We start from the raw sequence: 115,343 nt of genomic DNA, 5'->3' as shown, positions 1-115,343 counted from the left end.
CGGCGCATCAGCCGCGCGGCCCAGAAGTTCTACTCGCTTCCTTTAGACAAAGGGAAGGCATAGCGGCATAAGGGACAACTGTCAGGGTCTGGCACGGGGTGCTCCTTCAAAAACATGCGTAGCGGGAGCCCATAAGCAGGCGCGCGCAAACGCAGCCACGAGCGGCGCTCGCGACACGGTGCCATGCAAACGCGCGACAACGCTGCGTTCGTACGGCGCTATTTGAGGTGCACGGAGAGATTTACTACGGCGCGCACCGTCTGCCTGCTGGCATGACGGCGGCTAGAGAATTACAGCGCGGGCGTCCTGCCAATCAGGCGGCAAATCCGATCGAAGATCGACTACTGCTACTGTCCAAGGCATTTGCCCCATTTGTGATAACGGCCGAATTCTAGACATTTTGAGACCTGGAAGTCAACTTGATTCGCCAGGCAATGCCAACTCAACAGGATTGTGTTGCGCAGTGGCTTCAGAAGACGCAACACTGCTCGTCGTCTGCCTTTCAGGCGGTCAAAAACGGAAAGGATTCCGCAAGAGCGAGGGCGCCGGTTCGAAAGACCAACCGGCCTGCCCCACCTTCGTCCCAGCCTACAGATTGATCTGTCCGCCCAGTTCGACCACGCGGTTCGCCGGCAAGCTGTAGTACTCAGCCGCCTGCGCCGCATTGCGGCCGAGGAACGCAAACAGCTTCTCGCGCCACAGCGCCATTTCCTTGCTCTCGCCAGTGGCAAGCACCGTATCGCGGGCAAGGAAGAACGAGGTGTCCGCCGGCTCGTATTCCCAGTCGGGGATCGCCTTGGCGACCAGCAACAAAACCGCCGGCACGTTCGGGATCTCCATGAAGCCATGGCGCACGTTGACCGCATAGCAGCCATAACCCATGTTCTCGACGGTGATTTTCTCCTCGTCGTGCACGTGCGGAACGTTCTCGGTCATGCCGGCCATGAAGATGTTGGTCCCATGCATAACGCGGTTGTGCTTCAGGTTGTGCATGAACGCAGAGGGTGTCATGCCGGCCACGCCCCCCGGGAAGACCGCCGTGCCTTCGACGCGCGGCGGCGGATGCGAGCCGCCGCACAGCGACTGGATCAGACCGGCGAGCGGAATATTGTCGGTCTTCATGCGCTCGACCACCAGCTCGCGGCCGCGGTGCCAGGTGGTCATCACCGTGAACAGCACGCCGCCCGCCAGCAGCGGGAACCAACCGCCTTCAGCGACCTTGCTGACGTTACTCGAGACGAACACCGCATCGACCAGCGCCAGCGGCCCGATCACCACGAAGGTGGCGAGCGGACTCCACTTCCACAGGGAGTGGGTGATGAAATACATCAGCAGCGTAGTCAGCAGCATGGTCGAGGCAACGGCAATCCCGTACGCCGCAGCCAGGTTGTCCGAAGATTTGAAGAACACCACGAGGAACACCACCGCGGCGTACAGCGACACGTTGATGAACGGCACGTAGACCTGCCCGACTTCGTGCGTCGACGTATGGACGACGGGGATGCGCGGCAGGAAGCCGAGTTGGACCGCCTGCTTGGTCATCGAGAACGCGCCGGAAATCACCGCCTGCGAGGCGATGATGGTGGCGAACGTGGCCAGCACAACCAGCGGCACGAGCGCCCAGCCGGGCGCGGACTCGAAGAACGGCTGCTCGATGGTCGAGGGCCGCGCCAGCACCAGCGCGCCCTGACCGAAGTAGTTGAGAATCAGGCTGGGCAGCACCAGCAACAGCCAGGCAAGGCGAATCGGCTTCTTGCCGAAGTGCCCCATGTCGGCATAGAGCGCCTCGCCCCCCGTCAGCGCAAGGAACACCGAACCCAGTACCACGAACGCCGTGCCGGGCGCGCGCGTCACGAACGTCACGGCGTACAGCGGCGAAACCGCCTTGATGATGCCCGGGCCGGTCACGATGTGCAGCAGCCCCAACGCGGCCAGCGTGACAAACCAGACGATCATGATCGGGCCGAATACCTTGCCGACCGTCCCCGTGCCGCGCTTTTGCAGCTTGAAAAGACCCGTCAGGATAACCAGCGAGATCGGCACGATCCACGCGGTCAGTTTGGGGTCGACCAGCGTGACGCCTTCCACCGCCGAGATCACCGAAATGGCCGGCGTGATCATCGAGTCGCCGTAGAACATCGCGGCACCGAATACGCCGAGCGTCAGCAGCACCTGCGACAGCCGCGCCGGCGCGACACGCGAGGCCAACGCGGTCAGGGCGAGAATGCCGCCCTCGCCGTCGTTGTCGGCGCGCATCACGAAGCTCACGTACTTGAGCGTGACCACCATGATGATCGACCAGAGAATCAGCGAGACGATGCCGAACACATTCGTCTGGTTGATGCCGCCTGCGGCCTTCAGACATTCGCGCAATGTGTACAGCGGGCTTGTGCCGATGTCGCCGAACACGACGCCGATGGCGCCAAGCACGAGACTGGGCGCGGCGGCGGCTGTATGGGACGAGGGACTGGTGACAGATGAGGACATAGGGTGTCGTAAGTTAATTGAAATTAACGGCATGCCTGACCATATTGGCGACTGACGCAAATACGGCCCTCGCACCAGCGGAATATCTAGCTTCTAGCAGGTTCTTGATACAACGCGATGAAAATATTATGCGGCGATGATGGGATTGTGGGGAAACGGGTTCGAAAACCGCCCTACCGGAGCTTCCAGATGCCCCATATGGCAATTGCTAGAGCCAGCCCGAAACCGCCGCCCAACAGGATATATGTCGCCATTTCAACTTCCTCGAAACCAGGGTTGCCTCGGGACCGTACACCCTGGCCGGACGCACAACCCGCAAGCGGCGAATAGTACCTTTGGTTCCTTTCAGAACCCATGACGGATTCGCCCCGGTCAATTGGGCATGCAGGCAGCCCTTGTCCGTTGTGAACCTGCGTGCTGGGCAAATAAAAATTCCTAAGGATTCCGTATTGGTCTCAATCGCTGATCGAACATGATATCCAGCCGCTACGGCCGCTATCCAATGAAAAAAGCCCGCGTGGCTTACGCCAGCGGGCTTTCCATGATGCTTGGTTGCGGGGGTAGGATTTGAACCTACGACCTTCGGGTTATGAGCCCGACGAGCTGCCAGACTGCTCCACCCCGCGTCAGAGGAAACGGATTGTATAGAGATGTCGGCATATCGTCAAACAATCGGGTGGATTATTTTCTTAACGTCAAAGATCGGCGACTGACGCCCCTTCCACTTTGCCGTCAATGATGTCTGCGCCGTACTGGCTCGCGCTGCGCTTGGCGATGCCGAAATCGGAGAACGTGGCAGGCCGCACGAGACGAAACACGCGGCTCGCCTTCGAACCGCTGATTGCCCCTGGCCGACACACGCGCACCGCAACGTCGTAGCCCTCGGCGTGCCGCTTGTGGCCGTCGAACTTGTCGAACTCCCGCGAGAAAACCAGCGGGTGCACTTCGAAGTCCTTATAGAGCGCTGGGTACAGTTCAGCCATGGCAATTCCCCGGTTCATGAATATCGTCTCACTATACGCCCCGCCAGGGAGCGCCCCGGTATTTATTTTCCTGTCCGACCCCGCGGCGGCTTGACGCTGGCAGCGCGTCAGCGGGCTGCCATGCTCTTGCGGCACAATCCACTCACGGCGCGCGCGACCGGCCACGCAACAACGCATACAACCGGCACGCAACAGCGAGGAACGCGCGTTGCTCTGCCGAATTGATCTGGAGGAGGACACATGGACCCATTTGCACCGGCGCCGAAAGTCACGGTGTGGCGTATGCCGCGCCCCGCGTCTTTGCAGAACCATCTATTGATGATCGCCGACGACGACCAGCTCGCGTGCCAGTCCGCGGCGCAGGTTCTCCGGCTTGCCGGTTTCGAGGTATTGACGGCCTATAGCGGACAGGAAGCGCTGCGCCTCGCGCGGGCTGCCCAGCCGGCAGTGGCGATCCTCGACCTGTCGATGCGTATCGGCAATGGCTGGGACACCGCCACCACGTTGCGCGACGAGGCACAGGAGATGTTGCTGATCGCCCATACCGGATTCTCGACCCATTCCGAATGGCAGCGGGCCGAAAGCTGCGGCTTCGATGCGTACTTCGTGAAACCTTGCGACCACGATCGGCTGATCGGGTTGATCAGGGAATTCCTCGGCTCGTGCCCGCGCGCCAATTCAGATTGAAAGGCAACGCCTCATGGGCGCTTCGTGCGCGGCGGTAGCGTAAGGTTTTCTATCGCACGTTCGTTGGCAGGCGCCACGAAAAATTCACGGGGTCAGGCTCGACGCTTGCTGGTCACGTCGGACAAAAGATGGCGACGATCCGATCAACTTTCGCTGTGGAGCAACACCTATGGAATGCGCGTACAAGTCATGCACGATCCACGTCTCAGCCGGCATTGAAAACGGCGAGATTGTCGGCAACGCGCGCATCGAGTTACCGCCCGGGCTCGAAGCCGGCGTCCCCGAAACACATGACATGATCTTCGCCCAGGGTTTCGTCGACGAGCACGAGGCCATCGAATTCGCCAGCGCGTGCGCCAAGGCGTGGGTGGACGAACACTGCGAAGAGCCGCCGGGCAGCTAAAAAAAAGCCGCGACCAGGTCGCGGCACAAACACACGTCGCGCGAAGATTGCTGCGCTTGATGCATCCTACCCAGGTCATCGCTGGGCGCAATCGGGTGTCTGGTCTGAGGGTTTGGCGACAGGCGCGAACCCCAGTCCTGGCGAGGGTTGCGGCCTCGTCAAGCGTGGCAGATTGATGTTGTGAAACTGCAACGGCGACGCGGTACCGGCGGGCCGGAAAAAATGCCCGGTGGAAGAGAACGTCCCACGTTCCGTTTCGATCAATTGATTAGGATACCGACAGTATCAGCGAAGAGGCGGGCTCAACGCTGCGACTGCGATTTTCCGATTGCGAATGAGACGGTTATCATCTCGGTCAACAGTACCGAAATGGCCCCAGTTGCCGCCCCACTCCTCTTTCGAGCATCGACATCGCCAATGAAAATCGCCACCTGGAACGTCAACTCACTGAAAGTCCGCCAGCAGCACGTGATGGACTGGCTCGAAACGAGTCAGGTCGACGTGCTCTGCCTGCAGGAGCTCAAGCTGACCGACGACAAGTTCCCGCGCGCCGAATTCGAGGCAAAAGGCTACCGAAGCTGGTTCGCCGGCCAGAAGACCTATAACGGCGTGGGCATCCTCGTGCGCGACGGTTTAAACGTCGATGAAAGCACGATCGTGCGCAATATCCCGGGCCATGAAGACCCGCAGCAACGCGTGATCACCGCGACGATCGAAGGCGTGCGGATCATCTCCGCCTACTTCCCGAACGGGCAGGCGCCGGGCAGCGAGAAGTTCGCCTACAAGCTGGGCTGGCTCGCGGCGCTGCACGACTGGCTCATTGGCGAACTCGCGCAGCATCCGAAGCTCGCGCTGCTCGGCGACTACAACATCGCCCCGGAAGATCGCGACGTCCACGACCCGAAGGCCTGGGAAGGACAGAACCTCGTCTCGCCGGAAGAGCGCGCCGAATTCGTGCGCCTGATCGGACTGGGACTCGTCGATGCGTTCCGCCAGTTCGATCATCCGGAGAAAATCTTCTCGTGGTGGGACTACCGCATGATGGCGTTTCGCCGCAATGCGGGGCTGCGCATCGATCACATCCTGCTGTCGCAGCCGCTTGCTGAAGTCTGCACGTCCTGCGATATCGACAAGGTGCCGCGCAAGTGGGAACAGCCGTCGGACCACGCACCCGTGGTTGCGCAGATTAACTGAGTCTAGGCGGCCTCTGTGCCGCCCAGACAGGTCCACAGGAAGTCATACTCCATCGCATCGTGGACGGCCTGCTCCAGTTCATCCGAGCCGCCGCCATGCCCGCCGTCCGTATCTTCCCGATACCACACGCGCTCTGCCCCCAGCGCCTGCATGCATGCCACCATCTTGCGCGCGTGCCCCGGATGGACCCGATCGTCGCTCGTCGAGGTCGTGAACAGCACCGGCGGATACTGCACCCCGGCGCTCACGTGGTGATACGGCGAGTAGGCTGCGAGCACGCGGGCCTCGTCCGGCTCGTCGGGATCGCCATACTCGTCGATCCATGATGCGCCGGCATGCAGCAGGTGATAGCGGCTCATATCGAGCAGCGGCACTTCGCACACCACCGCACCGAAAAGATCGGGGCGCTGCACCATGCACGCCCCCACCAGCAAGCCGCCGTTGCTGCCGCCCCTGATGCCCAGTTGCGCGGCCGTGGTCACGCCATCCGCGATGAGCGCCTCGCCTACCGCGATGAAATCGTCGAAGGAGCGTTGCCGGTTTTCCGCTTGTGCCGCGCGATGCCATTCGGTGCCGAACTCGCCACCGCCGCGAATATGTGCGACTACAAACACGCCGCCCTGTGCGAGCCAGCCAATCCCGGGTCCGGTCAGATAGCTCGGCGTGAGCGGAATGGCGAAGCCGCCGTAGCCAGTCAACAGACACGGACGAGCCTGCGCTGAGCCGCCCGCATGCGATGCCATTTCGAGCAGCGCGCGCGGACCGATCACCGTGTACGGCACACGTGTGCCGTCGGCGGATTGCGCGTGGCCTCGCTTGACCGTATAAGGCGTCGCGTCGAACTGGGTCGGCCACCGGTCGAGCAATTCCCATTCGGCGAGATCGTCGCGCGCCAGATCGGCGAGCCAGTATTCGGGCGGCAGCAGGTAATCGTCGACATCGACATACACCTCGTCATTGAGCGTCGGCTCGATGGGCGACACGTCGACCTGCGAGCTCGCGCGCGCCGGAAACGCGCGCGAGTGCCACTCCCATGCACCGTCCTCGCTCTGCTGCGGTTGCCAGAGAACTGTCTTGCTCTGCACGTCGTCCAGATACGAGACGATCAGATGATGTCGCGTGTGAGTCCAGTCGCATGCCGAGGTCTGTGCGTTCGGCGTGAAGAGCGGCACGAAGCGACGTTCGCCCGCCAGAAATTCGCGCTCGCGAATCGCCAGCAGCGCGCCGCCCGGATAGTGTGCGTCCTCCAGGGACCAGTCGAGGCGCGGCTCAAACAGCAACCAGCCTTCCCACGCGCCCACGCCCACATGCGTGGGGACGTCGTAGCGCTGCCACGCGCCGGCGGCATCGAGGTAGAAGGTTTCGGAATCGAAAAAGTCGACGCTGCGGGACGCCGTATGCCGCCGATCGATCGGATCGTAGTCCGCGTCGACACTGATGTCGTCGAACTCGCCGCGAAACACTACCGGTGCCTCGGCGAGCGACGTGCCGCGCGACCAGCGCCGCACTTCGCGCGGATAGCCCGAGCGCGTCAACGACTTGCCGCCTTTGTCCCAGCGCAGGTACACGCTGTCGCGGTCGATCCACGAAACCGTGTGCTTGCCGGCCTTGGCAACGACAAAGCCATCGCTCAGAAAACGCTGCGCGTCGATATCGAATTCCCGCACCACCACGGCGTCCGAGCCGCCCGGCGACAGCGTCACGAGCGCACGGTCACCATCGGGATAGAGGATGTCCAGTTCGACGCACACCCACGGCGTGCCTTCGGCCGCCCCAAGTGCATCGAAATCGAGCAGGTTTTGCCACGCCGGCGTACCCGCCCGCCAGCTCGCCCATGAGGTGCGCCGCCAGATGCCCTTGGGGTTGTGTTCGTCCTGCCAGAGGTCGTAGGCCCAGTCTTGCCAGCGATCCGGGATCACCGGCCGCTCGCGCGGCAAATAAGCCTCGGCCAGTTGCTGTCTGAGGGTCTCGAAGCGCGCGCTGCTGCACCATGCGGCACGCGTGCGGGCATTCTGCTGCTCGACCCAGGCCAGCACGGCAGGATCGTCGAGCGATTCGAGCGACAGGAAAGGATCGGGAGACTGAGGCCAGTGAACGGAAGCCGGGGATGCAGTGGATGCCGGGGACGTTGGGAAACCCTGGGAAGTCGAAGCGAAAGCAGCAGGCATGGTAGACCGTCGTAACTGAACAACGACGATTATGCCTTGTGACGCGCTACACGCTATATGCCGAAAGGACGACGCCAACCGGCGCCATCCCTTCTTCAGTCAAGCTCATCTCAAGGTTCGAGGTTGAGTTCCTGAATCTTGCGCGTAATGGTATTGCGACCAATGCCCAGCCGCTCGGCGGCTTCGACCTTGCGGCCACGGGTGAAATCGAGCGCTTCGCGGATCACTGCGGCCTCAAAGCGTCGTGCAAGCTCATCCATCACATCGGGCGCGTTCTCACGCAGCATCCGGGCGACTTCCGTGCGCAACCCGCTCTCCCACGCACTGACAGCGACCGCCACCGGCATCCCGGGCATCGAGGCTACATGCGACGGCAGCGCTGCGCCGTTCGCGGCCGTCTGCCCCGCGATGCCACTCGCCGGATCGCCGCCCAGCACGCCACCTGCTGCGATCTCCGAAGCGCCCGCCTGAGCCGGCACCAGATCCGGCGGCAAATCCTTGATCTCGATAGTCTGCGCCGGCGCCATCACGGTCAGCCAGTTGGCAAGATTCTCGAGTTGCCGCACATTGCCCTGGAAGGGCAGCGACGCAAGATACGTCAGCGCCTCCTCGGATACCCGCTTCGGCTCGACCCCGAGGTCGCGCGCGCTTTTCTGCAAGAAATGGCGCGTGAGGAGCGGAATGTCTTCGCTGCGCTCGCGCAACGCCGGCAGACGCAAGCGGATCACATTGAGCCGGTGATACAAGTCTTCGCGGAACAGACCCTGACGCACCCGCGATTCGAGATTCTGGTGCGTAGCCGCAATCACGCGCACATTCGCGCGCAATGGGCTGTGCCCCCCAACGCGATAGAACTGGCCATCGGACAGCACCCGCAGCAAACGTGTCTGCAGATCAAACGGCATGTCGCCGATTTCGTCGAGAAACAGCGTGCCGTTCTCAGCCTGCTCGAAGCGTCCCTGGCGCATCGCCTGCGCGCCGGTAAAGGCGCCGCGCTCATGGCCGAATAGTTCGGACTCCAGCAGATCCTTCGGAATCGCCGCCGTGTTCAATGCGATGAACGGACCGTTCGCGCGTGGGCTATGTCGGTGCAAGGCGCGCGCGACCAGTTCCTTACCGGTGCCTGATTCGCCGGTAATGAGCACGGTTGCCGCAGAATGGGACAGGCGGCCGATGGCACGAAACATATCCTGCATCGCCGGCGCCTGGCCGAGCATTTCCGGTGCATCGGCAACGCGTTCATCCCACGTCTGTTCGCCGCGCACGCTTTCGTCGACGGCGCGGCGAATCAACTCCACCGCCTTGTCGACGTCGAATGGTTTGGCGAGGTATTCGAAGGCACCGCCCTGAAACGCGGCCACGGCGCTATCGAGATCCGAGAACGCGGTCATGATGATGACGGGCAAGCCCGGCACCTTTTCGCGCACCGTCTGCAGCAATTCAAGGCCCGAACCGCCGGGCATGCGGATGTCGGAGACCAGCACTTGCGGGCTGTCGTGATCGAGCGCGGCTGCTGCGTCGCGCACGTTAGCAAAGCTGCGCGTCGCGAAGTTCTCGCGAGCGAGCGCCTTCTCGAGTACCCATCGTATCGATTGATCGTCGTCTACTATCCAGATCGGCTTCATATAGTCGGTCAGAAGTCTTTAGGTGCGCTTGTGACGCATGAGGTATTAGCAGTCGAGCGGCAGCAGAATCTGAAACTCGGTGTGGCCCGGACGGCTGTCCACTTCGATCAGTCCATCGTGCTGCTGCACGAAAGTCTGCGCGAGCGTGAGACCCAGACCGCTTCCATCGTCGCGCCCCGAAACGAGCGGATAAAAAATGCGGTCGCGGATGTCTTCTGGAATGCCTGGTCCGTTGTCGATGATATGCAAGTCCAATGCCAGCTTACATAGACGTTTCGCAATGGTGATCTTGCGCGCCACGCGCGTGCGCAATTCGATGCGCGCGTCGCCTTGCGAAATCCGTTCGCGCAACGCTTCAGCCGCGTTGCGCACGATGTTGAGCACGGCCTGGATCAGTTGTTCCTTGTCGCCGCGCAGATCGGGCACGCTCACGTCGTAATCGCGCTCGATGGTGAGACCGCGCGGAAACTCCGCGAGAATCACCGCGCGCACGCGTTCGCATACTTCGTGAATATTCACGTCGCCTACGATGTGTGGATGACGGTGCGGCTCCAGCAGCCGATCGACCAGCGTTTGCAGCCGGTCCGATTCCTTGATGATGACCTGGGTGTACTCGCGCAACTCGTCGCGCTCGCGCACACCCAGTTCGAACTCGAGTAATTGCGCCGCACCGCGAATACCGCCCAGCGGATTCTTGATCTCGTGCGCGAGATTGCGGATCAGTTGCTTGTTGACCGCGGTCAGATCGTTGATACGCTCTTCGCGGTCGGTGCGCAGGTGGCGTTCGTTTTCGAACAGCTCAAGCAATACAAAATCCGGCGCGCCGTCCAGGTAACCCACAATCGCATGCACATGCAGCGGCTCGTGGCCTTGACGCTCGAGCACCGCATCGAGGTGCGTCGCGTGGAAACGGTGTTCCGCAATCGACGCCACCGTGGCGATCAACTCGTCCGAGTTCGCGAAGATGTCCGGCCACGCCATCTGCGTCAATTGGCGGCGCGACAAATCGAGCATCGCTTCAGCGGATGGGTTCGCATACGCGACCCGCAGCGTGCGTTTGTCGAGCACGAGCACGACCGTCGGCAACGCCTCGAACCCCGTCAGCAGCCCCGAATCCGCCAGTTGCGCGTTTTCGGACAATGGCTCGGCATGCCCTTTTCTAGCTTTGATCAGATTCTTCAGAACCATCTTGCAGTCTGGCCGATGAGAGATGGTGGTACAGCAAACCGCCCGCGCTTCGCAAACGTTTACTGGTGCCTACAAAAAAAGGGACGGCGCCGCCGTCCCTTTGTGACCCGCATTCGATCAGTCACGAGCGTCGGGCGCGCGCTTCGCCACATACTTGAGGCGAAGCGCCATCGCCACTTACAGCGAGTAGTACAGTTCGAACTCGACCGGGTGCGTGGTCATACGCACACGTTGCAGTTCGCCTTCCTTCAGTTCCAGGTAAGCGTCGATCATCGCGTCTGTGAACACGCCACCGCGCGTCAGGAACTCGCGATCGGCGTGCAGCGCTTCCAGCGCCTGATCGAGGCCGGCACACACGGTCGGGATCTTTGCATCCTCTTCCGGCGGCAGGTCGTACAGGTTCTTGTCGGCGGCTTCGCCCGGATGGATCTTGTTCTGCACGCCGTCCAGACCTGCCATCATCAGTGCCGAGAAGCACAGGTACGGGTTGGCCAGCGGATCCGGGAAGCGCGTTTCGATACGGCGTCCTTTCGGGTTCGACACGTGCGGAATACGGATCGAAGCCGAGCGGTTACGCGCCGAGTAAGCGAGCTTGACCGGTGCTTCGAAGTGCGGCACAAGACGCTTGTACGAGTTCGTGCCCGGGTTCGTGATGGCGTTCAGCGCGCGAGCGTGCTTGATGATGCCGCCGATGTAGAACAGTGCGAATTCCGACAGGCCAGCGTAACCGTTGCCTGCGAACAGGTTCTGACCGTCCTTCCAGATCGACTGGTGAACGTGCATACCCGAACCGTTGTCGCCGACTACCGGCTTCGGCATGAAGGTGGCCGTTTTGCCGTACGTGTGCGCGACGTTGTGGACGACATACTTCAGTTGCTGCGTCCAGTCAGCGCGCTGCACCAGCGTCGAGAACTTGGTGCCGATTTCGTTCTGGCCCATGCCGCCGACTTCGTGGTGGTGCACTTCGACCGGAATGCCGATCTGTTCGAGCAGCAGACACATTTCCGAGCGGATGTCCTGGAACGAATCGACCGGCGCAACCGGGAAATAGCCACCCTTCGTGCCCGGGCGGTGACCCGTGTTGCCGCCTTCGAATTCCTTGCCCGACGACCACGGTGCTTCTTCCGAACCGATCTTCACGAAGCAGCCCGACATGTCCGTGTTCCACTGGACCGAGTCGAAAATGAAGAATTCAGGTTCCGGACCGAAGTAAGCCGTGTCGCCCAGACCCGAGCTCTTCAGATAGGCTTCAGCGCGCTTTGCCAGCGAGCGCGGATCGCGTTCGTAGCCCTTGCCGTCAGCCGGTTCGACGACGTCGCAAGTCAGCACGAGGGTCGACTCTTCGTAGAACGGGTCGATGAAGGCCGTATCGGCGTCCGGCACGAGCAGCATGTCCGACGCTTCGATACCCTTCCATCCGGCAATCGACGAACCGTCAAACGCATGGCCGCTCTCGAACTTGTCCTCGCTGAATGCCGACACCGGCACCGATACGTGCTGTTCTTTGCCGCGTGTGTCGGTAAAACGGAAGTCGACAAACTTGACGTCCTCGTCCTTGACGAGCTGAATGACGTCGGCCACGGATTTACTCATAACCTATCTCCTGATTAACGAATTCGGCGGATTTAGCCGCCGCCCAAATCTAGCTGACCCGTCCCGGCACGTCTACCTCGGATTGATCTCACGCGAAATCAGACGCCGAAAGCCGGTGATCGAATCGATCGGCCACCAATTAAGCAGCTTCTGTGCCATATATGCGCCAAGCCGGCGCAGAGGCCATCTTCACGCGCATTCGCGGGGAATCGTCGCACCCCGGAGAGGGTGAACGAGCCCCGAATCTTTAAACCTTCGCACCATCATGGGGCAATCTCGAAATGCCTCCAAGGTAGAATCCCCGCTTTGGGGCGTTCGCCGTATTTTGCACCACTTTGGAGCAATACATCTTCGACTGCGCGTTGCTCTGCAGCGAGGCCGCGCAGCAAGTACCATGAATCCGCCGAGCCGACCGCCGCGCTAGAATGGTCATTTGGTCCGAAGGAGACTTGCTGTCATGAGTACGCTCGAACAGTTGTATGCCCAGGCCGAAAAGCGCCGCCTCGACAACCAGTTGCCCTACGCGGGCGCGCTGTCGCCCGCCGAGGCCTTCGAGCTTCTTCAACTCGATCCGCGCACCCGGCTCGTCGACGTGCGTACGCGCGCAGAACTGGACTGGGTTGGCCGGCCGGTGATCGGCGACGGCCAGTACGCACATGTCGAATGGACCCGTTATCCGGGCGCCGTGCCGAATCAGGAATTCCTCGAGCAACTGGGTCAGGTGGCCGCGAACGATACGCCGGTGCTGCTCCTGTGCCGTAGCGCCGCCCGTTCGAAGCTCGCTGCGATCGCCGCGACTCAGGCCGGTTTCACCAAGGCGTTCGATCTGCTGGAAGGCTTCGAAGGCGACAAGGACGGCCAGGGGCATCGGAAGACGGTCTCAGGATGGTGTTTTCGCGGCTTGCCGTGGATTGGCGCTTAAGGCACGCGTCCTGAAAACAGAACGCGCCGGCGACGCATTGAGTGCATCGTCGGCGCGGGGTGTGACACTGCGATGTCGTGACTGCGGCCCTGCCCGGGTGGCGAATCAGGGCCGCTCGATCATCGGGCGCCGCCGAAGCGGCGTCCAATGATCTCAAAGCGCGCAAATTCAAGGCGCGGCGGCGATACCAAAGACGTGCAACTTGCCCTCGCTCACCTGCCTCGGCAAGGTGACGCTCGCCACCTGCTTGCCCGGTGTCAGCGGCACCATCTGCGCAAACAGATAGGTCTTGACGGCGTTGTTGGTGCCGTCGCCTGCATTGCGGTACGTCGTCGTCAACGCAATGGGGTCCACCGGTGCCGCGCTACCGCCATTGAGCGTCCAGTCGTCGAAGGCGAGCGTGAACGGCGTGGTCGTGCCGTCGGTGTAGGTCACGAGTGCGGCACCCGAGCCCGGTCCGTTGTTGGCCGATCCCAGCAGAACCAGCGTACGGCCTCGCGTGCCAGGCGGCATGGCGATGGTCTGCCCAACCGCCACGGCGTTATCCAGCGGCCCGCCGGACAGGATGAAACTCGCGCCATCGAAGACAAACGGTTTGCCGGGCGCCGCGCCCGCCGTCGTCAACGCCTGCGACGAGTAGCTGTAGAGCGAGCCGTCGAAGTCCGCACCGAGGCCATCCGTATCAGTGCTGCCGTCCGTGCTGATGCCGTGGTTGTTGAATGCATCCGCCACGTTACGTGCGACCGGCACGCCATAAGACGGAGGCGTGTCGGCAGGTTCCGTGCCCCACTGCGAAGGCGACGAACCCATTGCGAAGTTCAGCGTCGCGCCGTTGGCCAGCGCGTCGACGTCGAGCCACGAACTCTTGTGGGCAGCGCCATTGACCGTCAGGCTTTGCACGTACTTCGCATCGGGTGCGCCAGTTGCATTGATGCGCAGCGTCTTGCCGTTGCCGAGGTGAACGGTGATCGACGAGAACTGCGGGCTGCCGATCGCAAAGCCGCCGACACCTGGAATCTCCGGATAGAGACCCAGTGCGCCCCACACATACCAACCCGACACGGCGCCCAGGTCGTCATTGCCAGGCAAGCCGTTCGGGGCGGTGCTGAAGGCGCTCGCCATGATCTGCTGGACGACATTCTGTGTGCCCGACGGCGAACCCGCCCAGTTATACAGCCAGGGCACCTCGAAGGTCGGTTCGTTGCCCATATAGAAATTGGGCAGGCTCGTCCCCGCGTTCAAGACCGTGAAGAATGTGTTCAGCCGCGACACCACCGTCGCGTTTCCGCCCAGTTCGGCAAACAGTCCAGTCGGATTGAACGGCACCATCCACGTGTACTGCTCCGCGTTGCCTTCCACATAGTTGTCGGTGCTGCTTGGCGTCTCCGGAATCCAGCTGCCGTCCGAATTGCGTCCAGAATTCAGCGGCGGCGTCAATGACGTGTTGAGCACGTTCTGCCAGTAGGCCGAACGGCTGCGCAGCATCTTCTGGACGTTGGTATTGCCCAGTTCGCCGGCGAACTGCGAAATGGCGAAATCGCTGCTGCCGTACTCCAGCGTCGACGATGCCTGCCCCCATTCGCCGCTTGTGATATAGCCGAACTGCAGATAACTGGCACGGCCGCCATTCGTCGTCACACCGTTGCACGCGGTGCCGGGGATGTTGGCCATCTGGATCATATGGCTCAGGGCGCCCGAGGTATCGAACGAGCGCGCGCCGAAGGCGTACGCGCCCGCCACGATTATCGAGCCGGCATCGCCCGGCATCACGCCGTCTTCGACGTTGTCGTTGACCCAGTGCGGGATCGCGCCGCACTGGTCGGCATCGTTGACGAGCGACTGCGCCATGTCGCTGGTCTCCTGCGGAAACAGCGTGGCTTTAAGCGGAATCAGCGAGCGGTAGATGTCCCAGCCCGAAAATGCGGTGTACTGCGCGGCGTGGCCGGCGCTGACCGTGTGGACCTTCTGGTCGAAGCCGATGTATTGACCATTAATATCGCTGAATACGCTCGGCGCCCATGACGCGTGGTAGAACGCCGTATAAAACTTGGTCAGCGCGGTGGTATCGCGGCTACTCACCTGAATGGTATTGAGGCGCTGATTCCATATCGCGTCGGCCACTGCCTTCACGCCGTCAAAATCCCAGAACGGATTTTCCTTCTCAAGATTGTTTCGGGCATTGGCGACGCTGACGTATGAAATACCGATTTTCATCAGAACAGTCCCGCCTTTACCGAAATTCATTGTAGCGACGCCATTGGTAAAGGAAGATGTGGTTGCAAAGGGGCGATTAAACTCCGCATAAAAGTACACCGGAACATTCGTTGCATTGCCGCAAAAATGGCCACCAGTGGTACTGCCGGAAATCGTCCGGGCGTCCACCTGGGTGACGGAGCCGGCCACGCTCGTTTCCGTATTCGTGTAGGTCGTGTTGAGCACGAGCGTCGACGGCTGCTGATCCGGATAGGTGAAGCGGCCGAAGCCCGTGCGCAGCGTCGCCGTCAACTCGACCTTGACCTGGTTGTCGAGCAGCACGGAATAAGCGCCTGCCACCGACTTCTCGTTGGCATGGCTAAAGGTCTGCGCGAGCGGCTTGGTGGCATCGAGCGTCGGCATGACCGGGAATTCGCCGTCGTTGCCGGAGCAACCCGCGCCGCTCATATGCGTGAGGCTGAAGCTCTGGATCGAACCGATGTCGTAGTAGTAACCGGCCGGAGAGCCGGGCTCCGCGCTGTTCGACGGAGCGGAGGTGGTGTTCGTGTCAGGAGCCCATTGCACCATGCCGTTCGGCAGGCCCGCTGCGGGCACCACGCTGCCGGCCTGGCCTGCGGGCACCGGATTCGGAGAGTTGCTGGCCAACGTGCCGATGAGCGGATTGACGTACTGGGTCAACCGCAGGGTGCTGTGATCGGCTACGGGTGTTTGCGCGGCATCGTTTGCAGCGGTTGGACTTGAATTGCTGGAACCGGCGTTTGCGTCACTCTGGGACGTCCCATGAAGCTGGTCCGCCGCCACGCCAACAGACTGACTGCCCGGACTATCTCCTCCACAACCCGTCAAAGAACCAATGATGATCAAAGCGGCCGTTAGACGGCGTAAATCTATCATGGCTATCTCCTGAGTATTGTTGAGTATTTTCTACTTTTGTTTAGTCATCCGAATCGTACATTTGACAATGGACCGAATGACTGAAAGCCATGCTATCCGAGGGATTCGAATGGCGTCAACTGATTATCCATGGCTGGTTGGTGTTTATTGGAATTTAGTAAACAAACTAAAAGGCTTACGAAATACTCATTAATGAGGTTAATCGAATACACTGGATTGACGGGTGCTGACGGGATTTATGCAGGAAGCATTCTATTTAACGAGCACCAGAAATTGATGCAATGCGGCGAATAAATTGAATTGACGGAAATCCGCATTAAGCAGCGGCTATTCCCGTGGCATTACTGGGGAAGCGGATCCGGGTTACGCGGCTGCGCGCAGTTTATCGGATAGGGATGCGGCGCACCCCGGCCAGGTGGGTCCGCACGGCACGCACGATGTAGGCGCGGCGAAGCGGCGTGCGCACGGTAAGTACCGTGCGCCGCGGACCGCGCGTTGTGCCCGTGATCTGTTCACGTGGCGGTTGTGCAGCACAGCAGCCCGGACAGAGCCGCCCCTTAACTACGCGGCTTGCCCGCGGCCGCTGCTGCTGCCGCCGCTTCCGGCTCGACGATATCTCCACCCAGCAGATGCACGCCTTCGCGCAGCTTCACGAACGCTGCGGCCACGGCCTCCGGCTCGCCCTTCACGCCGAGATCGATATGGCGCCGTGCATAGATGCCGCCGCGCTCGGCATCGCCGACGCTCGGCAGACTGAACACGCGCACGCCTGGGAAATCATGTTCGATCTTCTCCATCAGCGGCGTGAGCGTCGATTCCGGCAACTCGAACACCAGCAAAGACTTTTCCGCGTGCGGCATGGCGTGATGCAGATGCGCGTACTTCGTATCCAGCACCCACTCGATCATCGGCCACGCCATCACCGGGAAGCCCGGCACGAAGTGATGATCGCCTACCGAAAAGCCAGGAATCTTGTTGTAGCCGTTCGGGATGATCGACGCGCCCTGCGGATACGTGCCCATGTTGAGGCGATGGCGGTTCTCCGGCGACTCGAGATCCACGGGATTAGGCGAATTGGCCGGATGGGTGTCGCGAATCCGCTCGCGGATCAGTTCGGCCGCCTCCGGATGCAGCGCGAGCGGCACACCCAGCGCAGCGGCCGCGCACTGACGTGTGTGATCGTCGGGCGTCGCGCCGATGCCGCCCGTCGAGAACACGACGTCGCCCGAGGCAAAGCTGCGCCGCAGCGTGGCCGTGATCCGCTCAGGCTCGTCGCCGATGTACTCTGCCCAGCCGAGCGACAGACCGCGCGCGGTCAGCAGTTCGATGACCTTCGGCAGGTGCTTGTCGACCCGCCTGCCCGACAGGATTTCGTCGCCGATGATGATGACGCCAAATGCCATTGCGGCCTCTCAAATAGATTCAATAGGGAACCACCGGCGCCGCGTGACGCGCGCCCTGCTCCTCCGCGCGCATGCGCTGCAACGCACGCAGACAGTAATAACCGAACCATAGCGCCGAAAACACGAGGATGAACGCATAGATCCAGATCGTCACCGCCGTGATTACCGGGAACAGCACAATCAGCCAGACCGACGAAGCCCATATCAGCGTCGGCAGCGAGCCGAGCAGACCGCTCGCCACACCGATCAGCAGCAACGGTAGACGGTAGCGTCGCACCAGCGCACGCCGTTCGTCGCGGCTCGCATGCAAGGCCAACGCGTCGTAGGTCATGACGCGATAGGTGAGCCAACCCCACAGTAACGGCGGAATCAGCGCGAAAAACGGTGGAATCAGCCACAGTGGCAAGGTGACGGCCAGCAACACGAGACAGACCAGCGTCGTCCATACCGCGTGCATGAGGCTACCGTACCACGTTCCGCCGCGCCGCATTTCAAGGCCCGCAAACTGCCGTGCCGACAGATGGCGGATGACGCCGGGCATCGACAGCGTGGCGATCAGAAGCAGGATCGTCACGACGATCAGCGGAATCGCCATCGCCAGCACGATGAAAGGCGCGAGCGCTGCATGCAGCGCGGAAAAACCGACCCAGTCGAACATGCGGTAAAGGGTGGTCGTGAAAGACCAGCCCTCCAGCCAGACGCGTGTGGCGCCAGTCAGCGTCTGCCAGGAAAACCACAAAATCACGCCCCATACGACCGTCGCCGCAAAAAACGGCAGGAAGGTCAGCCAGAGCATGCGCGGGTGGAGCGCACTTGCGAGCGCGCGTCCGAACGAGCGCAACAGATCATTCATGCGAGTCTGTACGAGTGAATGAAACGATGGGACAAGGGGTTGAGGCGAAAGATCCGGCGGACATTTCGCGGAATCTGGACAGGATAAACCACGGGAGGTGCCGCCGGTAGGTTCGGCGGCACGGATGGGGAGAAAGGATGGTGTTTGTATGGTCGCGGATTTGGTGGCGCTTATGTCGCGGCTTGTGTGCTGGCGCTTGTGTGCCGACGCTTGTGTGGTGGTGTATACGGCCGCACGCTGTGGCCGCACGCGCTTCCGCTTGTGTGCTCAATTAGGCGCCGTTGGGCGCCGTCACCGGCGCGCGGTCGTAGAAATAGATGCCGTGCGGTGAGCGGCCCACCGCGATCGTCTGGATCAGTTTGCGGGTAGTCAGATCGATGATACCGACGTGCTTCGCAAAGCGGAACGTGACCCACAGATAGCGCTTGTCCGCCGATAACTCCATGTCGTCGGGTCCGGGCATCAGGCCTGTGATGTCGCCGACATTGGTGAGCGTATCCTCGTCGATGATGCTGATGGTGCTGGCGACGCGGTTCGACACCGCAACGTGCTTGCCGTCGGCGAGTGAGCGAAAGTTATGCGCGCCATTGCCGGTCTGGATCGTCTTGACGATCTTCTGGTTGCGCCAGTCGAGCACTGCGACATAATCCGCGCCGGTCATGCCGATCAGCAGATATTTGTCGCCCGGTGTCATCCACAGGCCAGCCGGCACCTTGCCGACTTTCATCTTCCACTTGACCTGCTGGGTCGCAAGATCGACCGCGGCCAGTTCGCCCGAAACCTGCAGCGTGACGAACACGGTTTTGCTGTCGTTCGAGAAGGCCATATGGCTCGGCATCACCGCGAGCGGCAGGCGCTTGGCGAGCGTCATGTCGTGACCGTCGTAGTGATAGATGTCAAGACGGTCGAGCCGCAGGCCCGTCGTCACCACCCACTTTTTGTCAGGCGAAAAGCCGATCTGATACGGATCTTCGATGTTCTCGACCCAGCGCTGCACCTTGCCGCTTTTCGGGTCGACGAGCATCAGGTTGTTGGAAACCGAATTGGCGACGATGAGCGAACTGTTGTCCGGCGTCGCCATCAGGTGATGCGGTTCCTTGCCGGTCGGCACCGTGCCGACCACCTGATGGGTGGCTTCGTCGATCAGGCTGAGGGTGGCCTCGCCGGAGTTGAGCACGATCACGTTGTTGGCGTGCGCGGCCGGCGAGAAGAGACCGGTCAACAGGCCGGTGGCCGCGGCCAGCGCCGTGCTGGTGGCGAACGCGGCGCGCAGGCCACGTAGAAGAAATTTACGCATGGGGACTCACTTCCGAGAACAACCGGCATTGTAAAGCGTTTGTCAGGGTGAGCGATTGATCTGGATGGGGTGTTGGCGATGAAATGCAAGCGCGATGTCGCGGTAGTCCGCATTGCTGGCGCGGCCGCCATTGACACCGGGGCAATAAAAAAGGCTTCCCGAAGGAAGCCTGAAGCACACTCTGAAATCACATTCTTATGATTTCATTGGCGCATCTCAAAACTTATTGCGCGAGGACACGTACCTCGACCCGGCGATTAAGCGCCCGGCCGACAGCCGTAGCGTTCGACGCAACCGGATCCGCTGCGCCGCGGCCTTCGTACGCGAAGTTGTCGGCCCGCACGCCGCGCTGGCGAAGATAGTTCACAACCGCCGCCGCACGCTCACGCGACAACACGTCGTTGTGCGCAGCAGAGCCGGTCGAATCGGTATAGCCCGTCGCAACGAGGCGCTTGAAATTCACGCCCTGGTTTGCACGAACGAAGCCGTCGAGCTGCTGCTTCGCGGCATCCTTCAGTTCCGCGCTGTCGTGATCAAAGTTCGCATCGCCTTGCAACAGCACCTGACGCGGCGTAGAGGGAATGACTACAGGAGCAACGACCGGCTTGGCCACCGGCTCGGGTTGCGCTTCAGGAACCGCTTGCCGGACAGGTGAACCACCACAGGCGAAGGTCATTTCGCGCGGATCGTTATCGTCGGCGCCGGAATGCAACCCATCGACCAACTCGAGCTTTGTGACGCCCTTGTCGTGGCAGATTTCATTGGCGACCTTCATGCACGACTCGCCGCTTTCCAGCAGACCGTGACACGTCACACGATATGCCTGGGTTTGCAGGCCAGAGATGCGCACTGCGTTGACCGTATAGGTCGGTCCCGATTGCGTCGTGCATCCCGCGAGGCCGACCACGAGCGCGCCAAGGAAGGACGCGCCAAAATGTTTAATCAGAAATTGTTTCATGGAGTACAGGTCCGTGGGAGACGGATCTAAAAAAATGATGTTGGGTTAGCAAGAGAACAGTGCGGGGGCGAAGCAAGGCGATCCAGCCACCCCGCCTCGCCCCGCAATCAGGCGCTTACCATTGGTACGATGCACCTGCACCAACCGTGGTACCGCCGGAGCTGACGCTGCCGCCGATCTTCATCTTCAGGTTCTGCGTGATACGAACCGAAGCGCCGAGTGCCGTGGCTTGATAGCCCTTGTAGTTGCCCGTGCCAACACCAACCGCGATGGTCTTGTTCGGATCGACATCCGGAATCATCGACAGTGCCGTAGCTGCCGCAACACCGCTATATGCGTTGCGCGCCACACCCGCCATACCCGATTCGAACTGACGCATGTTCACTGCGTCCGTCGGACCTTGACCGTCGGCCACGTTCGTAATCCGACGCTCGTTGCCCTGCGAACCCATCGACACCGTGTTGTCCTGATCGGCAATCGAACCATCGCCGATCGCAACCGAGTTAGCACCGCTAGCCTGCGAACCACCGCCGATCGCTGCCGAGTTGGTACCCGTTGCCGAAGCGGGGCCACTCGTCGTGTTGATGGCGATGTTCGTGTTGCCGCTCGTCTGCTGGTTCTGGACTGCCTGGGACAGACTCGACACCTGCTGGTTCGTGTTCCACAGCTGGGCACCGGTTACAGCGTCCGTGCTGGTCGCGGACAGATCCGCATCCTGCAGGTTGGTCAGCTTCACCTTGGCCGCGTTCGTCGAACCGCCCAACGTTACCTTGTCATGCGCAGACGAGTCGTACTGAACCGCGTTCGTCACCGAGCCGCTCATCGAGTTGATGGTCGTCTGGATGTTGCTGATGTCAGTCGTGTTCTGCGTCGTGCGGCCGTCGAGGTTGGTGATTGCATCACCGACGTTGTTCACGGTCGTGCCACCGACGTTGTACGTCGGAGCCGAGATCGTGCCGTCCGCATTGACGGTCGAACCACCGCCCAGTGCTGCCGCCGTGCTGGCTGCATTTGCGTACAACTGCGAGCCGTTCACTGCGTCCACGCTTTTCGCGTTGACTGCACCCGCTGCCACGCCCGTCACCACACGGTTGCCCGCTGTGCCGGCCATGTTGACGCGCAGACCGTCAGTTGCCGCGGCGACATTGATGTCACGCGAAACTGCATCTTGCGTCACAAGACCGATGCCACTGTCGGCCATCTGGTTTTGCAGCGACGACAGGTTGGTATCGAGCGCGTCCAGTGCTCCGCCCACCGTGGTTTGCGTACCGCCTTGCACGTGGTATGTCGGCCCAGTGATCGAACCGTTGGCGTTGACCGTTGCACCGCCGCCGAGCGAGGCGACCACCGGCTTGAGCTGGCTCAGGTTGACCGCCGAAGTGTCAGTCGTGCCGTTTGCGACGCCGATCAGTTCGCGTGCACCCGCCGTACCCGTAAAGTCAACGTGCGTGCCGTCCAGGTTCTTCGCGACGGTGATGTCATGCGAAGTCTGGTCCTGCTGCACGAGACCCAGTTCACCGTTGTTGATCTGGTTGGTGATGTTGGTCACCGAGCCTTCAACGTTGGTTACGCGGGCATCGACGTTCGAGATGTCGCCGGTGTTTTGAGCGACCTGCTGGTTCGTCGCGAACAGTTGCGAACCGTTCACTGCGTCCGTGCTGTCAGCAGACAGGGTGCCGATCTTCACGTTGGTGATCGTCGTACCCAGGTTGCCGCCACCAAGCGTTACCTTGTCTTTCGTTGCGTCATCATAGGCAACGAAGGCGTTGGTCACGTTGCCCGAGGCGTCCGTGTTCAAGCCTGCTGCTTTCAACTGTGCTACGTTCACTGCGTCCATGTCGGCAACACCTGCCTTCACGTTCGAGATCGTCGTGCCGTTTGCACCGTCCAGCGTGATCTGGGCGTGGCTCGCGTCGTCGTACTTCACGACGTTGGTCATGTCGGCGTTGATGCCGTCGATGCCGTTCTGGGTCGAGATGTCGCCGGCGTTCTTGGTGGTTGCGCCGTCGAGCTTCGTCAGCGCTGAGCCTACGTCGTTGAACGTGCCGCTTTGCACCACGTACGTCGGTGCCTTGATCTTGCCCGTGCTTGCATCGTAGCTCGCGCCGCCGCCCAGTGCTGCCGCCGTTGCGGTACCGTCGGCATTGACCTTCGCGTCTTCCGATTTCAGCTGGCTCACGTTCACTGCGTCCGTGGCGGCCGAGCCGGCTGCCACGTTCGTCACGCGACGCTCCTTACCTGCCGAACCGACCGACACTTCGCCGTTCGCTGTCGAAGCCGTACCCGAAAGCGCGCTGTTGCCCGGGTTGTAACCCGCTGCCGTCAGATCCGCCGTGGTCGTCGAGTTCGCGCCCAGTGCCACCGAGTTTGTCGCCGAGCTATTCGCACCATAACCGAGCGCCATGGAGTTCGCCTGTGATGCTACGGAATTCACACCGACCGCAACCGAGTTGGTACCTTGAGCCCAGGAGCTTTGGCCGAACGCTGCTGAATAGTCGCCCGATGCTTCCGACTGAGGGCCAACAGCTGTGGACCTATAACCCGACGAAACAGCTCCCGCACCCAATGCGACAGCACCATTACCGCTTGCAGTCGCCGCTGTACCGATAGCCGTCGAAACGTTAGAACTAGCCGTGGCTGAATCCCCGATCGCCACACCTCCCACGCCTCCTGTGCTTGCGGTATCCGCGTTGGCGTTGTACCCCAACGCGACGGAGCCGTAGTTTGTATAAGCTGCGGCCGATCCATCCGGACGAACAGAAGATGCCCAATACGAGAGACCTGTCGTCTTGGCCACTGAGCCATCGCCAACCGCTGTATCCCGGCTGGAGGTAACGGTCGCGCCAGTTCCAGCGCTATAGGCGAAGGTCTGCCCAGTTGCACCCAGAGCTACAACCGCAATCGCAAGAGCCTTCGCACCGCCCTTCCTGCGCCCTTTTGCGTTTTCCGAAGCGGCGACCCACGCCCCTTTTGCATCATTCCAGACGGAGCGATATGTCTTGTTCATTTTGAATCCTTAAAAAATAAAAATGATCTGCGATCATTGTTGAAGCACAACCGTTTTCGTTGAGCATTTCGACCAAAGCGCTTTCTAGCCAGCGGTCAGAGCGGAAAACGAGAGACTTAAAGTGGCAGTCAAATCCCAATCGGGGAATTTTCGTTGTCCATGTGTGATTTCGAGTCGAACTCATTCTTTCAGTCTGTCGCCCCAACATAAATTGCGTACGACCACTTGTCTTTAATTTATAAGACTCACCGCCAGGACTGAATAAGAGCATTCTGAATCGCATGTCACTCCCCACAGACCGATGACAAAAATGCAGGGACCTGCCTATACACCAAGGTCGCAACTGCTTGAGAACGTAACAAATCTGTAAGCCCCAATCCCTTGCAGCCAGACAAATTTTTAGGATTTTTCTTATTGAAGTGACGCGCAAAAGATGATGTGGCGAAACCGGTACCGTATCGTCAAATTCGAGGCGGCAAAATGTGGGTACGGCGACAAAGGCATCCTCAATAGTCACGTTCGGAAAAACCTCAGCGTTTAGGTCTAGAAACTGATTGACGTTCGCTGCTCACACATACTGCTCGCGCCAACACTCGATCCAATCTCTTTTATATTTTTATCTTGAGATTTTTCCTATAGCCGCCCTACATGACGACACCTACAATTTATTTTGTTGAACCAACCATCACCTCTTAGCGAAAGTGATCCCGAGACAACCAAAATGTCTACGGAGATTAGCAACGCATTTTTCGTAATCATATTTCTGGGAATATCATGAATCACGTTTATCGCATCGTTAAAAGCTCCGTCACGGGTGGCTGGGCTGTCACATCGGAACTGGCGAAGGGCCGGGGAAAAGGTAGAAAGAGCACGATCGCTCTTGCGATTGCGGTTGTAGCTCTGGGTGCAACTGGGCAGACCTTCGCCTATAGCGCTGGAACTGGCGCGACCGTTACCTCCAGCCGGGATACGGCGGTTGGCGATGGCTCAGTGGCCAAGACGGGAGGTGGCGCGAATTGGGGATCTTCTGTTCGTCCGGATGGATCGGCCGCAGCTTATACAAACTACGGCTCCGTCGCGTTGGGGTACAACGCCAACGCGGATACCGCAAGCACAGGAGGCGCGGGAGGTGTGGCGATCGGGGATTCAGCCACGGCTAGTTCTAACGTTTCGACGGCTATCGGTACAGCGGCGACTGCAAGCGGTAATGGTGCTGTCGCATTGGGTGCGGGAGCTGTTTCGTCGGGTTATAGGTCCACAGCTGTTGGCCCTCAGTCGGAAGCATCGGGCGACTATTCAGCAGCGTTCGGCCAAAGCTCCTGGGCTCAAGGTACCAACTCGGTTGCGGTCGGTGTGAATTCCGTAGCATCACAGGCGAACTCCATGGCGCTCGGTTATGGTGCGAATAGCTCGGCGACAAACTCGGTGGCACTGGGCGCGAACTCGACGACCACGGCGGATCTGACGGCAGCGGGTTACAACCCGGGCAACAGCACGCTGTCGGGCACGGCTTCGACAGCGAACGGCGAAGTGTCGGTAGGCTCATCGGGCAAGGAACGTCGTGTCACGAACGTGGCAGCCGGCGCGGCAGCCACCGATGCAGTGAACGTGAGCCAGCTGAAATCGGAAGACGCGAAGGTGAATGCCGACGGTACGGCAACCGCAGCGGCACTGGGCGGCGGTGCGAGCTATAACGCAAGCACGGGCACGATCAAGGCCCCAACGTACGTGGTGCAAAGCGGCACATTCAGCGACGTGGGTTCGGCGCTCACCAAGCTTGACGGCGCGACCACCAAGAACACCGGCGACATCTCGACGCTGAACACCACGGTCAACAACATCACCAGCGGCACGGCAGGTCTGGTGCAGCAGAACGCCACAACGAATGCCATCACGGTGGCAAGCGCAACGGCAGGCACGACGGTGGACTTCACCGGCACGGCAGGCACGCGTCAGCTGAAGGGTGTCTCGGCCGGTACAGCGAACACGGATGCAGTGAACGTGGCGCAGCTGAAGGCCGCAGGCCTGAATGTGGACACCTCGGGCAATGCGACCAACGCATTCGTGGCGTATGACGACACCAGCAAAGGCAAGGTAACGCTGGCCGGCGGCGCGAGCGGCACGACCATCACGAACGTGAAGGCTGGTGCGCTGAGCGCATCAAGCATGGACGCCGTGAACGGCTCGCAGCTGTACGCAACGAACCAGAGCGTGTCGAACCTGCAAAATACAGTCAACAACATGAACAACGGCACAGCAGGTCTGGTCCAGCAAGCATCCGCAGGCGCAAACCTGACGGTAGGCAAAACCACCGACGGTGCAGCAGTAGACTTCGCCGGCACAGCAGGTACACGCCAGCTGAAAAGCGTGTCGAACGGCACGGCCGATACAGACGCAGTCAACGTCTCGCAACTCAAGGGCGTGACCACAGCACTGGGCGGCGGCGCAGCAGTCGATCCGACCACCGGCGCAGTAATCGCCCCAACCTACACCGTCACCAACGCAGACGGCACAACCAGCACGGTCAACACCGTCGGCGACGCAGTCAGCAACCTCGACAGCCGCGTAGCGGGCAACACGAAAGACATCGCCACGCTGAACACCAACGTAAGCAACATCACGAACCAGTTGAACAATGGCGAAGTCGGCCTCGTGCAACAAGATGCGTCGACTGGCAACATCACGGTGGCCAAGGGTCTGAACGGCAACACCGTCGACTTCACGAATGCGCAAGGCAGCTCGCGTGTTCTGACCGGCGTATCAGCAGGTGCGGTCAACGCAACGAGCGTCGACGCAGTCAACGGCTCGCAACTGTTCAATGCAAGCGCCTCAACAGCCAGCGCGATGGGCGGCGGCTCGACCGTCAACCCCGATGGCACGATCACCGCTCCGTCATACGTGGTCAACGGTCAAACCGTGCACAACGCCGGCGATGCGATCTCGAATCTCGACACCGAAGTGACGAACGTTGCTGGCCGCATGGACAGCATCACCAACGAGATCAACAACGGCACCCTCGGCCTGGTGCAGCAGGACAGCGCGACCGGCAACATTACGGTTGCCAGCGCAACCAACGGCCAACTGGTGAACTTCACCGGCACCCAGGGCGCGCGAGTGCTGACCGGTGTGGCCAACGGCGCGGTCAACAGCACGAGCCTCGATGCGGTCAACGGTAGCCAGCTGTACGCGGTGCAGGATAACCTCCAGCAACAGATCAGCGGCATCACCACGCAAATGACGAGCATCGATTCTCGCGTCACAGAGATTACCGTGAACAACGCAAGCAACGGCTCGGCGACAGGCGACAACAGCACGGCAACCGGTGCAAACTCGACAGCCTCGGGCAGCGACAGCACCGCAACCGGCGCGAACTCCACCGCCTCCGGCAACAACAGCACCGCCGACGGCGCAGGCTCCATCGCCTCGGGCGACAACAGCACGGCGATGGGTCATCACGCCAAGGCAACGGGCAACAACTCCGTAGCGATCGGCGCCGACTCTGTCGCAGACCGCGATAACACGGTGTCCATGGGCTCAGCAGGTCACGAGCGTCAGATCACCAACGTCGCCGCCGGCACGGAAGATACCGACGCCGTCAACCTCGGTCAGATGAACTCGGCACTGCACGCTGCCGTCGGGGATCTGCCCGCAGGCATGTCGGCGAAGGACTATACCGACCAGCAAGTGAACGCGGTGCAAGACTCGGTGAATCAGGTCGCGAAGAACGCCTACGCCGGTATCGCCGCAGCAATGGCCATGCCGAACATGACGCCGTCGGGTCCGGGCAAGACGATTGTGGCTGGCGGAGCTGGTGCGTACAAGAACGGCTCGGCACTGGCTGTCGGTGTCACCCACCGTTCGATGAACGGCAAATGGCTCGTGAACGGCGCAGTGTCGGCCACCTCGACGGGTGATGCAGGTGTGCGCGCTCAAGTAGGCTACGAGTTCTAAATGTAGACGTTGGCAGGATGCAGGGAAAACGCCGGCAGTAATAGCGATTCCCCTGCATCGGACTACTAAATTTAAAAGGCGGGTTGCTGAATTTAGCAACCCGCCTTTTTTCATCCTGGAAGGCCAACGTTCGATCCATCAAACATTTTTTTAAGAATTTACTTATACCGACACTTCGCCATCGCGCCGGACAATGGCAACAGTCATCGCAGGTGCCCGGTAATACGAGCAGCGAGTGGATGCAGGTCTGGGCGATCTGCATCTTTTGCGCGACACCGATTCCCAAGGAATCGATGTCGCGCTTTTTTGTGCTCACAGCGAACGGCGCAACGGCACAACGGCACTCCGTGCGAGCGATAAAAGAATCGTCCGTGGGTCAAGCATCCGCAGCTCAAACCCCTTAGCGCTGCATCGATTCCCACACCTTGTACAGCCGCTTCACCGACACCGGCATCGGTGTACGCAGCTCCTGCGCAAACAGCGAGATCCGCAACTCCTCCAGCAACCAGCGGAATTCCAGCAATCGCGCGTCCATGACACCACCGCGCTGCGCGAGCGCGCGCTGATAGTTCTGCAGCAGCGGATGAAACTCGGCAAACTGCCGCGCGTCGCGGGCCGGGTCGGCTTTGAGCTTGTCGATACGCAGCACGATCCCCTTCAGGTAGCGCGGAAAGTGCGCAAGCTGCGCATATGGCGTATCAATCACGAAGCGTTTGCCGATCAGCGCATCGAGTTGGCCTAGTATGTCCGCATGGGCCGCCGCAAACGGCTTCGCCTGCACCAGCTTCTTGGTAACGCTCGCGTATTCACTAAGAATTTGCCCCACCAGCCGGGCAATTTCCTGCGCGAGCAGGGTCAGGCGGCTGCGTCCTTCATCGCGTCGCGTATGGAATGCGACATCGTCGGCGGGCAATGGGTCCTGCAGACAGGCGCGATCGAGCGCGGTATCCACCAACTGGTCGCGCAACTCTTCCTGCGTGCCGCGCGGCATGAACTGCATCGCCATCTCACGCAGACCCGGGAGGTTCTTCTCCAGATACTTGATCGGCTCCTTCAATTGCAGCGCGAACAATCGCCGCAATCCCGCGCGGTGAATTCGCGCGGCTTCGTCCGGCGAATCGAACACCTCGACATCGCAATGCGTCCCGCGATCGACAAGCGCCGGATAACCAAACAACGTCTGCCCGCCGCGGCGGATTTCCAGCAACTCGGGAAGCTTGCCGAAGTTCCAGGTCGTCAGGTTCTCGTAGAGCGCGGTCGTCGTCGGCGTTTCTGACGAAGCGGTCTGCGGCACCGGTACGCCACCTGGCCCGCGCGAAGCTCGACCCGCTCTCTCGCGTGACGTTGCACCCGCGACACCCGCGCCACCCACAATACCTGCCGCACCGCCCGGCCCGCGCGCATGACCGCCTTGCCCGAATCCTGGTCCCGCCTCTCGTCCCCGTCCATCACCGCTATCAGCGGCCGCTCCACCTCCTACGCCACTCGCCCCGGCCAGCGCCACACCCGCTGCCCCGGAAGCAATCTTCTGAAAATGCTGCTGCGCCTGACCACCGAGCTCCGCGCGCAGTTGCGCGAGATTGCGTCCCATCGCGAGCTGCCGCCCGTGCTCATCCACGACCTTGAAGTTCATGAACAGATGCGCAGCCAGAGTCTCGAGCTTGAAATCAGACTGCTTCATCGCGACCTGCGTCTGTTCGCGAACATCCGCAATCAGCGACTCCAACAAACCACCCGCTCCGAAACGCGGCCCACCGTTGCGATCCACAAACCCCGCGGCGTATTCCGGCAGCGGCACGCAATGTCGCCGCAACTTTTGCGGGAGCGACTTCAGCAGCAGTTGCGTCTTTTCCTTCAGCATGCCGGGCACGAGCCATTCGCAGCGCCGCGCATCCACCTGGTTCAGCGCGTAGAGCGGCACGGCAAGCGTCACGCCATCGCGCGGCGAACCGGGCTCGAAGTGATAGGTCAGCGCCATCTCGACGCCCGACATCGTCATCCGCTTCGGGAACAGGTCCGTCGTCACTCCAGCCGCCTCGTGACGCATCAGATCGTCACGCGACAGATACAGCAGGCGAAGCTTGTCTTCCGGCTGCCCGCTCTTCTTCACTTCATCGCGATACCAGCGTTCGAATGACGCGCCCGTGTAGATGCCCCGCGGCAACGCCTGATCGTAGAACGCGTAAATCAGTTCATCGTCGACCAGCACATCCTGGCGGCGCGACTTGTGTTCGAGCTGCTCGATATCGGCAAGCAGCTTTCGGTTGTGCGCGAAAAACGCGAGCTTGGTATCGAACTCGCCTTCCACCAACGCCCCGCGAATGAACAATTCACGCGCCCGCGCCGGGTCCTGCTTGCCGAAACTCACCCGCCGCCGGTGATAAATCGGCAGACCGTAAAGCACGGCGCGCTCAAAGGCCGATACCTGCGCCGCGCGCTTTTCCCAATGCGGCTCGGAGAGCGACTTCTTTAGCAAATGCGCGCCGATCTGCTCGATCCACTCCGGCTCGATCTTCGCGATACAACGCGCGTAAAGCCGGCTCGTTTCGACCAGTTCCGCGGCCATCACCCAGCGCCCGGCTTTTTTCACAAGCGCCGAACCCGGCCACAGATAAAACTTGATGGTGCGTGCGCCGAGGTAGTAAGGCTCGTCGTCCGCCTTCAGACCGATATTGCCGAGCAGCCCCGTCAACAGCGCGAGGTGAATCTGCTCGAAAGTGGCCTCGGCTTCATTGATGCGCCAGCCGTGCTCGCGCACCACCGTCAGCAATTGCGAATGAACGTCGCGCCATTCGCGCAACCGCAGTTGCGACAAGAAATTAGCGCGACACTCGTCATGCAACTGCCGGTTCGACTTCTTGTGCGCGATGGCCTCGTCGAACCAGTTCCAGATCTTGAGCCATTGCAGAAACTCAGAACGCTCGTCAGCAAAGCGACGGTGAGCCTGATCGGCCTGCTCCTGCGCTTCGATCGGCCGGTCGCGCGGATCCTGCACCGACAACGCGCTCGCGATGATCAGCACTTCGCGCAGCGCCTGCTGATCACGCGCAGCGAGAATCATGCGCCCGACGCGCGGATCGAGCGGCAAGCGCGCGAGTTCGCGGCCGAGCGGTGTGAGCTCGTTATCGTCGTCGACCGCGCCGAGTTCGTTCAGCAGTTGATACCCATCGGCAATCGCGCGGCCAGGCGGCGGTTCGATGAACGGAAAGGTTTCGATCGCGGTGAGGTGCAGCGACTTCATCCGCAGAATCACGGACGCCAGCGACGACCGCAAAATCTCCGGATCGGTGAAGCGCACGCGCGACTGGAAATCGGTCTCCTCGTAGAGGCGGATGCACACGCCATCCGCGACCCGGCCGCAACGACCGGCCCGCTGATTGGCCGCCGCCTGCGAGATCGACTCCACCTGCAACTGCTCGACCTTGTTACGGTACGAGTAGCGCTTCACGCGAGCCAAACCCGTATCGACGACGTAGCGAATCCCCGGCACGGTCAGCGAAGTTTCCGCGACGTTGGTGGCCAGCACGATGCGCCGCGCGTTCGATGACCGGAACACGCGCTCCTGCTCCGCCGCCGACAACCGCGCGAACAGCGGCAAAATTTCCGTATGCGGCGGATGATGCTTGCGCAGCGCCTCGGCGGCGTCGCGAATTTCGCGCTCGCCTGGCAGGAACACCAGCACGTCGCCGGGACCTTCGCGGCACAGTTCATCCACGGCGTCGATGATGGCGTCCATCAGATCGCGATCGGTCTCGCGCTGCGTTTTGGGCCGCTCGCGCGATGAAGAAGACGATGACGACGAGGAGCCTTCCGCGGACTTCACGGCCGGACTGTCTTCCGCCACCGCGCGATAGCGCACCTCGACCGGATAGAGCCGCCCGCTCACCTCGATCACCGGCGCGGGCTTGTCTTCCGTGCCGAAGTGGCGCGCAAAACGATCCGCATCGATGGTGGCCGAGGTGACGATCAGCTTCAGATCCGGCCGCTTCGGCAAAACTTCACGCAAATAGCCAAGCAGAAAATCGATGTTCAGGCTGCGCTCGTGCGCTTCGTCGATGATCAGCGTGTCGTAGGCCTTGAGCAGCGGATCGGTCTGCGTCTCCGCCAGCAGGATGCCGTCCGTCATCAGCTTGACCGACGCGCCCGGCGAGAGATTGTCGGTGAACCGCACCTTGTATCCGACCACTTCGCCAAACGGCGTGCCGAGCTCTTCGGCAATGCGCCGGCCCGTCGCCGATGCCGCAATCCGGCGCGGCTGCGTATGGCCGATCAGGCCCGAGCCGCCCGCACCGAGCCCACGCCCGAGCTCGAGACAGATTTTCGGCAACTGCGTGGTCTTACCCGAGCCGGTCTCGCCGCAAACGATCACCACCTGATTATTGGCAATCGCCCGCGCGATTTCCTCGCGTCGGCCGGAAACCGGCAGCGCTTCGGGGAAGGTGATAGGCGGAATCGGATTGGGCTCGACTATCCGCGCGGCGCGCGGCGGACGTGGCGCCCGCGGTTCGCGCTCGCCATCAGCGCCACGCGTAGGGCCGGCCGTGTTTTGCGCATCCCGAGGCGTATTGCGCCCCCGCTGATCCGGCCCCTGGCCTGCACCCGCTTGACGGCGAGCGTCATCACGCGGGCGTTGCCCTTGAGCCGGCTTCGATGACGCTTTCGGGTCAACGCCGTGCTCGCGACGCGGCTCACGTGACTGCTGCCCTGCCTGCGGCGACTTTTGCGTCGCCTGCGGTTGCTGCTTCACGCCGCCAGCAGGCCGCGCGCGCGCCCCTCCCTCGCCGTGCGACTCGCGCGATGGGTCTGATCCGGCGCCTTGCGCCGTTTTCTCGTTCGCCGAAGCGGGACTTTTGGGTACATTCGACATGGGGGCGCATTATAATCCCGGGCATGAATTCCCAAACCGACCTCGTCCCCACGCCCGCCAGCGCTCCGGCCACGTCCGGCGCCACGGAATCCGACTCGCAACACGCGCAATTCGTCGACTGGATGCGTTCGGTTGCCCCGTACATTCACGCGTTCCGCAACAAGACGTTCGTCGTCGGGTTCGGCGGCGAAGTGGTGCATCAAGGGCTACTGAACGCGCTGGTGTCGGACATCGCGCTGCTGCAGGCCATGGGCATCCAGATCGTGCTCGTCCACGGCTCGCGACCGCAGGTCGAAGAGCAGATGAGCCTGCACGGCGTGGAGTCCGAGTTTTCGCACGGCATGCGCATCACGGACGCGCGCGCGCTCGAATCCGCGAAGGAAGCGGCCGGCGAAGTGCGTCTGGACATCGAGGCGGCGATCAGCCAGGGCTTGCCGAACACGCCGATGGCGCACGCGCACATCAGCGTGGTGTCCGGCAACTTCGTGACGGCGCGGCCGGTCGGCATTCTGGACGGGGTGGACTTCGCCCACACAGGCGTGGTGCGCAAGATCGACGCGGATTCGATCCGCCATTCTCTCGCCAGCCGCAAGCTCGTGCTGCTCTCGCCGCTCGGCTTCTCGCCCACCGGCGAGGCGTTCAATCTGGCCATGGAAGATGTGGCCTCGGCGGCCGCCATCGCGCTGCGCGCCGACAAGATCGTGTTCCTGACCGAGACGCCGGGCCTGATGCAGGATGGCGAAGACGGCACCGAACTGATGCGCGAACTGTCGCTCGACGACGCCTACAAGCTGCATGAAAGCGGCGAAGTCACCGGCGACGCCGGCTTCTATCTGAAGCACTGCATCCGCGCCTGCCGTGGCGGCGTGGCGCGGGCGCACATCATCCCCTACGCGCTCGACGGCAGTCTGCTGCTCGAACTGTTCCTGCACGATGGTGTGGGCACGATGATCTCGTACGAGAACCTCGAAAGCCTGCGCGAAGCGACGCCGGACGACGTCGGCGGCATTCTGGCGCTGATCGAGCCGCTGGAGTCGGACGGCACGCTCGTGCGGCGCGACCGCCACCAGATCGAACGCGACATCGACCATTTCTCGGTGATCGAGCACGATGGCGTGCTGTTCGGCTGCGCGGCGCTTTATCCCTACACGCAGGAACGCATCGGCGAAATGGCGTGCCTCACAGTCGCACCGGAAGCGCAAGGCACCGGCGACGGCGAGCGGCTTCTGAAGCGCATCGAGCAGCGCGCTCGCGCGCGCGGTCTCACGCGCATTTTCGTGCTGACGACGCGCACCGAACACTGGTTCCTGAAACGCGGCTTTGTGAAGGCAACGGTCGACGACCTGCCGGAAGATCGCCGCCGCCTTTATAACTGGCAGCGCAAGTCGCTCGTGCTGATGAAACAGCTCTGAGCGGCCCCATATAAAGCGACTGCCCAAAAACGCAACAGCGCGCAATAGCGTCCCCACCGATTAAAGGAGAAGCACAGCATGGCTCGTATGGTTCAATGCGCGAAGCTCGGCAAGGAAGCCGAAGGCCTCGATTTCCCGCCGCTGCCGGGCGAACTCGGCAAGCGGATCTACGAAAGCATTTCGAAAGAAGCGTGGCAGGCGTGGCTCAAGCAGCAAACCATGCTGATCAACGAAAACCGCCTGAACATGGCCGATCCGCGTGCGCGCCAGTATCTGATGAAGCAGACCGAGAAGTTCTTTTTCGGCGAAGGCGCCGATCAGGCTACGGGCTACGTGCCGCCGTCGCAAAGCTGAGCTGGTCCGATCTGATCTGACCTGTTCGGCGCTCGCAGGGTCGCGAATCGACCGCCCTCGCTGACACCGTTTGAAGAAAAATCCGCGCCGCGTGTGCGGATTTTTTTCGCCCATTCGACTCGAAACCGGCCACTTATCGGGCCACGATCCGAGCCCGAAACGAGCTGCTTTTAAGCCCCCGTTTCAACTTCTCACACTCGCCCGAATCCCCCGTCCCGCAAGGGATTCGGCGCCCTCGGACACCCTCCCGCCGGCTACGCCGTTTGCACGATCCTCTGTCATCGTGCTATTATGTGCGTCGTTCCAACAGCAATTCACCATCATTCGCATTCAATCTACCGTGCGGCGCCGTGCGCCTCGCACTCCGGATTGAGCAGTTTTTATACAAGAAGGCTTGTCGGTCACGTCGCGGGATTTTCGCGGTCATCACCGGCCTTTTTCGTGCCAGGCCTTTCAGCGGCGCCCCGCCGGTTTCGAACCGCGCGAGCGTCCTCATGCATCTGCCCCCCTTCCACGGCCACGCAGATGCAAAACAATCAGCAGCACTAGAGCAGTGCAATTTCGCGACATGCGCGTAAGGGCCATGCGTGGCACCGGCGTCTCCGTTTTCACGCCCTTGCCCACCCGTCAAGGCCGTCACCGGCGCCCTTGCCCAGCTCGCGAAACTGCACTTTCCCCAGCACCCGTGGCGGAACATTCATGCGCATTTTCATGAGTTTCGTCGCAGTCATTGGAGTTTTCACCTTGACCGCTTCCAGCAACGGCTTCTGGCGACACAAAAACCAGGAACAACGTCTCACCCTCGACGACATCACCGTCGTCGATAAATCCCTTCTCAAACGTGCCGTCGGCGCCATGGCGCTCGGCAACGCCATGGAGTGGTTCGACTTTGGTGTGTACAGCTATATCGCCGTCACGCTTGGCCAAGTTTTCTTCCCGTCGAGCAATCCGTCCGCGCAGTTGATCGCGACCTTCGGCACGTTCGCCGCAGCGTTCCTCGTGCGTCCGATCGGCGGCATGGTGTTCGGCCCCCTCGGCGACCGCATCGGCCGCCAGCGCGTGCTCGCCATGACGATGATCATGATGGCCGCCGGCACCTTCGCGATCGGTCTGATTCCGAGCTATTCGTCGATCGGCATCTTCGCCCCCGTGTTACTGCTCGTCGCGCGGCTGGTGCAGGGCTTCTCCACCGGCGGCGAATACGGCGGCGCGGCGACCTTCATCGCCGAATTCTCCACCGACAAGCGCCGTGGCTTCATGGGCAGCTTCCTCGAGTTCGGCACGCTGATCGGCTACGTGCTCGGCGCAGGGACCGTCGCATTGCTCACCGCCACGCTGTCGCATGAAGCGCTGCTGTCATGGGGCTGGCGTGTGCCGTTCCTGATCGCAGGGCCGTTGGGACTGGTGGGCTTGTACATCCGGATGAAGCTCGAAGAAACGCCCGCATTCAAAAAGCAGGCCGAAGCACGCGAAGCGGAAGACAAGGCGCTGCCCAAACAGAGCCTGCGCGACCTGCTCGCCCGCCAATGGAAGGCGCTGTTGCTGTGCGTCGGCCTCGTGCTGATCTTCAACGTGACCGACTACATGGCGCTATCGTATCTGCCGAGCTATCTGTCCTCGACGCTGCATTTCAACGAAACGCATGGCCTCTTTCTCGTGCTGCTCGTAATGGTGTTGATGATGCCGATGACGTTGTTCGCCGGCCGCCTGTCCGACACGATCGGCCGCAAGCCGGTGATGCTGTTCGGCTGCGTCGGTCTGTTCGCGCTGTCGATTCCGGCCCTGCTGCTGATCCGCATGGGCGCGGTGCTGCCGGTGTTTAGCGGCCTGCTGATTCTCGGTGTGCTGCTGTCGTGCTTCACGGGCGTGATGCCGTCGGCGCTGCCGGCGCTCTTCCCCACCCGCATCCGCTACGGTGCGCTCGCGATCGGCTTCAATATCTCGGTGTCGCTGTTCGGCGGCACGACGCCGCTCGTCGCCGCGTGGCTCGTCGACCGCACCGGCAATCTGATGATGCCCGCGTACTACCTGATGGCGGCATCGCTGATCGGGATCGTCTCGGTGCTCGCCTTGCGCGAAACCGCGCGCCGGCCGCTGCTCGGCTCGGGTCCGTGCGTCGGCACGCGTGCTGAAGCGCACGCCGTGCTGCGCGGCGAACGCGCGGCGGAGGAGATGGACGAAGAGAACTTCGCGTCGGGAGCTACGGCGCGAGCCTAAAGCAACGAGTGCCACGTGGCCGTGGCACTCGCGCCCTCCACTACCAGCAGACCCGCCGACACCGGTAGCTTGAAACGTCGCGGCCCGGCACTGCCCGGGTTCACGAACAGCACGCCGTCGCGCTCCTCGATCAGCGGTTTGTGTGAATGCCCGGTGACGACGACGCCAATTCCCTCGCTGCGCATATCCCCATCGAGATCGTCGATGTCGTGCACGATCCGGATTTTCACTTGCTGCACGGTGAGCGTAGCGTGCGTCGGCAACGCGCGAGCCCAGTCGCCGATATCGTTGTTGCCGCGTACTGCCGTGACGGGAGCGACGCGTTCGAGTGCATCGAGAACCGCCTGCTCGCAGATATCACCGGCATGAATGATGGCGTCGCATCCGGCCAGATGCTGCAGGGCCTCCGGACGCACGAGGTTATGCGTGTCGGAGATCAAGCCGATGCGAGTCGGCGTGGAGTACGCAGTCATATCAATGTCAGTCCTTTCCTGGCCACGGGTTGCTGGCCAGTCTCCGCGGCCCGCGTCTCTGATGCGAGGTAAGCGTCATTCCTCACTCCGGCCACCACTGAGCCCAATAGTCCGAGGCGCATTACTTCCCCGGCTTAAGCGGCTTCAGCCCATCAAGCAACGTCGGCACCAGTTCGCTGATGGTCGGATGAATATGCATCGCATATTGCAACGTCGGATACGGCGCGCCGGCCGTCATGATGTCGATGAATGTATGCAGCGCTTCATCGCCCTCAATGCCGAGAATCGCCGCGCCGATAATCTGTTTTGTCTGAGCATCCACCAGCACCTTCATGAAGCCGTCGGTCTCACCGCGTTCACGCGCGCGGCCGACCCGCGTCATCGGCATGGTCGCGATCAGGGCATCGCGGCCAGAAGCGCGCACTTCGGTTTCGGAAAGACCGACCCTCGCAAGCGGCGGATCGACAAACACCGCATACGTCATGATGCGGGTATCGGCCGTGCGCGAGCCGCCGTCGAACAGATTGGCCGCGACGATCTGATAGTCGTCATAGGACGTGTGCGTGAACGCGCCGCGGCCGTTGACGTCGCCGATGGCCCACACCCCCGGCACCCTGGTGCGCAACTCACCGTCCACGGGAATCATGCCGTGCCGGTCGGTTTCGAGGCCGGCGGCCGCGAGACCGAGGTCATCGGTATTCGGCCTGCGGCCGGTGGCGAACAGCAGATGCGACGCCTCCACGGCAGACCCCGAACCCTCGAGGACCACGCGCACGCCGTCGCCGGCTAGCGGCTCGACGCGCTGCGGCTCACCGCCAAAGCGAAACTCGATGCCTTCGCGCGCCAGCACTTTCTGCACGTTGTTTGCAAGGTCAGCGTCCTCGCGAGCCAGCACGCGCTCGCCGCGCACGAGCACGGTCACGCGGCTGCCGAAACGGCGAAACACCTGGGCGAATTCGAGCGCGATATAACTGCCGCCGACAATCACCAGATGCTCCGGCAATTCGGTCAACTCGAGCAGCGTGGAGTTGGTGTAGTAGCGGATTCGATCAATGCCGTCGAGCGGCGGCACCACCGCGCGCGTGCCGGTGTTGATAAATATCTCGTCGGCCTGCAGTTCATCGACGATCTGCCCATCCGACCCACTGATGCTCAAGCTATGCGGCCCGGTAAACCGGGCATGCCCGTTGAACACGGTGACATTCTCCGCGCCGCGCAGCCATTTTTCGACGCCGCTGCGCGATTCGCCGATGATCCGGTCCTTGCGCGCTTTGACTTGCGCCAGATCGACCGTAACCGGTCCCGCGACATGCACGCCATACTCGCCGGCGTGACGCGCCACGTGGGCCGCGCGGGCACTCGCGACGTAACTCTTGGTGGGTGTACATCCGACATTCACACAGGTGCCGCCGAACGCGCCGCGCTCGATCACGGCTGTCTTGCGGCCGCTTTTACCAAGACGCACTGCGAGCGGCGAACCGCCCTGTCCTGTACCGATCACGACTGCGTCGAAATGCTGAGGCATGGCATGTCTCCCGGGGGCTGATAGCAGGCTTGTGCCATCTTACGCCAAGGCTCGTGGGAAACAGTCGCTGAGGTCTTCGAGGTGCCGCAGGAGGCGAACTGCCGTCGGCTAACACCGGGCCGCGTGGGCCGTGACGAAGTGGGGGCGTGAAAACGAAGAAACGAGGTGCTGCGTGTGTAACTGCGCCGCCGGCGCAATAAATTGCGCTCAGCAGTGGCAGTGACCGTGATGCGCGCAGATCAGTTCACGCGAGCGTTGCAACGCCGCGCGGGCACCCTTCGTGGCCATCAGCAGGCCCACCTGGCTCAGGTTGAAATCCTGCGCCACCATCATTTGCATTAACGCCACCATCGGCAGGATCACCGATGGGTGGTACAACTGTCTTTCGATCAAGGCTCGCATATCTGCTCCCACTGCGTCTCGCCGCTTCGGCGCGACGTTACTTTACGTTTCGATGGTGGGATTCTAAGGATCGGCGACCTGTGGATAAAGAGCCGGAAAGCGAAGTCACTTGTTGCGGAAACCGAACAATCTGCGTTACGGCCGGAAAGCGCCGCCGGTGGGGCTTGCAGCCGCTTTCCGACATGCCCGAAGTATGCTGCGCATGCGGGCTATCGGGCCGATAGCCCCACCAGCCTCCACGCGAGTCAAAAGGTTATTCGACCGGCGCGCGCGGATCGCGGCGCCAGTTCATTCCAGCGGCGCGCCGATAAACTCCGGCAACGCTTCCGCGCGTTCGGAGAACGCGGCCAGCGCCGGATAGCGCGCCGCATCGACAGCGCCCGGCAGCATGAACTGCGTGAACCGCCATGCGACCGCCACCGTGATATCCGGCTGCATCATACGGTCCCCCAGCAGCCAGCCTTCATGACCGGCCACGCGCGCCTCGAGCAGACCATATGCGGCGTGCATCTGCTTCTGCACCCGCTCGAGCCACGGCGCGTGCTGCAATGCCTCGGGCCGCAGCTGGCGCTCGTAGACTTCCTGCATGGTCTTTTCGGTGGCAGCGAGCGCGAGCCCAATCACGCTCAGCGCGCGCAGCCGCGCGCCGGGCTCCTCCGGCATCAGACGGCACGCGGGCGCGACCTTGTGGTCGATGTGATCGAGGATCAACGTCGAATCGATCAGCATCGTGCCGTCGTCTTCGAAGAGGGTCGGTGCTTTGACAATCGGATTGAGCTGTGCAAACTCGTCGAAGTGACGAAACACCGACACGTGGCGGTGCTCGAAGGGCAAGCCAAGCACGGCCAGCGAAATCGCGACGCGACGCACATATGGGGAGTCCAGCACGCCAATCAATAGCATTCGTCGCCTCTTGGGAAGAGATGGAAGGAATGCATGACTTTAGACGAACCGGCAGGTGACAGGTAACTAAGCGGTAACCAAGCGGTAACCAGGCAACAACGAACCGCCGACGCATCGCCGCCGCGATGCTACGTGGTCCCCGGCAAGCGCTTATTCCGCCTGCTGCTGTGCGCTCGCCCCGCCGGCCAGCCTGCGCGTGTCCGTCAGGCTGCGCGCATAGGCGCCGGCCGCCATCGGCCGGCTGAACAGATAGCCTTGCTGCTTGTCGCAATCGATCGAGCGCAGGAACGACGACTGCGCCGTCGTCTCCACCCCTTCGGCCGTCACGTCCATGCCGAGAGAATGCGCCATCGCCACCACGGCCTGGGTAATCGCAATCGAATCGCGATGGTCCGGCAAGCCCGCGACAAACGAACGGTCGATCTTGAGGTTATGCAACGGGAAACGCTTCAGATACGACAGCGAGGAATAACCGGTGCCGAAGTCGTCGACGGAAATCTTCACGCCCATATTGCTGAGCGCGGTCAGAATCGGCAGCACCGTTTCGCTGTCGTTCATCAGCAGGCGCTCGGTAATCTCCAGCTCCAGCGCATCGGGCCCAAGGCCGCAACGCGCAAGACAGCGTTCGATGCGTTCCGCCAGGCCCTCGCTCACCTGACGCGGCGACAGGTTCACGGCGATCACGAGATCCGGCGCGAGGGTGCGCCGCCATTGCGCCACCTGCTCGCACGCATGTTCGAGCACCCAGTTGCCGATCGCGACAATCAGCCCGGTATCCTCCGCGACGGGGATGAACTCCACCGGCGACACATCGCCCAGTTCGCGGTTGTACCAGCGCAGCAGCGCTTCCGCGCCGACCGTGCGGCCGTTCCGGCTGTCGACGATCGGCTGGTACACGAGGCTCAGCTCGCCCGCCGCGAGCGCGCGGCGCAGCAACTGCTCGATCGCAAAGCGCCGTTGCAGGTGCTTGTTCAGATCGGCGGTGAAGAACTGGAAGTTGTTGCGGCCGCGCTGCTTGGCCGAATACATCGCCGAGTCGGCATTGCGCATCAGCGTGGGCACATCCTGGCCGTCCTCAGGGAAGAGACTGATGCCGATCGACGCGCCCAGGTAGTATTCGTTGCCCGCCACCGCGAACGGCACGGCCACCGTTTCAAGTATGCGGCGCGCGAATGCGATTAGCGTCTCGGTGTTCTCATACGAGCTCACGACGATCACGAACTCGTCACCGCCCACCCGCGCCAGCGTGTCCTGTTCCTTGACGCAGGACGCCAGACGATGCGCGACGCTGCACAACAGCGTGTCGCCCGCTTCGTGGCCCGCGGTGTCGTTGACCTTCTTGAAACCGTCGAGGTCGACGAACAGCACCGCGACGCGCGCCAGCTCGGTGTCCAGCCCCGCCGGCTCGAACAGGTCGCGCATCCGGTCAGCTAGATACGCGCGGTTGTAGAGCCCCGTCAGCGAGTCGCGCGTCGCCAGATATTTGAGTTGCTGCTGGGCCTTGCGCACCGGGCCGATATCGGTGAACGAGATCAGCACCGAACCCAGCTCGCGCTCGCCAGGCTTCACGATGGGCACCACGTTCACCGTGATCCAGATGATTTCGTCGTCCGCGAGCTCCACACCAATCGTCTGGCCGAGCAGCGGTTTGCCGCTTGCCAGCACGCGCACCGTCGGGCGGTCGGTCTGGGCGATCGGCGTGCCGTCCTCATGGAAGCTGCGCCGCATGACTGTCTGGATGTCCTGGCCAATCAGCTCGCTTCCCGCGTGCAGCATGCGCAGCGCGCTAGGGTTGCAGGCGAGCACCACACCGTCGCGCGTCTGCACGACGATGCCTTCGTTCAGGTGATTGACGACAAGGCGGTGGTGCTCTTCGCTTTGCGCCAGGCGCCGCGCCATCGCGTCCTGATGCACGGCAAGACCGACGCTGCGGCCGATATCGCGCAGCATGGCCTCCTCGTCGGCAACCGGCCGGCGCGGCGTGCGGTAGTAGACGGCAAACGCGCCCAGCACCTGGCCCGCGTCGTTTTCAAACGGAATCGACCAGCACGAACGCAAGCCATGCGGCAAGGCGAGCTGCTTGAAGTCCACCCACAGCGGATCGGTCTCAATGTCCTCGACCACTACCAGGCGCCGCAGAAACATGGCAGTGCCGCACGAGCCCACCTGCGGACCGATGGCAACCCCGTTCAGCGCCTCGGTGTATTCCTTCGGCAGCGACGGCGCACCGCCTGAACGCGTGTGGATGCCGTCGGCATCGAGCAGCAGGATCGTGCAGGATGCGTCCTCGCCGAGCAAGGCTTCCGCGCGGCGGCACACCTCGTCGAGCAGTTCGGGCAGCGGCGTGTTGCGCGTGATCAGCCGCAATACGCTGCGCTCGGACGCGAGCAGGCGCTCCGCCAGCCCCGTCGAATAGCGGGCGCTGTCAGACTCTGCTCCAACCGTGTCACCTGGTGTCACCTGGCAAGTCATAATCGAGCCCCCTAACCCGACATCGGCAGGATGGGACCGCTAGCGCACTGGGGTTTACGCCAGGAACAGTGGCGTAAACCGTCGGCCGCGCCGTATCCGCTGCGCTCGCCTAGTTATGCGTGTGCAAGTCCGGATTCAGTTGTCCCCACGTCTTGGTGCGCGAGATGGCCTCCACCGCCCCGCTCTGCGAATTGCGGCGGAACAGCCACCCCGGCTGCCCCGACAGCTCGGCTGCCTTGACCACCGCGCCGTCCGGCAAGCTGACCCGGGTGCCCGCCGTGATGTAGCAGCCGGCTTCAACCACGCAGTCGTCGCCAAGCGAAATGCCGATCCCCGCGTTGGCGCCCAGCAGGCAGCGCTTGCCCACCGATACGACTTGCGTGCCGCCGCCCGAGAGCGTGCCCATGATCGACGCGCCGCCGCCGATATCGCTGTGATCGTCGACCACCACGCCTGAACTGATGCGGCCTTCGACCATAGACGCGCCAAGGGTGCCCGCATTGAAATTGCAGAAGCCTTCGTGCATGACCGTGGTGCCTGGGGCGAGATAGGCGCCGAGCCTGACCCGGTCCACGTTGGCGATACGCACGCCTGCGGGCACGACGTAGTCAGTCATGCGCGGGAATTTGTCGATGCCGGTGACTTCGAACGTGGTGCGCGCGGCCCGCGCCTTCAGGCGCACCTGTGCGACCGATTCCACGGTGCAGGGACCAAACGAGGTCCATGCGACATTGGCAAGCAATCCGAACAGACCGCTCAGATTGGCCTCATGCGGGCGGATCAGCCGGTGGCTGAGCAGATGCAGGCGCAGATAGACGTCGTGTGCATCGAGCGGCGGCTCGGCGAGCGAAGCAATCGCCGTGCGCACGCCGATCACCTCGACGCCGCGTCGCTCGTCGGGGCCGACGCAATTCGCGGCGGCGTCGCCGATCGCCCGCGACACTTCCTCGTGCGATAGCCGCGCCGTGCCGCCTGCGAGCGGCCCTTCCGCCAGTTCAGGCTCGGGAAACCAGCTATCGAGGACGGTGCCGTCGGCGGCCACTGTCGCCAGGCCCACCGCCGATGCGCCACAAGTCTTGTGTTCAGCCACTGCCATCGCTCCCTGTCCTTGTTGAGATCTGTACGGGCTTTATGCCGCCTGAGCCTTGCGGCGCGGCGGGTTCGCCTTGCCCGCAGCCCGGCGTGTTCACCTTAGGTGGTCACGCGGCGGCGTACTCCCTGGCTGCCCCGTCTAGCCGCCGCCTGGCGGCCGTCCGCCTTGTCCGCCGCCACCTGGAGGGCGTGAACCCTGTCCACCGCCCCCACCACCCGGCGGGCGCCCACCCCCGCCACCCGGTGGCTTGCCGCCGCCGGGAGGCCGACCGCCGCCGCCCGGAGGCTGTCCACCTGGAGGCCGTCCGCCCGGGGGACGTCCACCCGCACCCGGCGGCGGACCGCCCGGCGGGCGGCCACCCACGTTGCCCGGCGGGCGACCGCCTGGCGGCCTGCCGCCGGGACCACCGGGGCCACCTGGAGGCCGGCCAGGCGGACGTCCCGCACCTGGGCGCGGCGGCCGTGGCGGAGGACGATGCGCCCAGCGCGACTGATCCCGGTACCACGGCCGGCCACGATAATAGTTACCCCAATACGTCCCGATCGAGAACGTCACGATCGGCAGGCCGATCGCGTTTCCATAGCCCAGCACGGGGACCGGGTTGCCTTGATAAGGATAGTTGAGCCGTCCCGCATAAACCCAGCCGCGCAGATTGGGCGTCGCGACATCGCACCAGCTGTAGCCGGCGACACACCCCATCACCGTGACCGGCAAACCACCCGGCAATTGCGAGACGACCGGGTAGTCCCGTGCGGGACCGGCCCGAAGGTTCACTGAGCTATTGGTGACGGCCTGCGCCTGCGCGAACGCGGCGGCGGGCACGAGCAACAGGGCGGTCAATCCTGCATAACAGCACTGCACCAACTGTCTTCGCATTGCGGCCTCCTCTGGCGGGGCGGTTTCGATTGTCGCTGCGTCTGGATGTCACTGTGTAAGCAAGCGTACCGCATCCCGATGAAGGTCGCAGGTCATTCGCGGGCTGATAGCAACATTTGGTAAGAAGTTTGCGAACTCGTCCTTTTTTTGAGGTCTGGCCGTTTCCAACTCAGCCGATCATTCATCGCATTACCGACCCTGCTCTGTCCGGACTGCCATGAAGATCTTCCGAACCACCGTTTTCGCGAGCCTGCTGCTCACCCACCTGCCGGCCCATGCGACCAGCTTCGATTGCAACAAGGGCCGTTCGATCACGGAACAACTGATCTGCCACAGAGCTGATCTATCCAAGCTCGACGACGTGCTTGGCAAGCTGTACTGGCAAGCGCGGCGCTCCGTCTCCAATCCCAGGGCGTTTCGCGCCGACAGCGACAGCAAATGGGCCTGGCGGGAAGCGAACTGCAGCGATGAGGAATGCCTGAAAACCTGGTACACCGGACGCATCCAGGAACTGGAGCTTTTGTTGACGAGCCTGCAGCAGGAACCGTCGGGGCAGCCGGATAAGTCCGCGCAACCGGCCACGCCGGCGCCGCGCCTGAACGAAGGGCCGCGCGATGCGGGACGGCGCGCGATCGCCCATGCTCAACCGGACGCGGAGACGGGTGAAACTGCCTTGGGCGGCACTGCGCCGGCCGGCGTTCCCGTGGCTGGCACTGCGGCGAGCGGCACCCCTGTGGCTGCCGCCGCGCCCAGCGACACTCCGCGGCACACCACGCAGCCGGGCAGTACGCCGCTGGCAGGCACTCCGATAGGCGGCGGCCAGCTCGCGCACGCACCCGCATACCCATTGGCGCTCCAATGCACCGCAGCCAATCCGGGCGTAACGTGGCACGACCAGTGTGCGACCGTCCTGAAGCAGGACACGCGCTGGCAATATCCGCCCCACAGCGGCGACTGGTTCTGCGGCGTGGCAACGGTCGAACAGTCTCCAGCAGAACCGGTGGCGCAGCAGTAAGTTCAGGGGCGGCGTCGCTCGCGTCAGATTAGCCGGACCGCGCGGTCAACGCAGCCGGCGTGACTGTCCACGCGCCCCGTCACACCTCCGCCTCAACCGCGACCCGTTCGCACAGCGTCGCCAGGTCGATCAGCATCAAGGTGCCACGGCCTGGCAATTCGACCGCCTCGGTCATGCCATTGCCCCAGCCGTTGGCTAGCTGGCGCGTCAGCATGGGCGGCACCGGAATCCGGCTGGCGGCTTCGATGGTGACGATATTGTCGACCGCGTCGACCACGAGGCCGTACTTCTCGCCGCGATGCTCGACGATCAGGATCTTTGCCTGCGCGAGATCGTCGTACGGCGGCATGCCGTACATCGCGCGCACATCCACCACCGTCAACAGTTCGCGGCGCAGATGCAGCACACCGCGCACATACGGCGGCGCGCCAGGCGTCACCACGACCTCGCTGGAATAATCGATCACCTCGCGCAACTGGCCAATGCGCACGCCTAGCAGATGACCGAGCCGGAACGTCACGTAGGTCTCGCGCGGACCACGTCCGGCGTTTCCGCCTTTCCCATGGCCGCCACCTGAAGCGCCGCCCGCCTGGGTCCTGTCGCGATACAGATCGCGATGACCCCGGGCCACGGCGGTAATGCGCTCGTGGCTGCAGAGCGCCTCCGGATTCAACAGGATGATGCTGTCGCGCCCGTCGTTGCCAAGACAGCCCGCAAACAATGCCACATGGCGACGGCTATAAGCGGGCATCACGAGCAATTCGTCGTCGCGATAGCCGACGATGCTGCGCACCTCGTCGACCATCAGGCCGACATGCAGCTCCTGATGATTCAGCACGACAATGCGCCGCTCGTCCGTAGACGCGGCGGTGGCAACGCCCGATGCCGCCGCGTCCTCACGCTCGAGTCCCATGAAGCGGGCAAAGTCGATCACCGGGACCGTCGTGCCGCGCAGGTTCAGCATGCCGATGCAGATCTCATCCGCGAGGGGCGACGGATGCATCGCGGGCACGCGGATAATCTCCTGAATCGCCGCCATCGGCAGCGCCAGATGCGCCTCGCCGACGCGAAACGATACGGTCTGTCGACGCTGTGCCTGCTGCGCGCGCCGCTCGGGCGCCGCGCTGCGGTGATGCAGATGCGGTACGTCCGGCAACCCGAGCAGCGCAGCAGCCGAGAGGATCTGCAAGATCCGCTCGCCGCCGTCGAGCTTCAGCGCACCGCAAATCACAGCCGGGCTCTGCTGCGCCGGATCCGCGCGGTCGAAGGCGATCTTCTGCGCCGCCGGCACGCGCAGGATTTCGCCGGTGGTGTCGAACCGCAACCCCACCCGCACGTCGCCGAGTTCGACGATCGCGATCTTGCTGACGCTGCTTGCGGCTTCCTCGGGCAGATGCAGCAACTGACGCAGATCGACGATCGGAATCAGCGTGCCACGCAAGTTGAAAATACCGAGCAGATGGCGTGGCGCCAGCGGCACCGGTGTGACAGCTGCCGGGTAGTTGACCACCTCCTGCAGGTCAGCAACCGGCAGCGCCAGTTCGGTCTCGCCGAGGTGAAAGGAGCCGAACAGTTCAACAGCGGAACCGCCGGCGGACGTTGCGTTGATATCCATGACGAGGCCCCCGTTCAGAGAGTGCGCGTGATTTTTTTCACAACGAACGCATGCTGCCGGCAATCGATCAGCAGTTGCCGGCCGCATTCGCCGCCGACATCCTCGTGCACGACACGCACACCGAGTCCTTCGAGCAGGGTCTGTGCAGTGCGCACGTTCTGCTCGCCGATCGGCGCGTGAGTGGGACGGCGCGCGTAATGCACCATGTTCGCGCCACCCGCCAACACGGCCTCCAGCGCGCCATGCGAGGCGCGCTGCACCTGCATCAGGCTCAGCAGCGACGGAATCGCCTGCGTAACGTATTTCGCGCCGATGCCCTCCGGCCGCACGGCCGCATCGGGCAGCAGACAGTGCGCGAGTCCGTAGATGCCACGCTCGCGCCACAACAGCCCAATGCCGACACACGAGCCGAGCGTCGCACGCAACACGTCATGTCCATTGCCGATGCCAATGGCGCACATATGCACCTGAATCTCGCACGCGTCGGTCACGGGCGGACCTCATTGCGATAGATAAGCGGCTGTTCGAAGGCGAATCCCATATCGAAGCGGCTCAACGATTCGGATTCCCCAACAATCAGCACACCATCCGGTGCCATCGCGCGTCGCACGTTTTCGAGCACCACCTGTTGGCCGGCAGCGTCGAAATAGATCAGCACGTTGCGCAACAGCGTGACGTCCATCGTGCCGATGTCGCGTGCCGCCTCGTGCAGATTGTGTTTGCGGAACGTCACGTTCGCGCGCAACGCCGGGGCGGCCACGAAACCATCGTCCGCAGCGCTGAAGTACTTGGCCAGCAGGTCAGGATGGGTTTGCCTGAGCCCCTCGATGCAGCGGCCCCGGTAATGCGCCGCGGCAGCCTTGCGCAGAATCGCGTCACCGATATCGGTAGCGAGAATCCGGTAGCGAAACGCCGGATGCCGCTCACGAAACTCTTCGCACAGCATCGCCACCGTATAGGCTTCCTCGCCGCTCGAAGCTGCCGCCGACCAAACCCGCAAAGGCGTGCCGCCGTGCGTCTCGAACCAGCGCGGCAGAAACTGCCCGGCGAAATACTCCCAGATGCGCGGCGTGCGAAAGAACGAGGTTTCGTTGGTCGTCACCAGATCGATGAAATCGCGCACCTCTTCGGGCTTCGCCTCCAGCACATGCAGATAGTCCCGGTAACCGGGCAGTGCCAGCTCGCGCACCCGCCGGCGCAAGCGGCCCTCCAGCAGGGTCCACTTGCGCTCGCTCATGGCGATGCCGGTATGCCGCCGAACCTGATCGAAGAAGGCCCGGCGGGTCGCCTGATCGACCTCGCGCTCGTTATCCAAGGCGCCTCCTGCGTCAGACGACGAAGCGTGTGACGGTCTGATCGAGCGTTTCCGCGCCCTGCATCAGCGTGGCGCTGGCCCGCGCAATCGTGTCGCAGGCGCTGGCGGACTTCTCGGTTTCTTCGGCCACCTGCTGGATCGCGGCACTGACCTCGCGGGCGGCGATCAACTGCTCGTCCGCGCCGCAGGAAATCTCCGAGATGGCGTGTGTCGTGCGGCTCACACCGTTGACGATCTTGTCGAAGGCTTCGCCGGCCTGCTTCGAGATTTCGCTGCCCTGAGCGACCCGTTTGACCGATTCGTTGATCAGCTTCGAGATTTCCTTGGTCGCCTGCGACGAGCGCTCGGCGAGCTTGCGCACCTCGTCGGCCACTACGGAAAAGCCGAGCCCATGTTCGCCCGCACGCGCTGCCTCGATGGCGGCGTTGAACGCGAGCAGATTGGTCTGGCTGGCAATCTCGCCGATCACCTTGATGATCTCGCTGATATCTTCGGATGACTTATTGATCAGCTCCATCGCTTCGATCGAGCGGGTAATCGCCTTCGCGCCGCGCTCCGCTTCCTGCTGGGTATCTTTAGCGAGGTTGTCGGCGCTGCGCGAGTTGTCGGCGATCGAATTGATCGATGCGGTCAGTTCTTCGATCGACGCGTTCATCTCCTCGACAGTTGCGCCAAGCAACTGCGCGCCGCTTGCCACCGTGTTGGCACGCCCCGCGATATCCTGCGACGAGGCGGTGAAGCCGCCGGCCGAATCGACCACCTTGCCGATCACGCCGCGCAGATCGTCCATCATCCGCTTGATGCCGCTCGCAAGCTGGTCGATAGGCTCGGTGCCGGCCACTTCGACGCTGCCCGTCAGGTCCCCCGCGGCGGCCTTGCTGACCACCTGCAGGAGCGCCTCGACCTTGCGTTGATCGCTTTGCGCGCGGCGCCGGATCTGCTCTTCCAGCGCGACCTGGGCCGTCACGTCGGTCGCGAACTTGATCACCTTGCAGAGTCGCCCACCGACATCGAAAATCGGGTTGTAGGTAGCCTGAATCCACACTGCACGGCCGCCCTTGCCCACGCGCTTATAGCGGCCTGCATCGAATTCGCCGCGGTTCAGTTTCGCCCAGAAATCGCGGTATTCCGCGCTCGCGGTATACGCCTCTTCGCAGAACATGCGGTGGTGCTTGCCCTGGATCTCATCGAGCCGGTAGCCGAGCGTATCGAGGAAGTTCTGGTTGGCCGAGAGCACGTTGCCCGAGAGATCGAATTCGATCACAGCCTGGGCGCGATCGACCGCGCGCACCTTGCCTTCGTATTCGGCATTCTGCTGGCGCACCGCGGTGATATCCGTGGCGAACTTGATGACCTTGTAGGGCTTGCCGGCGGCGTCGAACACCGGGTTATACGAGGCGTTGATCCAGATTTCGCGGCCGCCGCGGCCCACGCGCTGATACTCGCCCTGATCGAACTCGCCGCGGGCGAGCTTCTCCCAGAACAGACGATAGGCGGCACTGTCCGCGTAAGCGGCCTCACAAAACATGCGGTGATGCTGGCCACGAATCTCGTCGAGCGTGTAGCCCACGGTCTTCAGGAAGTTGTCGTTGGCGTGCAGAACGATGCCGTGCAGGTCGAACTCGATGACGGCCTGAACACGATTTAGCGCGGCGCTGACCGCACTGAGTTCGTTCATTTCCAGGTGCCGCTCAGGCGTTGAATGTTCCACTTCGTTCTCCTCGTTGAACGGGCGAAAAAAACAAAACACGCCGACGCTCCCCTCTCGGGGAGGGAGTCCGGTCATGCTTTCTCTCAGGAATATATTTAGTGTGCCGTGCCAGAGAAGCGCCTCCCTGCAGGCGATCTTAAGGTCGCCGCCCATGCGCTTCACTAGCACCGCATCCGGTATATCGGCAGGAAAAGATGCCAGCTTTATATCGGATTAACCCTGAATTTGCGAAACGTGAAGTTTTTTTGCTTTTGTTCCGCTGCAATCGTTTGCGGGCACGTTTGAGGCAAACGACCAGGTCCGAAGAGTGGCTTTGAAACCGGTGACGTGGTATTGCGAGGAAATTCCGGGTTGCGCGGTTTGGAAACGCGTTTACACGCCGTCCGCTCGCACCTGGTCGTCGAGAGTTCCGGTGACATCGTCGTGACGCAACGCGCCGCTGTTGATATTGACGTCACGTTTGAAGACGACCTCTCGCCCCGAAAACTCGCAGACGACCGTATCGCGGAAGGCCGTTTCCGCAAAGATCCACGTCATCTGCAGGCGCGCCGGATCGAGCCAGCAGGCGCGTGCCACCACCGGGCTGCCCAGCAGGCGATACCCATGGTGCAGATCGCGGCCGGGCATCTCGTTGGGGCCTTCAATCCAGCGCCCGAAGCCGGCAACGATCGCATGTTCGCCACCCGCGTCGGTCAAGCGCAACGTGCATTCGCGCTCGTTGAACTCCAGTTGCAATGTCTGGATGCCCTGCGCATTCGGCTGCATCGTGAAGCGCATTTTCTCCGTACGAGCACGCGAAGTACCGCCTGAATGCGCATCCGGACCAGCGAGCAGATACGGCGCCTTCCATGCTACCGGCGCATCTTCCCGTTGCCATTCGACAAGCCGTGCCTTGAGTCGCGCATCCGCGGCGTGACCCGCAACGGGACCATCGCGGAAGACTTCACGGAACGCGGCCGGAAAGTAACGATCCACATAAGGCATGAGCTTCCCGCTCCCCTTGATCGCACCGGTCACTGCGAGCGTGACACCGTGCGCGGGAAATACCAGGGCCATCTGCACAAATTTTCCGATCGCGCTGTACATACCGTCTGGGCGCGTCCACCAGTGATATCCATAGCGTCCTGATTCGACGTGTGAACGGGTCGCGTTCGCCACCCACTGCTCCGGAAGCAGTCGCTTGCCTTCCCACATGCCGCCCTGTGCATGCAGGATGCCGAGTTTGAGCAGGTCGACGGTTTTGGCCGTGAGTCCGTTGCCGCCAGGATTGATGCCATCAGGGCCGATGTCCCACGTTTCACCCGTGATGCCCAAAGGTTCGAGCAGCCTCGGCTTAAGGTAATCGTGCAGCGTTTGTCCCGTTACGCGACTCAATACCGCCGACAACATATAACTGGCCGCGCTCGTGTACAGGAACGATCCGCCCGGCTGCTCAACGATAGGGATCCTGAAGAATGCTTCGATCCAGCTCGTTCCCAGCACGCGCCATTGTGCGCCCGAGGTCTCGCCGGCGTGACCCACACGCATGGTGAGCAGGTCTTCGAGCGTCAGGGCCGCGAGCCGGTCGCTCATGACCGCGGGAAGCGCGTCCGGGAAAAACGACACGACCTCGTCGTCAAGGCCGAAGCGTTTTTCTTCCAGCGCGAGGCCGATCGCGCAAGCGGTAAAGCTTTTGGCAACCGAATGCAGGTTACGCGGCCGGTCCGCGCGATACGGCCAGCGCCATGCCTCCACCACCACTTTGCCGTTACGGTGGATCATCAATGAATGCAAGTCGAGTTCCGCTGCTTCGACGGCGTCCAGAAATGCAATGACGGCGTCCGCGTCCACGCCCATCGTCGATGGTTCCGCGCGGCTCAAGCCATCCGCGTACGCGCCTCGCTGAGCGCCCTGACGGGCATCGCCCGCGCCGGCTGAAGCCGCTACGCCCCGATCAAGAAGAGAGTCTGACATTTTGTCTACCGGTTGCATTGGGCCGTTGAAACATCGCGAGGACACCGATGGGACATTTCGAGCGAACACGACGCATTACGCGTGCAACACTTCGCGCTGCGTAGTGTACGACGCCGACACGGGAACGACGAACTGATACAGGTCCTTGGGATTCACCGGCGCCGGGATCAGTTCGATCTGCTCACCGATATCGCGGGCATCGCTCACATCGCGCAGATAGCGCAGCGCCGAGAAATCCTCGAGCGCGAAACCGACCGAGTCGAACACCGTCACTTGCGCATCGCTTTCCCGCCCGGCAACCTCACCCGATAGCACGCGCCAGAGTTCAACCACCGGAAAATCGGCAGGAAGCTGCTGGATATCGCCCTCGATTCGCGTCTGCGGCTCGAACTCCACGATCACCCGGGCGCCTCTCAACACGTCGGCGTGCAGTTCCGTCTTGCCGGGACAATCGCCGCCAACCGCATTGATATGCACACCCGGTTCGATCATGTCTGGCGTCAGGATCGTTGCGTTGGTCTTGTCCGCTGTTACCGTCGTGACGATATCCGCGCCGCGCACGGCCTCAGCCGCACTCGCCGCGCGGATGATCTTGAGGTCTTTCAGACCAGACAGGTTACGGATCAGTTTATCGGTTGCCGCGGGGTCGATATCGAACGCGCGAACTTCGTTCACGCCAAGCATTGCCTTGAACGCCAGCACCTGGAATTCGCTTTGCGCACCGTTGCCGATCAACGCCATCGATCTTGACGCAGGCCGCGCGAGTGCCTTGGCGACCAACGCGGACGTCGCGGCGGTGCGCAATGCGGTCATGATCGTGAATTCGCTCAACAGCACCGGAAAGCCGGACTCGACCTCCGCCAGCACGCCGAATGCCATCACCGTCAGCATATTGACGTGGGTATTCTTCGGGTGCCCGTTGACATACTTGAATCCATAGAGCGTGCTGTCCGAAGTCGGCATCAGTTCAATCACACCGCCCGGGAAATGGTTAGCCACCCGCGCCGATTTCTCGAACTCGTTCCAGCGCAGATAATCCGCGCGGATATAGTCCGCCATCGTCGTGATGAACGCTTCCGCGCCGATCGACGTCACCAGCTTGCGAACATCGCTTACGTCAATATATCTCGTCATTTTGTGTTCACTCTCATCAACGTTCGAAGAACCTCATGCGCTCAGCAGATAGCCGGAGCGGATCACTTCCTCGCCCGACACGCGCCCGAGCGGATCGCCCTGCCGCACATAGCGGACGTCTCTTCGCATATAAAAGATGCCGGCGGTACGACTGCAGATCGCGGTGCGCGTACCATCCGTCGTATCGACGATCACGAACATCTGCTGACCGACGCTGACGCGCGCACCGGGTTCCACGCAGTGCAGCAGGATGCCCGTGACCGGCGCATAAAACTGTTCGCTGCCGGCCAGCGGCGTTGCGGGGTACGCAAGCGGCGGCAGCGGTTTGACTTGCGCTTCGATCGCGCCGTACCAGGTCAGATAATCGAGAATCGCCGCCGCATCCTTCCGGGCCAGTTCGTCGTTGACGTCGCGCTGACCGCGATGCTCGACCGTAATCGCCGTGCTTCCATGCGCGATCGGAAAGCGTTCATTAAAGCATTGCTGCAGTTGCCACCATGTGAAGCTGTGCGCTTCATCGAACGATTGACCACCCGAGTCGACGGCCAGCAGCGAAGCGCTCGCGCCAAGATAGCGGGCCAGCGGCTCCGCCTGCTGCCAGAGGGCCTCACCCGTGTAGAGATGCAGCGCGGCTTCCCGCGAACAATGCAGATCGAGAATGATGTCTGCATCCAGCGATAGCAGCATCAACGCGCGCTGCAGGTCGTCGAAGGTCTGGCGAGGCTGTTGCGCGAGCAACAGATCACGCCAGACCCGGCGAATCGTCACGACGTTTTTCTTTGCGTCGCCGCCCAGTTCTCCTTCGACCGCTTCGGCGATTTTCCCTGCGAGAAGCGGGAAACCCCGATTGAAGTTACGGCCGCTCGCCAGATCGAACCGCCCGATCGGATAGCCGAGCACAACCTGCGCGAGGCCGATCGGATTGGCCGTGCTGACCAGCACAACTTCGCAGCGCAGGCGGCCCTCTTTCTCCAGTTGCTGAAGCTCCTCCTGGAGGGTCAGCGCGACCAGCATGCCCGGTATTTCATCGGCATGCAGGCCAGCCTGGATATAGATCTTCTTGCCGTAAGTCTGGTCGCCGAAATGATGCGAAACCAGCTGATGCGCGGTGCCGTCCGAGGCAGCAAGCAGGCGGTGTTTAGCGCTGTGCATTTAGAAAATTGTCCTGTGGTTCATCGACAGGCTGCGACGCTCGTGACTCATACCGACTGATGCCCCAATTGCGGCGTTGCGGCAAAGACACCTGATGAGCCGAAGAAGCCGGATAAACCGGACACGTCGAAGCATGGACATGATGCTACGCGTCGCAGCAGGCCTGCAGAAGCCTGGTCGGGGTTATCGTGATCGATAGATCAGATCACCCCCGAAATCGCCCTGAATCCGCCCGCCAGGTGCTTCAGGACTCGCTGTTACGCGACACGCCGCGCTTCAGACGCGCATACGAAACCAGCATGCTCGATAACTCGTGCGCGATCCCCGTCAGCGGAGAATTGCTGCGCCGGATCAGGCTGATATCGCGCGGCTGAAAGGTCTCGCGAATCGGCACCCGGATGAGCGATCCCGAGAACAGCTTGTAGTCGGCGAGCACGCCCGGGTCCATGGTCAGATAGTCCGTTTCGCACACCAGGAACAGCGATTCGAGCAGGGTCTCGGCGGTAATGACGATCTTGGGCATGCCCAGGCCATTCGCCGCGAACATGCCCACCAGACGATTCGCCGCAATGCCGACAACGCCCTCGCGCTTGAAGCCCACCCATTCGCAATCGGTCAGCTCGGCAATCGACGTGGCGCGAGCCATTGGGTGACCGGCGCGCGCCAGGATCGCCGGCGCGGAACGATATAGCCGGTCGAGATGCAGATCCACGTCGTCGAACTCCGGCGCAAGCGGACACAGCGCGAAATCGAGGCGTCCATCGCGAATCCGTTCAATCAGCATTTGCGACGACCCGCTCGACAGATGCACGAGCACACGCGGGAACGACGACATGAAGCGCGTGACCACCGGCACCAGCAACTCGGCAAGCGGTTCGGAGGTCAGGCCCACGGCGATGCGTCCCGACGGTTCGCCTTCCAGTTCACGCATGTCCTGATCGATACGCTCGCAATCCTTGAGGATCGACGACGCACGGGCCAGCAACTTCTCCCCGAACGGTGTGAGGCTGATGCCTAGGTGCGAGCGCGTCAGCAGCGGCACGGCCAGTTCCGCTTCGAGACTCTGGATCGCGTGGGTCAACGCGCTCTGCGCGATATCGAGCGAGCGCGACGCGGCCCGGAAACTGCCCTGCTCGACCACTGCGCAAAACACTCTGAGCTGGCTCAACGTCATGTGATCACCTTATGCGATTGCATTTCTTAAAGGTCCTTAGCAACTCTTTGGCACGTGACTAGCACGTCTTCGACACGCTGCAAATGCGGGTCTCTCTTGTGATCTTCCGATTAGATCGCGATGCCAAGGATCGGTCTTCCGGGTCAAAAAATAGCCACATAGGATTTGCCGCAACCCGTGCTTAAGCGCAGGTCTCGCTGCACTGCTGTTTACCTGAGTTCACACCACTTGCATCCGGCTCCGCCGAGGACAAATACGATGAAAAAGACCATACCCATGATCGCCGCACTCGCCGCGTTCTCCAGCGTTGCGCATGCGCAAAGCAGCGTGACGCTTTACGGGCTGCTCGACACTGGTATCGCGTTCAACTCGAATGCCAAAGGCTCCCAGCAGTACTCGCTGGCCTCCGGCAACCTGCAGGGCGACCGTTGGGGCCTGCGCGGCACAGAAGATCTCGGCGGCGGCCTCGCCGCGATCTTCCGCCTCGAAGGCGGCTTCGCCATCAACAACGGCACGCTCGGCCAGGGCGGCGATCTGTTCGGACGCAAGGCCTACGTCGGCCTGTCGAGTCCCTATGGTACCGTCACCCTCGGCCGCCAGTACGACCCGCTCGGCGACTACGTCGGCAGCTTCGAATCGGGCAATGCCGAAGAGCTCGTGACCGCCACCGAATGGGGCAGCATCTACGGCGCACACCCGGGCGACATGGACAACTTCGACAACTCCTACCGCATCAACAATTCGATCAAGTTCGCGAGCCAGAACTATGGCGGTATCACCTTCGGCGGCATGTACAGCCTCGGCGGCAAGGCCGGCGATTTCACCGAGGACCAGCTCTTCGGCGTAGGCGCCGGATATCACAATGGCTCGCTCAGCCTTGGCCTCGTCTATGAAAAGGCCAAGGATCCGAACTACTCCGTGTTCGGCACCAACCCGAACGCCAACTCCTCGACTTCGACCAGCGCCCTCAATATGTCGAGCCCGGTGTACAGCGGCTTCGCCTCGGCCGGCGCGTGGCAGGTGATCGCAGCGGGCGCCGCATACCGCATCGGCAATGCGACGATCGGCGGCACCTACAGCAACGTGGCCTTCCAGAACCTCGGCAGCGAAGCGGGCGCTGGGCTGAACCCAGGACATCTGACCGGCACCGCAAGCTTCAATATCGGCGAACTGAACTTCGCCTATCTCTTGACCCCTGCCCTGCAGCTTGGCGTGGCCTACACCTATACCCGGGGTGATTCGGTCGGCAGCATCTCCGGTGCTACGTACAACCAGGTGAACCTCGGCGCGAACTACTTCCTGTCGAAACGCACCGATCTGTATGTGGTCGGGATCTACGAACACGCGAGTGGCGAAGATTCGACCGGCAAACAGGCGGTGGCGGCGATTGCCAATCTGTCGAACTCGTCGACCGACAAGCAGGCGGCCGTCGTCGTCGGCATTCGCCATCGCTTCTGACGCTTCATTCAAGCTACTTTCTCGAAAGAGGTGCCGCTGGGCACCTCTTTTTGTTGCGTTGGCTGGCACGTTGTTTCGTGCCGCTTTTGCTTCGTTGGTTTGCCTCGTTCATTTCGCAACGCCTAGCGCTGCGTTCAGGTGTCCGCGTATAGGGCGACTCGATGCCCTGCATTACCTTGCCCCACCTGGGTAAGAAGCGGCGCACCTTTCTCCGGCCGGTCGGGATCGAAATAGCGATCGTCGGAAAGACGCGGCGCAGGCACCTCGCGCGACAGCACCTTGAAGCCATCCGTGCGGTTGCCGCGCAACTCAGGCACGGCTTGCAGCAGGCGGCGCGTGTACGGATGGCAGGGGTCGTCGAAGACCGCGTCACGCGTGCCTTCTTCGACCAGATGTCCGCGCAGCATCACCAGCACGCGGTCGGCGATCTGTTCGACCACACCGAGGTCATGCGAAATCAGCAAACAGGCGAAGCCGTACCGTGCCTGTAGCGCGACGAGCATATCGAGCACCTGCTTCTGCACGGTGACGTCGAGCGCCGAAACAGGTTCATCGGCAATGATGACTGCGGGACGGCTCGCAAGCGCCCGTGCAATCGCCACGCGCTGACGCTGTCCCCCGGACAACTCGTGCACGAAGCGCCCCGCATGATCGGAGAGACCCACATCCGCCAGCGCGGTGGCGACGCGCTCCGCACGTTGCGCTGCGTCGAGACTAGGGTCGGCCCTTAATCCTTCAGCCACCAGCGAGCCGACCCGCATGCGCGGATCGAGCGACGAATAGGGATCCTGAAAGACAATCTGGATCGCCCGACGCGCAGCCTGCAGACGCTTCGCGCCGGCGTCGAGAAACTGCTCGCCGTTCAGCAGCACATCACCCTCTGCCGGTGTGACCAGGCCGAGCACGGCCTTGGTGAGACTCGTCTTGCCGCTGCCCGACTCGCCGACGATCGCCAGCGTCTCGCCGGGCCCAACGCTGAACGAGGCGCGATGGACAGCCCGTACGCTACGCTTGCCGCCAAACCAGGCCGCGAAGCCGCTGCGCGCGGTCGAATAGTCGATAGCGACGTCGCGCACTTCGAGGATGGGTGCAGGAGCCGCAGCGGCAGCCGACGCGGTTTCAGCAAGCGCGGAGTCGGGCAACGCCACGTCAACGGGAGGCAAACGTCGCGGCAACGCATCGAGCAAGGCCAGCGTGTAATCGTGCGACGGTCGCGATAATACCTGGTCGGCCGGCCCGGTTTCGACGGCGACACCCGCACGCATAACCAGCACCTGCTCCGTGTAAGCCGCCACCAGCGCAAGATTGTGGCTGATAAAGATCAGCGCGGTGCCTTCCTCGCGGGTCAACTCCGTCATCAGATCGAGGACTTCCTTCTGGACCACGCAGTCGAGCGCTGTGGTCGGTTCGTCCGCGATCAGCAGTTTGGGGCGCAGCAACATCACGGCAGCCAGCATGATGCGCTGGCGCATCCCGCCTGAGAACTCATGCGGATAACGCTTCATGCAGCCTTGCGGATCGCGCACGCGCACGCGTTCGAGCATAGCGACGGCCTGTGTCCACGCTTGCGCGCGCGGCACGTTGCGGCGTCGCACGAGCGCCTCGGTCAACTGCTCGCCGATCCGGAACGCCGGATTCAGCGAGACCATCGGCTCCTGAAACACCATGCCGATACCGATACCGCGCGTGCTTCGCCACTGGGCCGGCGTCTGTTCAAGCAGCGGCTGACCCGCGAAACTCACGTGGCCCCTCATGATCTGCGCGGCATCCGGCAGCAGGCCGAGCAAGGTCTTGCCGATCAGCGTCTTGCCGCTGCCGGACTCCCCGACCACAGCCAGTGAACGGCCCGCATCGAGATCGAAGCTGACGCCGTGCACGACCGGCTTCGCCTTATCGTCAGGACCACGAAATCCCAGCGTCAGATCGCGCACGCTGAGGAGCGGTTGATGAGCCGATCCCGCGGCTGCTCGCACCGAACCGGAAGCCGCCAGGGACTCCATCGCAGAGGCAGAGTGGCGCGTCGTCATTTGGCTCCTCCGTTCATGCGCGGATCGAGCAGGTCGCGTACCGCGTCGCCCAGCATGTTGATGCCGAGCAGCGCGAGCGAAATCGACATGCCGGGGAAAATCGCCAGCCAGATTGCGCGGTCGATGGCGTTGCGGCTATCGGCGAGCATGCCGCCCCAGGTCGGCGCGGGCGGCGGTACGCCGAGTCCCAGAAAGCTCAGCGCGCTTTCGGCCAGCAACGCGGACCCGAATAGCGAAGTCGAGAAAATCAGCAAGGGGGCGACACAGTTCGGCAGCACATGACGGCAGAGTGTCCACACCCCGCCGTTGCCCATCGCTTGCGAAGCGACCACGAAATCGCGGCTGCGCAACGACAGCGTGCCACCGCGGGCGAGCCGTGTCACCGAGGGCGTGTACGCAAGGCCGAGCGCCAGCACCACCGACCATTTGGAGGGCCCAAGCACGGTCATGATGCCGAGCGCCAGCAGCAGGCCAGGAAACGCCATCAGCGCATCGACCAGCACGAGCACCAGACGATCCAGCCAGCCTCCTACATAACCGGACACGGTGCCCAGTGCGGTCCCGAGCGCGAGAGCGAACAGCACCGAGCCGATGCTGACGGTCAGGCTGACCGCTGCGCCGGCCATGATGCGCGAGAGCACATCGCGGCCGAACTCATCCGTACCGAGCCAATGGTGGATGCCGGGCGCCGCATAGCGCGTGACCAGATCGACATCCGTCGGATCATAGGGCGTGTAGACAAGACCGAGCAGAGCGGTCACGACCAGCAGCCCGACCAGCACTGCGCCGATCGTCAGATTGAAGCGTTTGAAGGAGCGCAGTTTCATTTAAAGCTTCATCCGTGGATCGAAAACCGGATACAGCAGATCGACAACCAGATTGACGAGCACATACAGCAACGCAATTACCAGCAGGCAGGCCTGCACTACCGGGTAATCACGCGCATAGATGCTCTCGACCAGCAGACGTCCCATGCCCGGCAGCGTGAACACCGTTTCGATCACCGCCCCGCCCGCCAGCAGATGGCCGAGAATCAGCCCGACTACCGTCAGCGCGGGACCGAATGCATTCGGCAACGCATGCCGCAACAGCACGCGTGGCTCCGACAAGCCTTTCGCGCGCGCATGCGAGATGTATTCGAGCCGCAGCACTTCGAGACTGCTCGCCCGCATCATCCGCGTCAGCACGGCGATTTCACCGAGCGCGACCGCGATCACCGGCAGCACCAGATAGCGCACCGTACCCCACCCCACCTCGCTAAACGATTCGAAGCCAAACGTAGGCAGCCATTGCAGCTTCACACCGAACAGCCACATCAGCAGGATGCCCACCCAGAAGCTTGGCAGCGACACGAGCAGGATGCTGGTCAGCACAATCGCCGGATCAGCGCGGCGGTTTTGCGACCACGCAGCAAACAGTCCCGCGGGAATAGCAATCAGGCTGGCGAGGAGCGTGGCGGACAGCACAATCTCGGCGGTCACCGGGAAGGTGGTCCGGATCAGTTCAGCCACAGGTTGGTGCCGCACGATCGACATACCTAGGTCGCCATGCGCCAGATGCGTCACCCACAACACAAACTGTTCGGGTACCGAACGATCCAGCCCAAACTGATGACGCAATTGCGCGAGCAGCGCCGGATCGTTGACATCGCCGAGCATCAGCGAAGCCGGATCGCCGGGAATTGCCCGCATCATGCCGAACACGAGCAGCGTCACGATCAGCACGGTCGGCACCGCCATGGCGATGCGTTTGATCACGTAGGAGAGCATCGCGTTATCTAGTCCTTGCTCACGTTGTAAAAGCGCATGCGCCGCATCGGCCACGACGTCAAACCGTGCAGACGGCTGCTGACCAGAATCAGATCGGGTGTGTTGTACATGCCGAGCAGCGGTACGTCGGCAATCATCATCTGGTGCAGACGGTCGAAGGCCTGCTTGCGCGCCGTTTCGTCGCTGACGCCTTGCAGGCTGTGCAGCAGCGCCAGAGCGGCGGGGTTCTCCCACTGCGCCATCGGCGTCTTCGACTTGTCGCCGAGCACATCGCCGAACATCAGCGCGGGATCAATGCGTGCGGAATAGGCGAAGGACATCAGCTGAAACCGGCCCGAGCGGAAGTCGCTGACCTGCTTGCTCCATTCGACGACATCGAGCTCGGTGCGGATCCCCGCCTTCGTCAGCAGCGACTGCACGTAAACCGCCAGCGTGTACATATGTTCGAAGCGACGGCTGGTTTCCAGCTTCAGCGTCTGACCGTGGTAGCCCGCCTGCGCCAGCAGACGTTTGACCTCCGGCAGGTTCTTCGTATAACCGGTCGCGTCGATCGTCGAGTACAGTTTGTTGGCATCGGGAATCAGCGACGGGTTGTAGTGCCCGTGCCCATCCGTGACCGCATTGACGATGCCGGGCAGATCGAGCGCGAGGGCAATGGCGCGACGCATACGCACATCCGCGAGCAACGGATCGCGGTTCTGCATCAGCAGCACGGCAGGATCGGCGCTCGGCCCCTCGACGAGATGCCAGCGCGGATCGGGCGGCAACAGATTGTTTTCGTCGATCGTCATGGCGTCGATCTGACCGGCGGCCAGCGCGGACTTCTGCGCGGCTTCATCGGGAATCACGACGAAACGCACGTCCGCGTACGCGATCTTGGCGCCCGCGCCTCCGCTGGCTGACTCGGTACGCGGGCGGTATTGTCGGAACCGCTTGAGCAGCACGTACTGGCCGTGCTTCCAGTCGGCGAAAACATAGGGGCCGGTGGCAACCGGCTTCAACCATTTGCCGTCGCTGTCGACGCTAGACGGATGCAGCACCGCCAACGGACAGCGCGGGTCGACCATCTGCTTCAGGAAGAGCGCGTAGGGCCGATCCAGCTCGAACACGACGGTTTCGGGATCGGGAGTCGTGACCGCCACGACTTTCACGCCCCGGCCGCCGTCGAACACGCTGCGGCACTCGAAACCCGAACTGCGTTTCATCAGGAACCCGAAACTCCATTTGACCTCGGCGGAGGTCACCGGCGCGCCGTTATGAAACAGCACGCCATGCCGCAGATGAAACGTGTAGATCTTGCCGTCCGGCGAAATGTCCCAGCTGTCCGCGAGCATCGGCGCCACGCTCAGATCGGCACGCAGTGCGACCAGCGATTCGACCACGTTGCCGAGAATATTGTCGGTGGCGGTGTTGCGCGCCACGTTGCCGGGCATCGAGGTGGGTGTGTCCTCGCCCTCGGCAACCCTGATCTCGTGCGTGGCCGTCTGGGCTGGCGGCTGGCCTGTCGCCTCGCTCGACACAGTCTCAGTAGACGAAGAAGACGCCGACGCAAATGAAGTTATGACACAGCTCGCCAGCAGCACGGCTGTCTGGAGCAAACAGCGGCAGAAACGCATCCCGCGATCGGTCACAAACGGCACTCCGCGAAGATCTGCCCACGGCAGGCAGGCGTGAGGTCGGGGCCGGGCGACGCATCGGGCACGCACGCTTGCGGGAAGGGGTTGAGCCGGAACATCGGGTCTCCGCGTTTTGGGTATCGGTCTGGTTGAGTTGCGAAACGTCGACCACTCGGAGCGATCCTAAGCACACCGCGCGAGCCAAGGAAGTCACGACATAATATCGTGATCTGTTTTTTAGATCACCCCGGCTCCGAGCGTGTTGTCCCTGCTCGAGGCCCCTCAGCCAGACGGAACGACGGTTTTCTCCCCCACGTAGAGGCGAATCACACAGCCGGCTGAGGCCGTGCTTTCGACATGCAGCTCGGCGTCGATCAGGCGGGCCCGTTCGGTCATGCCCAGCAACCCGTATGAATAACCTTCGCGAGCAGCCGCAACGTCGAAACCTTGCCCGTCGTCACGTATCGTCAGTTCGATCGCGCTGTCGACATTGCGCAACGTCACGTCGACGCGCGAGGCCTTCGCGTGACGGGCAACGTTGGTCAAGGACTCCTGCACGATGCGGAAGATGGCCGTCGCAGAGGGATCCGGAAGATGCGGTTCCGGGCCCTCAAGGTGGAAGTGGCAAGGAATCTGCGCATAGCGCGTGAAGTCGTGGGCCAGCCACTCCAGCGCCGAGGCGAGACCGAAATTGAGCGCGGCAGGACGCAGATGGCTTGCCACACTGCGCACAATGCCAATGGTTTTTTCGACCAGCTCACGCATGCCATCAGCCTTGCGAAGGGCAGCTGAATCGTCCGCGAGATGCATCCGCAGCAGCGATACATCCATTTTCAAAGCCGTGAGCAACTGACCGAGATCGTCGTGAATCTCCATGGCAATACGCTTGCGCTCTTCCTCGCGGATCGCTTCCAGATGCGCGGAAAGCTGCCGCAAGCGCTCGCGCGACACCCGCAGTTCAGCCTCGGTCCGCTTGCGCTCGGCCACTTCGCGCTCAAGCTGGTCGCGATGCTGCTGCAGGTTTTCGACGACGTGCCTGCGGGCCGTCACATCGCTCATCAAGCCCTCCAGAACGGCCGGCTCGCTCCCCTCGACGCTGACACCGCGCGCATTCAATTCTACCCAGATCGGGACACCATCCAGGCGCATCAGGCGCAGTTCGAAGCCCACGATCTCGCCCTCGGCGCGCAGCACCTCGAACAGCGTGCGAATTTGCGCTGCATCGAACGGCAGTCCGTACAAGGCGGCCGCGCCGGCCGCCATCAGTTCGTTCGGGCTGCGGTAGCCGAGCAGCTGCGCCATGGCGGGGTTAGCCTCGGTGAGCCTGCCGCTGCGCTCGAGCAGGAAGATGCCCTCAAGCGCATTTTCGACAATGCTGCGGTACTTGCGCTCGTTTTCGCGCAGCAAGGTGGTGGACTGGCGCAGCCGTTCCGCCATCGAGTTCACCCGAGTGGCGAGCCGCCCCAGTTCGTCGCCGGATTCCACCACGCAGCGCGCCAGCAGGTCGCCACCGGCGATGCGATCGACCATCTCTTCGAGACGATTGATCGGCCCGCGTACCATGCGCTTGAGCAGCACGAACGTGACGATATAGAGCGCGGCGACGATGGCCGCCACTGTCCAGAGGATCGACCGGCGCGCCGCGCCGATGGCCTGCTCGGCCAACGCTCGCGTGTAGACCAGCCGCACTTCGCCGATCTGCTCGCGCGGCGCATCGCCAGGCGGGGTGAATTCGATTGGCCGGACCCGTACCACGGTATCGGCGCGTTCGTTCGCCGACGGCCCCTTCACCGTGGACACGACACCGTAATTCGTCGCCGTGACGGTGTATTCCACGAGCTCGGGGTTGGGCGCAAGCGCCTGAAGCTGCTCGTCGATAGCCGCGCGGTCGACGTTCCACAACGGCTGCGCCAGCGAACGGCTAAGCAGGTCCGCAACCCGCGAGGCGCGTTGTTCCAGTGCGCTTTCGCGCCGGTCCCGTTCGTGCTGGGCCACGACATAAGCCGAGCTGCCCGCGACGATCGCGACGAGAACCGCAAGCGCGAGCATCAGCTTGGCGTGGAGGCCCAGCGAATGCAGCGCATGGCGCGGAGAAAGGTGCATCACGAAAGTGTCGGGACGGTAGTCAGGAGCCGTTGCAGGCCGAAGTCGTAAGGACCCGGGCTTGGGTAGAGGCACTTCGAGTACACGCCGAAGTTCAGCGACTGTCCATGAGCGAACACGGCGTCATAGTATTGCGCAGCGTTCGCGCGGTGGATCACGCGCAGGAAGTCGAGCTTCTGGCGCACGCCTCCGGACGCGGCAAAGTCCTTGCCGTGATGATAGTCGTAGAGCAACACCATCGCCCATGCCCCGATGAAATAGTCGCCTGCCACCATCGCGGCCAGCCCGCCGTCGACGATACTCTGCAGGGCCTCCTGCAACGCCCCCATGCCGCCCACCAGAACATGCGCATGCCGCTCTGTGACTGCGCTCATGGCGCCGAGCGCCATCGCGTCGTTGGCGGCCCAGATCAGGTTGGCCTGCGGATAGCGCGCCAGCAATACGCGGGCTTTTTGCGCGCTATCGGCATAGCTCCAGTCGCCGAACACCAGTTGGCAGGTGTGCGCGTCCTGCTCGTGGGACAGGAACGCATCGACGCCCTGGGCACGCTCGAGCGACACCGGCGTGTTGGGATCCCCCGTGATGCCGATCACCTGCGCGCCGGCCGGACTCACGCGCTGATAAAGGTATTGCATCAGGCGATAACCCGCTTGCGCTGCGTTCGCCGTCGCTGTGCCGATCCAGTTGGCGATGCCTTCCCGTTCATTGCCGATCGCCCGGCGCTGGCCCGGAGTGAGGTCATTGTGGATCAGCAGGACCTTGGCTCGCGAACCTGCCAGCGCGGTCAGCATCTGAGCGGCGGCCATCTTCTCGTTGACGATGACCACATAGTCGGGGGCGTCGGCGCGCTCTGCGACCTCTCTCGCCTGACGCACCATCAACAGGTGATCGCGTTCGGCGTACAGGACCTCCAGCTGCATACCGAAGGTTTTGGCGGCCACCCGCATGAAGCGGGAAACGAGTTGCCACTGCTGTCCGGTGCCGCGTTCGACGGCTTCGCCAGGATTGAGGAAGACCACGCGGGGCGCCGGGCCGGATGCGAAAACGGGACCGGCCATGCATAGCAGGCTGGCGTTCGCCAACGCGAGTAGCGCTGCTCTACGTTTGACGGGTCGGTCCACGGCGTCTCACCTTTATAAGCCCCGTAATGTACTACGGACATGCTCCCCTTAAATATGACTCCACTCCGCCCATTTTACGGTTTGCCGGAATGCCGCCAATATTCGCGCCATAGTCCACGGGCCACGGCTGACGCCTTCGTCGTGCCTCGCCTGGTTTGCTGCTGGCAGGACGGCACGGCTCGAAGCGTTATTGTCAGATCAATCGACAGTCGAGTCCCCGGCTGGCGTGGACGCCATGGCCGCAGGCCGACTGCTCCGCAGACAGGCTGCATTAGGAATTTCCTGACATCAAAATCGGCATAAATGCCGGGAAATTCTTCGTATTGCCCGACTTGGACCAAAAAGGTCTGGCGCTTACGATCAGTGTGCAACCCTTGGACCCAGCACGAATCGTCGATCACGCATTCGTGACGCTCCAGCTGCAAAGCAGCTATGGCGACGTGGAGAAGCACATGTATTTCGATGAGCTAAGCAATGACGAGTGGGCACTCCTGCAGCCCATGATTTCCGACCAGAGTGCCGAGCACCCGCCCCGTCGCGGACGGCCTCGTGCAAAACTGCGCGTCGTGGTCAATGCTGTCCTGTGGGTAATGACTACCGGAGAGTCGTGGTCGCGCCTCCCCTGCGGTTATCCATCCGGCCCGACATGCCGGTGCCGGTTCGAAGAGTGGCGTTTGAACGGCACGCTCCTCGCGATGGTAACTTTGCTGTCGAAACATGGGCGAACGTTCACCTATGTCCCCACGCCGTCGTCCAATGAGATTGTGCGCGCGTTACCGCACCCGCCGCGCTTTCTTCGCGAGGACGGCGGACCCCAGGTGCTATGGAAAAGCGCGGATGCCTGGCAAACTTCGTCCGGCGTAGTGGACAGGGCATGCGCGGCGACCCCGTTCTCCGAGATCACACGCCAGCTATCAGGACGCCAAAATGTTCCGGCGAACGAATCCAGCGTGGCTGCGCAACCGGTGCGCCAGAAGCCGCGACTGCCACGCACGGAATACTCGCAATGGATGGGCCTGCATTCACACGGCGCACAGGTCAGCGACCCACGAGGTTACGTCATCTATGCCGCTGTCGACCGGCTCGAGGAAGCCTCGTTTCGCGGCTGGGCGGAAATCGTGAAGAGCGGGCGGCGCGTCGCGCGCTCGGGTCTGGTCGGCCCGCGCCTGGCCAACGCCGAGGACGCGCAGCACTACGCGATCGATTGGGCGCGCAAATGGATCGATCGGCATTGCCCCACACCGGCCATCATCGAGGTTGCAAACCCCGTGCGAACGTTGAACACAACATCGCTTCCTCAACCGGTCGCGCGAGACGAGGCCGTATCCGAACAGGACGAGTACTACCACGAGAGCGTGCGATGGTGATATGAGCTCCCGTTTGCAAAGCTGACGGCGCCGCCATGTCGATGTCAGAGTATCGTCATTGACGACCCCATACAATCTGCCAGTTTGAAGAATAGTTGATGCGAGCCATGCCGCGCCGCGACCGTGCGGCTCATTTCGTTCGCCGGGTTTCGCCAGCGGTAGGAGTTGTCCTGTGGATCATCTGGATTCGATGCGAATCTTCGTCAAGGTGGCAGATCTTGGCGGCTTCGCCCGCGCCGCCAGCGCGTTGAGGATCTCCAATGCAGTAGCAACACGCCACGTCGCCGATCTCGAAGACCGTCTGGGGACGCGATTGCTCAATCGCACCACCCGCAGCCTGTCTCCAACCGAGTCCGGTCACGCCTATCTCCTGCGTGTACGGCAGATTCTCGAGGAACTCGACGATATCGAGCAGATGGTCGCATCGCGCAACCTCGAACCTGCTGGGACCCTGCGTATCGTGGCGCCGATGGTATTCGGCCTGCATAAGCTTGCGCCTGTACTACAGGGCTATACGGCGCGCTACCCGCGGGTCACGCCGGATATCACGCTGGTGGACCGCCCCGTCGATCTGGTTGAACGCGGTTTCGATGCAGGCATCGTGGTCGCGCGGCAGACGGGTAACGCAGGCGTCGTCGTGCGGCCGTTGACGACCGCTTTCATGACCGTCTGCGCGCCGCCCGAGTATCTTCAAAGGCACGGCACGCCGACGCATCCCGAGCATCTGCTCGAGTATCCGTGCCTCTCGCTCTCTACCGATTATTGGGGCGAAGAGTGGGCGTTTACCGGCAGGGCCGGCGAGGTGAGAGTGAGCCCCACTAACGCGATTGTCGCGAACAACACCGAGATGTTGCGGCAGTTCGCGCTGGTCGGGATGGGCATCGCGGTGCTGCCCAGCTATCTGATCGAGCAGGACATCATGCGTGGCAGGCTCGTACCGCTACTCACCGATTACCATCTGCCACAGATAGAGGTCAGCGTCGCCTACCCAAGCCGCCGTTATTTCTCGGCCAGGACGCGCACGTTCGTTCATCATCTGATCGGGCATTTCAATCCGATGCTCCACAGCATGCTCGGCGGCCCAGAACTTCTCGCGGCGTCGGAGTTCGGTTCGTCCATCCCGCAGCCATCGCGGACGTAAAACACGCTACACCCCCTCCTGTTATGTGCAGTGCGCAGTCGAGGCGCACGCACACACGCGCCTTCAGACTCCCGTTGTTGTCGTTGTATTTGCGCATCATTTTTGCTCTCGCTGCGGCCACATACAACGGTCGAGCCGCTCATCCGCTCACCCTCCGCAGATTTTTTGCAAAATGCCGAATCCCTTTGCCATCAGGGCTTAGCAGCGCGCGCAGCACGTATCGTTGCCGGCCGTCAAAATCAGAATTGCGCAAATTCGCGGATTCGCTCACCAAGCCCCTCTCTACACTTCACATGCCCCCAAACGAGCGCGCGCGTTGCACGAGTTGCACGTCGATGGACTTGCTTTGCCTGCGAGTGCGCGAAGCCGTTGCTGGAAAGCGGGCTCTATATATAAACAATTCAGTATTCTGTTCCCGGAGCTAAGAAATGAGAAAGGCCGTAATGTTAGCTGCCCTGACGGGCGCTTTTGCGACTGCTGCACATGCTCAGACCAGCGTTACGCTGTATGGCCTGATTGACGCGGGTATCACCTACACGAACAATCAGGGTGGCCACAGCAACGTGCAGGAAACCGACGGTGCCATCAATACGAGCCGTTGGGGTCTGCGTGGGTCGGAAGACCTGGGCGGCGGTCTGAAGGCTATCTTCACGTTGGAAAACGGTTTCAATGTCTCCACCGGCGCGCTTCGCCAGAACGGCCGTCTGTTTGGCCGTCAGGCGTTCGTCGGTCTGTCCGATAACCAGTATGGCTCGGTCACCCTCGGCCGCCAGTACGACAGCGTGGTCGATTACCTCGGCCCGTTGGCGTTGACCGGCACGCAATACGGCGGCACGTACTTCGCGCACCCGTTCGACAACGATAACCTCGACAACGATTTCCGTATCGACAACTCGATCAAGTATCAGAGCGCCAATTACAACGGCCTCAAGTTCGAAGGTTTGTACGGCTTCTCGAACGAAGCGGGTGAGTTTTCGAATAACCGCGCGTACAGCTTTGGTGCGTCGTATAACTATCTCGGCCTGACAGTCGCAGCCGGCTACCTGCAGATCAACAACGACGTCACCTCGGCTGTCATTACGAACACCAACGGCGTGCTCGATGGCGACAACACCTTCTTCGCAGGCCGCCAGCGCACCTGGGGTGCCGGCGTCAAATACGTCTTCGGCCCGGCTACGGCAGGCTTCGTATTTACGCAGACCATGCTTAACCAGGCATTCGGCATTTCCGCGAGTCAGTCTGGCGTAACCGGCGGGTTGGCGTTGAACGGCGGCAGCGCCCGCTTCAACAACTATGAAATCAACGGCGTGTACTACATCACGCCGGCTATCACCCTCGCCGGCAACTACACGTACACCGACGGCAGCCTGAACGGCGCGGATCCGAAGTGGAATCAGGTCGATATTCAGGCCGCGTATCTGCTGTCCAAGCGCACCGAGCTGTACGTGCAAGGCGAATATCAGCACGTGATCGAATCGGGTCTGAATATCGGCGCGATGATCAACGGTCTGTCCGAAGCCTCGGCCAATAACAACCAGGTCGCGGTGACCGCAGGTATCCGTCACACGTTCTAAGCGGTATCGGCACTGCTGCATTATCGAAGCAGCAGCAGGACACTAACGAAGCGATGTCGAGGAAATGCCGTCCGGCCACAAGCTGGACGGCTTTTTTAAGCACGGTTGGCTTCGCAGTCGGCCCATAGCCGCAGCGGATCACGGTGCAGTGGATACTTGCTGTCAAGCCATGCCGACAGTTTGGCCCAATCTGGATGATTGGTCCCGGTCTGCGCCGACCAGATCGACGAGCGCTCGAGGATCTGACCGTTCTCACGATCACGGACAAACAGACTGCCGAGGCCGCTCGAGCTATTCGTCTGCGACTCCACCAGATAGCGCGGCAAAATCCTCAGCTCGGCATCCTCGGCCCATCCATACACGGCTCGGACTACGCCGGCCGGATCGCGCAACTCGATCGGTCCGCTTGCGGGGCGCACGGCCGACCACCCTTCTGGAAAGTCGGTCACCACCTCGTTCCTGCCCTCCCTCACCCACTTCAGCCGCCATGCCCGCTCCATGGCGGTACGCACGGCGGACACGGACGCATAGCCTGCAGGCAACTCGATCGCCAGCGGCAACGTAACCAGATTGTCTTTCCACAGTTTGGCTTCTTCGTCGACGCGTTCGACCTCATCGAACGCGCCTTCTTCGAATGGATTGGTGGGCCGGCTCGCCGATCTGACGCTTGCCTGGGGCAGTCCTTCGAACAGGCGCTCGGCATCTTGCCGGGTGCGCTTAGGTTTTCCATTTTTCATTTGTATCTCCGCTGAAAGACGCTCTCGCGAACGTCTAACTACGTCATAGGTATTCAGGGTTAGCTCTTTCAGCGCGTGTGCAGCGCAAGACGAGGGGTGTTCAGGCGGGTAATGGGGGCAGCCGCAGGGAAACTTGCCCGACCATCTTACCCTGAAACATTACTACAACATTGCCATACGTCTGTATACCAAGTCCAGAACCGCGCTCCGGGCGCCCTGCCCGGCATCCCCGGGAAGGATTGAATGCCATGCTGTGAATTCATACGCCCGGAGAAAAATGGCATCATTTGCCCACTGACGTCCCGCCCGCATTCGCGGAGCCTGCATTTATCACTTTGGAGGTAGAGAGCAATGGCACATGGCCTCACTTCAGTACCCGCCTCGGCGCGTACAAAAATCGCACCCGACGAACTCGACACGGCGGCGATCCGCGAAGCGCGCATCGATCTCGCGGCGTGTTTCCGGATGGCGGCAAAACTCGGCATGCACGAAGGCGTGTGCAATCATCTGTCTGCCGTACTGCCGGGCCGCGACGACCTGTTCTTCGTCAATCCGTACGGTTACGCGTTCGACGAAATCACCGCGTCGAAACTGCTAGTCTGCGATATGCATGGAAATGTCGTGCTAGGCGACGGCGTACCCGAGATCACCGCTTTCTATATTCACGCGCGCGTGCATCTGCGGCAGCCGCGCATCAAGGTCGCCTTTCATACGCATATGCCGAATGCGACCGCGCTGGCAATGCTCGAAGGACCGCCGCTGCTGTGGGCAGGACAAACGGCGTTGAAGTTTTATGGTCGCACAGCTGTCGACGAAAACTTCAACGGGTTGGCGCTGAACAGTTCGGAAGGCGATCGCATCGCCGACGCAATCGGCAACGCAGACATCGCATTCCTGAAGAACCACGGCGTGATGGTGGTGGGCGCAACGATCGCCGAAGCGTGGGACGACCTCTACTATCTCGAACGCGCATGCGAAGTGCAACGGCTCGCACTCTCGACGGGCAGGCCGCTGAAAATCGTCGATCCCGGCATCGCCGCAAAAACCTACCGGCAGATGCGGGGCGGCGAGCAGGATAGCGCGCGCCAGCACCTCGCGAGCGTTCGCCGATTACTCGATCGGGATGCACCCGACTACGCGCTTTGATCGTGATGCAACTCGGACCCGCCAGCAAAGGCCGCCGAAACGGGAAACAACAGTCCGAGAATTCCGGACCACATACGTTTCCACGAAGCGCCCTTCACGACCTGAAGGCCAGGCGCCGGGCCAGCGTGGCCTATGTCAGCGCAAACGGCACAAAGCAACGCTGATGTTATCCTGGCCGCCTGCCGCATTCGCAAGCTCGACGAGGCGCACGCACCGGCTGGACAGCGGGGCATCACCTGCCCCTTCAGCGAGGTGGGTCCATAGCGCTGCCGGCTCGGAGAAGTAATTCCACAGGCCGTCGGAACACAGCAGCAGCCAACTGGTGGTGCTCAGCCGGCACGCCCCCGTATGGATCACCGGTTCGGCGTCGCGCATGCCGAGACACTGCGTGATGCAGTGTGCGTTCGCATCCTTGAGTGCGGCCTGCAAGGGAAGACCCGCTTTGACCTGCTCGTTTAACCACGAGTCGTCTTCTGTCAAAAGGCGCGGCTCGCTGTCGTCGAACAGGTAAAGCCGTGAATCGCCAACCCACGCATACGACAACTGTTCGCCCTCGATTAGTGCTAGCACCAACGTCGTTTGCGGTTCCGCGAGGCCCGTGGTTCCATAGTCGAGCTCACAGACCGCTCGATGCGCCGCTCTCACCGCGCTCTCGAGGCGCTCTCGTCCTTGTTGCGCCTGTGCGCTGCGTAGCGCTGCGAACGCGACGCTAATAGCGGTGTCAGCGGCCTTGCGCGCCTGCCACGACGTCGAGACACCATCGGCCACAGCAAGCGCAAGGCCGCCCGCCACGTCCTCGATGCCGACCGCGTCCTGGTTGTCCAGATGCCGGCGGCCGCGGTGCGTCGCGCTCGCGGCCCCTTCGCCGAGCGTCGCCACCTCCACCACGTCCGACTTTGTCAGCTTGAGGCCGCATGCCGTGCAGAAGCCGTCTTCGAAGTCCACGCTACCGCATTGACAGCGCGGCTTGATTTCACCCGCGAGTGCGGTGTCAGCGCCGGCCGCGTTGATCTGCGCGGGGTTGCCGTCCGCCGCGGCTGCACCCACCCGCGCGCCACAAGCTTCACAGAACGCAAATCCTGGCGCGAGCACCTCGCCGCATTTCATGCAATGTTCCACAAACTGTCCTTTTGCAGGCATCTAGCGTGGTTGCGTTCAGAACAAGGTCACCGGCCGGACCCGGTTGGCCTGGCTGATCCAGTAAAAACGTTCGCTCTCCGAGCCCGCCTCGTGCGCGGCACGCCGGAATTGCTCCTCGGCGCCCAGGCGCAGCGGCGTCTCCGCAAACGGCACGCCGAGGAACGTCGCGCCGCCTGGCCAGGTGAAATCGCGAATGCGCGATACCACCAGCGACAGCAGACGCGCCGCGACCTCGTACGCATGTCCACCGGCTGCCAGCGCCTGGCTGACCGCGGCGTCGGCGCGTTGCAACAGCGAACTGTCGACCAGCGCCGGATAGGCCAGCAGCGTTTCGCCGATCACCAGTTGGGTCAACGCATGCAGCGCATGATTGTCAGGCACGCGGCCTAGCACCGCCACCGCATCATGCAGACGGCCTGCCTTCGCATGGCAACGCGCCGCGCCTAGATGCGCGCTCACATACGCGGGGTCGACCTGGCCAACCCGGTCGTAGTACGGCAATGCCTGCTCGAGTTGTCCTGCGACTTCAGCGGCGACTCCCATCGCGAGACGCGGTGCGAGCTCGCCCGGCATCTCGAAGTAGCAGCGCTCGAACAGCGTCATCGCCTGTGCGCCGTCGCCCTGGACCACTTGCCAGAGTCCGCGGAACCAGCTTGGCCGCCAGTCGAACGGATCGGCTGCTTCCAGCGCATCGAGTGTCTCGGTGATGATCGCGGCGCGCTCCTCGGCACTCGACCATTCGTTGCCGATCAGCACTTCGACGAGACGCAGGCGCGGTTCGGTTGCGCGGTCGCCATACTTGATGACCAACGCCTGAAACTCTTTGACCTGTTGCGCGATATCCATCAGGCTCAGCACGCGGATCACCTCGTTGGCCGCACGGTCCTCGAGATTGACGCGCAGCGACGGCAGGCAGAGCGGCGCAGGCTTCGCCACCAGCTCTTCGACGCTCACATCGCGCAGGCGGTCACCGGTGAACACCTTGCTGTCGGCGGGCTTCGGGCCCGTCTGGAGCGCGACGATCTCGCGTAGTACGCCGAACAGTTGCTCAGCCATCTCATCCGCGTTCTGGAAGCGCTCATCGGGATCCACGTGGGTCGCGCGCAGCAGGAAGCGATACAGCGACTCATTCTGCGCCAACACGTCAAACTCGTCCGGGGATGGCAGCGCGTGCTCGTAGGCCGAGGTGAACTTGAACTCCATGATCAGGACCGCGAGCGCCCGGCCAAGCGTGTACAGATCCGAAACGGCGATCGGTTCGCTGTCCGCCTCGGGGGCAGCGAAGCCAACCGTCGCGTAGATATCGCCATCGGGGTCGCCGATCTTGCGCACCGCGCCCATGTCGATCAGCTTGACGTCGCCGCCTTCGATCATCACGTTATCCGGCTTGAAATCGCAATACACGAGCCCCTGGCTGTGCAGATACGAAAAGGCCGGCAGTATTCCTAATATGTACGCAATGGCTTCGGCCACCGGCAGCGGGCCGCGCGCCTTGCGCAGGCTGTGCACGGTCTGTCCGCCGACGTACTCCATGATGATGAAGCCCTCGGCGCCATGATTCACGAAGTCGTAAATGCCGACGATCTTCGGGTGCTTGACCGCGGCGAGGTAGCGCCGCTCAGCGACCGCCGCTGCAGCGCTGGCTTCATCGTTGGCGTTGAGCAGGCCCTTGAGCACGACCCAGCGCGACAGGATCTGATCGAAGCCGAGGTAGATCCAGCCCAGGCCGCCGAACGCGATGGCGCCCTTCACTTCGTACTTGCCGGCAATCACGTCGCCCGGCTTCAGATGCGGCTCGAAGTCGTACGGTGTGCCGCAGGCCGGGCAGAACCCCTTGCTCCGGTTGACCTGCGCATCGCATTTCGGACAGTGGCGCTTGCGCGTCGGCACTTCCGGCGTCGCCATCAGCAACTTCAGTGGATCCTGGCTCGGCAGATCGGGCAGCGAGATCAATCCACCGCCAAGCGCATTGCGGCGCGTGCTGGTATGCGTCGAGATGCCGGCACGGCGGCGCGTGGGCCGTGTCGCGTTCTTGCCCGTGCCGCGCGTCGGATAGTTGATCGTGAAGCGCGTCGAACTGCGCGTGCGGCCCGTCGTCGTGGTATCGGGCAGTGGCGGCGGCACGGCATCGATGCCGCCCGTACCCGCAGCAATCAGCGAAACGGCCTTGGCCGGCTTGCCGCAATCTTCACACACCCCGTCGATGATCGTGCCGCTGCAATAGCTGCAGGCTGCCGTCATTTGATCACTCCTGTTATGCACTGCCCCGGTTGTTTTTGATTCACTCATTGATTCGCTTACCGATTCATTCACGCAATCAATGACTCAGCGTCAGCAGCAGGTTCTGATACTGCTTGAGCCACGCGCGCGTCGCCGCGACGTCGAGCGGCCGCGCCGCTAACGCCAGCGAAATCCGCTCGCGCAACGCCTCGCTGTCGACGTCGCGCCGCAACTGTGCGGAGAGAGCGCGTTCCTTGGCCTTCAAGGCTGTGAACTGCCCTTTCATCTCTTCGACTTCCGCACACCTTGCCTGCGCTTCGGCCACAGCTGCCTTGCCACGCGTCAGCGCCTCGTCAAGCGCTACCTCGATCCGGCTCAATCCGACATTCACCGCATCCCACTGTCCGACCTTCAGGCTGCCTTCCAGCGTGTCGCACCAGCTTTCCAGCATGCTGAGCTGATCGGTCGGTGCATGCGTCAACGATTGCGCGCCTGCCGCGCCGAGCAGCATCTGCACTTGTTGCGCCGAGGCTTGCCAGGCGGTCGACAGTCCGCGTAGCTCGGCGACCGCCGTCTTCGCACGCGCGAGGCCGGCACTCGCCTGAGCCTGCGACGACTCCAGGCGGTCCAGCATCGTCGCCCACGCAGCCAGGCCGCGGCCAATCGACGCCATGCCGGCGCGCGCATTGAGCGGGTCGGCCTGCAGGCCCTGGAGCTCGACAAACGACGGCCGTTCTGTGGCCGACTTGATGCGCGATGCACGCGCATCGAGGCTCGCATATTCGCTGTGCAGTTGCGCAAGCTCGGTTTGCGTCGTGCTTTCCGCACCGTCGATATCGGCCAGCGCGTCGCGTGCGGCCTCGAAGCTGCTCTGCATCTGCGCGAGCAGATCGGCGGGCGTCATCGAGGCGTGCCCGACCGCCGCCTCGAGCAGCGTCCGGTTCTTGAGCGGCACGGCCTTGGAGGGCCGCGCAATCGACGCGCCCTCCAGCAGCGCCAGCACCTTCTCGCGACGCATCTCCCGTGACACGAACAGTCCGCCGCGTTGTGCTTCAAGCGCCTCGTCGACGACACGCGCAAGCAGCAGGTAATCGTCCGACAGCGAGCTTAACGAGGCCAGCGCCGCTTCCGCACGCCGCTTCGTGACACCCGTGTAATGGCCTTCACGAGTCCGGATGCGAATCCGCTTCGTGCTCTCGGCACTGGACAGTTCGTTGATGTTCGCCGTCACCGCGGCGAGGCGCGCCTGCCAAACGGCGACCAGATTTTCGACGTCGCTCATTCGCGGAACTCCGCCAAACGCTGCTGCAGGCCGAACAGCGAACCGAGGAGTGGGCACAGCAAGGCCGGTAGTAGTAGTACCCATAGCCAGCGTACTTCGCCGAACGCGCGTTCGATCGCGAGATCGAATTGCGTCTGGTTGATGTCCATGGTCTTCAGCAACGCCTTGACGAAACGCTCGAATGCCCAGTCGGACTGGCCCGGCTGCGTGCCCAGGCACAACGCTACTGCGTCCTTGTGACGCCCAGCCGCTTCGAGCGCGCGAATCTGCCGGTCGATACGCACGTAATCGAGCCAGCCTGCCAGCGTTGCCTTCGCAGCGGCATCCTCGCCATCGAACGTGATATTCGCCAGCTCATTGCCAAGCAGCCCCTGACCCTGCAAGCTTTTCAGATCCGCCGGAAGTTGCGCGACATTAGCCATATCCACGGAAAACAGCCGATGCGCCGAGTCCTTGAACAGCGCAGTCTGGCGAGCCTGTTCGTCCTTGTCCTGGGTCAGCAGATACACGCTTTCCTGCGCATTCGCAGAATATGCGACGGCCCGGGCCCGAGATAGTGCGTAGACCGAATCGAACGCGTCTTCCTTCGCTACGCGCATGCTGGACATCACGTTAGCGGCCTGGATCGAGAACATTCCGACGGCAAGGATCAACAGCAGCGTGCCCGCCGCAATCGCGGGATTGATCAGCCGTCGGAAGCTCAGATACACATAGCGTTGCGTATCAAGCAGCACGGCGAGCAACAGCAGCGAAAGTGCGATGAACGCATAGAGCCAGCGATGCGCCGTCATCCGGCCATCGGTAAACGCCGTATCGAGGTGCTCGAAGTTCACCTGGGCGAGCGCTTCGGCGGCGGGTGCAATCCGCTCCCGCATCAGATCGTCGGCCTGCCCCAGCGCCTTGAGGTTGCCGCCCGGTGCCTGCGCCAGGCCGATCAGGCGTTGATACTCGGACAGGTGATCCATGATGTCGAGGATCGGACGCCGCTCCTCATCGCCATAGGTAATGTTTTGCGCAGCGGCGACGAGATGATCGTTGGCCTGCGCCATTGATTTCCGGTATTCGGTTGCGCCCGGTCCGTCCGGACCTTCTCCCGTCAGGAAGACATTGATGATCGACGTATGCGCGTCGCTCAGCGTACTGCGGATATTCTCGGCGGCGACGATCGATGGCTCGGAGTCCTTGCCGATCGTCTGCACCACCGTTGCATAGGAGCGGTAGGCGCAGAAGCCGACCAGCGCAACCAGCAGCGAGAGCGCCGCAATGACGGCCTGCCTGATCCGCAGTTGAGCCGGCACGTTGACGCGGCTCGCCTGCTGCGAAGCGCCGCTGAAATCGGCCGGCAGATGGGTCGACGACATGATGGTTACCTCTTGGTTATTCTGGTCTTCGATACGCCTGGGTCAACGGCCTTCGACGTAGACGCGCGTCCACATCCCAAGTGTCAGTTCGTCGCCGGGCTTGACGAGCGTTTCGACGCCGGGCTCGAGCGTGTTGCGATTGAAGAGCGTGCCGTTGGAGGAGCCCAGTTCCAGCACCGAAAACGCGCCCTCAGGACTGCGCACGAACTTCAGATGACGGCGTGAAATGCCAGGGTCGTGAATCACGATCTCCGGGTGAATGCCCTTGCCTTCGTACTGGCGGCCTAGCGTGTTTTCGTCGAGGTCCAGGTGGAACACCTTCGCCGGGGTGTCCACGGGGCACGGTACATCCGGTGCAAGCTCAGTGTAGAGCGAGGCGTCCACGACAATGCGCAGCTTGAGCCGCGGTGTGGTTGTCGCGGGCAGATCGGCTGCGGATCTGGCGTCCGGGGGAGAGGCGTTTGAGACAGGTGCTGCGGATAGCACCGGAGCCTCGGCTCTGGCCGCAGACGTGGATGGGGCCGCGGCAGCAGCCGGCATCGATGCACCAAGCGAATCTGGCACAGGTTGCGTCTTCGTCGCCGCGACGTCTGCGGCGGCCTGCGGCTTCGGTTGCGTCGCGCTCGGCCCCAACCCGCCGAACGACGTGCGAGCCGCGAAATCGTAGCGGCACATTTCGCAATAGCGCGCGCCCGGACGGCGCGGCGTCATGCAGTCGGGGCAGGTTTCTCCGCCGGCCGCCGGTGCTGTATCCGGCGCGGGCGCTGCATTCACCAGCGATGCCCCCGCTTTCATCGATGCACCGCATTCCGAGCAGAACTCGGGATCGGTGGATAGGTGTCCTTTAGGACAGATGTCGCTCATGACAGGCTGATTCTCAGTTCTCAGGATTGTTTTTCGACGGGCTGCTGCGTAGTCCCGGAGCGCCGCCGTACCGTTCTCGTGCCGCCCAGTTCCAGCTCCATTTCAGCGCCCTTGTCGGCCCGCTTCAGCCGCACCGTACCCGTGCTCGCATCGACCACATCGACGACCTTCTTCAGACGCCGCGTCACCTCGTCGTTGCCCGATTGCTCGGCAATCTGCGCGGCACGACCGAGCAGCCGGGTCGCACGTTCCTCGTCGCCGTTCGCCTTGGCGTCCAGCCCTTCCTGGATCGATTCCGCCAGCTCCGACTGCCCCGTATAGTGCGCAACTTCCTTGCTGATGCGCGTGGTCAGCACGTCGTCGCTCGACCATCTCACCGCGATCGGATCGCAGCTCACTTTCGTTTCGCCGGCCGGTCCTTGAAACACTACGGATGCGCGGCACGCGAGCATTTCGTCATCGAGTGAGCCAGTGGGCAGTTCGAATGCGAGCTGATAGTCGCGCGTTTCGGCGGCCCAAGCGCCCAGCGGAATATCGAGCGTCTTGTCATCGACGCGTTTGGCGAGCGGCATCAAGTCCAGAATATCGGGGCTCATCTGCTTGACGGTCGCCACCTTGACGACCTTCGGCGACCAGATGCGCAGCGTTGCACCCGCGATGCCCTTCGACATCGAGCGGGACAGAAACGCCTGAAAATCCTGATCGAGACCGGTGGGATCGATCACAGCATCCGCAGTGCCGAGCAGCGCCGATGCGATACGGCGCAACTGCTCAGGCTTCCAGTCCGTGCCGATGCCACGGCAATCGCACTGGAACACCCCTTGGCATTGCGCAATGACCGCGGGAAGCTGGTCACTGTCGTTATGATCGTTGTCGCCGTCGGTCTGGAAGTAGACGCTCGCGATCTCCGCGCCGCTCTGCTGGACCTGCGCGAGCGCAAGCTTCAGACCGCGTGACATCGCCGTGGAGCCGCCCGCACCGAGATCCTGCACGGCGCGATGCGCGTTCGCCCGGTTCTCGGCCGTGGCGCGGCAGGCTGCAACAACAACCTTCGCCGAACCCGAGAACGACACGACGAAGAACGACGTGTCATCGTCCAGCATGTCGATACCGCGACGCGCCGCGAGCTTCGCCTGGGCCAGCTTTTCGCCGTGCATCGAGCCGGACACGTCAAGCACAAAGCCCACCACCTTGCGGCCAGAAGGCATGCCTGCCGCAGACTCGATGCTCGACGAAATGGTCAGCACGGCATCGAGCCGTGACTGACCCGCCGGAAGATAGGGGTTAAAAAATCCCTGGATAGTAAACACGGAGCCTCCGCTCTGGATCAGGTAGGGGTCGACTTGCCAACGAGCCGGTTGCCGGCTTCGAGCAGACCGTCCTTGAATTTGCTGTTGACGCTCGACAGATCCGCAATCGCCTGTTCGCGTTTTGCGACGTTGGCCGCATCGATCCGTCGGCCGAGTTCGATCGTCTCGAGCAGCTTGTCCGCCGATTGCGACAACGCCGCAATATCGGCAGCGAAATCGCCCTGACTTGTTTTCGCTTTCAGATAGGCGTCCTGAAGCTGATCGCCGGCAATGCTGCCAAGTTCACGCGTCAGATCGCGGCGGGCCTGGGTGTCTTTCGATGCCTGCATCGTGCGTTCAAGCGAAGCCACGCGAAGAATTGCGCGCTTCAGTTCCGGCAGGTCGAACAGGATGCCGTCCATCAGATTGTTCATCTCGATCAACGCCGCGGCCTGTGAGGCCCGGATTTCCGGCACCGATGTGATGGAGCGGCTATGCGCCAGATGGATGCGCACGATGCGCGTTTCAAACGCATTGACCTGTTCGGCAAAATCGCGCAGACGCGTAATTTCGATCACGTCGCGTGACGCCTCGGCGGCTGCACGCCGCTGTTCGAATTCCACGCGTGCCCGCTTGATCAGGATCTGCCCGGCAGCCATATAAAGTTCGAGGTCCTTGATATGGATAATGCTGCTGTCGACGAGCCGGTCCAGCCTGTCATTCATGGCGCGCAGTGTTTCGAGCTGCGTTTGCGCTTTCTGCTCGATGGCCGCCAGATGGTCGGTGATCTTCTTGTGGTTCTGCTGAAGCGCACGTAGCGCGGAAAACCAGCCCCCGACGATGGGCAGACGGCCGAGGTGATCCGCCACTCCGCCGCTCTCGACCTCCGCCTTGACCTTCGGCAGGTTGAGTTCCTTGATCGTGGTGGCGAGCGCAATCGTGACTTCCCCCGCGCGACCTGTTTCGCCGGTGCGGATGCCCTCGAGCAGTGCATCGAGATGCTGGCTCAGTTCGCGTTGCGCATCGGCGCCAAACGACACGAGACTGTTCGTATCGCTAAACGAAACGCTCGATACGATCTGATTGACACGCGTCGTCTGTTCGCTGTTGAGCTTGCTCAGATCCATCTGCTGCTCGGGACGAAGCTCGAATTTCAGCGCGGGAATCAGTGACGTCCCTGCCGGCGTGGGTGTTGCGTTGGCAAGATCAACTTGCTGTTCGGCCATCATTTCCTCACAAACGGTTAGGGGATCGATGCAGATTCGATACTGGGCATGATGGCGTGGAATGCTTGAATGCATTCGCGAACGTGCACGTCAAACGCAAACCTGACAAACGGAAATCAACCCGCTCACATCGTATGTCATACCGCATCATAGTTTTATGACGAATCATCGATTCCGGATGGTACGCGCTCTCTTTCTAATTGACTATCGCACAATGGAAACGATAGCAAACCGAATGATTCTGTAAATAAAAATTGCGTAAATTTTTAAGGCTGGAACCCTATGGTGTTTCTTGCGCGTGATCGAGAGATGTCGATACACTAAGCGCGCACACGATTCCCGCGCCCAAGGCCGATGCGCTTTGCATACCAACACTGTCTCTCGTGACCTGAGCGCGTTAGACCTCACCATTCGAGCGGAATAAATTGTCGAGACTTCTGCGTTCAACCTTGATTCCGCTGGTGTTCGCGTTGTGCGCAGTACATTGCCAAGCCGTTTCGGTGATCGTCGACGCTGGGCACACACCGGCGCACCCGGGGGCGACGGGACCAAGTGGGCGCGTCGAGCATTTATACAATCTTGATCTCAGTGCAGCGGTCGCGCGCGATCTTCAGGCTGATGGTTATAGCGTCACCCGCACGGGCACGGATGCCCGCGAGATCGCGCTTGCGGACCGACCTAACGCCAGGCCTAACGCAAACTTCTTCGTTTCGATTCATCACGACTCACTGCCACAGGCATGGATCGATGCGGGACGGCGCCGAGAATTCAAGGGCTACTCGATCTTCGTTTCCGAACGCAATCCGCACTATCAGGAGAGCCTCGTTTGTGCGAGAGCGATCGGAGAGAAACTGATCGCGGCGGGCGAAACGCCCTCGCTGTATCACGCGACGCCGATCAAGGGCGAAAACCGTCCGCTGATAGACCGGCGGCTCGGCATTCATCGCTTCGACGATCTGGTCGTGCTGAAGACTGCGCCGATGCCTGCGGTGCTTGTCGAAGCAGGCGTTATTGCGAATCCGGACGAAGAGCCGCGTTTGCAGAATCCGGAGACGATCGAAAAGATTGCGGGGGCGATTTCGGGTGGCATTGTGGCGTGCCAGCGATGAGACGAGGACGACGCAGTCAGGCCGAAAGGTATTTCACCAGAAACTCCTTCAGACTCTTTGCGGCGAAAGGTCCCTGCTGCTTTCCATTCACTGGACTTATCAATACCATTGGCGATTCATCGTCGGCATCTCTCTGTGCCGTATCGATAGAAAGGAAAGCATCGCCATCCTGAAAATCGAGTGCTACGTATTGCTCTGGTAGCCCATACTTTTCGCGAGCGAGCTTTGTGAATGCGACGACGTCACCGGCAGACCCCACTTCCCTGGGCGTAAGTCCGGCAAACGTTCGACCGTCGATTTCGAGAGCACCATACTCGGCCATGTAGGCCTTGTACGATGGAGGAAATTCGACACCAAGCATCTGCTCAGCCTGATGAATCTTCTCGGGCGATACAGGTCCCGCAACTTCGATTTCTGCTCCTGCGGCAATGTTTTGCTCAATCAATTCATGAATATCTAGCTGCATCGTGAATTCCTCGCTCTCTCTTTCCAGTATTGCTTACGGAACCGGTCGTATCCCCGGGCGGCCGCGGGATCGTTTCGGAAACTGTTTCCATCTTCAATTAGGCCATGAAGTTGTCTGTAATACTTTTGATGTGTAGACGCGGACAGTTCGACCATGGGGCCGGGTTCATCACCAAGGACGTGATGGAGATTAACCTGGTTGCCGTCTGGTCCGAACGGGGCGTAGCCAGCCCCCATCAAATCCTGGTTGGTTGCGCCGTTGTTAATCATACCCTTCAACTTATCAAAGCTTGGCGAGTTAAGTGCCGTTTGATTGATGCTCATTTCACTCACCGGTGTGGTCGTGTCAATCAACGAGTCGTCTTGATAGACCTTGCGACCAAGAACGTCGCTAGGGATACGGGCCAGGCCGAGAGGGTCTATCCAGCCAACCGCGTTAGGTGCGTACTGATAGAAGTTCACCCCGCCTCTCAGCCCGACCGGATCCTTATTGATGAAGCGTCCGACGTCCGGGTCGTAGAAGCGGAAAGTGTTGTAGTGAAGCCCAGTTTCCCGGTCAAGATACTGTCCCTGGAAGCGCAGGTTCTGCGGTCGCGGGGCATACGCCGACGGCGTCACCTGACGCTCGCCCTGCGCTACCATCGTTCGAGCCGGCGCACGCTGGATCCACTCCTCCTGTACCGCGTTCCCCCAGACCTTGTATCGAGCCTGCCAGACTAGTTCCCCGCCTGCGTCAGTCAGCTCCTCCGGTATGCCTGACACATCGTTGTGAAAATAATAGACCGTATCGTGTTTTGTTCCATCATTCGCAGCCGGCGCATGATGATCGATCCGAGCGAGCGGCACATAGCTGCCATCTTCATACAGATACGTCAGCGCCTCTTCACCCTGCCGGTCGTGATACGTCTCCTGAATGAGCCGCATCCCGTCCCACAGAAAATCCGTGCTCGCGTACCCGCCGTTCAGTTTTCGAACACGCCGCCCAAGTGCATCGTATTCGAAATGCGTCGTCGCGATACCGATCCGGTCCTTCGTCACTACCGTCTTCAACTGGTGCCAGTCGTCGTACTCGAACGTCTGCTCCTTCGTCGGACCACGCCCACTCAGCTTGCGCGACAGACGCCCGAAGCGGTCGTATTCGAAGCGCTTGTCCTCGAACATCCGCAGCCGGTTGTGCTCGACGTAGCCGCCCGGGTGATCCCCCGACACAAGGTTCGCCGCCGCATCCCAACGGAACACTTCCGATGGCAGCCCCGGCCCGACCGCCTGCTCAATACGCCCGGTTGGATCGTAGCGATAGCTTGTGACGCCGTGCCGCATATCCCGCTTCTGCATCACGTCGCCCACTGCATCGTATTGCCATTGCTTGCCGAGTAACGCTTCGGGCGACGCGCCGCGCAGCGCCGTGTGCTGTGCACGGCGCCCAACACTGTCATAGCCGAATTCGCTGGTCAGTCTGCCCTGAGTGCGCAGCACCTCGCGGTGCAGATCGTCGCGTTCAATATCGGTGATCGTCGTGTCATCGACGCGCACCTGGTGGACATGTCCCGAGCCGTAGTGCAGCCAGTCGATCGTGCGTTCGCCCGATATCGTCGTGTTGACCCGGTTGCCCAACTCGTCATAGCTGTGCACAAGCCATCCGGTCGGCGTGTACTCCTCGAGCAACTCGCCGCGCGGTCCGTATTTCAGGTTCACCCGATTCTTCAGCGACAACCCCCTTGCCGTGACACTGTAGAGCTCCGCCGACGCAATCCGGCCCGCCTTGTCGTACAAGTAAGCGCAGGCTTCGCGCACGGCCACCTTGCGCACGAGCCGCCCAAGCGCGTCGCGCTCGTACGTCGTCTCGAGGACGTCCTCCCGCGCAGCGACACCGAATCCGCATACATCGTAAGCGTACGAGCGTCTGGAGCCGTCCAGCCCCACCTCCTCGATGAGCTGATCGCGGCGGTCATAACGGAACCGGTAGCTTTCGCCGTTCTCGTTGGTCAGCGACGCCAGCCGGAAGGCTTCGTCGTAGCCAAACCCCACCGCCCGTCCCGCCGCATCCTTGCGCGATAAAAGCAGGCCGCGCGCGTTGATGTCGTAGCGGGTGCTGCGCTGGTTCGGATCAATGACTTCAATCAACCGCCCACCTGAGTCGTACCGGAACGTTTGACGGGCACCATCGGCCGTCACGATCGACGTGACGCGCCCCATCGGGTCGGCCTCGTAGACCGTTTCGTGGCCGGCGGCATCGATCACACGCGCAAGCATCCCCCGCGCGTCGTACACGAAGCGCGTCGTCTTGCCGGAGCAGTCTGTATAAGCGGTCAGCTGTGCACGAGCGCTCCACTCGAGATGCTTGTAGCCGCCACGTGCATCACGGATCGTGTGCACGAGTCCTCTCTCATCGCGGTGATATTCCGTCGCGAACCCGGCCGGGTCGCGCGTCATCGTCAGGTTGCCGCGTTCGTCGTAGCGGTAGATCCATCGCGCATTCGCCGGATCGATCTCCGAGACTGGCAGATCGTAAAAGCCATTCCATTCGGTTCGCTCGACGCGTCCAAGCGCATCGATTCGGGCCGTCTGGCGCCCGCGCTCATCGTATTCGAAGCGCGTCGTGTGACCGGCAGGGTCAGTCGTGCTGACCAGTTGCCGCTGAGCATTCCATTCGAACTGCCATTCGTGTCCTTCCGCGTCCTTATAATGGGTCGGCTGCCGGTCCGCGTTCCAGGTCCAGCGAGTCACGCGTCCGAGCTGATCGGTGATCGTGACTTCACGGTGTTCGGGCTCCGCATCAAATACGTATTCCTCACCATCATCGGTCCAGTGGCGCACGACCCTGGCGTCTCGTCCCGTCCCTTGCCATGCATAGAAGGATTGCAGTCCGCCCGGCAGGGTCTGCCGGACCATCAGACCATTGTCGTAAGCGAAGCGCCGCACGATCTGTCCACTGCGGTCCGTCACCGTCTCCAGTTCGCCCGCATCGGAATAGGTGTAACGCACCAGCGTTTCGGGGGGTTCACCCTCGACACCGTGGCTTAGATCGATCGATGCGAGACGCTGAGGGTGCGCCTGCGCATACGTCAACCTCAGGGTTCGACCGGCACTGTCGAGTACGCGAGCCGGCCGGCTGATATGTTCAACCGCTTCCCGCTGAACCTCGATCCAGTTGCCATTGCGATCCTCGAGCCGCCAGAGCTTCAGCGAATCACCGCTGGTGGTGTCAGCTCGTCCAAAATCGCGGTATAGCCCGTCCACCGTCTCGACGACGTAATGGCCGCCGGCCGTGCAGATCAGGTAGATGCCTTCTGGCACGCTGAAATGGCTCTCTCCGGGAGGCACCGCCGGAAATACCATGTCGCGCCCCTGTTCGTCCCAGTAGGTAATCGATTCGATGCGGCCCGTTTCGTCGCGGCCGAGCTTCAGTTCGACACTGACTGGCACGCTCCAACCCAGTCCGAACAGACCGTCGGTCCGGTCATCGTGGCTGCTGTAGAAACGACGCCAGACGATCGGTAGCGCCCCGGGCAAAACAAAATCCGTGTCGTGCGTGCCGTCCAGGATCTTGCCGCCGGTGATCACGTTGACAGGGTGACCAGCAGAGGTCCGCATCAAATGACCCAGCGCGGTGCCGACCAGCGCCGCGCCCATATTGAGTGCGAGACAAGGCAGCTTGCTCTTGAGGAAGTCGTCCCAATTCATCTTGCCGCGCCCGCACAGGGCAAGCGCGATCCCGATTGCCGCCCCCAGCCATGCCACCCATTTGCGCGCCGCGGTGATATCGCGCACCGTTTGCGTACCGCCGCCAATGAATACGTTGTCCGAACCTTCTGCAATGCTGGCGTCACACGTGGTTTTATCCCCCACGCGCGACGCGGGATGATCGTTGATATAGACGTTGCCCGAGCCCTGGGCAATCATCTGCGGCCCGGAGTGATTCTGGCATTCAATCGTGTCCATGTCGCCCGGCTTTGCTGCGCGGGCAGCCGGCAGATTATTGACGTAGACATTGAGCGAGCCGCTCGTGATCTTGCCTTTGATCTCCGGCGGAGCGATCGCGTTACCCAGCGCATGTGCCGCGTTGTCGATCTTCTCGTTCAGACCGCTTCCTTCCATGACGGCGGCCACGCCAATCCCGATCCCAATCACGAGCGGCGTTGCGAGGCCACCCGAGCCGATTTCCAGCGCGGCCAGTCCCGCCACCACGGCGCCTTCCGCCAATGTCGAAAGCGCCCACCCGATGGCCGCACCGCCCAGCAGCGAGCCACCCATGCCAAGCAGATCGCCCAGCAGCGACGTATGCTGGATCGGATCGTGATAGCGCGCGGCGGCGTACTGTTCGTCACTCACTTCGCGTCCTCCGGCGGCTCGACCAGCGTTGGCCGCGCCACGCGCGGCTCGAAACTGTCGAGCATCCGATCCGCAATCGCGCGCTGCTCTTCGCTCAACGGGGACGCGCAGGTGAGCGTCATCACCAGCACGCTGCCGTTGTCATCGGCCGGAAATACGCTCTGCAACTGATGCCTGAGCTTGCCGTCCTGCTCCTGGGTCGCCTCGATCTGGATACCAGGGCGGCCGCCCACGGTCACAGCTTCGCGCGAACGCTCGGTGAGCTTCGGTGCCTCGCGCGTCGCAAGCCCCCACTCCCGCGCGATGAACGCATCGAGATCCTCCCCATCGCGCAGGCGGCCGCGCGAGATCACGAGGTTGAAGCCGCCGGGCCCCTGGTTCAACATCAGCATATTGACCGTGCGGTCCAGCGCTGCATCGGGCAGTACGAACGTTCCTTCGTGGATCGCGTAGTACATGATGAGGAACCCTATCAATATTTATTTGTTGAGATCGATACGCTGACCGTTGACCGACACGCCGGCATCACTAAGCATAATGGTGGAGCTGCCGTGCTTCAGAAGAATGCCGTCAGGGGTGAGAACGACCGTGCTGTCGCCGACCGCAAGCGTAATGCTCTTGTCCGCGCCGTATACCTGGGTTCCTCCGCCTGCGTCGCCTGCGGGTGTGAAGACCTGAACATCGGCCGCGGTCGTGCTGCGCTTTTGCGCGATCGTTTCGGTCAGATTGCCTTTACCGATCTGCTTCGTCTCGTCTCCCGCCGCAACGGTCACAGTGCGAGATCCAGCGACCACCTGGTGCGTCTCGCTGTCTTCGATGATGGTGTTCATGTCCTTCTGGGCGTGCATGTACAGCAGCTGCGAACCGTTCACGTCACTCATCGACAGTTCGTTCGAACCCGCGCCCTTGTGCGTCTGGCTTTTGATCCCCATCGTCTGGCCAGCGGCGCCGTGGTAGGGGTTGCCCTGATCGCCGTTGTATACCCGCCCCACGATCACGGGGTTATCCGCATCACCCTGATTGAAGGCAACGAGGACTTCCTGGCCGATCCGCGGAATCGCCGCCGCGCCCCAGCCATCGCCCGCCCACGGCTGCGAGATGCGGATCCACATCGAATCCGTACCATCGAGCTTGCCGCGCCGGTCCCACAGGAAGTGCAGTTTCACGCAACTGCCGTTGGTATAAATCTGCTCGCCCTTCGGACCCACGACGATCGCCGACTGAGTGCCTTGAATCAGCGGCTTGGGCGTGATCCGTTGCGGGCGATAGGCTATCTTCTGCGGCAGCAGAGAGAAGCTGTTTCGGTACGGCGTTTTAGCAGCGTGTTGCGTGTAGTCGTTGACCGCCTGGTGACGCACACGGAGGATCACGTACTCCTGATTATTTGTCTGCACCGGGTGATTCGTCACCGTCACGTTGCCCGCGGCCGTCATACGCCATGCATAGCCACCGCCGGTATAGCGATAGGCGTTCGCCTCTTCCGCCTGCATGGCGTAGCGGGCATAGCGATTACCGTCGTCGCTATGGTCGTATAGCGACTGGTGTTCGAAGCGCTCGGTGGAATCGAGCCGCGCGTGTTTGAGCGTTTGCGGCTCGGCCTCAACCAGCATCAACGGGGACGAGGGAGTCTGATGATTGAAATCGCGGAACGTCACCTTGCCCACGCCAAAGCGCCGCCCTTCGTGCAACTGGTCGATGCCGTTGAACTCGCTCGACGTGCTATCGGCGTACTGCACCGTCGTCAGTCCATCAATTGGCTGGAACACGAGATTCGTGTCGCCAATCGCAAGCAGATGCTTGTCCTTCTGATAACGATGAGTCCAGATCAGTCCTTCCTGCTCCATCAGCCGCGCGCAGAAATTGAAATACGACTCCTGGTACATCACCACGTACTCGAGCGGATTCTGGCTCGTCTGGATATCGAAAACGAAGTCGGAGAAACCGTGTTCCTGGAAAATCCCGGAGAGGATCTCCTGCGCGGTCTCGTTCTGGAAAATGCGGCAGTCGGTCGAGCGCGTCAGAAACCAGAACCACGGCACCACCGTCATGTGATATTGCGTGACCCGGCCCGGGTTGCCCGCTCGATCGAACGAGGCGACATAGCCGTCGAAGTAGCGGAACTCGTCGGCACTATCGGATGCGACGATCCGCTCGACGGTCGATTGCCGCGCCTGTTGATCGAACTTGAGATGCACCTGCTGGCCGATCAGGTCTTCGGGCTTCAGATCCTGAGTATGGGACAGCAGATCGAGGTGGATTTCCGGCAGCTGGTTCACGTGTTCGTCCACGATCGCCGCGGTCACCAGCAGAACATCGGTTCCGAGAGGTGTGTCGAGCGTGACGTATCGGTTCTGCTGGGTCAGCGGCGCGGCACCCGCGGTGCCGGTATTGTTGATCGTGTCAGCCACCGCCGAGGGCGGCTTGTTCATCAGCGAGAAACCCGTCTGCGCAAGCTGCGCCGCCCGCTGCACGGTGTCGACATGGCCCGCGAGGCCAGCAAGCGGCCCTAGCTGATTGGCGACGCCGGAAGTCATTGATCCGGCAAGGCCTCCTAGCGCGCTCATCGAACCTGACGGGCTGCCACCTGAACCGTTTGAAATAAGACTGTCTGGAGCGAAGCTCATATCCGTTCCTTTCTTGTTTTCTCAGGCTTTTCCCCCACCGCCGGTTGACCCGAGGCCCTGCTACCGCACGATAATTTCTCACACCCTGAAACGTTACAGACGAACATTTGCATTTCGTGACAACTGATCGTTTTCTCGTACTTCGCGCAAAGACCTCGCTATCCCGATCTATTCAAAATGCATATTGAAGATTTCGATGCGCAGCGATTCTGGGTACACGAGTTTCGTCATCCTAAAGGTTTCGGTTCACGCGCTCCAGCGGACGGCACTCGCCCCATTGCCACGATTTATTTTCCGTGAAACACTTCAACTCATCTGCCGAGTCGGACTCATGTCCGGTATATCAGACAGCCGTGGGCAGACTGCCAGTATCAAATGCCGATGAAGCGTCGAGCGGATGTCGGTTATTACTTTGGAGACAAACAATGAGCAATGTTGGGAATCTCGAGGTACCTCGTTCGCAGGCGCGACGCGTCTGGCTTAGAAGCGTAAGTGCGCTGGCGGCCGCTTCCGCGATCGGCTCGATCGCGGCGACTCGTCCGGCACAGGCCGCGAGCAAAAGTGCCACAGCCACCGCCGATAGCGGCAAGCCGTTGTTTGCGTACGTCGGTACTTACACGCCCAATGGCCTCGGTATCCATCGCTTCCAGGTGGACCGGAGTAGCGGCAAGCTCGAGGCACTCGAGCCCCTGCGTGGCGTCGAGAATCCAAGCAGTCTCCTTGTCGACCCGCAACAACGCTTCCTGTTCGCTGTTAGCGAGGTGAAGAACTTCAACGGCACGACCGACGGCTCGGTCAGCGCCTATGCGATCGAAAGCGGCACGGGCACGTTGAAACTGATCAACACGGTCGACTCGCACGGCGCCGGTCCGGTCTATCTGAGCTTGCATCCAGACGGCCGCTTTTTGATGGCCGCGAACTACAACAGCGGCAGCGTCGCGGTCTTTCCGGTTTCGAACGACGGCACGCTGGGCGAGGCGTGCTCTGTTCAGCAGCCGAAGGCGCCAGCCGGTGCGCAGCATGCGGCGGAAGGTGTGCCTGGCAGCTTTGCCATCAGCGATCACGACGGCCCGCACGCGCATACGATTGTGCCTTCGCCGGATGGTCGATTCGCGATCTCAACCGATCTTGGTGTCGATCGAACGTATATCTGGAAGTTCGACGAAGCGACCGGCGCGCTGTCACCGAACGATCCGCCGTTCGTCGCCGCGTCGGCAGGCGCCGGGCCACGGCACCTCGCGTTTCATCCCAATGGCCGCTATCTTTATGAGGTCACAGAGGAAGCGTCGACGCTGGTCTGCTATGCCTACGACAGTGCGCATGGAACGTTGACGCAGTTACAGTCGGTCTCGACGCTGCCGGACGCGTATCAGGGCACGAGCTTCGCGTCGGAACTTGTGTTTTCACATGATGGCCGGTTCATCTATGTGGCGAACCGGCTGCACGACACGATCGTGCAGTTCAGCGTCGCCGGAAACGGACATCTGCAGCGCGTCGGGGAATTGCCTACCGGTGGGGACTATCCGCGTGTGATCAAATTCGATCCGTCGGGGCGTTTCATGTATTCGCTGAATCAGCGCAGTGACCATATCGCGATCTTTTCGGTCGACAAGGCCAGTGGGAAGCTGCGGTTTACCGGGACGTATGTTGCGGTTGGGAGCCCGTCCGATATCGCCTTTGCAAGTGCATAGCGTTGCGGATTGGATCCCTGCTCGTTTAGCCCGCGACTTCGCCTTCCGGTCGTCGTCGCGTTATGAACCGGGTCCGATGTGGGATATCAAGCCGCGAAACCTTGCGGCTCTGACGTTGATAGCCACCAGTCGGTTCCCACAAACCACGCCGACGAATCAGCGGGCGTCTTCAATCTTAGCGACCTGACTGCCGCCATATCACCCGATTCGAAGGCGGCAACCAGAGACTCTCCGGTCGCATCATCGCGCGCCCCAATACACTCGATGAACATCGCACCGCAGATGAACTTTGCCGCGTATGAGTTGGCGGCCACGCGCGTCACGAGCAGCATGCCGCCGAGACCGCGGTTAGGTGTCAATGGGAAGATGAGACGGCCACCCACGTTGAGCGATTCGAGCCAGCTGTTCAATGGATGCGTCGCACCGGCGCTGACGTAAATCAGATCCGATAGCGGCAACACCGCTTGCGTTCCGCTTTCCTTGACGACCCGAACCTGCGCCAGGTGTGCAAGGTTCGAAGCTGCTTTCGCACTGAGTTCCGGGTCGATCTCATACGCGGCCACGCTCCCGGCGTGACCGGTGAGGTACGCGAGCAACGCTGTGTAGTAGCCAGTTCCCGAGCCGATATGGGTGATGGTCTCGCCCGGCGAGATGGCCGCTGCGTCCAGACAACGTGCGTGGAGACTCGGTTCCCCGTTGTTGAGGCCCCGCTCGGTCTTGAGCCCGATCACAATGTCCTGGTAGAGAACGGCCGGGTCCGACGTTTCGGTCGAGACGTAACCCGACAGCGTCAATACATTCCACGGTCCAGGGCCCAGATGCCTCTCTCTTTCAATCGCAGCAAATGCCTCGCAAATTCTTGCGTCTTTGCACCCAGCCTTGGCTGTTACGTATCGCGCATAGAAGTCGCGAAGCGCTGCGATGTTTGTCATTGGACGGCTCTCCAGGCAGGGACCGCCATATCGTATCGCGGTATGGTCTGGCGGTCACGAAACACTTGCCAGTCTCAACGCTGCAGTACCGGTAAGCTTGCGTGCCCGCTTCCGCGCGTATAAAACGCCTTTGCCCAACTACAGATCAAAGCCAAGTTGCGCCTTGCCTCGCGGCGTCAGGTCGTCAGCCGTGGCGCGTCCGGTGAAATCAACCTCGAAATGGTCCGCGGGGAAATCTGGCGGACTTTCTCCCTTCATGAAGCTCGGCAACTGGCGCTTAAGGTACGCATCGTTTTTGGCGCATGCGGGCGCCGAGGGGATGTACATCACATTGCTATAGCCCGTGCCTTTATGCTCGTCTTCGACCGCATGGATGACGTCGCTATGCCAGAACACGGTATCGCCCGCTTCCATTTTAGGAATCGACGACAGCGCCTCGAACAATGGCGCGTGAAATTCCGGCTTGATCGACAGCGCCCTCCCGGGCATGGCACCGCACAGGTCGTCCTCCGCGATATCGTCCTGAAGCGCCCGCAACAGGATGTACGCCATTGCGTTGGCGATGGGTACGAGTTGCAACGTGCCATCGCCCGGACCCTGCGGCGTCAACGCAGTCCAGCCCTGAAACGTACGAAACATCGAACAAACGGCGGGCGAAGCGATCTCTTGCACATCGGGCCGGAACGCCGCGTCGAACGGATCGTAGTCGCGCCAGCTCCCGTCAAACACGTGGCGGTAGACCTTGCGAAAATTGCTTTCGATCCAACGTTCGACCGAGCCGCCATCGCAATGCGCCGACAAGCCAAGCGACGCGGAGCCTGGCGGCCTGCGACGCAGACGGTCGGCGTAGACGGGCACGCGCTCCGGATCGAAGTGCACACGGCCTTCGCTCTCGTTGCGCCACAGCCGGTTCAGGAACACGCGCGCCGCAGTCAACGAATCCGACTGCCGGGCGAGTACCTGCGGCTTCGACCAGTACACGCCATAGATCTGCGGCTTGCTGGAAGCGAGCTGTCCGAAGTATTTGTCCTCCGCGCGGTTTTCCAGGCGCTTGTCGAGATGATTGCGCTCGACATACTGGGCAATCTCCTGGTCCCAGCCTTGCACCAGCGCACGGGGGAACACGTTGCGAATCACACACGCGCCGCGTGCCTTGACGATCGCGATCTGGTCGGCGGTGACGCGTTGTTCGGTAATGTCGGAAAACTGAATCTCGGGGATAACGTCCTCTCCCCGATCGCGCCGCCCGGCGATTCGTTTCGCCTCGGCACCGATCGCTTCTTCGACCTCGGCGAACACCTCGCCATAGTTCGGCAACGCCGCGCGCAATTCTCTTTTTGCTTGTCGAATTGCACCTGGCAAATCTTCGATTTTCAACGCCATGACTGTCTCCGTACGGATCTGGTATGTCGAGAGCATATGACGGGGATGCGCGCCATGGTGATACTATTCAGGCAATTCATTTGCGTTTTCGGCCATGAAACCAGCCTATGAGCACGTCGAGTTCGGCGAGGACTGTTCACTGCGGGTTTACCATCGGCGTCTGCCGCGTATTCCATTCGAGTGGCATCATCATCCGGAGTACGAACTCACGCTGACGATGAACAGTCACGGCAAGCGCTACATCGGCGACTCCGTTAGCGATTATGAGGCTGAGGATCTCGTCCTCGTGCCGCCGGATCTTCCGCACACCTGGTCGTCGAACCGTTCGATCGACGCCTCTTCGCCTCAAGTCGCTATTGTCATCTGGTTCGACGGGGATTGGGCACGGCGCATGGCCGATTGTTGCCGCGAATATGAACCGCTACGCAAGCTGTTGCGCAGAGCCGCGTGTGGGCTGGCCTTCGATCCACCTGCTGGAAAAGCGATGCGTGAGCGCCTCGCACAATTGCTGTCGAGCGAGGCGCGCGAGCGCCTTGGCGCCGCCCTCGATATCTTGTGCACGCTCGCCGACGCGCCGGGACAGCCGCTTGCCTCACCGAGTGCTTTCAATCAGGCGAACGCCGGCCCGTCTGGCCACGAGCCCGAACGGATTAACCGGGTTCTTTCGGTAATCGACGCGCGGTTTGCCGAACCGCTGCGACTCTCGGAACTCTGTGAGGCCGCTAACCTGTCGGAACGCACGCTTACGCGTTACTTCGTTCAACATATCGGTGAGAGCGTCGGACGGTATATCGCCCGGGTTCGTATCGGGCACGCGTGCCGGATGCTGGTTGACACTTCACTCCCCGTTGCTGTCATCGCCGCCCGTTCGGGCTTCGCGAACGTCGCCAACTTCAATCGGCAGTTCAGGGCTGCAAAACAAACGACGCCAGCCGAGTATCGACGGCGGTTCTCGGCCGCGGGCTCTGCGGATAAAGATGCGGCGACTCGCTTGACCGAACGGTCTCCTTCGCTTCAAAGGAAGCGCAAATCAAACGCGGCGCGCAACGACAAAGAGACTGTTTAGCAGTACTTCACCTGGTGCCGGCGATCACTAGCGCGAGATTCTTTGATCAGGGCGAGCGAAACAAGCTCGCCATGCTTATAGCATCGACTTTCCCTGGTCGAGAATCTTGTCGCAGATCTGCTTGGTGAGCTGCTGCTTGACGCCATCGCCACCCAGGCTCAGCTTCTGGCCGTTACCTGTGTCCAGAATGCCGTTGGCGCCGTCGGTGTAGCCGCCATTGGAACTCGACGCGCCGCCTGGCAGCTTGCTCATCAGCGAATCTTTTACCGACGACGCGCTGCTGCCGCCCAGATAGTTATTCTTGATGCAGAACTGCAGCACGCCTGCGACATTGCTGCTGTTGCCGGATGTCACCGAACCGCCCGACAGCGCGCTACCAAGATCGCCGAGGCCTCCAGACGACGAGCCGCCGGTCAAACCACCCAGACTCGGCGACGAACCGTTGTTCCCTTGATTTAGCAGGTTGCCGAGTTGGGCGTGAACTGTGGACATTGGGATCGTCACGCCGATGAGCGCTGCCGCAACTACAACGTGATGCGTGCGTACTTTCATGGTTCCTCCAGAAGGTTTTATTTCCCGGCGTCAGCATCGCCGATGCTCCTTTAAGAATGCTATGTCGGTTTGGAAATTTCGGGAAGTTTTTCAGGGCAGCTATCGACTTTTGTGGACGCGCTCCACTCCCTCAACCAACCCTCCCGATCTCATCCAGTTCACGTCCTTGTCATCCAGCACTGTTCGAATACCCCGACACCAATGAGGGGCGGCCACGATGGCACGCGCGTTGCCATGACCAACAAGGCCCAAACGCTCAATGCCGACGTGCTGGTGGGTTAGCCGTTCACGTTCGCATCGTTAAAGATCGGCCAGTACACGACGTATGCCGGAGTGCAGCGTCTCCAACGAGATTTTCGCAAACCACGTACACTCTTTCGCGGCCGCGGTGGCGCATCGATCCAGGTCGGGCAGCACGTGCTGCCCTACTTTCGACGTCACCGTGCGGGATCTCCTTCTTACGAAACTTAAAGCATGGGAAACAATCAGCTTTCCAGCATCACTCTTCAAGGCAGCCGGATCGTCATAGCCGGCGGGACATCAGGAATTGGCTTTGCCGTGGCCGAAGCTGCGGCGAAGTCCGGAGCTGAGGTCATCATCGCATCGAGCAAGCCGGAACGCGTTGCGGCTGCACTGGAGCGACTACCTCAAGGCACACGTGGCGAGCCGCTCGACTTTTCCGATGAGGCTCAAGTAAGGGCGTTTTTTGCGCGCGTCGGCGCATTCGACCATCTCGTCTACACTGCCGGCGAGACACTGCTCCTGCAAAACCTTGCTGAGCTCAGCATTGAAGCCGCGCAGCGAGCTTTTGAAGTACGTTACTGGGGCGCACTCAAAGCGGTCAAGTATGGGGCTCCCCTCATTCGAGCGGGCGGCTCTATTACGTTGACAAGCGGAGTGGCGTCGTCGCGTCCGCTGCCTGCCTGGACCATCCCGTCGAGCATCCTGGGTGCGATCGAATCGCTGACCCGTACCCTGGCCGTCGAGCTTGCACCGCTGCGTGTCAACGCCGTGGCGCCCGGTGTCTTGCGTACGGCGTTGTGGGACAACATGAGCGAAGCCGATCGCGAAGGTCTGTATGACTATATCGCCGAAAAGATGCCGGTACGAAGGGTCGGAGAAGCAAGCGACGTTGCCCAAACGTATCTTTATCTGATGCAACAGGGCTTTAGCACGGGACAGGTCGTCGTTGTCGATGGTGGCCACGTGCTGGTTTAACGGTTGGGGCGAACGCTTCGACGATCTCGGGCGGCGGACTCGTCCAGGCCGCCCGTTAAGGCATCTCCCGTAGCACGTCCGGTTGCTGCACATTCAAATCCCCCCGAACCCTATCTGGTTCCCCGCGACGTCGCCCTCGACGTCGCCGAAGATATGCCACGTCCGATCTAGAACGCACTTCCAGAAAATGCATTTCTGAAAGAGTGGAATGCTCGAGAAATGTTGTTTAGCGACCCTTCATGTATTTCTTTTAATCCATGGAATAATCTGGATCGAGTTTCGTTGCGGCCCTTCGTAACTTGCTCCCACTCCATAGGAACCGCCCAGCAAAGCTGGCTCGGCGCCGAAACCGTCGACTCCGCGATGCGCTTCCGGTTGAATCACATCAACCAACGTCCGTGCGAATTGCTTGTACGCGACAAACAAACGTCGACAAAAAATTATTGTGACTTGGTAAGGTCACGCAACTCATTTACGTGAAGCCTTCCAGCAAGACGCGGCAGGTGTGAGGCCGCCGGCACGCGCCGTTGGATAGCCGTTGCGATGTCCTCGAAATCCGAGGCTAATCGTCGATACGACAATGACTACGATTAGTAGTCCGATTCAGATAGGACTTTCAAAGTCAAACTTATTGTGTCCGAAGCGCCGCATGTGTAGATGGCTCGTTGGCACACGCGCAGCGCAGGCAGGGATTCGGCGTATCCACGCCGTGGATCGCGAGGAGGAATCCATAAGACTTCTCCTCGCCAAACAATGTAGGCCATCACTGACAACTATGAGGGGTGAGATGAAACAACGGGCAATGGCGTTAGCCATTCGAAGAATCGTCTGGGCTGAGCTCGCACTGACGACCGCAATCGCCGCTCCAGCGTTTGCGCAAAGCCAGCCGGCAGCCACGGCAACGCCGGCCGCCACCGCGGCGGCTTCAGGCACGGCGGCGGCTGCCGCTCCCGCAGCGGCATCGGGCACGGCAGCAACGGCGACCAGCAAGAACGTCAAGCAATTACAGACGTTTCAGGTCACGGGCTCGCTGATCCGCCAGGCGGACAAAGTGGGCTTCCAGCAGGTTCAGGTGATCACCACGAAAGACATTCAGAACTCGGGGGAAAAGAGTGTCTCCGACTACGTACGCTCCATTTCCGCGAACTCGGCCAACAGTTGGGGAGAGTCCACGTCTGACAGCTTTGCTGCCGGCGGCGCCGGTATCGCACTGCGCGGCCTGAGCGAAAAATACACGCTGGTGCTCGTCGACGGTCAACGTGTTGCGCCGTTTGCATTCGCCGTCAACGGCACCGATCAGTTCTTCGACCTGAACACGCTTCCCATAGACGCAATCGACCGCATCGAAGTGGTGAAGACGGGCGCCGTGTCGCAGTACGGTTCCGACGCGATCGGCGGCGTGGTCAACATCATCACCAAACACGATTTCCAGGGCCTGCAGCTCGACGGAAGCTATGGTGGCGCGACACAAGGCGGCGGAGGCACGACCAAGTTCGGCATTCTTGGCGGCTTCGGCAATCTGACCTCCGACGGCTATAACATCACGGCGACCGCGAGCTACTACAAGTCGAACGGTTATACGCTGGCCGATCGCGACACGACAGAGAATCAGGACTTCAGCAACCAGATGTTTGGCGGCTCGGTCCAGCAACCGTCGTACTTCCTGAATCCCACTACCGGTGTTGCGACGCCGTTCGGCTGCGCTGGCGGCAAGATTGCGCCCGCTTCCTCCAGCATCATTGCGTCGCAAACCGGCGCGATCAATAGCGGCAATGTGTGCCTGAGGAATACGGCTGAAGACACGTCGATCGAGCCGATGACGGAGCGTTTCAGCGCCAAGGTTCACGGCGACTTCAAGATCAACGATACAACGACCGCGTACGCCGATCTGTGGGAAAGCAACAATACGACGACGACGAACGACGGCCCCGTTGTCCTTGGCAACAGCCTGCAGTTCAACCCGGTCACCAAGACCGTGACTCCGTTCACGGCAGTGGTACCGGCCAACAATCCGTTCAACACGACCGGCGTGGCTCAGGAACTGTTTGGCACCCTGCCGGGTACGTTCGGTTCGACCACGGATGCAAACTACTGGCGTGCGGCAACCGGCGTGAAAGGAAGCTTCACGACCGGCCAGGAAGACTGGGACTGGAATGCCGGGTACACGCATTCGATGAGCACAGTGAGCAACACGCTCGGAAACTATGTCAATCCGATCGCGTTGACCTCCGCATTGAACAACGGCACGCTTAATTTCGTGAATCCGTCGGCTACGCCTGGCGCCGTGAACAGCATCCTGACGACGGCGAACAACCTGGGCATTTCCAAGCTCGACGCGCTCGACGCAACGCTCGCGACACCGAACCTGTTCCATCTGCCGACCGGTGACGTCGGCCTGGGTCTGGGTGCGCAGTTCCTGCACGAAAGCGAACTGATCGAGGAAGGCGCCAACTACCTGAACGGCACCACGCTGGGACCGAACCTCCAGACGGTGGACGGTGAGCGCAACGTGGCCGCGGTGTACTACCAGGTCGACGTTCCGCTGATCAACAAGATGCTGACGTTCAGCCAGTCGGGCCGCTATGACCACTACAGCGACTTCGGCGGCGCGTTCTCGCCGCGTTTCGCCCTGCGCTTCCAGCCGATCCAGCAGTTCACTACGTACGCCTCGTACAACCGCGGCTTCCGCGCACCGGAGTTCCTCGAAAACACGAATTCGTCGAACATCGGCATCCAGCCGATCGGGCCGAATGGGCAGGACGAAAACGTCATCACCAAGGGCAATCCGAACCTGCAGCCAGAACGTACGAAGAACTACAACATCGGCTTCGAACTGTCGCCCACACGCACGACCGACATCGGCTTCGACTGGTACAAGATTCACGTCGACAAGGCGATCGGCACGCAGCTCGATCCAAGCGGCACGGTCCTGAACGCGGACGGTTCGATTGCGTTCGAGACCAACGAATACGAGAACCTCGGTTCGTTCGATACGGACGGCTTTGAAATGACGTTCGCGCAATCGCTGCCCACCTCGATTGGTACGTTCAAGCTATCGGGCGATTGGGGTTATGTGTGGCACTTCAAGATGAGCGGCATCGGTGGCCTCGCTTCGACGGTCGACGGCGCGGGTAACGACCTGACGCTTGCGCAGCCGTTCGGCGGTTCGTTCCCGCGCTGGAAGGGCAACACGGATCTCTCGTGGAATTTCCACCAGTGGAATGCAGATCTCGCATGGCAGTACACCGGTCCGTACTCCAACGCGCTGGGTCTGAACTTCTCGACCGCGTCGTATAGCGTGTTCAACCTTAACGTGGCGTACACAGGCTTCAAGCACTGGACGGTCTACGGCGGCATGAACAACATCTTCAACCGTGCGCCCCCGTTCGATCCGGAGTGGCTGAGCCAGATCGACCAGACCGGCTACGACCAGTCGCTCTATACATATATGGGCCGTTTCCTGCAGATCGGCGCGACCTACAAGTTTTAACGCGCATCGAATGTTTGAGTAGCCTTTCAAGGCCGTTCCGGTTTTCGGATTCCCCTCCCTTGTCACCGGAGCGGCCTGTTTTTTTATTATTGATGACCGTCCAGGCAGGATCCACCGCAACTCTGCACGAAAGCCGCAGCTCGAAAGCGCAGCTAACGGCAATACTCTCGCGAGCATGGGAGCTCGACGAGGTCTAGCGAGTCCTTCCAGTATTCTTGCGGATTCATCCGGTCATTCTCGCTCGGCCGCCCCGCCGATTGATGCTCGATCATCTCGCAGTTCCCAATCAGATCGGAGAGCATATCCACCAGTAGCTCCCTGTTGGTCTCATCGAATGTCGATAACGCCAGGTCGGCGACATCGCGGAGGATCATGGGCAGTCGACTGGCCAGAGAAGACCCAGCATCCGTCAACTGCAACTCGGTAACCCGGCGATCCGAGCCGGAGCGAATGCGCACCACCAGGCCCCGCTCCTCCAGCAAGGTGAGAAGTCGTGATGTTCTCGCCATCTCGGTGCCGCTGCTCTGCGCAAGCGTTTTCAACGACGCCGATTCGCCCGTCGAAATGAGAAACAAAAGAGTCGCCTGAACATTCGTAATGCCCAATTGTTTAAGCAGCTGCTTGTCCATCAGATTCGCTAACCTGAGTCGCGCGAGTCGTAGCAGGTGGCCAATATTTCTGGTCATCATGGCGACGTTAGGCTTCGCTGTGTCCTCCTGAGCGGATACCGCGCCAGACCCGCTTTCGTTTTCGACGTTCACTCACCCTCTCCTGCGCTCGACCACGGTAAATTCCCAACGGACACGCAAGTGCCGAACCGCCTCGCAATGATGAGGTGAGGTGTTAGCCTTCCTTGACCGGACGACCCAGCGTTGTCCACCTTGGCCCAGATTCCTTTGTGGGCCTCGTGGTAAACGGAGCGGCCACCGGCGCTATTCCCACCATATTTCGCAGTACTGTATTGCTCGGATATCTTCGCTTCGCTGCCGCACGAGGTGAGGTGGGTAGAAGTAGCGCCAGACATTACGCAAGCCTTTCGCCATTGACGTCCTTGATCGGCCGTTTTCTTGGCCATGAGGCATGGCAGGCGAGCGGAGATGGCGGGAGGCGTAGCGCTGATCGGAGCAGGTAGCGCGATACTTGCCGAGCACCTGCAAATATTCGGCTAAGCACGGTTGCCGGGCACAGAATGGAATCGGCGGTGTTCGGCGGCTGTATGGAAGCCACTGACGCAGAGCGCGCCAGTCAAAAACTTCTTTGGTGCCGGGGACCGGACTCGAACCGGCAAGCTGTTAAGCGGCGGATTTTCGTCACACCACGTCTTTCGACGCCGACGATACCGGGCGGCATCCTCGTTCGTGCGCTGGACTATGCCTTCACCATCGCGGCTGAACTGTGCGGCAAAACCGCCAGCCCTCGCCGCCTAAGGCGCCCCCCGTCTAGTCTCTACACCTTCCGCACCCTCGCACTCATGCGACGGCGGGCTTGGCTCGGCGTTGCCTCGGTTGCGCGCGCAGCGCAAAACCAGGGGGTTCACCGAATTTGAGGGGTTCTGCACCGGCCGTTTCCGGTCGGGCACTCAATAATTTAAGTCCGCTATGTTTACCAATTTCATCACCCCGGCAGGGCGGACGCGATTCTACCATTGGGTCGCCGCCGCACCAAACCCGCGCCTTCCCGTGCCTCTCGAGTCATCGGCGAGTCACAAAGCTTGCCGATAATCCGCTCGACGAAAACGTTTACAACCCGAGCCAAAACCATAGCGATGACCCCTACCATCAAGGATGTCGCGGCACACGCAGGCTTCTCGATTGCCACGGTCTCGCGCGCCATCAACGCGCCGCACACCGTGAATCCCGTCACGCTCGACAAGGTGCGCCAGTCGATCGACGCGCTCAATTTTCGCCCCAGCCCGCTAGGCCGCCAGCTGCGCGGCGAGCGCACCCGCCTGATTGGCGTCATCCTCCCCACGATCGCTAATCCGGTGTTCGCGGAGTGCCTGCAGGGCATTGACGACCTGGCCAGCGCTCAGGGTTACCGGCTGATGCTGATGACCACCCAGTACGACGCCGAGCGCGAGCGCCACGCCATCGAGACGCTGCGCGAACACCGCGTCGAAGGCCTGGCTCTGACCGTCGCGGACGCCGATACCCACCCGCTGCTCGACGACCTCGATCGCGCCGGCCTCCTCTACGTGCTGATGCACAACGATACGGTACGCCGTCCGTCGGTGTCGGTCGACAACCGGCTGGCCGCCTACGACGGCGTGCGCATGCTGATCGCCCACGGCCATCGCCGCATCCTCATGCTGGCAGGCACGCTCGCCGCCTCGGATCGTGCGCGCCTGCGCCACCTGGGCTACGCGCAAGCCATGCAGCAGGCCGGGCTGACGCCGGCCCCGGCGCTTGAAATCGATTTCAACGCTGAAGAGCTCGCTCCCTCCGTGCTGGCCCATCTGACCAGCGGTCCGAACCGTCCGACCGCCCTCTTCTGCAGCAACGACCTGCTGGCGATGGTCGTCATCCGCGGTCTGCGCCGCGCGCGCCTGCAGATCCCGCACGATATGTCGATCCTCGGTTTCGACGGGCTTTCCATGGGCGAGTTGCTGCAGCCGCCGCTCGCCACCGTCTGCGCGCCGAACCGTGAAATCGGCTGCTCCGCCTGGCGCCGGCTGATGGCACGCATCGACGGCACCTACAGCGACACGTCCATATCGCTCACGCTGCCCCACGCGTTGCGCGAAGGCGCCACGATCGCCGCGATCTCGAACACCAGCGAAACCTCGCGCGCGCGCTCGATACAACCGCTGGCGTAACGCACCCGTATCATTGATTTACCAGCACTGCGCATAGAAACAACACGCAGCACAGGCGCCTCACAGGCCCCGCTGCTGAAGCACGATTTAACCAACTTCTCGCTACCTTCCTTCCAAGGAGACCCGCTGTGACTCGCCGTTCCTCCTGTTTTGGTGCCGTCCTGCGTCAGTTGACCGGCAAGCTGACGCGCACCACCGCCACCGCCGTGCTAACCGCCTCTGCCCTGCTCGCCTCGGCCGCGACTATCCTCGCCGCACCCGCCGCGGCCTATGCCGACGAAACCGCGATCTGCTACAACTGCCCGCCCGAATGGGCCGACTGGGCGAGCCAGATCAAGGCGATCCAGGCCAGGACGGGCATTCGCGTGCCGTTCGACAACAAGAACTCCGGCCAGTCCATCGCCCAGTTGATGGCCGAAGAAAAGAGCCCAGTGGCGGACGTCGTCTACCTCGGCGTGTCGTCGGCCTTCCAGGCAAAAGACAAAGGCGTGATCCAGCCATACAAGCCGGCTCACTGGGACGACATCCCCACCAACATGAAGGATCCGCAAGGCTACTGGTTCGCGATCCACTCGGGCACGCTGGGCTTTTTCGTCAACAAGGATGCGCTCGAAGGCAAGCCTGTGCCGCGTTCGTGGGCCGACCTGCTCAAGCCCGAGTACAAAGGCATGATCGGCTACCTCGATCCGTCGAGCGCGTTTGTGGGCTATGCCGGCGCGGTAGCGGTGAACCAGGCGCTCGGCGGCAGCTTCGACAACTTCCAGCCGGGTCTGGACTGGTTCAGCAAGCTCAAGGCCAACGCGCCGATCGTGCCGAAGCAGACCGCCTATGCGCGTGTGCTCTCCGGCGAAATTCCGATCCTGCTCGATTACGACTTCGACGCCTACCGTGCAAAATACAAGGATCAGGCCAATGTCGAATTCGTGATTCCGAAGGAAGGCACGATCTCGGTGCCGTATGTGATGAGCCTCGTGAAGGGCGCGCCGCATGAAGCCAACGGCAAGAAGGTGCTGGATTTCGTGCTCTCCGACGAAGGCCAGAAGCTGTGGGCCAATGCCTACCTTCGTCCGGTCCGCGCCAATGCGATGAGCCCGGAAGCTGCCGCCAAATTCCTGCCGTCAAGCGAATACGCCCGCGCCAAAGCGGTCGATTTCGGCAAGATGGCGGAGAAGCAGCAAAGCTTCGGCGAACAGTATCTTCAGGTGATGCATTGAACGACGTCACGTTTCCGCTGCGCTGGCGCATTGCGTTGATCGCGCCGGCGCTCGCGGTTTTCATTGCGTTCTGGCTGCTGCCGATGGGCGCGCTCGCGCAGTTGAGCGGCAACGGCCACGCCTTCGATACGTACCGCGCGATGCTGACCAACGCGCGCTACATGACGAGCCTCGGCGCGACCGTGCTGCTCTCGGCGGCGGTCACGGCGGCGACGTTGGTGCTGTCCGTGATCTCGGGCCTGTTGCTGGCGCGGCGCGAGTTCCCAGGCAAACGCACACTGCTCGCACTACTGACCTTTCCGCTGGCGTTCCCTGGCGTAGTGGTCGGCTTCATGGTGATCATGCTGGCGGGACGTCAGGGGTTGATCGGCGCGCTGTCGCTGAAGCTGACTGGCGACCGCTGGGTCTTCGCGTATTCGATGAGCGGCCTCTTTCTCGGCTACCTGTACTTCTCGATTCCGCGCGTGATCGTGACGGTGATGGCGTCGGCGACCAAGCTCGATGCCTCGCTCGAAGAAGCCGCACGTTCGCTTGGCGCGTCGCCGTGGCAGATCATGCGCGACATCGTGCTGCCCGCGCTCTCACCGGGACTGATCGCGGCAGGCGCGGTGTGCTTCGCCACCGCGATGGGCGCGTTCGGCACGGCCTTTACGCTCGCCACCGATATCGACGTCCTGCCGATGACCATCTATACCGAGTTCACGCTGAACGCGAACATGGTAACGGCCGCAGGGCTGTCGATTGTGCTCGGCCTCGTGACGTGGCTCGTGCTGGCGTTGGCACGTAGTGCCACCGGCTCGGCTGTCGCAGCGAGTGCATAGCGCAGGTGCCTACGTGACGATGTGTCCACGCCAGCCGCATTGAACAAGTACCCCTTAGCTCTGCTATCAATCCGTATGAAGATACACCGATGAACTCCGTAACCGACACCGCCAGACCACCATCCGCGCCACCGTCTGCGCCGTCGACCCGGCGCCGCACGCAGCCGCGCCTGTCGTCGCGCACGCTGCTCTCAGCCGGCCAGTGGCTCGTAACGCTGCTGCTGTGCGCGTTTCTGATCGTGCCGGTCGTGATGTCGATCATGGCCGGCCTCACCGTCAATTACTTCAAGGGTGTGTCGAGCGGCCTAACACTGCGCTGGCTGATCGAAGTGTGGACGCAGTATCACGCATCGGTGTTTCTGTCGCTCGAAGTCGCGGCGGCGACGCTCGTCATCACGCTGCTCACCGGCGTGCCGGCGGGCTACGTGCTGGCGCGCAGCAAGACGCGGCTCTCGCGCATCATCGAAGAATTTCTGGTGCTGCCCATCGCTCTGCCCGGTCTCGCGTCCGCACTCGCACTGCTGGTGGTGTACGGCGGCATCACAGTGTTCCGCATGAGCGTCTGGTTCATCGTCGTCGGTCACGTCGTGTTCACGCTGCCGTTCATGGTGCGCGCGGTTGCCGCCGTCGCTGCGAGTGCCGATTTGCGGACACTGGAGGAAGGCGCCGCGAGCCTCGGCGCGAGTTTCACTCAGCGCTTCCTGACCATCGTATTGCCGAACGTACGACCGGGAATCGTCGCCGGCGCGCTGGCGGTGGTGACGCTCTCGATCGGCGAATTCAACCTCACGTGGATGCTGCACACCCCCGACACGAAGACACTGCCAGTGGGCCTCGCCGATACCTACGCGTCGCTGCGCATCGAGATCGGCAGCGCCTACACGATCCTGTTCTTCATCATGACGATGCCGCTGCTGGTCGCCATGCAATGGCTCGGCGTCGACGCCACTGGCCAGCGCAGCAGCAAGCCGAAACGCCTTAAGGCAGCTTCGCCACGTTCAACCCGCACCATCGACACGCCATGAAACTCGCTCCCGTTCCCATCACGCTGACGCAATGTGCCAAGACGTTTCGCGGCACGCGTGTGCTCGAACCGCTGGACCTGAAGATCGGCGCCGGCGAAACCCTGGTGCTGCTCGGGCCGTCCGGTTGCGGCAAAACCACGACGTTGCGCATGATCGCCGGTCTGGAGACGCCTGACGCCGGCGGCCAGATTGCCTTTGGCGACGAAGACGTCACCGCGCTGCCGATCGAGAAGCGCCAGGTCGGCATGGTGTTCCAGAGCTACGCGCTGTTTCCGAACCTCACCGTGCGCGGCAACATCGGCTATGGGCTGAAGATCAAACGCGTGGCAGCAAACATCGCGCGTCAACGCGTGGATGAACTGCTCGCGATGATGCGGCTCACTGCCCACGCCGACAAACCGATCGATCAGCTCTCCGGCGGCCAGCGTCAGCGCGTCGCGCTCGCCCGTGCGCTGGCGATGCAGCCGCGCGTGCTGCTGCTCGACGAGCCGCTCACTGCGCTCGACGCCCGCCTGCGCGACGCCTTGCGCGGCGAGATGAATACGCTGCTGCGCGAACTCGGCATCACCACCGTGTATGTGACACACGATCAGGCCGAAGCGATGGAACTGGGCGACCGGATCGTCGTGATGAGCGCCGGCCGCATCGAGCAGATCGGCACGCCGCGCGATATCTACTACCGTCCGGCGAATCGCGCGGTGGCGCAGTTCGTCGGCACGATCAACCGCCTCGCCGGCGAGCGGCGTGAAGGCATGCTGAGCACCACAGGCGGCGCGGTGCCGCTGCCATTGCGCAGCACGCCTGGCTCGGCGGCAGCCGGAGAGAACGAGCTGTTTTTCCGGCCCGAAGACGCCTACCTGGCCGATCCGGCCAGCGCGCATCTGCGCGGCACCGTCGAAAGCGCGGCCTTTCTCGGCGAGCGCACACGTCTGACGATTGGCGGCGCAGCGCCCGATGCCCTGATCGTCGACGTGGCGGGCCGTGTCGAACTCGCGCGCGGCACGCCGGTCGGCATTTCGATCGCCCCGGAAGCGCTGATTGCGCTATCTTGAACAAAGCGAACCTACGAGGACATTCCCATGTTGCTAGCCCAGATCAGCGACCTGCATATCAAACGGCCCGGCGCGCTCGCTTACCGCCGCGTCGATACCGGCGCCGCGCTCGCCCGTTGCGTTGCGGCGCTCAATGCACTCGAGCCGCGTCCCGATGTCGTCGTCATGACTGGCGATCTCGTCGACCAGGGTGACCCGGAGCAATACGAACATCTGAAGAAACTGCTCGCGCCACTCGAGATTCCGTACTACCTGCTGGTCGGCAATCACGACGACCGTGCAGCCCTGCGCGACGCCTTCAGCGACCGTCCCGAGTTAAGCGCGGGCGGCGACTTCGTGCAGTACGCGGTTGATATCGGCCCGCTGCGCCTGCTGGCGCTCGATTCCATCGTGCCCGGCGAAAGCGGCGGCGATCTGTGCGAGGCGCGTCTCGAATGGCTCGCCGGTCAACTGGAGGCTGCGCAAGGCAAACCGGTGATCGTCGCCTTGCATCATCCGCCGTTCGACTGCGGCATTGGTCATATGGATGAGATCCGGCTCGAGCCGCAGGCGGCGCAGAAGCTGGCGACGCTGATTGCGCGCTATCCGAATGTCGAACGGGTGATCTGCGGGCATGTGCATCGCCCGATGTTCGTGCGCTTCGGCGGCACGATCGCCTCAGCGGTGCCGGCGCCTGCGCATCAGGTGGCGCTGGATCTGCGTGAGGAGGCGCCGTCCGCGTTCATGCTGGAGCCAGCCGCCTTTGCCCTGCACCACTACGACGCGGCCACGGGACTGGTGACGCACCACGCGTATGTGGATCGCTCAGAGGGGCCGTATCCGTTCTACGAGCCCGAAGGTGCGTTGATCGACTAGGCGCCATGCGGTTTGACATACCAGTAGTCGATCACCCAATCCACGTCGCGATAGGACTTCGGCAAGGTCGCCGGCCAGCCGAACGTCCTCTTGTAGGCGATGCGCGCGTTCGGCGCATAGAATTCCGGCACCACATAATATGAATTGATCAGCACGCGGTCGAGCGCGCGGGTGGCCGCCTGCAGATCGTCGAGTGTCTGCGCGGACAACGCGCTCTGAATCAGCGCGTCGACGACCTTGGAGCGCACGCCCACGGTGTTTTCCGATCCTTCCTCCGCGGCCGCCGCACTGCTGAAGCGACGCAGCAGCTCGACGCCTGGAACGCTGACTGGCAGATAGCCGCCAGTGGTCATGTCGAAGTCGAAGCTGTCCAGCCGCTGCTGGTACAGCGCGCTATCCACCTCGCGCCATTGAGTCTGGATGCCCAGCGTATTCAACGCCTGCATGTAGGGCAGCAGTAGACGGTCCATGCCGGGTTCGTCGTCGAGTACCTCGATCGTCATGGCGGTGCCGTTGGCGTCGCGTAACGCGCCGTCGCGGTAGTGCCAGCCGGCCTCGCCCAGCAGGTCGCGCGCCTCACGCAGATTGGCCCGCAGCGAGCTGGGCGGCAGCGTCGACGGCTGCTTCAGCATCGGCCCGAACACGGCCGGCGGCAAACTGGCGCGATACGGCTCGAGCAACGCCAGCTCCTTCGGACCGGGCATGCCCGTGGCGCCGAACGAATCCGGGTCAAAGTAACTGGTCGAGCGCCGGTACTGGTCGTAGAACATCATCCGGTTCATCCACTCGTAATCAAACGCGAGTGTCAGCGCCCGACGCACTCTCACGTCCTGAAACATCGGCCGCCGCACATTGATCAGGATGCCTTGCATATACGCAGGTCCGTTGGGAAACGTGCCTTGCTTCAGTTCGCCAGTGCGAAACTTCTCTCCCACATAGCGGCGCGCCCAGATGGTGGCGCTGCCTTCGACGTTGACGTCGATGCTGCCGGCCTTGAAGGCTTCGAGCGGACCGAAGTTGTCGAGAAAGAGCTGGAACGTCACGCGTTCGAAACGGAACATGCCGCGCCGCGACGGCAGATTCGCGGCCCAATAAGCGGGATTGCGCCGGTAGACGATCGTCTTGTCGTTGATACGGCGCTCGATCAGATAGGGGCCGCTCGCGATCGGCGGCACGTTGGCGGTCTGTTCGAAAGTCACGTGTGTGCCATCGGGTCGCATGCCCCACTTCGGCGAAAACACCGGCAGGTCACCTGCGATCAACGGCGCGTCCCGTTCAGGACGGGTGAAATCGAAGCGGATCGTCGACGGGTCGAGCACGGTCGCGCTTTTGATCACCGCAAACTGGGAATTGAACAGCGGCGAAGCTTGTGGACTTGTTAGTATATCGAATGAATATTTGACGTCGGCTGCGGTGATGCGATCACCATTGGAAAAGCGCGCCGCGGGATTGATATGGAAAGTCGCCGAAGTAAAGTCCGGTTGTACTTCGACGTCGTCCGCAATCAGCGGATATTCCGATGCCACTTCGTCCCAGCTGCGCTGCATCAGCGTATCGAACATCAGCTCGCGAATGTCCGGAGCGGGCGCCCCGCGCAACAGGAACGGATTGAGCGAATCGTAGCTCTGCAGCTCGTTGTAGTTGCCGAACTTCAGCGTGCCGTCAGCGGGCGCATCGGGGTTGGCGTAGTCGAAGTGGCTGAAATTGGCCGGGTAGCGCGGCTCGCCAAACTGGGCGATCGACGGAGCGGCGTGAACGGGCAGCGTGACCAGGGCCGTTGCCGCCAACGCGGCCAGTATCGCCGGCGTGCTGCGCGGTACGGCTCGCCACGCCTGAAACAACCGGGGGAACCACGCACGACGACGTGCTACCGCGGCGTCAGGATGCTTCGGGATGGCATGTGGCAACTTCAACGGCACGGGCTTCATCAACGGTCCACGTAGAACGGTGGACGCTATTGTACGAGAGGGCCGTCTGGAAAATATTAGCTTCGCGGATGCGCCTCAACCCCGGAGGTCAGCGCGCGATAAAGGTGTTGCGTACCCGCCGGCTTCGCCTGACGTACGGAATCCCGAGCGCCGCTGCTACAACGGCGATTTCGAAGCCGTCGAACGGAATCGCGACGTCGATCGCAATCGCGTGGGTCATGTGGTCGCCCACCAGGTACGCGATGGTGCGCATCACGACGATGGCAAGAAGCCATGCCTGCAGATGCACGGGAAAGCGCACCGAGCGCCGCCACGCAAGCAAAAGCAGCCAGCCCATACCGGCCACGATGAACACGCCGGTCGCCACGTCCATGCCGACCATTGCGATCACGGCGCGATACCAGCCGTGCGTTTCCGGCCGCACAAAAACCGCGAGCAATTCCCACTCGAGCATCATCTTGAGCGGATCGTGCAACTCCACGATCGTGGCGGCCGTCATGGCCACGAGTCCGAGCATCGCCAGCAGCAGCCAGCCGCCGAAGCCCTTCGGTTCAAGTCCTGCAAATCGCTGCGTTTTCATAGCCTGCTGCGTCGAAGATTGCTGATCGCCCCATCGCGAGGCCGGGGGATTGTACGGACCGAAAGCGAACGGGCATCTCATTTTCATGGGATCAGCACGATCCGCCTCGCTCCGGTATGATCGGCGGGCTTGAGGAGCGTCTATCCTGACGCTCCGTCGAAGGCCCCCGCCCATGTCCACGACCGATTCCGCCTCGCCCGCCGCCACTGAACGCTCGCTGCGTGGCCTGCTGCTTCTGCTTGCCGTCATCGCCGGCGTCTCCGTCGCGAATATCTATTACAACCAGCCGCTGCTCGACAGCTTGCGCGAGTCGTTTCCGCATAGCGCGTCCTGGGTCGGCGTGGTGCCGGCCGCCACCCAGCTCGGCTACGCAGCCGGCATGCTGCTGCTTGCGCCGCTCGGCGACCGCTTCGACCGGCGTCTGCTGATCCTGCTGCAGATCGCCGGCCTGTGCGTCGCGCTGGTGGTCGCCACCACGGCGCCGACTCTCGTGGTATTGATCGGCGCCAGCCTTGCGATCGGCGTGCTCTCCACCATCGCGCAGCAGGCCGTGCCGTTCGCCGCCGAACTCGCGCCGCCCTCCGGGCGTGGTCAGGCGGTCGGCACGGTGATGAGCGGGCTGCTGCTGGGGATCCTGCTGGCGCGGACCGCCGCCGGCCTCGTGGCCGAATATTTCGGCTGGCGCGCAGTCTTCGGCGTTTCCGTGGTGGCGCTGCTGGTGCTGGCCGTGGTGATCCTGCTGCGTCTGCCGAAGAGCCAGCCGACTTCAGCGCTGCCCTACGGCAAACTGATGGTGTCGATGTGGCATCTGATCGTCGAACACCCGGGTCTGCGCGAGGCTTCGCTTACCGGCGCATTCATGTTCGCGGCGTTCAGCATTTTCTGGTCGGTGCTGGCGCTGCTGCTGGCAGGCGCGCCGTTCCATCTCGGGCCGCAGGCTGCGGGCCTGTTCGGCATTGTCGGCGCAGCCGGGGCCATGGCCGCGCCGCTGGCGGGCAAGTTCGCCGACCGACGCGGACCGCGCACGATCATCACGCTGTCGATCGGACTCGTCGCCGTATCGTTCGTCGTGTTCGGCTTGTCCAGCACGAGCATCGCCGGGCTGGTGGTCGGCGTGATCATTCTCGATGTGGGCGTGCAGGCTGCGCAGATCTCCAACCAGTCGCGCATTTACGCGCTCTCACCCGACGCGCGCAGCCGCGTGAATACGGTCTACATGGTGGCGTACTTCATCGGCGGCGCGGCGGGCTCGGCGGTCGGTGCCGCGGTCTGGCCGGTGTTCGGATGGGTGGGCGTGAGCATCGCCGGAGTGGTGTTCGCCGGGCTCGCGGCGTGGAATCATCTGCGCCAGCCGCAGCGCCCGGTTGCGGACGCTTGATACGGGCTCGAACGAGCTTGACGCGCACTACCGTCAGCCATCCCTGCGGGTCTGCGCATAGTCGTGCAGCGCATCGATCACCCGGTCGAACTCGAACGACTTGTCGAAGAAGTGGCGCACGCCGTATTGCAGGCAGCGCTCGCGGTAGGCCGGCAACGCATGATTGGTCAGAACCGCCGCAAAGGTGCGATCGATCAAACCCTCGCGCTGCAGATACGCCAGCACCGGCACACCCGAACCGTGCTTCAGTTGCAGGTCGATGATGACCGCGTCGAAGGATTCGCCGGTCAACAGCGCGATGGCCTCGTCCGCGGTGTCGGCGAAGGCCGCGACATGCAGCATCCCCGACGCGTCGATAGCCTCGACGATGCTGCGGCGGATCAATGCCGAATCCTCGATCAGCAGCACCCGCAAGGGCGGCTGGCCGGCGCTGTCAGGAGAGATCGAATCGCTGCTCATTGCCTTGCTCCGCGCGATGTCCGCGCATGGCTCCTTGCGTGACGCTACTCATTGACTACTCGATCAAGCCGTTCTTGATCGCGTAGTAGGTCAGATCCGCATTGTTGGTCAGGCGCATTTTCTCCAGTACCCGCGCCCGGTAAGTGCTCACGGTCTTCACCGATAAATGCAGTTCTTCTGCGATGTCAGTCGGAATCTGCCCGGCGGCAAGCTTGCAGAAGATCTGGAATTCGCGCTCGGACAGCCCTTCGTGTGGACGGCCGGCGGCCGGCTTGTCGAGATTGTCCGCCAGTGTATCGGCCACAGCCTCCGACAGATAGCGGTGCCCGCGTGCCACCGCGCGAATTGCCCGCACGATTTCGTCGGGCTCGCAGTCCTTGTTCAGATACCCATTCGCGCCGGCCCGCAGCAGATTGATAGCGTATTGGCTCTCCGGATAGCCGGAGAGGATCAGCACGCCCTGCTTCGGGCGCACCTGTTTGATGACCCGCAAGGTGTCGATACCGTTTTTGTCCGGCATGGCGATATCGAGCAGCACCACGTCGAAGGCCTGCTCGCGCACAAGGGTGATAGTTTCGTCGCCGGTCGCGGCTTCCGCGGCCACGCACATATCCGGCTCGTCGGCGACGAACTGTCTGAAACCGCCCCGGACGATGGCGTGATCGTCGGCTATCAACACTCGAATCATTGGCTTCCCGTCTGTGCAGCGAAGATCGATCCCAAGCGGACATTGTAATGACGTCTCGCCTCGACGTGAGGCGAAACGTCCCTGCCGTGCCCGGTCGAGCGCGCTGCTACGCTCATTTGCACGCGCTTGCTACTCTCACTCGCGGCCTTCGAGCAGGTCCGCCATGTCGTCGGCGTGCTCCTCTTCGACCGCCAGCACTTCCTCGAAGATGCGCCGGGTGGTCACGTCGCTATCGCCAAGGTAACGAACGATCTCGCGATACGTATCGATCGCGATGCGCTCGGCGATCAGGTTCTCGCGAATCATCTCGGTCAGGTTCTTGCCCTCCTGATACTCCGAATGCGAGCGGCTCTTCAGGCTGTCCGGAGCGAAGTCCGGCTCGCCGCCGAGCTGCACGATACGTTCCGCGAAACGGTCGGCGTGTCCCTGTTCCTCGGCGGCGTGCTGGGCAAATTCGGCGGCGACCGCCTCCGAGTTGATGCCCTTGGCCATGAAATGATGGCGCTTATAGCGCAGCACGCAGACGATTTCCGTCGCGAGCGAATCGTTCAACAGCTTGAGCACCACCTCGCGGTCGGCGCCGTAACTTTGCGTGACGGCACCATCGGACATGTGCTTGCGAGCGTCCTCGCGAATTTTCTGCAGGTCCATCACGAACGGACCGTGGCTCTGGGTGGGTGCGCTGGATGACTTCGACATTGAGCTTCTCCTTTAACCGGTATTGGGGGAACTGCACATCACGCACGAACCGCGCCTGATGTGCCAGTGGCCGGAGCTCGGTAACGTCTACGTTCGGAACACGCCAAGCAGCAGTGTCACGACGAACACGACCAGGAAAATGTAGAACAGGATCTTGGCGATTTCGGCGGCGCCTGCCGCGATGCCGGTAAACCCGAAGACCGCGGCAATGATCGCGATGATAAAAAATACGACTGCGTAGTGAAGCATGGCGGTTCTCCCTTCCTGAGTTAAGTGTTGTTGGTCGATGAGGCGCCGGGCTGTGCGACATCCGTGTGCCCGGCTAGATGCCCCGCCGCTAATCAACTATTTTTTTGGTGACCACAAAACCAAGTACGAGGAACACCACGCAGAGAATCAGGAACACTACGAACAGGAACTTCGCAATTGCGGCAGCGCCTGCTGCAATGCCGGTAAAGCCGAACAGACCGGCAATGATGGCGATCACAGCGAAGATCAAGGCCCATTTCAGCATGATGGATTTCTCCCGTAACAAGGATTGGACTAGTAGAACCATCGTAATGACCGCTTTGGCGTACCGCATTCCGGCTCACGCCGTTTTTCGTGTGAGAATCCGCCGACATTGCATTACAGGTGCTTTACGATGACGCGGCATGAGCCGTGCATGTGCGTGAAGCCGCCCCGCGTGCGCGGCGCCCGCTACACTAAGAAGGTCATCAAGGAACCGAGGCGTGAAGAACGTGCAAAACCCGCTGGATAGCTCGGTGCAAACCCCAATGCGAAATCCGGCGCAAACGCCGCTCGCGGCGACGCGGCTCAACGCGTGGATGCGCAACCGGAGCTGGGCGATTGCGATGACGGTGGCGATCGTCATCACGGTGGGCGGCCTCGTGATTCTCGAGACCGCCCGCGAACGCATCGCGGCCGAGTACGAGAGCGCCCTCGAAGCACGCGACGTCACCGTGCAACTGAGCACGCTCCAAAGCCAGCTGGCGCAACTGAGCGCCTATCAAAGCAGCTTTCTTCTGACGAAGCAGACGGCCAACGTACAGGCCTATTGCTCGACCGCGGGCCGGGTGCGTCAGATCGCGCAACAACTGAGCGTCTACTATCACCGCCGCGAGGCGGGCAGCGCGGAGCTGGCGAGCTTCACACAGATCGCATCGTTAATCGACGCGCGCATCGGCGCGGGCGCCGCTGCGTTGCAGCAAGCCGAGCCGCAACCGCTCGCGCTCTCGGCCTGCGGTACCGCCAGCGGCGCGGCGCCGGCCGATGCGGGCCTCGTCGACAACACCCTGTCGCTGCTGCGCGATAACGAAGCGAGCCGCGCGCAGCATGCGCTCGATGCGAGCCGGGCCGATCAGCGCGTGTCGACGCTGGTGGCGGCCGGGTTATCGGCATTGAATATCGTGCTGTTCATCCTGCTGTTTCGCAATCTCGGCATCCAGATCGATCGCCAGGCGCGCGTGCAGCGGCAACTGATCACGCAGCAGGAAGAGCTCGACCAGCTGGTCACCGAGCGCACCCGCCAGCTCGAAGCGCTGGGGTGGCACTTGCAGGCCGTCAGCGAAAACGAAAAAACCCAGCTTGCGCGCGAACTGCACGACGAGCTGGGCGCCATTCTCACTGCGAGCAAGATGGACGTGGCCTGGGCCAACCGCAAACTGAAGGACAGCGAACCAGCGATCTCCGAAAAACTCACGCGCGCGCTCGCCAACCTCGATCAGGGCATTGCGCTCAAACGCCGCATCATCGAAGACATGCGCCCGACCGTGCTGACCAATTTCGGCCTGGTGACCGCGTTGCGCACGCTTGCCGACGAGTCGGCGCAGCGCAACAACTGGGTGCTGGAACTGAATCTGCCCCAAGACGACATCCAGCTCGACGAGCAGACCGAAATCGCGCTGTTCCGCGTCGCGCAGGAGTCCCTCACGAATGCGGCGAAGTACGCGCGCGCCTCGCGAGTATCGATTGGGCTCGAGATCGCGGACGGTCAGGTCGCGCTGTCCATCGCCGATAACGGTGTGGGCATCACG

82 protein-coding genes, 1 tRNA gene and 4 pseudogenes (1 of these 87 cut by a window edge) are annotated in these 115,343 nt (G+C 61.9%); 29 read left to right on the top strand and 58 right to left on the bottom strand.

The features are described 5' to 3' along the window. Positions 1-588 precede the first annotated feature (588 nt). The 3 genes from P3T17_RS02315 to P3T17_RS02305 all read right to left on the bottom strand — a co-directional run bounded on the left by P3T17_RS02315 (position 589) and on the right by P3T17_RS02305 (position 3,470). Positions 589-2,487 (bottom strand): potassium transporter Kup, encoded by a 1,899-nt coding sequence (locus P3T17_RS02315; RefSeq protein WP_074264135.1) that lies wholly within the window; start codon positions 2,485-2,487, stop codon positions 589-591. 549 nt (positions 2,488-3,036) lie between these two features. Next, a tRNA-Met gene (locus P3T17_RS02310) sits at positions 3,037-3,113 on the bottom strand. Between the two features lie 69 nt (positions 3,114-3,182). Continuing rightward, positions 3,183-3,470 (bottom strand): hypothetical protein, encoded by a 288-nt coding sequence (locus tag P3T17_RS02305; protein WP_074264134.1) that lies wholly within the window; start codon positions 3,468-3,470, stop codon positions 3,183-3,185. A 240-nt stretch (positions 3,471-3,710) separates the two neighbouring features. On the opposite strand from P3T17_RS02305, the gene P3T17_RS02300 reads away from it, so the two are divergent. The 3 genes from P3T17_RS02300 to xth all read left to right on the top strand — a co-directional run bounded on the left by P3T17_RS02300 (position 3,711) and on the right by xth (position 5,754). Beyond that, entirely contained in the window at positions 3,711-4,157 is a 447-nt protein-coding gene (locus P3T17_RS02300) for a response regulator (RefSeq protein ID WP_083611389.1), read from the top strand. Positions 4,158-4,326: 169 nt separating this feature from the next. Continuing rightward, complete coding sequence (locus P3T17_RS02295) at positions 4,327-4,560, top strand: hypothetical protein (RefSeq protein WP_429404460.1); 234 nt, start codon at positions 4,327-4,329, stop codon at positions 4,558-4,560. A 417-nt stretch (positions 4,561-4,977) separates the two neighbouring features. Beyond that, the gene (gene xth, locus P3T17_RS02290) at positions 4,978-5,754 is read left to right on the top strand and encodes an exodeoxyribonuclease III (RefSeq protein ID WP_074264132.1); all 777 of its coding nucleotides are present in this window, start codon (positions 4,978-4,980) and stop codon (positions 5,752-5,754) included. A 2-nt stretch (positions 5,755-5,756) separates the two neighbouring features. On the opposite strand, the gene P3T17_RS02285 is transcribed toward xth, so the two are convergent. The 4 genes from P3T17_RS02285 to glnA all read right to left on the bottom strand — a co-directional run bounded on the left by P3T17_RS02285 (position 5,757) and on the right by glnA (position 12,328). Further along, entirely contained in the window at positions 5,757-7,922 is a 2,166-nt protein-coding gene (locus P3T17_RS02285; protein WP_429404458.1) for a prolyl oligopeptidase family serine peptidase, read from the bottom strand. Between the two features lie 110 nt (positions 7,923-8,032). Next, complete coding sequence (gene ntrC, locus P3T17_RS02280) at positions 8,033-9,547, bottom strand: nitrogen regulation protein NR(I) (protein ID WP_074264130.1); 1,515 nt, start codon at positions 9,545-9,547, stop codon at positions 8,033-8,035. A gap of 45 nt (positions 9,548-9,592) precedes the next feature. Further along, the gene (gene glnL / locus P3T17_RS02275; RefSeq protein ID WP_074264129.1) at positions 9,593-10,735 is read right to left on the bottom strand and encodes a nitrogen regulation protein NR(II); all 1,143 of its coding nucleotides are present in this window, start codon (positions 10,733-10,735) and stop codon (positions 9,593-9,595) included. A gap of 177 nt (positions 10,736-10,912) precedes the next feature. Next, positions 10,913-12,328, bottom strand: coding sequence for a type I glutamate--ammonia ligase (gene glnA / locus P3T17_RS02270; RefSeq protein ID WP_074264128.1), 1,416 nt, complete (start codon positions 12,326-12,328; stop codon positions 10,913-10,915). A gap of 457 nt (positions 12,329-12,785) precedes the next feature. On the opposite strand from glnA, the gene P3T17_RS02265 reads away from it, so the two are divergent. Next, positions 12,786-13,250 (top strand): rhodanese-like domain-containing protein, encoded by a 465-nt coding sequence (locus P3T17_RS02265; protein WP_074264127.1) that lies wholly within the window; start codon positions 12,786-12,788, stop codon positions 13,248-13,250. Positions 13,251-13,418: 168 nt separating this feature from the next. On the opposite strand, the gene P3T17_RS02260 is transcribed toward P3T17_RS02265, so the two are convergent. The 6 genes from P3T17_RS02260 to P3T17_RS02235 form a co-directional block, all read right to left on the bottom strand. Then, positions 13,419-16,358 (bottom strand): GH92 family glycosyl hydrolase, encoded by a 2,940-nt coding sequence (locus P3T17_RS02260; RefSeq protein WP_429404456.1) that lies wholly within the window; start codon positions 16,356-16,358, stop codon positions 13,419-13,421. 557 nt (positions 16,359-16,915) lie between these two features. After that, positions 16,916-17,761, bottom strand: a complete 846-nt coding sequence (locus tag P3T17_RS02255) for a competence/damage-inducible protein A (RefSeq protein ID WP_429404454.1) — start codon at positions 17,759-17,761, stop codon at positions 16,916-16,918. Between the two features lie 19 nt (positions 17,762-17,780). Continuing rightward, positions 17,781-18,614, bottom strand: coding sequence for an EI24 domain-containing protein (locus tag P3T17_RS02250; protein ID WP_429404452.1), 834 nt, complete (start codon positions 18,612-18,614; stop codon positions 17,781-17,783). Between the two features lie 271 nt (positions 18,615-18,885). After that, positions 18,886-19,911 (bottom strand): beta-propeller fold lactonase family protein, encoded by a 1,026-nt coding sequence (locus P3T17_RS02245; RefSeq protein ID WP_429404450.1) that lies wholly within the window; start codon positions 19,909-19,911, stop codon positions 18,886-18,888. Positions 19,912-20,134: 223 nt separating this feature from the next. Then, positions 20,135-20,869, bottom strand: a complete 735-nt coding sequence (locus P3T17_RS02240; protein WP_429404448.1) for an OmpA family protein — start codon at positions 20,867-20,869, stop codon at positions 20,135-20,137. A 115-nt stretch (positions 20,870-20,984) separates the two neighbouring features. Then, positions 20,985-23,876 carry a YadA-like family protein gene (locus tag P3T17_RS02235; RefSeq protein WP_429404446.1) on the bottom strand — a complete coding sequence of 964 codons (2,892 nt, stop codon included), beginning with the start codon at positions 23,874-23,876 and terminating at the stop codon, positions 20,985-20,987. 774 nt (positions 23,877-24,650) lie between these two features. On the opposite strand from P3T17_RS02235, the pseudogene P3T17_RS02230 reads away from it, so the two are divergent. Together P3T17_RS02230 and P3T17_RS02225 are read left to right on the top strand one after the other, a co-directional pair. Beyond that, positions 24,651-25,184 (top strand): annotated as a pseudogene (locus tag P3T17_RS02230) (ESPR-type extended signal peptide-containing protein); the annotation flags it as partial. Positions 25,185-25,193: 9 nt separating this feature from the next. Then, a pseudogene (locus P3T17_RS02225) lies at positions 25,194-27,827 on the top strand (YadA-like family protein); the annotation flags it as partial. A 400-nt stretch (positions 27,828-28,227) separates the two neighbouring features. Here P3T17_RS02225 and hrpA read toward each other — a convergent pair. Continuing rightward, positions 28,228-32,694: an ATP-dependent RNA helicase HrpA gene (hrpA, locus tag P3T17_RS02220; RefSeq protein ID WP_429404445.1), complete on the bottom strand. Its 4,467-nt coding sequence runs from the start codon at positions 32,692-32,694 to the stop codon at positions 28,228-28,230. Between the two features lie 23 nt (positions 32,695-32,717). Between hrpA and argA the strand changes: the two genes are divergently transcribed. The 3 genes from argA to proP all read left to right on the top strand — a co-directional run bounded on the left by argA (position 32,718) and on the right by proP (position 36,677). Continuing rightward, entirely contained in the window at positions 32,718-34,106 is a 1,389-nt protein-coding gene (argA, locus tag P3T17_RS02215) for an amino-acid N-acetyltransferase (RefSeq protein ID WP_074264118.1), read from the top strand. 78 nt (positions 34,107-34,184) lie between these two features. Beyond that, a complete protein-coding gene (locus P3T17_RS02210; RefSeq protein WP_074264117.1) occupies positions 34,185-34,460 on the top strand; it encodes an oxidative damage protection protein in 276 nt (91 codons plus the stop codon). A 711-nt stretch (positions 34,461-35,171) separates the two neighbouring features. After that, positions 35,172-36,677, top strand: coding sequence for a glycine betaine/L-proline transporter ProP (proP, locus tag P3T17_RS02205; RefSeq protein ID WP_429404444.1), 1,506 nt, complete (start codon positions 35,172-35,174; stop codon positions 36,675-36,677). On the opposite strand, the gene P3T17_RS02200 is transcribed toward proP, so the two are convergent. The 7 genes from P3T17_RS02200 to P3T17_RS02170 all read right to left on the bottom strand — a co-directional run bounded on the left by P3T17_RS02200 (position 36,674) and on the right by P3T17_RS02170 (position 44,421). Then, positions 36,674-37,150 carry a metallophosphoesterase family protein gene (locus tag P3T17_RS02200; RefSeq protein WP_429404443.1) on the bottom strand — a complete coding sequence of 159 codons (477 nt, stop codon included), beginning with the start codon at positions 37,148-37,150 and terminating at the stop codon, positions 36,674-36,676. The two genes, proP and P3T17_RS02200, sit on opposite strands and share 4 nt — an antisense overlap. A 121-nt stretch (positions 37,151-37,271) precedes the next feature. Next, positions 37,272-38,675 (bottom strand): FAD-containing oxidoreductase, encoded by a 1,404-nt coding sequence (locus P3T17_RS02195; RefSeq protein ID WP_429404442.1) that lies wholly within the window; start codon positions 38,673-38,675, stop codon positions 37,272-37,274. A gap of 207 nt (positions 38,676-38,882) precedes the next feature. Further along, the gene (locus P3T17_RS02190) at positions 38,883-39,077 is read right to left on the bottom strand and encodes a hypothetical protein (RefSeq protein ID WP_074264114.1); all 195 of its coding nucleotides are present in this window, start codon (positions 39,075-39,077) and stop codon (positions 38,883-38,885) included. A 288-nt stretch (positions 39,078-39,365) separates the two neighbouring features. After that, positions 39,366-39,980 (bottom strand): glutathione S-transferase family protein, encoded by a 615-nt coding sequence (locus P3T17_RS02185; protein ID WP_429288311.1) that lies wholly within the window; start codon positions 39,978-39,980, stop codon positions 39,366-39,368. Between the two features lie 150 nt (positions 39,981-40,130). Beyond that, a complete protein-coding gene (locus P3T17_RS02180; protein ID WP_429404441.1) occupies positions 40,131-42,452 on the bottom strand; it encodes a putative bifunctional diguanylate cyclase/phosphodiesterase in 2,322 nt (773 codons plus the stop codon). A 109-nt stretch (positions 42,453-42,561) separates the two neighbouring features. Beyond that, a complete protein-coding gene (gene dapD, locus P3T17_RS02175; RefSeq protein ID WP_174567507.1) occupies positions 42,562-43,548 on the bottom strand; it encodes a 2,3,4,5-tetrahydropyridine-2,6-dicarboxylate N-succinyltransferase in 987 nt (328 codons plus the stop codon). Positions 43,549-43,683: 135 nt separating this feature from the next. Then, positions 43,684-44,421 carry an SH3 domain-containing protein gene (locus P3T17_RS02170; RefSeq protein ID WP_429404440.1) on the bottom strand — a complete coding sequence of 246 codons (738 nt, stop codon included), beginning with the start codon at positions 44,419-44,421 and terminating at the stop codon, positions 43,684-43,686. Positions 44,422-44,638: 217 nt separating this feature from the next. Between P3T17_RS02170 and P3T17_RS02165 the strand changes: the two genes are divergently transcribed. After that, positions 44,639-45,436, top strand: coding sequence for a hypothetical protein (locus tag P3T17_RS02165; protein WP_429404439.1), 798 nt, complete (start codon positions 44,639-44,641; stop codon positions 45,434-45,436). A gap of 79 nt (positions 45,437-45,515) precedes the next feature. On the opposite strand, the gene P3T17_RS02160 is transcribed toward P3T17_RS02165, so the two are convergent. The 8 genes from P3T17_RS02160 to P3T17_RS02125 all read right to left on the bottom strand — a co-directional run bounded on the left by P3T17_RS02160 (position 45,516) and on the right by P3T17_RS02125 (position 55,490). Next, on the bottom strand, positions 45,516-47,051 hold the full coding sequence (locus P3T17_RS02160) for a chemotaxis protein CheW (protein WP_429404438.1): 1,536 nt from the start codon (positions 47,049-47,051) through the stop codon (positions 45,516-45,518). Positions 47,052-47,065: 14 nt separating this feature from the next. Beyond that, complete coding sequence (locus P3T17_RS02155; RefSeq protein WP_429404437.1) at positions 47,066-47,542, bottom strand: chemotaxis protein CheD; 477 nt, start codon at positions 47,540-47,542, stop codon at positions 47,066-47,068. Further along, complete coding sequence (locus P3T17_RS02150; protein ID WP_429404436.1) at positions 47,539-48,366, bottom strand: CheR family methyltransferase; 828 nt, start codon at positions 48,364-48,366, stop codon at positions 47,539-47,541. Before P3T17_RS02150 ends, P3T17_RS02155 begins: the two co-directional genes overlap by 4 nt. A gap of 13 nt (positions 48,367-48,379) precedes the next feature. Then, positions 48,380-50,077 carry a methyl-accepting chemotaxis protein gene (locus tag P3T17_RS02145; protein WP_429404435.1) on the bottom strand — a complete coding sequence of 566 codons (1,698 nt, stop codon included), beginning with the start codon at positions 50,075-50,077 and terminating at the stop codon, positions 48,380-48,382. Between the two features lie 372 nt (positions 50,078-50,449). Beyond that, complete coding sequence (locus P3T17_RS02140; RefSeq protein WP_429404434.1) at positions 50,450-52,030, bottom strand: serine hydrolase domain-containing protein; 1,581 nt, start codon at positions 52,028-52,030, stop codon at positions 50,450-50,452. A 75-nt stretch (positions 52,031-52,105) separates the two neighbouring features. Then, positions 52,106-53,164: an ornithine cyclodeaminase gene (locus tag P3T17_RS02135; RefSeq protein WP_429404432.1), complete on the bottom strand. Its 1,059-nt coding sequence runs from the start codon at positions 53,162-53,164 to the stop codon at positions 52,106-52,108. A 33-nt stretch (positions 53,165-53,197) separates the two neighbouring features. Beyond that, a complete protein-coding gene (locus P3T17_RS02130; RefSeq protein ID WP_429404430.1) occupies positions 53,198-54,316 on the bottom strand; it encodes a succinylglutamate desuccinylase/aspartoacylase family protein in 1,119 nt (372 codons plus the stop codon). 244 nt (positions 54,317-54,560) lie between these two features. After that, a complete protein-coding gene (locus P3T17_RS02125; protein ID WP_429404428.1) occupies positions 54,561-55,490 on the bottom strand; it encodes a LysR family transcriptional regulator in 930 nt (309 codons plus the stop codon). Positions 55,491-55,748: 258 nt separating this feature from the next. Here P3T17_RS02125 and P3T17_RS02120 point away from each other — a divergent pair, with 258 nt between their 5' ends. Then, positions 55,749-56,948 (top strand): porin, encoded by a 1,200-nt coding sequence (locus P3T17_RS02120; RefSeq protein WP_429404426.1) that lies wholly within the window; start codon positions 55,749-55,751, stop codon positions 56,946-56,948. 134 nt (positions 56,949-57,082) lie between these two features. On the opposite strand, the gene P3T17_RS02115 is transcribed toward P3T17_RS02120, so the two are convergent. The 6 genes from P3T17_RS02115 to P3T17_RS02090 form a co-directional block, all read right to left on the bottom strand. After that, on the bottom strand, positions 57,083-58,975 hold the full coding sequence (locus tag P3T17_RS02115) for a dipeptide ABC transporter ATP-binding protein (protein ID WP_429404424.1): 1,893 nt from the start codon (positions 58,973-58,975) through the stop codon (positions 57,083-57,085). Further along, a complete protein-coding gene (locus P3T17_RS02110; RefSeq protein WP_429404422.1) occupies positions 58,972-59,802 on the bottom strand; it encodes an ABC transporter permease in 831 nt (276 codons plus the stop codon). Before P3T17_RS02110 ends, P3T17_RS02115 begins: the two co-directional genes overlap by 4 nt. Then, positions 59,803-60,744: an ABC transporter permease gene (locus P3T17_RS02105; protein WP_429404420.1), complete on the bottom strand. Its 942-nt coding sequence runs from the start codon at positions 60,742-60,744 to the stop codon at positions 59,803-59,805. A gap of 8 nt (positions 60,745-60,752) precedes the next feature. Beyond that, on the bottom strand, positions 60,753-62,264 hold the full coding sequence (locus tag P3T17_RS02100; protein ID WP_429404418.1) for an ABC transporter substrate-binding protein: 1,512 nt from the start codon (positions 62,262-62,264) through the stop codon (positions 60,753-60,755). A gap of 378 nt (positions 62,265-62,642) precedes the next feature. Continuing rightward, positions 62,643-64,463: a PAS domain S-box protein gene (locus P3T17_RS02095; protein ID WP_429288329.1), complete on the bottom strand. Its 1,821-nt coding sequence runs from the start codon at positions 64,461-64,463 to the stop codon at positions 62,643-62,645. Then, on the bottom strand, positions 64,463-65,584 hold the full coding sequence (locus P3T17_RS02090; RefSeq protein ID WP_429404416.1) for an ABC transporter substrate-binding protein: 1,122 nt from the start codon (positions 65,582-65,584) through the stop codon (positions 64,463-64,465). The genes P3T17_RS02095 and P3T17_RS02090 overlap by 1 nt, the downstream gene beginning before the upstream one ends. 452 nt (positions 65,585-66,036) lie before the next feature. On the opposite strand from P3T17_RS02090, the pseudogene P3T17_RS02085 reads away from it, so the two are divergent. The 4 genes and pseudogenes from P3T17_RS02085 to P3T17_RS02070 form a co-directional block, all read left to right on the top strand. Further along, positions 66,037-66,216: pseudogene (locus P3T17_RS02085) on the top strand (transposase); the annotation flags it as partial. A gap of 318 nt (positions 66,217-66,534) precedes the next feature. Beyond that, the gene (locus P3T17_RS02080) at positions 66,535-66,951 is read left to right on the top strand and encodes a hypothetical protein (RefSeq protein ID WP_429405537.1); all 417 of its coding nucleotides are present in this window, start codon (positions 66,535-66,537) and stop codon (positions 66,949-66,951) included. 172 nt (positions 66,952-67,123) lie between these two features. Next, positions 67,124-68,029 (top strand): annotated as a pseudogene (locus P3T17_RS02075) (LysR family transcriptional regulator); the annotation flags it as partial. A gap of 491 nt (positions 68,030-68,520) precedes the next feature. Beyond that, positions 68,521-69,666 (top strand): porin, encoded by a 1,146-nt coding sequence (locus P3T17_RS02070; RefSeq protein WP_074264097.1) that lies wholly within the window; start codon positions 68,521-68,523, stop codon positions 69,664-69,666. Positions 69,667-69,761: 95 nt separating this feature from the next. On the opposite strand, the gene P3T17_RS02065 is transcribed toward P3T17_RS02070, so the two are convergent. Next, on the bottom strand, positions 69,762-70,403 hold the full coding sequence (locus tag P3T17_RS02065; protein WP_429404414.1) for a hypothetical protein: 642 nt from the start codon (positions 70,401-70,403) through the stop codon (positions 69,762-69,764). Positions 70,404-70,754: 351 nt separating this feature from the next. Between P3T17_RS02065 and P3T17_RS02060 the strand changes: the two genes are divergently transcribed. Then, a complete protein-coding gene (locus P3T17_RS02060; protein ID WP_429404412.1) occupies positions 70,755-71,549 on the top strand; it encodes an aldolase in 795 nt (264 codons plus the stop codon). Positions 71,550-71,684: 135 nt separating this feature from the next. Here P3T17_RS02060 and P3T17_RS02055 read toward each other — a convergent pair whose 3' ends face one another. From P3T17_RS02055 to P3T17_RS02025, 7 genes are all read right to left on the bottom strand, one after another. Next, a complete protein-coding gene (locus P3T17_RS02055) occupies positions 71,685-72,656 on the bottom strand; it encodes a PP2C family protein-serine/threonine phosphatase (protein WP_429404410.1) in 972 nt (323 codons plus the stop codon). Positions 72,657-72,704: 48 nt separating this feature from the next. Further along, the gene (locus P3T17_RS02050) at positions 72,705-74,930 is read right to left on the bottom strand and encodes a tetratricopeptide repeat protein (RefSeq protein ID WP_429404408.1); all 2,226 of its coding nucleotides are present in this window, start codon (positions 74,928-74,930) and stop codon (positions 72,705-72,707) included. Positions 74,931-75,006: 76 nt separating this feature from the next. Next, complete coding sequence (locus tag P3T17_RS02045) at positions 75,007-76,191, bottom strand: hypothetical protein (RefSeq protein ID WP_429404406.1); 1,185 nt, start codon at positions 76,189-76,191, stop codon at positions 75,007-75,009. Further along, complete coding sequence (locus P3T17_RS02040) at positions 76,188-77,552, bottom strand: hypothetical protein (RefSeq protein WP_429404404.1); 1,365 nt, start codon at positions 77,550-77,552, stop codon at positions 76,188-76,190. The genes P3T17_RS02045 and P3T17_RS02040 overlap by 4 nt, the downstream gene beginning before the upstream one ends. A 42-nt stretch (positions 77,553-77,594) precedes the next feature. Then, positions 77,595-78,416, bottom strand: a complete 822-nt coding sequence (locus P3T17_RS02035) for an FHA domain-containing protein (protein WP_429404402.1) — start codon at positions 78,414-78,416, stop codon at positions 77,595-77,597. Positions 78,417-78,436: 20 nt separating this feature from the next. Continuing rightward, positions 78,437-79,726 carry a VWA domain-containing protein gene (locus P3T17_RS02030; protein ID WP_429404400.1) on the bottom strand — a complete coding sequence of 430 codons (1,290 nt, stop codon included), beginning with the start codon at positions 79,724-79,726 and terminating at the stop codon, positions 78,437-78,439. A gap of 17 nt (positions 79,727-79,743) precedes the next feature. Next, positions 79,744-80,934 carry a toxic anion resistance protein gene (locus tag P3T17_RS02025; RefSeq protein ID WP_429404398.1) on the bottom strand — a complete coding sequence of 397 codons (1,191 nt, stop codon included), beginning with the start codon at positions 80,932-80,934 and terminating at the stop codon, positions 79,744-79,746. 446 nt (positions 80,935-81,380) lie between these two features. On the opposite strand from P3T17_RS02025, the gene P3T17_RS02020 reads away from it, so the two are divergent. Continuing rightward, positions 81,381-82,040, top strand: a complete 660-nt coding sequence (locus P3T17_RS02020) for an N-acetylmuramoyl-L-alanine amidase family protein (RefSeq protein WP_429405479.1) — start codon at positions 81,381-81,383, stop codon at positions 82,038-82,040. A gap of 16 nt (positions 82,041-82,056) precedes the next feature. Here P3T17_RS02020 and P3T17_RS02015 read toward each other — a convergent pair whose 3' ends face one another. From P3T17_RS02015 to P3T17_RS02000, 4 genes are all read right to left on the bottom strand, one after another. Then, positions 82,057-82,506: an SMI1/KNR4 family protein gene (locus tag P3T17_RS02015; RefSeq protein WP_429404396.1), complete on the bottom strand. Its 450-nt coding sequence runs from the start codon at positions 82,504-82,506 to the stop codon at positions 82,057-82,059. Beyond that, on the bottom strand, positions 82,497-86,615 hold the full coding sequence (locus P3T17_RS02010) for an RHS repeat-associated core domain-containing protein (protein WP_429404394.1): 4,119 nt from the start codon (positions 86,613-86,615) through the stop codon (positions 82,497-82,499). Before P3T17_RS02010 ends, P3T17_RS02015 begins: the two co-directional genes overlap by 10 nt. Before the next feature lie 218 nt (positions 86,616-86,833). Beyond that, the gene (locus P3T17_RS02005) at positions 86,834-87,295 is read right to left on the bottom strand and encodes a DcrB-related protein (RefSeq protein WP_429404392.1); all 462 of its coding nucleotides are present in this window, start codon (positions 87,293-87,295) and stop codon (positions 86,834-86,836) included. A gap of 21 nt (positions 87,296-87,316) precedes the next feature. After that, positions 87,317-89,461, bottom strand: coding sequence for a type VI secretion system Vgr family protein (locus P3T17_RS02000; RefSeq protein WP_429404391.1), 2,145 nt, complete (start codon positions 89,459-89,461; stop codon positions 87,317-87,319). Between the two features lie 425 nt (positions 89,462-89,886). On the opposite strand from P3T17_RS02000, the gene P3T17_RS01995 reads away from it, so the two are divergent. Further along, a complete protein-coding gene (locus P3T17_RS01995; protein WP_429404389.1) occupies positions 89,887-91,152 on the top strand; it encodes a lactonase family protein in 1,266 nt (421 codons plus the stop codon). An 86-nt stretch (positions 91,153-91,238) separates the two neighbouring features. Here the strand turns inward: P3T17_RS01995 and P3T17_RS01990 are convergent, their stop codons facing one another. After that, positions 91,239-92,084: a protein-L-isoaspartate O-methyltransferase family protein gene (locus P3T17_RS01990; protein WP_429404387.1), complete on the bottom strand. Its 846-nt coding sequence runs from the start codon at positions 92,082-92,084 to the stop codon at positions 91,239-91,241. Positions 92,085-92,222: 138 nt separating this feature from the next. Next, entirely contained in the window at positions 92,223-93,467 is a 1,245-nt protein-coding gene (locus tag P3T17_RS01985; RefSeq protein WP_429404385.1) for a DUF1479 domain-containing protein, read from the bottom strand. 94 nt (positions 93,468-93,561) lie between these two features. On the opposite strand from P3T17_RS01985, the gene P3T17_RS01980 reads away from it, so the two are divergent. After that, positions 93,562-94,533 carry a helix-turn-helix domain-containing protein gene (locus tag P3T17_RS01980; protein WP_429404383.1) on the top strand — a complete coding sequence of 324 codons (972 nt, stop codon included), beginning with the start codon at positions 93,562-93,564 and terminating at the stop codon, positions 94,531-94,533. A 75-nt stretch (positions 94,534-94,608) separates the two neighbouring features. On the opposite strand, the gene P3T17_RS01975 is transcribed toward P3T17_RS01980, so the two are convergent. Beyond that, a complete protein-coding gene (locus tag P3T17_RS01975; protein ID WP_429404382.1) occupies positions 94,609-95,085 on the bottom strand; it encodes a DUF2501 domain-containing protein in 477 nt (158 codons plus the stop codon). Positions 95,086-95,559: 474 nt separating this feature from the next. Here P3T17_RS01975 and P3T17_RS01970 point away from each other — a divergent pair, with 474 nt between their 5' ends. Both P3T17_RS01970 and P3T17_RS01965 read left to right on the top strand, forming a co-directional pair. Further along, positions 95,560-96,303 carry an SDR family oxidoreductase gene (locus tag P3T17_RS01970; protein ID WP_429404380.1) on the top strand — a complete coding sequence of 248 codons (744 nt, stop codon included), beginning with the start codon at positions 95,560-95,562 and terminating at the stop codon, positions 96,301-96,303. Positions 96,304-97,090: 787 nt separating this feature from the next. Next, positions 97,091-99,793: a TonB-dependent receptor gene (locus tag P3T17_RS01965; RefSeq protein ID WP_429288291.1), complete on the top strand. Its 2,703-nt coding sequence runs from the start codon at positions 97,091-97,093 to the stop codon at positions 99,791-99,793. A gap of 152 nt (positions 99,794-99,945) precedes the next feature. On the opposite strand, the gene P3T17_RS01960 is transcribed toward P3T17_RS01965, so the two are convergent. Then, complete coding sequence (locus tag P3T17_RS01960) at positions 99,946-100,554, bottom strand: MarR family winged helix-turn-helix transcriptional regulator (protein WP_429288290.1); 609 nt, start codon at positions 100,552-100,554, stop codon at positions 99,946-99,948. Between the two features lie 1,004 nt (positions 100,555-101,558). Here P3T17_RS01960 and P3T17_RS01955 point away from each other — a divergent pair. The 6 genes from P3T17_RS01955 (at position 101,559) to P3T17_RS01930 (ending at position 107,575) form a co-directional block, all read left to right on the top strand. After that, the gene (locus tag P3T17_RS01955; protein WP_429404378.1) at positions 101,559-102,608 is read left to right on the top strand and encodes a LacI family DNA-binding transcriptional regulator; all 1,050 of its coding nucleotides are present in this window, start codon (positions 101,559-101,561) and stop codon (positions 102,606-102,608) included. A 128-nt stretch (positions 102,609-102,736) separates the two neighbouring features. Then, positions 102,737-103,822 (top strand): ABC transporter substrate-binding protein, encoded by a 1,086-nt coding sequence (locus tag P3T17_RS01950; protein ID WP_429404376.1) that lies wholly within the window; start codon positions 102,737-102,739, stop codon positions 103,820-103,822. Further along, positions 103,819-104,643, top strand: a complete 825-nt coding sequence (locus P3T17_RS01945; protein WP_429288287.1) for an ABC transporter permease — start codon at positions 103,819-103,821, stop codon at positions 104,641-104,643. The genes P3T17_RS01950 and P3T17_RS01945 overlap by 4 nt, the downstream gene beginning before the upstream one ends. Positions 104,644-104,732: 89 nt before the next feature. Further along, entirely contained in the window at positions 104,733-105,668 is a 936-nt protein-coding gene (locus P3T17_RS01940) for an ABC transporter permease (RefSeq protein ID WP_074264081.1), read from the top strand. Continuing rightward, complete coding sequence (locus tag P3T17_RS01935; RefSeq protein ID WP_429404374.1) at positions 105,665-106,720, top strand: ABC transporter ATP-binding protein; 1,056 nt, start codon at positions 105,665-105,667, stop codon at positions 106,718-106,720. Before P3T17_RS01940 ends, P3T17_RS01935 begins: the two co-directional genes overlap by 4 nt. A 27-nt stretch (positions 106,721-106,747) precedes the next feature. Next, complete coding sequence (locus P3T17_RS01930) at positions 106,748-107,575, top strand: phosphodiesterase (protein WP_429404372.1); 828 nt, start codon at positions 106,748-106,750, stop codon at positions 107,573-107,575. Here P3T17_RS01930 and P3T17_RS01925 read toward each other — a convergent pair. Both P3T17_RS01925 and P3T17_RS01920 read right to left on the bottom strand, forming a co-directional pair. After that, the gene (locus P3T17_RS01925) at positions 107,572-109,503 is read right to left on the bottom strand and encodes an extracellular solute-binding protein (RefSeq protein ID WP_429404370.1); all 1,932 of its coding nucleotides are present in this window, start codon (positions 109,501-109,503) and stop codon (positions 107,572-107,574) included. The two genes, P3T17_RS01930 and P3T17_RS01925, sit on opposite strands and share 4 nt — an antisense overlap. An 88-nt stretch (positions 109,504-109,591) precedes the next feature. Further along, a complete protein-coding gene (locus P3T17_RS01920; protein WP_074264078.1) occupies positions 109,592-110,083 on the bottom strand; it encodes a DUF2569 domain-containing protein in 492 nt (163 codons plus the stop codon). Positions 110,084-110,255: 172 nt separating this feature from the next. Here P3T17_RS01920 and P3T17_RS01915 point away from each other — a divergent pair, with 172 nt between their 5' ends. Continuing rightward, complete coding sequence (locus tag P3T17_RS01915) at positions 110,256-111,461, top strand: MFS transporter (RefSeq protein WP_429404368.1); 1,206 nt, start codon at positions 110,256-110,258, stop codon at positions 111,459-111,461. A 33-nt stretch (positions 111,462-111,494) separates the two neighbouring features. On the opposite strand, the gene P3T17_RS01910 is transcribed toward P3T17_RS01915, so the two are convergent. From P3T17_RS01910 to P3T17_RS01890, 5 genes are all read right to left on the bottom strand, one after another. After that, entirely contained in the window at positions 111,495-111,920 is a 426-nt protein-coding gene (locus P3T17_RS01910) for a response regulator (RefSeq protein WP_429404366.1), read from the bottom strand. Positions 111,921-111,975: 55 nt separating this feature from the next. Continuing rightward, positions 111,976-112,608 (bottom strand): response regulator, encoded by a 633-nt coding sequence (locus P3T17_RS01905; protein ID WP_074264075.1) that lies wholly within the window; start codon positions 112,606-112,608, stop codon positions 111,976-111,978. Positions 112,609-112,743: 135 nt separating this feature from the next. After that, complete coding sequence (locus P3T17_RS01900) at positions 112,744-113,307, bottom strand: ferritin-like domain-containing protein (RefSeq protein WP_074264074.1); 564 nt, start codon at positions 113,305-113,307, stop codon at positions 112,744-112,746. A gap of 87 nt (positions 113,308-113,394) precedes the next feature. Next, positions 113,395-113,556: a DUF1328 domain-containing protein gene (locus P3T17_RS01895; protein ID WP_074264073.1), complete on the bottom strand. Its 162-nt coding sequence runs from the start codon at positions 113,554-113,556 to the stop codon at positions 113,395-113,397. 88 nt (positions 113,557-113,644) lie between these two features. Then, a complete protein-coding gene (locus P3T17_RS01890; protein WP_074266002.1) occupies positions 113,645-113,821 on the bottom strand; it encodes a DUF1328 domain-containing protein in 177 nt (58 codons plus the stop codon). 262 nt (positions 113,822-114,083) lie between these two features. Here P3T17_RS01890 and P3T17_RS01885 point away from each other — a divergent pair, with 262 nt between their 5' ends. Then, positions 114,084-115,343 carry the 5' portion of a sensor histidine kinase gene (locus P3T17_RS01885; protein ID WP_429405477.1) on the top strand. 180 nt of this gene lie beyond the right edge of the window, so the window shows 1,260 of its 1,440 coding nt (coding positions 1-1,260); the start codon lies at positions 114,084-114,086; its stop codon lies off the right edge, out of view.

The organism is Paraburkholderia sp. GAS82, assembly GCF_050436285.1.
Taxonomy (GTDB): Bacteria; Pseudomonadota; Gammaproteobacteria; order Burkholderiales; family Burkholderiaceae; genus Paraburkholderia; species Paraburkholderia phenazinium_B.
The sequence above is the reverse complement of the archived record's forward strand: the minus strand, read 5'-3'. Positions and strand labels throughout refer to the sequence as shown.

Bases quoted from the DNA above. Each gene is read 5' to 3' on its own strand.
- P3T17_RS02315 (WP_074264135.1), bottom strand. From the start codon at position 2,487: ATGTCCTCATCTGTCACCAGTCCCTCGTCCCATACAGCCGCCGCCGCG.
- P3T17_RS02305 (WP_074264134.1), bottom strand. From the start codon at position 3,470: ATGGCTGAACTGTACCCAGCGCTCTATAAGGACTTCGAAGTGCACCCG.
- P3T17_RS02300 (WP_083611389.1), top strand. From the start codon at position 3,711: ATGGACCCATTTGCACCGGCGCCGAAAGTCACGGTGTGGCGTATGCCG.
- P3T17_RS02295 (WP_429404460.1), top strand. From the start codon at position 4,327: ATGGAATGCGCGTACAAGTCATGCACGATCCACGTCTCAGCCGGCATT.
- xth (WP_074264132.1), top strand. From the start codon at position 4,978: ATGAAAATCGCCACCTGGAACGTCAACTCACTGAAAGTCCGCCAGCAG.
- P3T17_RS02285 (WP_429404458.1), bottom strand. From the start codon at position 7,922: ATGCCTGCTGCTTTCGCTTCGACTTCCCAGGGTTTCCCAACGTCCCCG.
- ntrC (WP_074264130.1), bottom strand. From the start codon at position 9,547: ATGAAGCCGATCTGGATAGTAGACGACGATCAATCGATACGATGGGTA.
- glnL (WP_074264129.1), bottom strand. From the start codon at position 10,735: ATGGTTCTGAAGAATCTGATCAAAGCTAGAAAAGGGCATGCCGAGCCA.
- glnA (WP_074264128.1), bottom strand. From the start codon at position 12,328: ATGAGTAAATCCGTGGCCGACGTCATTCAGCTCGTCAAGGACGAGGAC.
- P3T17_RS02265 (WP_074264127.1), top strand. From the start codon at position 12,786: ATGAGTACGCTCGAACAGTTGTATGCCCAGGCCGAAAAGCGCCGCCTC.
- P3T17_RS02260 (WP_429404456.1), bottom strand. From the start codon at position 16,358: ATGATAGATTTACGCCGTCTAACGGCCGCTTTGATCATCATTGGTTCT.
- P3T17_RS02255 (WP_429404454.1), bottom strand. From the start codon at position 17,761: ATGGCATTTGGCGTCATCATCATCGGCGACGAAATCCTGTCGGGCAGG.
- P3T17_RS02250 (WP_429404452.1), bottom strand. From the start codon at position 18,614: ATGAATGATCTGTTGCGCTCGTTCGGACGCGCGCTCGCAAGTGCGCTC.
- P3T17_RS02245 (WP_429404450.1), bottom strand. From the start codon at position 19,911: ATGCGTAAATTTCTTCTACGTGGCCTGCGCGCCGCGTTCGCCACCAGC.
- P3T17_RS02240 (WP_429404448.1), bottom strand. From the start codon at position 20,869: ATGAAACAATTTCTGATTAAACATTTTGGCGCGTCCTTCCTTGGCGCG.
- P3T17_RS02235 (WP_429404446.1), bottom strand. From the start codon at position 23,876: ATGAACAAGACATATCGCTCCGTCTGGAATGATGCAAAAGGGGCGTGG.
- hrpA (WP_429404445.1), bottom strand. From the start codon at position 32,694: ATGTCGAATGTACCCAAAAGTCCCGCTTCGGCGAACGAGAAAACGGCG.
- argA (WP_074264118.1), top strand. From the start codon at position 32,718: ATGAATTCCCAAACCGACCTCGTCCCCACGCCCGCCAGCGCTCCGGCC.
- P3T17_RS02210 (WP_074264117.1), top strand. From the start codon at position 34,185: ATGGCTCGTATGGTTCAATGCGCGAAGCTCGGCAAGGAAGCCGAAGGC.
- proP (WP_429404444.1), top strand. From the start codon at position 35,172: ATGAGTTTCGTCGCAGTCATTGGAGTTTTCACCTTGACCGCTTCCAGC.
- P3T17_RS02200 (WP_429404443.1), bottom strand. From the start codon at position 37,150: ATGACTGCGTACTCCACGCCGACTCGCATCGGCTTGATCTCCGACACG.
- P3T17_RS02195 (WP_429404442.1), bottom strand. From the start codon at position 38,675: ATGCCTCAGCATTTCGACGCAGTCGTGATCGGTACAGGACAGGGCGGT.
- P3T17_RS02190 (WP_074264114.1), bottom strand. From the start codon at position 39,077: ATGCGAGCCTTGATCGAAAGACAGTTGTACCACCCATCGGTGATCCTG.
- P3T17_RS02185 (WP_429288311.1), bottom strand. From the start codon at position 39,980: ATGCTATTGATTGGCGTGCTGGACTCCCCATATGTGCGTCGCGTCGCG.
- P3T17_RS02180 (WP_429404441.1), bottom strand. From the start codon at position 42,452: ATGACTTGCCAGGTGACACCAGGTGACACGGTTGGAGCAGAGTCTGAC.
- dapD (WP_174567507.1), bottom strand. From the start codon at position 43,548: ATGGCAGTGGCTGAACACAAGACTTGTGGCGCATCGGCGGTGGGCCTG.
- P3T17_RS02170 (WP_429404440.1), bottom strand. From the start codon at position 44,421: ATGCGAAGACAGTTGGTGCAGTGCTGTTATGCAGGATTGACCGCCCTG.
- P3T17_RS02165 (WP_429404439.1), top strand. From the start codon at position 44,639: ATGAAGATCTTCCGAACCACCGTTTTCGCGAGCCTGCTGCTCACCCAC.
- P3T17_RS02160 (WP_429404438.1), bottom strand. From the start codon at position 47,051: ATGGATATCAACGCAACGTCCGCCGGCGGTTCCGCTGTTGAACTGTTC.
- P3T17_RS02140 (WP_429404434.1), bottom strand. From the start codon at position 52,030: ATGTCAGACTCTCTTCTTGATCGGGGCGTAGCGGCTTCAGCCGGCGCG.
- P3T17_RS02135 (WP_429404432.1), bottom strand. From the start codon at position 53,164: ATGACGAGATATATTGACGTAAGCGATGTTCGCAAGCTGGTGACGTCG.
- P3T17_RS02130 (WP_429404430.1), bottom strand. From the start codon at position 54,316: ATGCACAGCGCTAAACACCGCCTGCTTGCTGCCTCGGACGGCACCGCG.
- P3T17_RS02125 (WP_429404428.1), bottom strand. From the start codon at position 55,490: ATGACGTTGAGCCAGCTCAGAGTGTTTTGCGCAGTGGTCGAGCAGGGC.
- P3T17_RS02120 (WP_429404426.1), top strand. From the start codon at position 55,749: ATGAAAAAGACCATACCCATGATCGCCGCACTCGCCGCGTTCTCCAGC.
- P3T17_RS02115 (WP_429404424.1), bottom strand. From the start codon at position 58,975: ATGACGACGCGCCACTCTGCCTCTGCGATGGAGTCCCTGGCGGCTTCC.
- P3T17_RS02110 (WP_429404422.1), bottom strand. From the start codon at position 59,802: ATGAAACTGCGCTCCTTCAAACGCTTCAATCTGACGATCGGCGCAGTG.
- P3T17_RS02105 (WP_429404420.1), bottom strand. From the start codon at position 60,744: ATGCTCTCCTACGTGATCAAACGCATCGCCATGGCGGTGCCGACCGTG.
- P3T17_RS02095 (WP_429288329.1), bottom strand. From the start codon at position 64,463: ATGCACCTTTCTCCGCGCCATGCGCTGCATTCGCTGGGCCTCCACGCC.
- P3T17_RS02070 (WP_074264097.1), top strand. From the start codon at position 68,521: ATGAGAAAGGCCGTAATGTTAGCTGCCCTGACGGGCGCTTTTGCGACT.
- P3T17_RS02065 (WP_429404414.1), bottom strand. From the start codon at position 70,403: ATGAAAAATGGAAAACCTAAGCGCACCCGGCAAGATGCCGAGCGCCTG.
- P3T17_RS02060 (WP_429404412.1), top strand. From the start codon at position 70,755: ATGGCACATGGCCTCACTTCAGTACCCGCCTCGGCGCGTACAAAAATC.
- P3T17_RS02055 (WP_429404410.1), bottom strand. From the start codon at position 72,656: ATGAAATGCGGCGAGGTGCTCGCGCCAGGATTTGCGTTCTGTGAAGCT.
- P3T17_RS02050 (WP_429404408.1), bottom strand. From the start codon at position 74,930: ATGACGGCAGCCTGCAGCTATTGCAGCGGCACGATCATCGACGGGGTG.
- P3T17_RS02045 (WP_429404406.1), bottom strand. From the start codon at position 76,191: ATGAGCGACGTCGAAAATCTGGTCGCCGTTTGGCAGGCGCGCCTCGCC.
- P3T17_RS02040 (WP_429404404.1), bottom strand. From the start codon at position 77,552: ATGTCGTCGACCCATCTGCCGGCCGATTTCAGCGGCGCTTCGCAGCAG.
- P3T17_RS02035 (WP_429404402.1), bottom strand. From the start codon at position 78,416: ATGAGCGACATCTGTCCTAAAGGACACCTATCCACCGATCCCGAGTTC.
- P3T17_RS02025 (WP_429404398.1), bottom strand. From the start codon at position 80,934: ATGATGGCCGAACAGCAAGTTGATCTTGCCAACGCAACACCCACGCCG.
- P3T17_RS02015 (WP_429404396.1), bottom strand. From the start codon at position 82,506: ATGCAGCTAGATATTCATGAATTGATTGAGCAAAACATTGCCGCAGGA.
- P3T17_RS02005 (WP_429404392.1), bottom strand. From the start codon at position 87,295: ATGTACTACGCGATCCACGAAGGAACGTTCGTACTGCCCGATGCAGCG.
- P3T17_RS02000 (WP_429404391.1), bottom strand. From the start codon at position 89,461: ATGAGCTTCGCTCCAGACAGTCTTATTTCAAACGGTTCAGGTGGCAGC.
- P3T17_RS01995 (WP_429404389.1), top strand. From the start codon at position 89,887: ATGAGCAATGTTGGGAATCTCGAGGTACCTCGTTCGCAGGCGCGACGC.
- P3T17_RS01990 (WP_429404387.1), bottom strand. From the start codon at position 92,084: ATGACAAACATCGCAGCGCTTCGCGACTTCTATGCGCGATACGTAACA.
- P3T17_RS01985 (WP_429404385.1), bottom strand. From the start codon at position 93,467: ATGGCGTTGAAAATCGAAGATTTGCCAGGTGCAATTCGACAAGCAAAA.
- P3T17_RS01980 (WP_429404383.1), top strand. From the start codon at position 93,562: ATGAAACCAGCCTATGAGCACGTCGAGTTCGGCGAGGACTGTTCACTG.
- P3T17_RS01975 (WP_429404382.1), bottom strand. From the start codon at position 95,085: ATGAAAGTACGCACGCATCACGTTGTAGTTGCGGCAGCGCTCATCGGC.
- P3T17_RS01970 (WP_429404380.1), top strand. From the start codon at position 95,560: ATGGGAAACAATCAGCTTTCCAGCATCACTCTTCAAGGCAGCCGGATC.
- P3T17_RS01965 (WP_429288291.1), top strand. From the start codon at position 97,091: ATGAAACAACGGGCAATGGCGTTAGCCATTCGAAGAATCGTCTGGGCT.
- P3T17_RS01955 (WP_429404378.1), top strand. From the start codon at position 101,559: ATGACCCCTACCATCAAGGATGTCGCGGCACACGCAGGCTTCTCGATT.
- P3T17_RS01940 (WP_074264081.1), top strand. From the start codon at position 104,733: ATGAACTCCGTAACCGACACCGCCAGACCACCATCCGCGCCACCGTCT.
- P3T17_RS01935 (WP_429404374.1), top strand. From the start codon at position 105,665: ATGAAACTCGCTCCCGTTCCCATCACGCTGACGCAATGTGCCAAGACG.
- P3T17_RS01930 (WP_429404372.1), top strand. From the start codon at position 106,748: ATGTTGCTAGCCCAGATCAGCGACCTGCATATCAAACGGCCCGGCGCG.
- P3T17_RS01925 (WP_429404370.1), bottom strand. From the start codon at position 109,503: ATGAAGCCCGTGCCGTTGAAGTTGCCACATGCCATCCCGAAGCATCCT.
- P3T17_RS01920 (WP_074264078.1), bottom strand. From the start codon at position 110,083: ATGAAAACGCAGCGATTTGCAGGACTTGAACCGAAGGGCTTCGGCGGC.
- P3T17_RS01915 (WP_429404368.1), top strand. From the start codon at position 110,256: ATGTCCACGACCGATTCCGCCTCGCCCGCCGCCACTGAACGCTCGCTG.
- P3T17_RS01910 (WP_429404366.1), bottom strand. From the start codon at position 111,920: ATGAGCAGCGATTCGATCTCTCCTGACAGCGCCGGCCAGCCGCCCTTG.
- P3T17_RS01905 (WP_074264075.1), bottom strand. From the start codon at position 112,608: ATGATTCGAGTGTTGATAGCCGACGATCACGCCATCGTCCGGGGCGGT.
- P3T17_RS01900 (WP_074264074.1), bottom strand. From the start codon at position 113,307: ATGTCGAAGTCATCCAGCGCACCCACCCAGAGCCACGGTCCGTTCGTG.
- P3T17_RS01895 (WP_074264073.1), bottom strand. From the start codon at position 113,556: ATGCTTCACTACGCAGTCGTATTTTTTATCATCGCGATCATTGCCGCG.
- P3T17_RS01890 (WP_074266002.1), bottom strand. From the start codon at position 113,821: ATGCTGAAATGGGCCTTGATCTTCGCTGTGATCGCCATCATTGCCGGT.